The 113,167-nt window shown below is 71.8% G+C and carries 108 protein-coding genes and 1 pseudogene (2 of these 109 running past the window's edge); 68 read left to right on the top strand and 41 right to left on the bottom strand.

Annotated elements, in window-relative coordinates; all coding sequences use genetic code 11:
• A protein-coding gene (locus AB0A90_RS26890; protein ID WP_357253396.1) for an ABC transporter permease crosses the window boundary here: on the top strand, nt 1–189 show its final stretch. Its footprint begins 2,331 nt before the window's first position; only the last 189 of its 2,520 coding nucleotides appear in the window; its start codon lies beyond the left edge, outside the window; its stop codon occupies nt 187–189.
• Between the two features lie 50 nt (nt 190–239).
• Here AB0A90_RS26890 and AB0A90_RS26885 read toward each other — a convergent pair whose 3' ends face one another.
• Together AB0A90_RS26885 and AB0A90_RS26880 are read right to left on the bottom strand one after the other, a co-directional pair.
• Complete coding sequence (locus AB0A90_RS26885; protein ID WP_357253394.1) at nt 240–1,853, bottom strand: ricin-type beta-trefoil lectin domain protein; 1,614 nt, start codon at nt 1,851–1,853, stop codon at nt 240–242.
• Nucleotides 1,854–1,948: 95 nt separating this feature from the next.
• The gene (locus tag AB0A90_RS26880; RefSeq protein ID WP_357253392.1) at nt 1,949–2,371 is read right to left on the bottom strand and encodes a DUF2000 domain-containing protein; all 423 of its coding nucleotides are present in this window, start codon (nt 2,369–2,371) and stop codon (nt 1,949–1,951) included.
• Nucleotides 2,372–2,421: 50 nt separating this feature from the next.
• Between AB0A90_RS26880 and AB0A90_RS26875 the strand changes: the two genes are divergently transcribed.
• A complete protein-coding gene (locus AB0A90_RS26875; RefSeq protein WP_357253390.1) occupies nt 2,422–3,246 on the top strand; it encodes an AraC family transcriptional regulator in 825 nt (274 codons plus the stop codon).
• A 6-nt stretch (nt 3,247–3,252) separates the two neighbouring features.
• Here the strand turns inward: AB0A90_RS26875 and AB0A90_RS26870 are convergent, their stop codons facing one another.
• Nucleotides 3,253–4,086: a helix-turn-helix transcriptional regulator gene (locus AB0A90_RS26870; protein ID WP_357253388.1), complete on the bottom strand. Its 834-nt coding sequence runs from the start codon at nt 4,084–4,086 to the stop codon at nt 3,253–3,255.
• Nucleotides 4,087–4,400: 314 nt separating this feature from the next.
• Between AB0A90_RS26870 and AB0A90_RS26865 the strand changes: the two genes are divergently transcribed.
• Nucleotides 4,401–5,651 (top strand): DUF222 domain-containing protein, encoded by a 1,251-nt coding sequence (locus tag AB0A90_RS26865; protein ID WP_357253386.1) that lies wholly within the window; start codon nt 4,401–4,403, stop codon nt 5,649–5,651.
• A gap of 210 nt (nt 5,652–5,861) precedes the next feature.
• Here AB0A90_RS26865 and AB0A90_RS26860 read toward each other — a convergent pair whose 3' ends face one another.
• Entirely contained in the window at nt 5,862–6,593 is a 732-nt protein-coding gene (locus tag AB0A90_RS26860) for an SDR family oxidoreductase (protein WP_357253384.1), read from the bottom strand.
• 133 nt (nt 6,594–6,726) lie between these two features.
• Here AB0A90_RS26860 and AB0A90_RS26855 point away from each other — a divergent pair, with 133 nt between their 5' ends.
• On the top strand, nt 6,727–7,575 hold the full coding sequence (locus AB0A90_RS26855) for a LysR family transcriptional regulator (RefSeq protein ID WP_357253382.1): 849 nt from the start codon (nt 6,727–6,729) through the stop codon (nt 7,573–7,575).
• A gap of 249 nt (nt 7,576–7,824) precedes the next feature.
• Nucleotides 7,825–9,405 (top strand): DHA2 family efflux MFS transporter permease subunit, encoded by a 1,581-nt coding sequence (locus tag AB0A90_RS26850; RefSeq protein WP_357253380.1) that lies wholly within the window; start codon nt 7,825–7,827, stop codon nt 9,403–9,405.
• A 64-nt stretch (nt 9,406–9,469) separates the two neighbouring features.
• Here the strand turns inward: AB0A90_RS26850 and AB0A90_RS26845 are convergent, their stop codons facing one another.
• The 3 genes from AB0A90_RS26845 to AB0A90_RS26835 all read right to left on the bottom strand — a co-directional run bounded on the left by AB0A90_RS26845 (nt 9,470) and on the right by AB0A90_RS26835 (nt 11,963).
• Entirely contained in the window at nt 9,470–9,931 is a 462-nt protein-coding gene (locus AB0A90_RS26845; RefSeq protein WP_357253378.1) for a DUF5709 domain-containing protein, read from the bottom strand.
• Between the two features lie 110 nt (nt 9,932–10,041).
• The gene (locus tag AB0A90_RS26840) at nt 10,042–10,926 is read right to left on the bottom strand and encodes an alpha/beta hydrolase (protein WP_357253376.1); all 885 of its coding nucleotides are present in this window, start codon (nt 10,924–10,926) and stop codon (nt 10,042–10,044) included.
• Between the two features lie 113 nt (nt 10,927–11,039).
• A complete protein-coding gene (locus AB0A90_RS26835; protein ID WP_357253374.1) occupies nt 11,040–11,963 on the bottom strand; it encodes a sigma-70 family RNA polymerase sigma factor in 924 nt (307 codons plus the stop codon).
• Between the two features lie 239 nt (nt 11,964–12,202).
• On the opposite strand from AB0A90_RS26835, the gene AB0A90_RS26830 reads away from it, so the two are divergent.
• The gene (locus AB0A90_RS26830) at nt 12,203–13,369 is read left to right on the top strand and encodes a winged helix DNA-binding domain-containing protein (RefSeq protein ID WP_357253372.1); all 1,167 of its coding nucleotides are present in this window, start codon (nt 12,203–12,205) and stop codon (nt 13,367–13,369) included.
• 14 nt (nt 13,370–13,383) lie between these two features.
• Entirely contained in the window at nt 13,384–14,127 is a 744-nt protein-coding gene (locus AB0A90_RS26825; protein ID WP_357253370.1) for a DUF2071 domain-containing protein, read from the top strand.
• Between the two features lie 22 nt (nt 14,128–14,149).
• Here the strand turns inward: AB0A90_RS26825 and AB0A90_RS26820 are convergent, their stop codons facing one another.
• Entirely contained in the window at nt 14,150–15,127 is a 978-nt protein-coding gene (locus AB0A90_RS26820; protein ID WP_357253368.1) for an aldo/keto reductase, read from the bottom strand.
• A 104-nt stretch (nt 15,128–15,231) separates the two neighbouring features.
• On the opposite strand from AB0A90_RS26820, the gene AB0A90_RS26815 reads away from it, so the two are divergent.
• From AB0A90_RS26815 to AB0A90_RS26785, 7 genes are all read left to right on the top strand, one after another.
• Nucleotides 15,232–15,840, top strand: coding sequence for a dihydrofolate reductase family protein (locus tag AB0A90_RS26815; protein ID WP_357253366.1), 609 nt, complete (start codon nt 15,232–15,234; stop codon nt 15,838–15,840).
• A 136-nt stretch (nt 15,841–15,976) separates the two neighbouring features.
• Complete coding sequence (locus AB0A90_RS26810; protein WP_357253364.1) at nt 15,977–17,242, top strand: GDSL-type esterase/lipase family protein; 1,266 nt, start codon at nt 15,977–15,979, stop codon at nt 17,240–17,242.
• Nucleotides 17,243–17,404: 162 nt separating this feature from the next.
• Complete coding sequence (locus tag AB0A90_RS26805; RefSeq protein WP_357253362.1) at nt 17,405–18,007, top strand: dihydrofolate reductase family protein; 603 nt, start codon at nt 17,405–17,407, stop codon at nt 18,005–18,007.
• A gap of 178 nt (nt 18,008–18,185) precedes the next feature.
• Complete coding sequence (locus AB0A90_RS26800) at nt 18,186–19,565, top strand: hypothetical protein (RefSeq protein ID WP_357253360.1); 1,380 nt, start codon at nt 18,186–18,188, stop codon at nt 19,563–19,565.
• Nucleotides 19,566–19,622: 57 nt separating this feature from the next.
• Nucleotides 19,623–20,849 carry a MoxR family ATPase gene (locus tag AB0A90_RS26795; RefSeq protein WP_357253358.1) on the top strand — a complete coding sequence of 409 codons (1,227 nt, stop codon included), beginning with the start codon at nt 19,623–19,625 and terminating at the stop codon, nt 20,847–20,849.
• Complete coding sequence (locus AB0A90_RS26790) at nt 20,846–22,078, top strand: VWA-like domain-containing protein (RefSeq protein WP_357253356.1); 1,233 nt, start codon at nt 20,846–20,848, stop codon at nt 22,076–22,078. The genes AB0A90_RS26795 and AB0A90_RS26790 overlap by 4 nt, the downstream gene beginning before the upstream one ends.
• 139 nt (nt 22,079–22,217) lie before the next feature.
• Nucleotides 22,218–23,597 carry a cellulase family glycosylhydrolase gene (locus AB0A90_RS26785; RefSeq protein WP_357253354.1) on the top strand — a complete coding sequence of 460 codons (1,380 nt, stop codon included), beginning with the start codon at nt 22,218–22,220 and terminating at the stop codon, nt 23,595–23,597.
• 122 nt (nt 23,598–23,719) lie between these two features.
• Here AB0A90_RS26785 and AB0A90_RS26780 read toward each other — a convergent pair whose 3' ends face one another.
• Nucleotides 23,720–24,559, bottom strand: a complete 840-nt coding sequence (locus AB0A90_RS26780; RefSeq protein WP_357253352.1) for a DUF4253 domain-containing protein — start codon at nt 24,557–24,559, stop codon at nt 23,720–23,722.
• 154 nt (nt 24,560–24,713) lie between these two features.
• Between AB0A90_RS26780 and AB0A90_RS26775 the strand changes: the two genes are divergently transcribed.
• From AB0A90_RS26775 to AB0A90_RS26755, 5 genes are all read left to right on the top strand, one after another.
• Complete coding sequence (locus tag AB0A90_RS26775) at nt 24,714–27,383, top strand: carboxylate--amine ligase/circularly permuted type 2 ATP-grasp protein (protein WP_357253350.1); 2,670 nt, start codon at nt 24,714–24,716, stop codon at nt 27,381–27,383.
• Nucleotides 27,384–27,482: 99 nt separating this feature from the next.
• Complete coding sequence (locus AB0A90_RS26770) at nt 27,483–29,261, top strand: N-acetylglutaminylglutamine amidotransferase (protein WP_357253348.1); 1,779 nt, start codon at nt 27,483–27,485, stop codon at nt 29,259–29,261.
• Entirely contained in the window at nt 29,262–31,106 is a 1,845-nt protein-coding gene (locus AB0A90_RS26765) for a S9 family peptidase (RefSeq protein ID WP_357253347.1), read from the top strand. It abuts the gene before it with no gap.
• Nucleotides 31,107–31,123: 17 nt separating this feature from the next.
• Nucleotides 31,124–31,690, top strand: coding sequence for a hypothetical protein (locus AB0A90_RS26760; RefSeq protein WP_357253345.1), 567 nt, complete (start codon nt 31,124–31,126; stop codon nt 31,688–31,690).
• Between the two features lie 62 nt (nt 31,691–31,752).
• Nucleotides 31,753–32,307 (top strand): dihydrofolate reductase family protein, encoded by a 555-nt coding sequence (locus tag AB0A90_RS26755; protein WP_357253343.1) that lies wholly within the window; start codon nt 31,753–31,755, stop codon nt 32,305–32,307.
• A gap of 7 nt (nt 32,308–32,314) precedes the next feature.
• Here the strand turns inward: AB0A90_RS26755 and AB0A90_RS26750 are convergent, their stop codons facing one another.
• The gene (locus AB0A90_RS26750; protein WP_357253341.1) at nt 32,315–35,356 is read right to left on the bottom strand and encodes a BTAD domain-containing putative transcriptional regulator; all 3,042 of its coding nucleotides are present in this window, start codon (nt 35,354–35,356) and stop codon (nt 32,315–32,317) included.
• 59 nt (nt 35,357–35,415) lie between these two features.
• Between AB0A90_RS26750 and AB0A90_RS26745 the strand changes: the two genes are divergently transcribed.
• Nucleotides 35,416–36,171 (top strand): alpha/beta hydrolase, encoded by a 756-nt coding sequence (locus AB0A90_RS26745; protein WP_357253339.1) that lies wholly within the window; start codon nt 35,416–35,418, stop codon nt 36,169–36,171.
• A gap of 121 nt (nt 36,172–36,292) precedes the next feature.
• On the opposite strand, the gene AB0A90_RS26740 is transcribed toward AB0A90_RS26745, so the two are convergent.
• Nucleotides 36,293–36,751 (bottom strand): hypothetical protein, encoded by a 459-nt coding sequence (locus AB0A90_RS26740; RefSeq protein WP_357253337.1) that lies wholly within the window; start codon nt 36,749–36,751, stop codon nt 36,293–36,295.
• 172 nt (nt 36,752–36,923) lie between these two features.
• Between AB0A90_RS26740 and AB0A90_RS26735 the strand changes: the two genes are divergently transcribed.
• Nucleotides 36,924–38,777 carry an adenylyl cyclase gene (locus AB0A90_RS26735; RefSeq protein ID WP_357253335.1) on the top strand — a complete coding sequence of 618 codons (1,854 nt, stop codon included), beginning with the start codon at nt 36,924–36,926 and terminating at the stop codon, nt 38,775–38,777.
• A 95-nt stretch (nt 38,778–38,872) separates the two neighbouring features.
• Here the strand turns inward: AB0A90_RS26735 and AB0A90_RS26730 are convergent, their stop codons facing one another.
• On the bottom strand, nt 38,873–40,054 hold the full coding sequence (locus tag AB0A90_RS26730; protein ID WP_357253334.1) for an FAD-dependent monooxygenase: 1,182 nt from the start codon (nt 40,052–40,054) through the stop codon (nt 38,873–38,875).
• Nucleotides 40,055–40,251: 197 nt separating this feature from the next.
• Here AB0A90_RS26730 and AB0A90_RS26725 point away from each other — a divergent pair, with 197 nt between their 5' ends.
• The 7 genes from AB0A90_RS26725 (at nt 40,252) to AB0A90_RS26695 (ending at nt 46,341) form a co-directional block, all read left to right on the top strand.
• On the top strand, nt 40,252–40,770 hold the full coding sequence (locus AB0A90_RS26725; protein WP_357253332.1) for a helix-turn-helix domain-containing protein: 519 nt from the start codon (nt 40,252–40,254) through the stop codon (nt 40,768–40,770).
• 69 nt (nt 40,771–40,839) lie between these two features.
• Nucleotides 40,840–40,920 (top strand): putative leader peptide, encoded by an 81-nt coding sequence (locus tag AB0A90_RS26720; RefSeq protein WP_357253448.1) that lies wholly within the window; start codon nt 40,840–40,842, stop codon nt 40,918–40,920.
• A 181-nt stretch (nt 40,921–41,101) separates the two neighbouring features.
• A complete protein-coding gene (locus tag AB0A90_RS26715) occupies nt 41,102–41,248 on the top strand; it encodes a hypothetical protein (protein ID WP_357253330.1) in 147 nt (48 codons plus the stop codon).
• The gene (locus AB0A90_RS26710) at nt 41,248–42,480 is read left to right on the top strand and encodes a putative sulfate exporter family transporter (RefSeq protein WP_357253329.1); all 1,233 of its coding nucleotides are present in this window, start codon (nt 41,248–41,250) and stop codon (nt 42,478–42,480) included. The genes AB0A90_RS26715 and AB0A90_RS26710 overlap by 1 nt, the downstream gene beginning before the upstream one ends.
• Nucleotides 42,481–42,640: 160 nt before the next feature.
• Entirely contained in the window at nt 42,641–45,028 is a 2,388-nt protein-coding gene (locus AB0A90_RS26705) for a discoidin domain-containing protein (RefSeq protein WP_357253327.1), read from the top strand.
• A gap of 157 nt (nt 45,029–45,185) precedes the next feature.
• Nucleotides 45,186–45,665, top strand: a complete 480-nt coding sequence (locus AB0A90_RS26700) for a hypothetical protein (RefSeq protein WP_357253325.1) — start codon at nt 45,186–45,188, stop codon at nt 45,663–45,665.
• Between the two features lie 121 nt (nt 45,666–45,786).
• A complete protein-coding gene (locus AB0A90_RS26695) occupies nt 45,787–46,341 on the top strand; it encodes an HDIG domain-containing metalloprotein (RefSeq protein ID WP_357253323.1) in 555 nt (184 codons plus the stop codon).
• On the opposite strand, the gene AB0A90_RS26690 is transcribed toward AB0A90_RS26695, so the two are convergent.
• Together AB0A90_RS26690 and AB0A90_RS26685 are read right to left on the bottom strand one after the other, a co-directional pair.
• On the bottom strand, nt 46,329–46,799 hold the full coding sequence (locus AB0A90_RS26690) for an NUDIX domain-containing protein (protein ID WP_357253321.1): 471 nt from the start codon (nt 46,797–46,799) through the stop codon (nt 46,329–46,331). The genes AB0A90_RS26695 and AB0A90_RS26690 overlap by 13 nt on opposite strands.
• Before the next feature lie 24 nt (nt 46,800–46,823).
• Nucleotides 46,824–47,573, bottom strand: a complete 750-nt coding sequence (locus tag AB0A90_RS26685) for a helix-turn-helix transcriptional regulator (protein ID WP_357253319.1) — start codon at nt 47,571–47,573, stop codon at nt 46,824–46,826.
• A gap of 322 nt (nt 47,574–47,895) precedes the next feature.
• On the opposite strand from AB0A90_RS26685, the gene AB0A90_RS26680 reads away from it, so the two are divergent.
• The gene (locus tag AB0A90_RS26680) at nt 47,896–49,128 is read left to right on the top strand and encodes a helix-turn-helix transcriptional regulator (RefSeq protein WP_357253317.1); all 1,233 of its coding nucleotides are present in this window, start codon (nt 47,896–47,898) and stop codon (nt 49,126–49,128) included.
• 30 nt (nt 49,129–49,158) lie between these two features.
• Here the strand turns inward: AB0A90_RS26680 and AB0A90_RS26675 are convergent, their stop codons facing one another.
• Nucleotides 49,159–49,662: a hypothetical protein gene (locus tag AB0A90_RS26675; RefSeq protein ID WP_357253315.1), complete on the bottom strand. Its 504-nt coding sequence runs from the start codon at nt 49,660–49,662 to the stop codon at nt 49,159–49,161.
• 125 nt (nt 49,663–49,787) lie between these two features.
• Here AB0A90_RS26675 and AB0A90_RS26670 point away from each other — a divergent pair, with 125 nt between their 5' ends.
• Together AB0A90_RS26670 and AB0A90_RS26665 are read left to right on the top strand one after the other, a co-directional pair.
• The gene (locus AB0A90_RS26670) at nt 49,788–50,102 is read left to right on the top strand and encodes a hypothetical protein (RefSeq protein WP_357253313.1); all 315 of its coding nucleotides are present in this window, start codon (nt 49,788–49,790) and stop codon (nt 50,100–50,102) included.
• A 224-nt stretch (nt 50,103–50,326) separates the two neighbouring features.
• The gene (locus AB0A90_RS26665) at nt 50,327–50,731 is read left to right on the top strand and encodes an SgcJ/EcaC family oxidoreductase (RefSeq protein ID WP_357253312.1); all 405 of its coding nucleotides are present in this window, start codon (nt 50,327–50,329) and stop codon (nt 50,729–50,731) included.
• 129 nt (nt 50,732–50,860) lie between these two features.
• Here the strand turns inward: AB0A90_RS26665 and AB0A90_RS26660 are convergent, their stop codons facing one another.
• A complete protein-coding gene (locus tag AB0A90_RS26660) occupies nt 50,861–51,727 on the bottom strand; it encodes a metallophosphoesterase (protein WP_357253311.1) in 867 nt (288 codons plus the stop codon).
• 140 nt (nt 51,728–51,867) lie between these two features.
• Between AB0A90_RS26660 and AB0A90_RS26655 the strand changes: the two genes are divergently transcribed.
• Nucleotides 51,868–52,719 carry an alpha/beta hydrolase gene (locus AB0A90_RS26655; protein ID WP_357253309.1) on the top strand — a complete coding sequence of 284 codons (852 nt, stop codon included), beginning with the start codon at nt 51,868–51,870 and terminating at the stop codon, nt 52,717–52,719.
• 89 nt (nt 52,720–52,808) lie between these two features.
• On the opposite strand, the gene AB0A90_RS26650 is transcribed toward AB0A90_RS26655, so the two are convergent.
• From AB0A90_RS26650 to AB0A90_RS26625, 6 genes are read right to left on the bottom strand one after another with little or no spacing between them, the layout of a single operon-like run.
• The gene (locus AB0A90_RS26650) at nt 52,809–53,825 is read right to left on the bottom strand and encodes a methyltransferase (protein WP_357253307.1); all 1,017 of its coding nucleotides are present in this window, start codon (nt 53,823–53,825) and stop codon (nt 52,809–52,811) included.
• Nucleotides 53,826–53,869: 44 nt separating this feature from the next.
• A complete protein-coding gene (locus tag AB0A90_RS26645) occupies nt 53,870–54,499 on the bottom strand; it encodes a hypothetical protein (protein ID WP_357253305.1) in 630 nt (209 codons plus the stop codon).
• Nucleotides 54,496–55,902 carry a selenium-binding family protein gene (locus AB0A90_RS26640; protein ID WP_357253303.1) on the bottom strand — a complete coding sequence of 469 codons (1,407 nt, stop codon included), beginning with the start codon at nt 55,900–55,902 and terminating at the stop codon, nt 54,496–54,498. Before AB0A90_RS26640 ends, AB0A90_RS26645 begins: the two co-directional genes overlap by 4 nt.
• A gap of 14 nt (nt 55,903–55,916) precedes the next feature.
• Nucleotides 55,917–56,648, bottom strand: coding sequence for an ABC transporter ATP-binding protein (locus AB0A90_RS26635; protein ID WP_357253301.1), 732 nt, complete (start codon nt 56,646–56,648; stop codon nt 55,917–55,919).
• Nucleotides 56,621–57,454, bottom strand: coding sequence for an ABC transporter permease (locus AB0A90_RS26630; protein WP_357253299.1), 834 nt, complete (start codon nt 57,452–57,454; stop codon nt 56,621–56,623). The genes AB0A90_RS26635 and AB0A90_RS26630 overlap by 28 nt, the downstream gene beginning before the upstream one ends.
• The gene (locus AB0A90_RS26625; protein WP_357253297.1) at nt 57,451–58,431 is read right to left on the bottom strand and encodes an aliphatic sulfonate ABC transporter substrate-binding protein; all 981 of its coding nucleotides are present in this window, start codon (nt 58,429–58,431) and stop codon (nt 57,451–57,453) included. Before AB0A90_RS26625 ends, AB0A90_RS26630 begins: the two co-directional genes overlap by 4 nt.
• A gap of 178 nt (nt 58,432–58,609) precedes the next feature.
• Between AB0A90_RS26625 and AB0A90_RS26620 the strand changes: the two genes are divergently transcribed.
• Nucleotides 58,610–59,785 carry an LLM class flavin-dependent oxidoreductase gene (locus AB0A90_RS26620; protein ID WP_357253295.1) on the top strand — a complete coding sequence of 392 codons (1,176 nt, stop codon included), beginning with the start codon at nt 58,610–58,612 and terminating at the stop codon, nt 59,783–59,785.
• 234 nt (nt 59,786–60,019) lie between these two features.
• On the opposite strand, the gene AB0A90_RS26615 is transcribed toward AB0A90_RS26620, so the two are convergent.
• The 3 genes from AB0A90_RS26615 to AB0A90_RS26605 all read right to left on the bottom strand — a co-directional run bounded on the left by AB0A90_RS26615 (nt 60,020) and on the right by AB0A90_RS26605 (nt 61,640).
• Nucleotides 60,020–60,565: a GNAT family N-acetyltransferase gene (locus AB0A90_RS26615; RefSeq protein WP_357253293.1), complete on the bottom strand. Its 546-nt coding sequence runs from the start codon at nt 60,563–60,565 to the stop codon at nt 60,020–60,022.
• A gap of 58 nt (nt 60,566–60,623) precedes the next feature.
• Nucleotides 60,624–61,106, bottom strand: a complete 483-nt coding sequence (locus AB0A90_RS26610) for an NADAR family protein (protein WP_357253292.1) — start codon at nt 61,104–61,106, stop codon at nt 60,624–60,626.
• 129 nt (nt 61,107–61,235) lie between these two features.
• A complete protein-coding gene (locus AB0A90_RS26605; protein WP_357253290.1) occupies nt 61,236–61,640 on the bottom strand; it encodes a hypothetical protein in 405 nt (134 codons plus the stop codon).
• Nucleotides 61,641–61,998: 358 nt separating this feature from the next.
• On the opposite strand from AB0A90_RS26605, the gene AB0A90_RS26600 reads away from it, so the two are divergent.
• From AB0A90_RS26600 to AB0A90_RS26575, 6 genes are read left to right on the top strand one after another with little or no spacing between them, the layout of a single operon-like run.
• Nucleotides 61,999–62,301 (top strand): urease subunit gamma, encoded by a 303-nt coding sequence (locus AB0A90_RS26600; RefSeq protein WP_355389727.1) that lies wholly within the window; start codon nt 61,999–62,001, stop codon nt 62,299–62,301.
• Entirely contained in the window at nt 62,298–62,630 is a 333-nt protein-coding gene (locus AB0A90_RS26595) for an urease subunit beta (protein ID WP_357253288.1), read from the top strand. Before AB0A90_RS26600 ends, AB0A90_RS26595 begins: the two co-directional genes overlap by 4 nt.
• Nucleotides 62,627–64,330 carry an urease subunit alpha gene (locus AB0A90_RS26590; protein ID WP_357253286.1) on the top strand — a complete coding sequence of 568 codons (1,704 nt, stop codon included), beginning with the start codon at nt 62,627–62,629 and terminating at the stop codon, nt 64,328–64,330. Before AB0A90_RS26595 ends, AB0A90_RS26590 begins: the two co-directional genes overlap by 4 nt.
• Nucleotides 64,330–65,103, top strand: a complete 774-nt coding sequence (locus AB0A90_RS26585) for an urease accessory UreF family protein (RefSeq protein WP_357253284.1) — start codon at nt 64,330–64,332, stop codon at nt 65,101–65,103. The genes AB0A90_RS26590 and AB0A90_RS26585 overlap by 1 nt, the downstream gene beginning before the upstream one ends.
• A complete protein-coding gene (ureG, locus tag AB0A90_RS26580; protein ID WP_357253283.1) occupies nt 65,093–65,875 on the top strand; it encodes an urease accessory protein UreG in 783 nt (260 codons plus the stop codon). The genes AB0A90_RS26585 and ureG overlap by 11 nt, the downstream gene beginning before the upstream one ends.
• Entirely contained in the window at nt 65,875–66,597 is a 723-nt protein-coding gene (locus AB0A90_RS26575) for an urease accessory protein UreD (RefSeq protein WP_357253281.1), read from the top strand. The genes ureG and AB0A90_RS26575 overlap by 1 nt, the downstream gene beginning before the upstream one ends.
• 250 nt (nt 66,598–66,847) lie before the next feature.
• Here AB0A90_RS26575 and AB0A90_RS26570 read toward each other — a convergent pair whose 3' ends face one another.
• Nucleotides 66,848–67,312: a MarR family transcriptional regulator gene (locus AB0A90_RS26570; RefSeq protein WP_357253279.1), complete on the bottom strand. Its 465-nt coding sequence runs from the start codon at nt 67,310–67,312 to the stop codon at nt 66,848–66,850.
• A gap of 96 nt (nt 67,313–67,408) precedes the next feature.
• Here AB0A90_RS26570 and AB0A90_RS26565 point away from each other — a divergent pair, with 96 nt between their 5' ends.
• The 8 genes from AB0A90_RS26565 (at nt 67,409) to AB0A90_RS26530 (ending at nt 74,955) form a co-directional block, all read left to right on the top strand.
• Complete coding sequence (locus tag AB0A90_RS26565) at nt 67,409–68,491, top strand: substrate-binding domain-containing protein (RefSeq protein WP_357253277.1); 1,083 nt, start codon at nt 67,409–67,411, stop codon at nt 68,489–68,491.
• Nucleotides 68,492–68,913: 422 nt separating this feature from the next.
• On the top strand, nt 68,914–70,158 hold the full coding sequence (urtA, locus tag AB0A90_RS26560; RefSeq protein ID WP_357253275.1) for an urea ABC transporter substrate-binding protein: 1,245 nt from the start codon (nt 68,914–68,916) through the stop codon (nt 70,156–70,158).
• Nucleotides 70,159–70,233: 75 nt separating this feature from the next.
• The gene (urtB, locus tag AB0A90_RS26555; RefSeq protein WP_357253273.1) at nt 70,234–71,121 is read left to right on the top strand and encodes an urea ABC transporter permease subunit UrtB; all 888 of its coding nucleotides are present in this window, start codon (nt 70,234–70,236) and stop codon (nt 71,119–71,121) included.
• Nucleotides 71,118–72,311, top strand: a complete 1,194-nt coding sequence (gene urtC / locus AB0A90_RS26550) for an urea ABC transporter permease subunit UrtC (protein ID WP_357253271.1) — start codon at nt 71,118–71,120, stop codon at nt 72,309–72,311. Before urtB ends, urtC begins: the two co-directional genes overlap by 4 nt.
• Nucleotides 72,308–73,084 carry an urea ABC transporter ATP-binding protein UrtD gene (urtD, locus tag AB0A90_RS26545; RefSeq protein WP_357253269.1) on the top strand — a complete coding sequence of 259 codons (777 nt, stop codon included), beginning with the start codon at nt 72,308–72,310 and terminating at the stop codon, nt 73,082–73,084. Before urtC ends, urtD begins: the two co-directional genes overlap by 4 nt.
• Nucleotides 73,081–73,776, top strand: a complete 696-nt coding sequence (gene urtE, locus AB0A90_RS26540; RefSeq protein WP_357253267.1) for an urea ABC transporter ATP-binding subunit UrtE — start codon at nt 73,081–73,083, stop codon at nt 73,774–73,776. The genes urtD and urtE overlap by 4 nt, the downstream gene beginning before the upstream one ends.
• 62 nt (nt 73,777–73,838) lie before the next feature.
• Nucleotides 73,839–74,309, top strand: coding sequence for a molybdenum cofactor biosysynthesis protein (locus tag AB0A90_RS26535; RefSeq protein ID WP_357253266.1), 471 nt, complete (start codon nt 73,839–73,841; stop codon nt 74,307–74,309).
• 124 nt (nt 74,310–74,433) lie between these two features.
• Entirely contained in the window at nt 74,434–74,955 is a 522-nt protein-coding gene (locus AB0A90_RS26530; protein WP_357253264.1) for an SUKH-4 family immunity protein, read from the top strand.
• A gap of 4 nt (nt 74,956–74,959) precedes the next feature.
• Here the strand turns inward: AB0A90_RS26530 and AB0A90_RS26525 are convergent, their stop codons facing one another.
• The 4 genes from AB0A90_RS26525 to AB0A90_RS26510 all read right to left on the bottom strand — a co-directional run bounded on the left by AB0A90_RS26525 (nt 74,960) and on the right by AB0A90_RS26510 (nt 77,311).
• Complete coding sequence (locus tag AB0A90_RS26525; protein WP_357253262.1) at nt 74,960–75,337, bottom strand: nuclear transport factor 2 family protein; 378 nt, start codon at nt 75,335–75,337, stop codon at nt 74,960–74,962.
• 104 nt (nt 75,338–75,441) lie between these two features.
• Complete coding sequence (locus tag AB0A90_RS26520; protein WP_357253260.1) at nt 75,442–75,861, bottom strand: ATP-binding protein; 420 nt, start codon at nt 75,859–75,861, stop codon at nt 75,442–75,444.
• A gap of 247 nt (nt 75,862–76,108) precedes the next feature.
• Nucleotides 76,109–76,945, bottom strand: a complete 837-nt coding sequence (locus AB0A90_RS26515) for an oxidoreductase (RefSeq protein ID WP_357253258.1) — start codon at nt 76,943–76,945, stop codon at nt 76,109–76,111.
• Nucleotides 76,946–76,978: 33 nt separating this feature from the next.
• The gene (locus AB0A90_RS26510) at nt 76,979–77,311 is read right to left on the bottom strand and encodes a nuclear transport factor 2 family protein (protein WP_357253256.1); all 333 of its coding nucleotides are present in this window, start codon (nt 77,309–77,311) and stop codon (nt 76,979–76,981) included.
• Between the two features lie 214 nt (nt 77,312–77,525).
• On the opposite strand from AB0A90_RS26510, the gene AB0A90_RS26505 reads away from it, so the two are divergent.
• Entirely contained in the window at nt 77,526–77,912 is a 387-nt protein-coding gene (locus tag AB0A90_RS26505) for a DUF2267 domain-containing protein (RefSeq protein ID WP_357253254.1), read from the top strand.
• Nucleotides 77,913–77,956: 44 nt separating this feature from the next.
• Here AB0A90_RS26505 and AB0A90_RS26500 read toward each other — a convergent pair whose 3' ends face one another.
• On the bottom strand, nt 77,957–80,362 hold the full coding sequence (locus AB0A90_RS26500) for a ricin-type beta-trefoil lectin domain protein (protein ID WP_357253253.1): 2,406 nt from the start codon (nt 80,360–80,362) through the stop codon (nt 77,957–77,959).
• 248 nt (nt 80,363–80,610) lie between these two features.
• Entirely contained in the window at nt 80,611–81,429 is an 819-nt protein-coding gene (locus AB0A90_RS26495) for a copper resistance protein CopC (RefSeq protein ID WP_357253251.1), read from the bottom strand.
• Between the two features lie 145 nt (nt 81,430–81,574).
• On the opposite strand from AB0A90_RS26495, the gene AB0A90_RS26490 reads away from it, so the two are divergent.
• The 3 genes from AB0A90_RS26490 to AB0A90_RS26480 are packed head-to-tail and all read left to right on the top strand — an operon-like array spanning nt 81,575 to nt 84,192.
• Nucleotides 81,575–82,039 carry a hypothetical protein gene (locus AB0A90_RS26490; RefSeq protein WP_357253249.1) on the top strand — a complete coding sequence of 155 codons (465 nt, stop codon included), beginning with the start codon at nt 81,575–81,577 and terminating at the stop codon, nt 82,037–82,039.
• A gap of 5 nt (nt 82,040–82,044) precedes the next feature.
• Complete coding sequence (locus tag AB0A90_RS26485; RefSeq protein WP_357253247.1) at nt 82,045–83,385, top strand: hypothetical protein; 1,341 nt, start codon at nt 82,045–82,047, stop codon at nt 83,383–83,385.
• Nucleotides 83,386–83,421: 36 nt separating this feature from the next.
• Entirely contained in the window at nt 83,422–84,192 is a 771-nt protein-coding gene (locus AB0A90_RS26480; protein ID WP_357253245.1) for a nucleotidyltransferase domain-containing protein, read from the top strand.
• A 16-nt stretch (nt 84,193–84,208) separates the two neighbouring features.
• On the opposite strand, the gene AB0A90_RS26475 is transcribed toward AB0A90_RS26480, so the two are convergent.
• A complete protein-coding gene (locus tag AB0A90_RS26475; protein WP_357253244.1) occupies nt 84,209–85,603 on the bottom strand; it encodes an FAD-dependent oxidoreductase in 1,395 nt (464 codons plus the stop codon).
• A 216-nt stretch (nt 85,604–85,819) separates the two neighbouring features.
• Here AB0A90_RS26475 and AB0A90_RS26470 point away from each other — a divergent pair, with 216 nt between their 5' ends.
• On the top strand, nt 85,820–86,293 hold the full coding sequence (locus AB0A90_RS26470) for a hypothetical protein (protein WP_357253242.1): 474 nt from the start codon (nt 85,820–85,822) through the stop codon (nt 86,291–86,293).
• Between the two features lie 218 nt (nt 86,294–86,511).
• Here the strand turns inward: AB0A90_RS26470 and AB0A90_RS26465 are convergent, their stop codons facing one another.
• On the bottom strand, nt 86,512–88,131 hold the full coding sequence (locus tag AB0A90_RS26465) for a DivIVA domain-containing protein (RefSeq protein WP_357253240.1): 1,620 nt from the start codon (nt 88,129–88,131) through the stop codon (nt 86,512–86,514).
• A gap of 231 nt (nt 88,132–88,362) precedes the next feature.
• The gene (locus AB0A90_RS26460; protein ID WP_357253238.1) at nt 88,363–89,937 is read right to left on the bottom strand and encodes a bifunctional NAD(P)/FAD-dependent oxidoreductase/class I SAM-dependent methyltransferase; all 1,575 of its coding nucleotides are present in this window, start codon (nt 89,935–89,937) and stop codon (nt 88,363–88,365) included.
• 76 nt (nt 89,938–90,013) lie between these two features.
• Here AB0A90_RS26460 and AB0A90_RS26455 point away from each other — a divergent pair, with 76 nt between their 5' ends.
• Nucleotides 90,014–90,592 (top strand): helix-turn-helix domain-containing protein, encoded by a 579-nt coding sequence (locus AB0A90_RS26455; RefSeq protein WP_357253236.1) that lies wholly within the window; start codon nt 90,014–90,016, stop codon nt 90,590–90,592.
• Between the two features lie 41 nt (nt 90,593–90,633).
• Complete coding sequence (locus AB0A90_RS26450) at nt 90,634–91,227, top strand: hypothetical protein (RefSeq protein ID WP_357253235.1); 594 nt, start codon at nt 90,634–90,636, stop codon at nt 91,225–91,227.
• 80 nt (nt 91,228–91,307) lie between these two features.
• On the opposite strand, the gene AB0A90_RS26445 is transcribed toward AB0A90_RS26450, so the two are convergent.
• From AB0A90_RS26445 to AB0A90_RS26435, 3 genes and pseudogenes are all read right to left on the bottom strand, one after another.
• Nucleotides 91,308–95,003: a hypothetical protein gene (locus AB0A90_RS26445; RefSeq protein WP_357253445.1), complete on the bottom strand. Its 3,696-nt coding sequence runs from the start codon at nt 95,001–95,003 to the stop codon at nt 91,308–91,310.
• A gap of 36 nt (nt 95,004–95,039) precedes the next feature.
• Nucleotides 95,040–96,059 (bottom strand): annotated as a pseudogene (locus AB0A90_RS26440) (choice-of-anchor A family protein); the annotation flags it as partial.
• Nucleotides 96,060–96,329: 270 nt separating this feature from the next.
• Nucleotides 96,330–96,659, bottom strand: coding sequence for a TraR/DksA C4-type zinc finger protein (locus AB0A90_RS26435; protein ID WP_357253233.1), 330 nt, complete (start codon nt 96,657–96,659; stop codon nt 96,330–96,332).
• Between the two features lie 543 nt (nt 96,660–97,202).
• Here AB0A90_RS26435 and AB0A90_RS26430 point away from each other — a divergent pair.
• The 7 genes from AB0A90_RS26430 to AB0A90_RS26400 all read left to right on the top strand — a co-directional run bounded on the left by AB0A90_RS26430 (nt 97,203) and on the right by AB0A90_RS26400 (nt 102,916).
• Nucleotides 97,203–98,186: a dehydrogenase gene (locus tag AB0A90_RS26430; protein ID WP_357253231.1), complete on the top strand. Its 984-nt coding sequence runs from the start codon at nt 97,203–97,205 to the stop codon at nt 98,184–98,186.
• Nucleotides 98,187–98,188: 2 nt separating this feature from the next.
• Nucleotides 98,189–98,587 carry a 6-carboxytetrahydropterin synthase gene (locus AB0A90_RS26425; protein ID WP_355029810.1) on the top strand — a complete coding sequence of 133 codons (399 nt, stop codon included), beginning with the start codon at nt 98,189–98,191 and terminating at the stop codon, nt 98,585–98,587.
• Nucleotides 98,587–99,669, top strand: a complete 1,083-nt coding sequence (locus tag AB0A90_RS26420) for a glycosyltransferase family 4 protein (RefSeq protein ID WP_357253443.1) — start codon at nt 98,587–98,589, stop codon at nt 99,667–99,669. Before AB0A90_RS26425 ends, AB0A90_RS26420 begins: the two co-directional genes overlap by 1 nt.
• Nucleotides 99,666–100,484 carry a class I SAM-dependent methyltransferase gene (locus tag AB0A90_RS26415; protein ID WP_357253229.1) on the top strand — a complete coding sequence of 273 codons (819 nt, stop codon included), beginning with the start codon at nt 99,666–99,668 and terminating at the stop codon, nt 100,482–100,484. The genes AB0A90_RS26420 and AB0A90_RS26415 overlap by 4 nt, the downstream gene beginning before the upstream one ends.
• Before the next feature lie 66 nt (nt 100,485–100,550).
• Complete coding sequence (locus tag AB0A90_RS26410; protein WP_357253227.1) at nt 100,551–101,489, top strand: lysylphosphatidylglycerol synthase transmembrane domain-containing protein; 939 nt, start codon at nt 100,551–100,553, stop codon at nt 101,487–101,489.
• 57 nt (nt 101,490–101,546) lie between these two features.
• Entirely contained in the window at nt 101,547–102,212 is a 666-nt protein-coding gene (gene ribA, locus AB0A90_RS26405; RefSeq protein ID WP_357253225.1) for a GTP cyclohydrolase II, read from the top strand.
• The gene (locus tag AB0A90_RS26400) at nt 102,209–102,916 is read left to right on the top strand and encodes a dihydrofolate reductase family protein (protein WP_357253222.1); all 708 of its coding nucleotides are present in this window, start codon (nt 102,209–102,211) and stop codon (nt 102,914–102,916) included. The genes ribA and AB0A90_RS26400 overlap by 4 nt, the downstream gene beginning before the upstream one ends.
• Here the strand turns inward: AB0A90_RS26400 and soxR are convergent.
• Nucleotides 102,883–103,389: a redox-sensitive transcriptional activator SoxR gene (gene soxR, locus AB0A90_RS26395; protein WP_357253220.1), complete on the bottom strand. Its 507-nt coding sequence runs from the start codon at nt 103,387–103,389 to the stop codon at nt 102,883–102,885. The two genes, AB0A90_RS26400 and soxR, sit on opposite strands and share 34 nt — an antisense overlap.
• Before the next feature lie 85 nt (nt 103,390–103,474).
• Between soxR and AB0A90_RS26390 the strand changes: the two genes are divergently transcribed.
• The 4 genes from AB0A90_RS26390 (at nt 103,475) to AB0A90_RS26375 (ending at nt 108,293) form a co-directional block, all read left to right on the top strand.
• Nucleotides 103,475–104,362 (top strand): NmrA/HSCARG family protein, encoded by an 888-nt coding sequence (locus AB0A90_RS26390; protein ID WP_357253218.1) that lies wholly within the window; start codon nt 103,475–103,477, stop codon nt 104,360–104,362.
• Between the two features lie 34 nt (nt 104,363–104,396).
• On the top strand, nt 104,397–104,858 hold the full coding sequence (locus AB0A90_RS26385) for a GNAT family N-acetyltransferase (RefSeq protein WP_357253216.1): 462 nt from the start codon (nt 104,397–104,399) through the stop codon (nt 104,856–104,858).
• Nucleotides 104,859–104,929: 71 nt separating this feature from the next.
• Nucleotides 104,930–107,683 (top strand): Hsp70 family protein, encoded by a 2,754-nt coding sequence (locus tag AB0A90_RS26380; RefSeq protein WP_357253214.1) that lies wholly within the window; start codon nt 104,930–104,932, stop codon nt 107,681–107,683.
• A gap of 37 nt (nt 107,684–107,720) precedes the next feature.
• Nucleotides 107,721–108,293, top strand: a complete 573-nt coding sequence (locus AB0A90_RS26375; RefSeq protein ID WP_357253212.1) for a nucleosidase — start codon at nt 107,721–107,723, stop codon at nt 108,291–108,293.
• Nucleotides 108,294–108,303: 10 nt separating this feature from the next.
• Here the strand turns inward: AB0A90_RS26375 and AB0A90_RS26370 are convergent, their stop codons facing one another.
• Entirely contained in the window at nt 108,304–109,482 is a 1,179-nt protein-coding gene (locus tag AB0A90_RS26370; protein WP_357253210.1) for a low temperature requirement protein A, read from the bottom strand.
• Between the two features lie 123 nt (nt 109,483–109,605).
• A complete protein-coding gene (locus AB0A90_RS26365; RefSeq protein ID WP_357253208.1) occupies nt 109,606–110,787 on the bottom strand; it encodes a low temperature requirement protein A in 1,182 nt (393 codons plus the stop codon).
• A 169-nt stretch (nt 110,788–110,956) separates the two neighbouring features.
• Between AB0A90_RS26365 and AB0A90_RS26360 the strand changes: the two genes are divergently transcribed.
• From AB0A90_RS26360 to AB0A90_RS26350, 3 genes are all read left to right on the top strand, one after another.
• On the top strand, nt 110,957–111,805 hold the full coding sequence (locus AB0A90_RS26360; RefSeq protein WP_357253206.1) for a S1 family peptidase: 849 nt from the start codon (nt 110,957–110,959) through the stop codon (nt 111,803–111,805).
• 97 nt (nt 111,806–111,902) lie between these two features.
• Nucleotides 111,903–112,925, top strand: a complete 1,023-nt coding sequence (locus AB0A90_RS26355) for a sugar kinase (RefSeq protein WP_357253204.1) — start codon at nt 111,903–111,905, stop codon at nt 112,923–112,925.
• Between the two features lie 131 nt (nt 112,926–113,056).
• Nucleotides 113,057–113,167, top strand: the beginning of a protein-coding gene (locus AB0A90_RS26350) for a bifunctional 4-hydroxy-2-oxoglutarate aldolase/2-dehydro-3-deoxy-phosphogluconate aldolase (protein ID WP_357253202.1). The gene runs 501 nt beyond the window's last position; 111 of the gene's 612 nt are visible here — the first part of the coding sequence; the start codon lies at nt 113,057–113,059; its stop codon lies off the right edge, out of view.

Genomic DNA, 113,167 nt, shown 5'->3' with positions numbered 1-113,167 from the left:
CTGCTCGGCGTCCCGTACGCCTGGTTGACGGTCCAGACCCTCGGGATCGAGGCACCGCTCACCGCGCCGCTGCTACCGCTGGCCGGGCTGTTCGTGGTGCTCGTCGCGCTGACCGCGCTGGCCGGGGTGCTGCCGGCCCGCCGGGCGTCGCGGGTCAGCCCGGTGGTGGCGCTGGGGGCCGACAACTGAGCACCCCGTGGGCCGGCACCGGAACGTGGTGCCGGCCCACGGCGGCCCGCTCAGTTGGGGTTGTTGGCGTGGGTCAGCGTCTCCCAGGCGACGAAGAGGTTGTTGGTTCCGGCCGGACGTTGTTGCAGCGTGAGCGTCTGGGTGTTGGTCATGACGTTGCCCAGCCGGGTGCTCATCGCGTTGAAGCCGACCTCGGTGATCGGTCCCAGGCCTCGGGTGAGGCTGCCGCCGCAGAGCCAGGACGGAGGCGCCTCGCCGAGCTGGTAGCGGGAGTGGAAACCGAGCGCCTGGCGCAACCGCTCACCGACCTGTGGGTACAGGTCCCGTCCCTGGATCCGGGAGGTCTCCGCGACGTGCGAGATGGCGGAGATCCCGTAGCCGGTGTGGACGAAGTCGCGGCACGTCTCCTGCGCGAGGCCGGCGACGAAGGTGGACTGGCCCTGCCAGTAGCCGATGATCTCCGAGCTGGTGTCCAGGCCGCTGCCGGGTGTGGTGTACGGCAGTGCGCCGTCGCTGGGCAGGTAGACGAAGGCCCGGGTGCGGTTGAGGAAGCGGCTGACCGCCGCGTCGTAGGCGCTGCGATCGTCCAGGAAGACCGAGATGCCGACCGCCGCCTCCATCATGGTCAGTTCCCAGTTGCCGTTGCTGTTCGAGCCGTTGCGCACCACCGGCAGGTAGACGTTGCGCAGCATCGTGGCGAAGCGGTTGGCGTTGGGCCAGCTCGTGTACGTGTATTTGATGATCTCGGCGGCCCGGGGCCAGACCGAGGCCGCCCAGCCGGTTTGCAGCGGGGCATTGCTGCCGGTGTGCGCGGTGATCGTGGCCGACCACGCGTCCATGATCTGGATCGACTTCTGCGCGTACCGGGCGTCGCCGGTGACGTACCAGGCGAGCGCGTCGGTGTACGCGGCGATCGCGTCCTCCCGCTCCTCGGTGCAGCCGTTGTTGGGGTTGGAGTAGGAGCCGCACTCGACCACCGAGCGGGGTGCCGGGGTGCGCGACAGCGAGGCGTACCGGCTGCCCATCATCTGGCTGTAGGCCGACGCCCACGGCTGCGCGCCGGCCTGCACCCGACCACGGACGAAGTCGAGCTGACCCCGGCTGACCAGCACGCCGGGGTGCGTGAAACCACCGGACGGGGGTGGTGTGGTGCCACCGCCGGTGGGCAGCGTCCAGGTCTGGTTGGCGGTGCCGGTGCAACTCCAGATCTGGAGCGGCGTGCCGTCGGCGGCGCTCTGGCCGGTCGCGTCGAGGCACTTGCCGGAGATGGGATTGACCACCTGCCCGGCGGTGGACGACCACTGCTGCGCCCCGGTGCCGTTGCAGTCGTAGATCTGCACCCGGGCGCCGTTGGCGGTGCTGGCGGCGGCGATGTCGAGGCACTTGCCCAGCGCCCGGATCGTGCCGTCGTCGCCGACCGTCCACTGTTGCGCCGTCGAGCCGTTGCAGGTGTAGAGCTGGACCGCCGTGTTGTTCGCTGGGTTCGCGGCGGCCACGTCGACGCACTTGCCGCCGTACCCGGTGATGGCGCCCGTCGCGGCCGCCATCGCGGGTGCGGCGCCGACCGTCAGGCCGGTCGGTACGGCGAGCAGGGCCGCGGCGAGCGCGGAGGTCAGTCTGATGCGGGGGCGGCGGGGCAGGGGCCCGGCCAATCGTCGCGCCATGTGGGGGTCCTTCCGGGGCGGCGAAACAACTGTAAAGTGTGTTAATCATTACAGTCGCACACACGGATATCAATGTCTTCGTCGCCCCACACGCCCTAAGGGTGCATGGACGCACCCTTGAGCACCTTGTCCACCACGGTGCGTGGAGCGTGCAGCGCCACGCCGACCAGGTCGAGCTTGTCCCGGCCGACGGCCTGCACGGCGGCCCGGTTGTCCCGGTCGTTGCCGGTGGCGAACAACTCCGACGTGAAGACCGCCATCCGCAACCCACGGGCCAGGGCGCGCGAGTGCGCGCCGACAAGCGTGGCCCGGTCACCGGCGAAGACCAGCACCGGCTGGCCGAACATCGGCAGGTACGCGGTCCCGTCCGCGTCGCGGTACTCCTCGCCCAGCAGCTCCGGCACGGCGTTCGCGATGCCACTGACCAGAAAGGCCGTGACGTTGAGCCGCTGCCAGCTCGCCAGGTCGTTGCGCAGCAGTACGGCGATCTTGGTGGGGAATCGGATGGGTTCGCTCATGGCGTCGAGCCTGCCCGCCGCGACACCTACCGGTCTTGTACGTTCTTAGCGTGACCACCCGCCCGCCGGGCTCGCACGTCAGCGCGTGGCGACCTGCGGTAGCCGGGGTCGCCGAGGTCTTCCACGCCCATTTCGTGGACCACGCCTACCCCCGGCACATCCACGACGTGTGGACGCTGCTGATCGTCGACGACGGCGCGGTCCGCTTCGACCTCGACCGACACCGGCACGGCGCGCTGCGTACCTCGGTCACCCTGCTGCCGCCGTACGTGCCGCACGACGGCCGCTCCGCCACCGCGAACGGCTTCCGCAAGCGGGTCCTGTACCTCGACACCTCGGCGCTCGGGGCCGAGCTGGTCGGCCGGGCGGTCGACGAGCCGGACCTGGCCGACCCGCGGCTGCGCGACCGGATCGACCACCTGCACCGGGTGCTCGCCGCACCCGGTGACGAATTCGAGGCCGAGAGTCGGCTCGCGCTCATCCTGGACCGGCTGCGCGGGCAGCTCCACAAGCGCACCCCGGTCAGCCTCACACCGCCCGCGGGTGGCCTCGCGGCCCGACTGCGGGAGCTGCTGGACTCCCGGACCGTCGAGGGCGTCACGCTGGGGGAGGCCGCCGAGCTGCTGCACGCCCACCCGACCCACCTGGTCCGCACGTTCACCCACGTGCACGGGGTGCCACCCCACTCGTACCTGACCGGTCGCCGGGTCGAGCTGGCGCGCCGCCTGCTCCTCGCCGGGCAGCGGCCCGCCGCGGTCGCCGTCGCGGCCGGCTTCTTCGACCAGGCGCACCTGACCCGCCACTTCCGGCGGCACCTGGGCGTCAGCCCGGCGCGCTACACCCGGCGACGGACCCGGCGCTCCGGCGAGGGCTGACCGCGATCAGACGAGTTGTCCGCCGATGACGGTGAGCAGCCGCAGTCTCTCGTCGCTGGCCGACCCGGGCACGGCGGTGAAGACCAGCAACGTCTGGGACGCGTCGGGGTCCACCAGGGTCTGACAGTGCAGCTCCAAGGCCCCGACCTCCGGGTGCAGGAAGCGCTTCGGCGGGCAGTAGCCGGCCGGCACCGGGTGCTCCCGCCAGAGCTGGGCGAACTCCGGGCTCCGGGTCAGCAGATCCTCGACGAGGGTGGCGGCCCGCGACCCCCGGCCGTCCCGGGTGTACGAGGCGTGCAGGCTCGCCACGAGCAGGCGGCTCTGCGTGTGGTGGTCCTCCGCCGGGTGCAGCCGCCGTGCCGCCGGGTCGGTGAACCAGCGGTGGTGCGCGCTGCGGGCCAGCCCGGTGTGCCGGGTCTCGTCGCCGAGCAGGGCGATGGCCGGCGCGGTCTGCGCCAGGGTCTCGCCGAGATGGTTCACCACCTGGGCCGGTGTGTCGTGCATCCGGTCGAGGATCCGCATCATTCCCGGGTTGACGTGGTCGGCCCGTACCGTCCGGTGGGGGACGGCGTGGCCGGCGAGTTGGAACAGGTGATCCCGTTCGGCCCGGGAGAGCCGCAGGCCACGGGCCAGGGCGGCGAGCATCTGCTCCGACGGGTGTGGCCCCCGCTGCTGCTCCAACCGGCTGTAGTAGTCGGTGGACATACCGCTCAACGTGGCGACTTCCTCGCGCCGTAGCCCACTGGTGCGCCGACGTGGGCGCCGGGGCAACCCGACGTCCTCGGGCTGAAGGGCCTCGCGGCGGGTGCGCAGGAAGCTGGCGAGCGGGGCGCGGTCCACGGTGTCTCATCCTCCACCCGGTCGGAGTGCTCGGTGCCGGCGGTGGCCGGCACATCGGGTGCAACAGGCGCGCAGGGGTGCGATGTTCCGCGAGCGGACGGCCCGGACCACCAGCACGTTCCGGGCCGCCCGGCGGTCGACGGCCAACGCCACGACCCGCAGAGATGCGCTGCCCGGCGCGGGTGGAGGTCGCCTCGCCGACGGTCGCGCCGGAACCAGGCGTCCGTTCGCCGGCCGGGCCTGTCGCCTGACAGGCCGGTCGCAGATGGATCATGACGACCGAAAGTGTCGTACACCTGTTCTAGACTCTGTTCATGGTCGAGGAGTTGACGCAGGCAGAGGACGCCTTCGCGGCCTGCTCCGATGCGGCCACCTGGGCACTGCCCGAGGCCGAGCTGATCGCCGCGCTCGACACCGCGCACCGCGTCGAGCAGCGTCTCGCCGCGGTGAAGCTGGCCCTGATTCGCGAGCTCGACGGCCGAGGCGCCGCCGCCACGCAGGGTGCTTCCTCGACCGTGGTCTGGCTCCGCGACCGGTTGCGCCTCACCATCCCGGCCGCCCGTCGCCTCGTCGACCTCGCCGCCGCGCTGGACACCGGCGATCCTGGGGTACGCCACGCACTGGCCGATGGCCAGATCACTGTGGACCAGGCCCGGGTCATCGCCGACGCGGTCGACACCGTGCAGGCCACCGCCGGTCCCGAGGCAGCTGACAAAGCCCTCGGAGTGCTCGTCGAGTGGGCCGGGCAATTCGACCCCACCCTCTTACGCAGACTCAGCACCCGCATCCTCGACCACGTCGCACCCGACATCGCCGACGCCGCCGCCGAAGCGGCTCTGGACGCCGAGGCCCGCCACGCCACCCGCGACCGCCACCTCACGCTCTCCACCCTCACCGACGGTCGCCTGCGACTCACCGGCATCCTCGACACCGAGACCGCCGGGCTGCTCCGCGCCGCCATCGACCCACTCGGCGCACCCTCGGGCCCCGATGACAAGCGTTCTCCCGGGCAACGCCGGCACGACGCCATCGGCAACGTGTGCCGCCTCGCCCTGCGGACCGGCGAGTTGCCCGAGCACGGCGGGGATTCCGCCCAGATCGTCGTCACCACCAGCTACGACGGTTTGACCCGGCAACTGGGCAGCGGCACCCTCGACACCGGCCTGCACCTCACCCCCGAGGCCGTACGCCGACTCGCCTGCGACGCCGCCATCCTCCCCGCCGTCCTCAGCGGAGCCGGCCAACCACTCGACCTCGGGCGGCAACGCCGCCTCATCACCGGCCCCCTCCGGCGAGCACTGGTGCTGCGTGACCGCGGCTGCGCCTTCCCGGGCTGCGACCGCCCACCGCGCTGGTGCGACGCCCACCATATCCACCACTGGGCCGACGGCGGCACCACCAGCCTCACCAACGCCGTCCTGCTCTGCGGCCACCACCACCGGCACCTGCACCACAGCGACTGGACCGTGCGATTGGCAGGCGACGGCCACCCCGAATTCGTCCCACCCGCCTGGCTTGACCCCGCTCAACTCCCTCGGCGCAACCACTACCACCGACGAACGTGAGCACCAGCAGCAGACAACGAGCACGTCGTCCGGCAGGCCGACCGAGCGGCCAGCACAGCACGCTCGCAGTCCACGCGGCCACCGAGGTGAAGAGCGGCGCGCGACGAGGATCCGGCACGGCCCACCGGCCACCGGGGCGGTGCGGGGCGCGCGGCCAGGGTCCGGCACGCCCCGCGCCCGCTCAGCTACTGCGGTCGGTGGATTGATTGATCACCAGGGCACCACACCGGCGTCCTCGAAGAACCCGCCGGTAGGCCCGTTGTCGGGCAGGGTCGCGAGTCGGATCGCGATCGCCGCACCCTGTTGCGGGGTACGGACGCCGCGGAAGCCGTTGAGGTCGGTCGCGACGAAGCCAGGGCAGGCGGCGTTGATCAGGATCTTCGTGCCGCGCAGTTCCTTGGCGTACTGGACGGTGACGGCGTTGAGAAACGTCTTCGACGGCGCGTACGCGACGGCGAGCGGGCCTGTCGCCAACTCGTCGGTGGAGCCGCTCTGCCGGGTGAGGGAGCCGACGCCGCTGGACATGTTCACGATCCGCGGTGACGCCGAGCGACGCAGCAGGGGCAGCATGGCGTTGGTGACGCGGATGACGCCGATCACGTTGGTCTCCACCGCCGTCCGTACGGCCGCGAGGTTGACCGTGGTCGGCTCCTGCGGCACACCGCCGGTGACGCCGGCGTTGTTGACGAGTACGTCGAGACCGCCGGCACGTTTCTCGACCAGCCGGACGGCGGCGGCGACGCTCGCGTCGTCGGTCACGTCCAGTGGCACACCGAACGCGTCGACGCCGGCGAGGCGCAACTTCTCCACCGCGGCTTCTCGGCGCGTGTCGTCCCGCGCACCGACCCCGACGCTCCATCCGAGGGCGCCCAGGCCGGCCGCGATCTCGTACCCGATTCCCTTGTTCGCGCCGGTGACCAGCGCGATCGTCGTTTGGCTCATGCATCCGATCGTGTCCGCGCCCCAGCGGGCCGCCAACACCGCTTGGGTGGGCGTCGATACCTCCCGGGTATCCATCGAGGCCACGCCATAGGCGCCCGAGTGGGACGGGCCGTGCCGTCGGTACCGTTGGGGTATGGAGACGCGTGAGCTGCGGTATTTCGTCGCGGTCGCCGAGGAGTTGCACTTCGGGCGCGCTGCGCGGAGGCTCGGGATCGCGCAGCCGCCACTGTCGCGGGCGATCGCGCAGTTGGAACGGCGGCTCGGGGTGGCGCTGCTGGAACGCACCAGCCGCACCGTCGCGCTGACCGAGGCCGGCTCGGTGCTACTGGTCGAGGGCCGGGCGGCCCTCGACGCGGTCGAGGCCGCCGAGCGCCGTACCCGCCGCGCAGCCCTCGTCGGGGCCGGCCATCCCGGCCTGGTCCTCGTCACGAAGGCTGGAGCGTCCGGCGAGTTGCTGTCGAAGCTGCTTGACGCGTACGCCTCCGAGCCTGGCGCGGTCTCCGTCGACGTGCTGCTGTCCGGGATCGGCGAGCAGGAGCGACTGTTGCGCGACGGGCGGGCGGATGTGGCGCTGCTGCACCGGCCGTTCGACTCGACGGTCGGACTGGACACCGAGGAGTTGAGCACCGAGGGGCAGGTTGTGGTCCTGCCGGCCGGGCACCCCCTCACCGCCCAGGCCCAGGTGCGGATGGCCGACGTCACCGCGCTACCAGACCTGCCGCCGCCCCGCCGCCCCGGCCCCGACGGCACGTACCCGGACGGACCCGGTCCGCAGGTGCGGGACAGCGCGCAGCTGTACCAGCTGATCGCGCTCGGCCGAGCGTCGGCGGTCCTGCCCGAGTCGTGCCGGGCCGACCTGCGCCGCGATCTCGTTGCCGTGCCGGTGCTGGACGCGCCAACCGTGACGACGGTGATCGCGTGGCCGCCGCACAGCCGATCCCTGGCCCTCGCCGGGCTGATCCGGACCGCGATCCGCCTCTAGCTCGCGGTGCTACTCACTGCCCCAGCTCGCGGTGCTACTCGCTGATCGACACCCCGACGTCCGGCCCAAATGGGACGGCCGATCGGATTGCGCCCCCAGGTGGTCACGAAACCCGGCGGCGAACCGTCACAACTGACGGTTAGTCTGCCAGCGCGCGTCGTCGCCCCGGTACGTCGCGCCACGCGCCGACGCAGGCACGCACGTCGCCACCACCCACCATTCGGCGCTCAATCGACTACAGGAGAGTTAGTGACACAGCAATCCGTCGCGACATCGGACAAACTCGACGGCGCGGTGCTCAAGGTGGCAGGCGTCGTCGTCCTCGGCGCGATCATGTCGATCCTCGACGTGACAGTGGTCAGTGTGGCGCTGCCCAAATTCCAGGACGAGTTCGACGCGTCGTACGCCCGCGTCGCGTGGACGATGACCGCCTACACCCTCGCGCTCGCCACCGTGATCCCGCTCAGCGGCTGGGCGGCCGACCGGTTCGGCACCAAGCGCCTCTACATGGTGGCGCTGGCTCTGTTCACCATCGGGTCGGGGCTCTGCGCCACGGCCGACACGATCGGCGAGCTGATCGGCTACCGCGTGCTCCAGGGCCTCGGCGGCGGCATGCTCATGCCGCTGGGCATGACCATCATGACCCGCGCGGCGGGGCCGCACCGGATCGGCCGACTGATGGCCGTCCTGGGCATCCCGATGCTGCTCGGGCCGATCGGCGGCCCGATCCTCGGCGGCTGGCTGATCGACACCGCGAGCTGGCACTGGATCTTCCTGATCAACCTGCCGATCGGTGTCGTCGGCCTGATCTACGCGCAGATGGCGCTGCCGAAGGACGCCCCCGAGCCGTCCGAGTCGTTCGACTTCGTCGGCATGCTCATGCTCTCGCCGGGCCTGGCGCTCTTCCTCTACGGCGTGTCGTCGCTGCCGGAGGCGGGCACCTTCACCGCGACCAAGGTCTGGGCGCCGATGCTCGTCGGCGGCGCGCTGGTGGTGGCGTTCGTGCTCTACTCGTTCAAGCCCCGGCACCCGCTGCTCGACCTGCGGCTGTTCCGCAACCGCAGCCTGACCATCGCCTCGGTGACGCTGTTCGTGTTCATCATCGCGTTCATGGGCGCCGGCCTGCTGTTCCCGAGCTACTTCCTCCAGGTGCGTGGCGAGACGACGCTGACCGCCGGGCTTCTGATGGCCCCGCAGGGCATCGGCGCGTTGCTCACCATGCCGATCGCCGGCATCCTGGCCGACCGGGTGCCGATCGGGCGGACCGTCCCGTTCGCGCTGGCGCTGATCGTCATCGGGTTCTTCGGCTTCACCCAGGTCGACCCGCAGACCTCGTACCTGCTGCTCGAGGGCTCGCTGTTCGTGATGGGCCTGGGCATGGGCGGCACGATGATGCCGATCATGACGTCGGCGTTGCGGACGTTGTCGGCAAACGACGTGGCGCGCGGCTCGACGCTTGTCAACATCCTCCAGCAAATCGGCGGCTCGGTCGGTGCCGCCGTCATGTCGGTGATCCTCACCAACGAGCTGAACGGCTCCCGGCCGATCCCCGGCCTGGTGGACGAGAGTGGCACGCCGATCACCGAGGCCGGGCTGGCCATCGCCTCTCAGCAGCGGCCGGAGCTGCTCCAGCAGATGCCGGTGGACCCGTCGATCATCGAGCGCGGGCTCGACTTCGCCGCCAAGTCGTTCGCCACCACGTTCTGGGTCGGGTTCGCGCTTGTCGTGCTCACGCTCATCCCGGCGGCGTTCCTGCCGCGCCGACGCCAGCCGGCGCAGCTCGACGACCCGCAGGGCGAGCAGGTCCGGACGCCCGTCGTCATCCACTGATGCGACGCGCCCGCCGCGCTCAGCGCCTCCTGGCGGAGGTGTGCGCGGCGGGCGCGGCAGTGGCTCAGCGCAACGGGCCGTCGCCGGGTCCGTCCGGGTCCTCGACCACGTGGATCGCGGCCTCCTCGGCGCTTGCCCCGCCCGCGTCGATGCCGGCGTCCCACGCCACCGACTCGGCTTCGTCATCCTCCCGGACGCCCTCGTCGTAGGCGACGAGGCGGCCCGCGCGGGCCTCGCTCTCGTACCCCCGGCGGGTCAGCTCGTCCTCGTCGTCGCCGCCCTCGGCGTAGGGGTCGACATCCGGCACCTCTTGGGCGAGGTGCTGCGCCACGGACTCGCCCGCCCGCTCCTCGGCCGGCGTGGTGCCGAACCGGTTGGCGGCGGTCCAGTGGTCCTCGGCCACGATGCCGGTGTCGAGGGGGTCGCCGACCCGGTCGTCGTCGAGGGTGTCGGAGGCGTCCAGGACCCCGTCGTCCTCGGCCACGTTCCACTCGTCGACGGAATCCATCCGCTCGGTCTGGCTCACGGCGGTCTCCTCTTCGTCACGGTGCACCAAAGTGCCCAGCCTATGACCGTGCAACGCCGGCGAGCGCCGAGGCCTGCCCGCTGTGACGAACCGACCTCGGCCGCACCGGTTCAGCGCGAGAGCAGCTCGACCACGGCCTCGGTGAACTCCGCCGGCTGCTCGATGTGGGCGAAGTGCCCGCTCTGCTCCAGCAGCACCAGCCGCGAGTCCTTGAGGCCCGCGTGCAGTTCCTCGGCGCGGCGCGGGGGGCAGATGAAGTCGTACGCGCCGACGATCACCACGACGGGCACGGCGATCTCCGCCAGGTTCTCCCGCACGTCGAAGGGCGTCGGGTCCTGTGCGCTCGCCGGGGCCAACGAGATCCGGACAGCGGCCTGGAACGGGGCGAACTCGTCCTGTCGGCCCCAGAAGTCCGCGAAGTAGACCGGAAGGGCGGCGCGCAGGGCCGTCGCCAACGACTCGTCGTCGGTGGCGGCGCCGATCTGTCCGAAGGCCGCCGGGACCGCCGCCGCCTCCGGCCGGTCCGGGTGCCGCTGCGGGTACGCGGCCAGCCCGGCCATCGCCTCGGCCCAGAATTCCGCGCCGGTGACGGGTGAGGTGTCGTACAGGGCGAGGCCGGCGACCCGGTCCGGGTGGGCGAGCGCGTACCGCTGGACGACGAAACCGCCGTGCGAGTGCCCGAGGAGGTACACCCGGGGTGCGCCGAGGTGCTGGACGACGGCGTCGAGGAACCGGACATACGTGTCGAGACGGTAGTCGGCGGGGTCGTCGAGGCGCCCCGAGGCGCCGGTGCCGACCGGCTCGACGTACACCATCGTGAAGTGCTCTTCCAGGCGCGGCGTCCGCAGGTACGCCCACTCGATGCCGGGGCCGCCGGAGTGCGCCACGCACACCGGGCCGGTGCCGGCGACGTGGTAGACCTGCCGGACGCCGTCGACGAGGAAGGTGTGGGCGCCCGGTGCGAGGGCGCTGACGTCGTGGCTGGTGGAACCCATGAGCTATCTCCCGAATCCGAGACCCGCGCGGCCTGTGCCGGCACGGCGACTGGTGCATGACACGGACCAGATGCGTGGGTCGACGGGAAAGTTCGCTCGGTCGGAGGCGTTTTTCAGCGCAGCGCGGGCACGGGGTGGAAGAGGGTGAGGCGGCGTACCCGCCCCTCGCGCAGCACCTGCAACCACAGCGCCGCGGGCGGACAGTGCTCCGGGTCGTCCGGTGGGCTGATCAGGTCGGTCTCCCAGATCAGCACGTCGCCGCTGGCCACGACATTGCGCAGCCGCTGGCGTACCCCGGCGGTCAGGTCGCGGTTCATGCCGTTGACCGCCAGGTCACGGCCACCGCGCGGGCCACCCGGGACGAGCATCTCGGCGTGCGGCCACCAGCTCTCGCGCACGACCCGGTCGAAGTCGCCGCCCATCGCCGTGGCGATCATGTCGCGACCCTCCCGCCACCGGGACTCGTTCGCCGCGGCGACGTCGGTGTGCGCGGCGTCCGCCGCCGTGCGCAGGCCGCCGGTGAGCGCACGGCGGGCGTGGCTGAGCCGGCTGCGGACGGTGCCGACCGGGATCCCGCACACGGCCGCGATCTGCTCGTACGAGGACGCGTCGCTGAAGTAGCGCAGGAGCGTGACCAGCCGGTCCGGCTCGGACAGCCGCCCGATGGCGTGCCACACCCAGTCGCGCATCGCGCCCCGGTCCAGTGCCTCCTCCGGGGTGGGTGTGTCGGCCGGGCCGGCGAACCACTCCGGCTCGGCGACCGGGACGGCTCTGGGGCCGCGAAGCATCGTCCGACTGTTGTTGCGGACGATGGCGCGCAGCCACGGGCCGACGGCGGCCGGGTCGCGGACGTCGCCGATCCGCCGCAGCGCCACCAGCATCGCGTCCTGCACCGCGTCCTCGGCGTCCGGCCCGTAGCCGAGGACGCTGAGCGCCACGGCCCGCATCTCGGCCTCGTGACGGGCCAGCAGCGCACCGAGCGCCGCCGCGTCGCCCGCCTGCGCGAGCACCACCAGCTCCGTGTCACCCTGTGTCACGCCTACGTCCTCCAGTGCGTCCCATTCGTGGCGGTCTGGGCGGTCTGCTCGGTGCCTGTCGCCCCTCCCAGCCTACGACGCGTGAGGGCGTCAATCTCTGGGCCGGAACCCGGACGGTCGTCCGACGGCGACGGTGGCTGCCGAAAAGTGACGTACGTCGGTCGTAGCGTGGGAGGCATGACTGGACGCGCTCTCGAAGCCCCGCCCTCGTCTGCGGCCGACGTCCGCGTGGGCCTGCGGTGACCGAGCTGAGCTGGGCGCAGGTGTCCGCCCGGCGACTGGCGCGGCACGGGCTCTCGGCACCGGCGGCGTCCGCGCCGGACGCCGACCCGGACGTGGACCGCGTCGCCGACGTGGTGTCCACGATGTGCGGTGCGCACGCCCAGGTCGCCTCGGCCGCCGAACTGTCCGTCGGGCTCCGCGTCCCGGGCGCCACTCGTGCCCTGGTGCGCCAGGCGGTGTGGGGCGACCGGACCCTGGTCAAGACCCGTGGTCCGCGCGGGACGGTGCACCTGCTCGCCGCCGCGGACCTGCCGATGTGGACCGGCGCGCTGAGCGCGATGCCCGCCCCGCCGTGGGAGCAGAACCGTGGGCTGTTGACTGCCGAGCAGACCGAGCAGGTCCTCGCGGCCATCGCCGACGCGTTGGCCGAGGCCGAGCTGACAAGTGCCGAGCTGACCGAGGAGGTCGTTGCCCGCACCGGCTCGTGGGCGGGCGAGCGGGTCATGGAGGCCTTCCAGGACAAGTGGCCCCGGTGGATGGCCGCGATGTCGGCCGCCACCCGGGGCGGAGTGATGTGCCACGGCCCGACCCGGGGACGCGCCACGACCTACACCAGCCCGGCCCGCTGGCTGCCCGGGTTCACGCCGATGCCCGGCCCGGCGGCGCTGGCCGACCTCGTCCGGCGCTATCTGCACGCGTACGGGCCGGCCACTCCGGCCCAGTTCGCCAAGTGGCTGTCGGCGACCGAGCGGTGGGCGACCGGGGTGTTCCGGTCGCTGGATCTAGCCGAGGTCACCGTCGCCGGCACGCGGGCGTGGGTGGCCGCCGGCGACACCGACTTTCCGGACGAACCGCCGTCCGGGTTGCGGTTGCTGCCCTACTTCGACGCGTACGCGGTCGGCTGCCACCCCCGTGAGCGGCTCTTTCCCGGGGCCGCCGCCGAGCGGGCGCTGGCCGGAGGACAGGCCGGCAACTTTCCGGTGCTGCTCGTGGACGGGACGGTCGCCGGGGTGTGGCACCAGCGCCGCTCCGGGCGCACGATCCGCATCACCGTCGAGCCGTTGCGGGCGCTCGGCGCCGCTCGCCGCCGGGCATTGGAGGAGGAGGTCGAGCGGATCGGCCACATTCTGGAAGGCAATCCGTCGTTGACAATCGGAACTGTGGACGTCGGCCCGCATGCCTGAGTCAGGATGAGGGCGTGAACATCGAGCCGGTCGACCACGCGCCCCGGCAGGCGTTCCCCTGGGCGGTCCTGCGACAACGCTGGGAGGACCTCACCTTCCTGCACTGGGCCGTCGCCCCGGAGATCGTCGCGCCGTTGCTGCCGGCCGGCACCCGCCCGGACACGATGGACGGCGTGAGCTTCGTCGGCCTGATCGGCTTCCGGATGGTCGGGCTGGGCTTCGGCCGCGGTCCGGGTGTGCCGTATTTCGGCACCTTCGCCGAGACCAACGTCCGGCTCTACTCGGTCGACGACACCGGCCGGCGAGCCGTGGTGTTCCGCTCGCTGGACGCGTCCCGCCTGCTGCCGGTGCTGGTGGCGCGGGCGACTCTGCGGCTGCCGTACCTCTGGTCGTCGATGCGGTTGGACCACGACGGCGACCGCCGCAGCTACCGGTGCCGGCGACGTTGGCCCGGGCCGGCGGGTACGACGAGCGCGATGGCGGTGCGGGTGGGGGAGCGGATCGCCGACCCGACCCCGCTCGAGCACTTCGTCACCGCGCGCTGGGGCCTGCACACGCGGGCTCACGGGGGCACCCTGCACCTGCCGAACTGGCATCCGCGCTGGCCGCTGCACCGGGCCGAGCTGCTGCACCTGGACGACGAGTTGGTCGCCGCCGCCGGGCTGCCGGCACCGGTCGGGCCGCCGGTCAGCGTGCTCTACTCGCCCGGCGTCCGGGTCAGGTTCGGCCCGCCGGTGGCACTGCGGCGGCCCGGCTGAGCGGTGCCGGGCCGCCGCAGCCTCAGTAGCGGCCGCCCTCGGGTGCGGGCAACGCGTCCAGGTCGGCCAGGTCCTCGGCGCTGAGCCGCACGTCGCCGGCGGCGCAGTTGTCCACCAGGTACCTCGGGGTCTTGGTGCCCGGGATCGGGATGACCTGGGCGCCCTGGGCGACCACCCAGGCGAGGGCGACCTGCGCGGGGCTGACCCCGGCCCGGTCGGCGATCTCCCGGACCCGGGCGACGATGGCGAGGTTGGCGCGCAGCGCGTCCTGTTGGAAACGGGGCAGGCCGCGGCGGAAGTCGTCGGCGGGCAGATCGTCGAACGAGGTGAACCGGCCGGCCAGGAAACCGCGACCGAGCGGGGAGAACGGCAGGAAGGCGATGCCCTGCTCGACGCAGTACGGCAGTACCTCGGCCAGCGGGTCGCGCGTCCACAGCGACAACTCGGACTGCACCGACGCCACCGGGTGCACCGCCTGGGCCCGCACGATCTGGGCCACCGTCACCTCGGACAGTCCGATCTGCCGTGCCTTGCCCGCCGCGACGGTCTCCGCCATCGCACCCCAGGACTCCTCGATGGGCACCTCCGGGTCGACGCGGTGCAACTGGTAGAGGTCGACGTGGTCGGTGCCGAGCCGGCGCAGGCTGTCGTCGATCGCCGCGCGGATGTGCTCCGGGCGGCCGTTGTTGCCGATCTTCGCGAGGTTGCCGGGGCCACCGGTGGGAGAGGTGACCACCAGACCGGCCTTCGTCGCGAGGACGGCCCGCTCGCGGTGACCGCCGGCCAGCGCCCGCCCGACCAGCTCCTCGTTGGTGTACGGCCCGTACACGTCGGAGGTGTCGATGAGCGTGGCGCCCAGGTCGAGTGCCTGGTGGATGACCGCGACCGAGGTGTCGTCGTCGCGCGGGCCGGTGACGTCGTAGGCGTGGGTCATGCCCATGCAGCCGAGGCCGATGACGCCGACCTCGGGACCTGCGCTGCCCAGCGTGGTGGTTCGCATGCGCCCCACGCTACGACCCGGCGCGGGCAGCCCGCACACGGTGTGGCGGACCAGTAGGGTCGGTCCATTGACCGTTGCCTCTGACCTGCGATTGGAGCTGCCACGTGGGGAGCAAGCTGGTGGTGGGGACGTTCCTGTCCCTGGACGGCGTGATGCAGGGCCCCGGTGGACCCGGCGAGGACGACTCGTTCGGGTTCCCGCACGGCGGGTGGCTGCCGCCGCATGTGGACGAGGGTTTCGGCGAGATCATGGGCGGGGTGTTCGACCGCGCGGACGGGTTGCTGCTGGGCCGCAGGTCCTATGACACCCTCTCCGGACACTGGCCCAACGTTCCCGACGAGGACGGTGGAGCAAAGATCAACAGCATGCCGAAGTACGTGGCGACGCGCAGCCCGATGACCGCCGACTGGCGCAACACCGAGGTCCTGGTGGGTGAGGCCGCCGAGACCGTCGCCGCGCTCAAGCAGCGCACCGACGGTGAGTTGCTGGTGCAGGGCAGCAGCGACCTGCTGCGTACGCTCCAGGCCGTCGGGCTGGTCGACGAGTACCGCCTGCTGATCTTCCCGGTCGTCCTGGGCCAGGGAAAGCGGCTCTTCGCCGAGGGGACCGCCCCGGCGGGGCTGCGACTGACCGGGTCGCGCACCACCAAGGCCGGCGTCGTCTACGCCGCGTACGAGGTGGCGGGCGAGCCGTCGTACGGCAGCGTTCTGTAGCGAGGCGCGGGTAGGGCGGACGGTTTGCCAGAACACCGTAAGCAGACGGTAAGGCGGCCGGCGCAGGGTGAACCCCATCGGCCACCGCGGGCGGCCGTTCACCCACCGCAGCTTCCGAAGGGACACTCCCGTGTCGATGTCGACAGGTCGCCTCCTTCCCGTACTCACCGCCCTGCTCCTGCTGGCGTCGGCCGCCCCGGCGAACGCCGCGAGCACCGGCCGCGACAACCCGGTCACCTGGTCGGCGGCCTGGTCGGTCGCCCACCACCAGCCCGTACCGGGCAACGACTGGTTCGGCGCGAACTGGTCCGTGCCCGGCTTCGCCGACGAGTCGGTTCGGCAGGTGGTCCGGGTCAGCGCGGCCGGATCCCTGATCCGGATCCGCGTGTCCAACCGGTACGGCAGCCAACCGCTGCGGCTGACCGGCGCCACCGTGGGCCGGCCGGACGCCGGGGCGGCGGTCCGGCCCGGCACCCTGCTCCCGGTCACCTTCGACCGGCGGCGCTCGACCACCGTGGCCGTCGGTGCCGAGGCCACCTCCGACCCGGTGCTCCTGCCGGTACGGGCGTTGGAGGCGCTGACCGTGACGCTGTACTTCGCCGGCGCCACCGGCCCGGCGACCTACCACCAGGACGGGCTCACCAGCACGTACCGCGCGGCGGGCGATCACCGCTTCGACCACCGTGGCGCCGCGTTCTCCGGCGAGACCAGCCAGTCGTGGTACCACCTGGCGGGGGTCGACGTCGCCGGGTCGCCGCGTACCCGGGGGACGGTGGTGACGTTCGGTGACTCGCTGACCGACGGCTACGGTTCCACCCCGGGTGCCGACAACCGCTACCCGGACCAGTTGGCCGAGCACCTGGTCGCCGCCGCCCGCCCGCTGGCCGTGGTCAACGCCGGCATCGGCGGTAACAAGCTGCTCGCCGACTCGACGTGCTTCGGCGAGCGGGGCGTCGACCGGTTCCGCCGCGACGCCCTCGGACAGCCGGGTGTGCGCTCGGTGGTCGTCCTGATCGGCATCAACGACATCGGTGGCGGCGGCTATCCCGACTTCGGCTGTGGCGCCTCGCCCGTGGTGACCGCCGCGCAGCTCATCGACGGTCACCGGGCGCTGATCCGGACCGCACACGCCCAGCGGATCACCATCATCGGCGTCACGATGCCGCCCATCAGGAACGCGACCGGCTACGACACCCCGGCCAACGAGGCGGTCCGCGACGAGGTGAACCGGTGGATCCGCGCCGGCGGCGCGTACGACGCCGTCGTCGACCTCGACCGGGTCCTCGCCGATCCGGCCGACCGGGACGCCCTACGGCCCGCGTACGACCACGGCGATCACCTGCACCTCAACGACGCCGGGGCGACCGTCGCCGCTGCCGCCGTCGCCGCCCGGATTCGCTGAGCACCAGCTCTCGGCCATTCGGCGGGCCTCGGTCGGCGCGAGGTCGAAAATAGTCAGGTGGACGTGTCGAGAGCGTCGGCTTCGGCTTCGACCACGGGGTGAGGGCCGGACACACCCGGTCCCACCCGAAGGCCGACACGGCACGGACCTAGGAGTGGATCGATGACGAAGGTGACGACCGGGGCGACGATGTCGCTGGACGGCTACATCGCGACCGCGTCCCACGGTGGCTTCGAGTACCTCTTTCAGTGGTACGACAACGGCGACGTCGAGACGCCGACGGCCAACCCCGCGATGACGTTCCGGACGTCCGCGGCGAGCGCCCGGCACCTGCGGGAGCTCACCGAGCGGACCGGCGTGCTGGTCGTCGGCCGGCGGCTGTTCGACATGACCAAGGGGTGGGGTGGCCGGCACCCGATGGACGTGCCCGTCGTGGTCGTCACGCACAGCGTGCCGGCGGGGTGGGAGCCGGAGAGCGAGTCCTTCGTGTTCGTCACCGACGGCATCGCCAGCGCCATCGAGCGGGCGAAGGCGCTGGCCGGTGACAAGGAGGTGGGCGTCAACGGTGGCACCATCGCGGCCCAGGTCGTCGAGGCCGGCCTGCTCGACGAGGTGCACGTCGATCTCGTGCCGGTGGTGCTCGGCAGCGGCATCCCCCTGTTCGCCGACCTGAAGATCGCGCCCCTGCAACTCGACGGCCCCCTGCGCGTCGTCGAGGGCAACGGCGTCACCCACCTGGCCTACGGGGTACGCCCGACGGCCTGAGCGCCGCGGGGACCGGCCCGCTCGGGTCGGTCCCCGCTCGACCGGACGTCGGGTCCGCTGCTCCCTGCGCGCCACCGCCGGCTCTGGCGGACCCGGGACCCGGGGCGGTATGCTCCGCCGCGATGATCACTTCCTCTCGTTTCAGATGGGGGGTCCGATCCGCGAACGGTGAGTGCTGATGCACTCCCGGGCCGCGGATGCGGATTCTCGACTGTCCTTCTGGCGGCGCGTGCGTGAGTTCGCCGTGCCGCCGTCCATGATCGAGCGAGCGGGTGCTCGCCGCCTGGTCGGTGACTGGGGCGGGGCGTGTGCCGCCGCGCGTGTCGATGCCGACATCAGCCTGCGGGCGGTCGCCCACCGCCACGGTCGCGAGCTGGCGGCACGGCTTCGGGCCGACCTCCGTCACCTGGCCCCTGACCTGCTGCGCTGGCACCTCCCGAGGGTCGCCCCCGATGGTCTGCTGCGTCCGGGTCTGACCATCTCGCTGATCCGGTACGACCCGGAGCAGCCCACCGGTGGCACGGTGCACCTGGTGGCCCGTATTCCACCGGCCTGGGCGGATGCCGGGCAGCGGATCAGCCTCGGCTTGTGGGACGGGTCGGGCCGACATCCCCACCCCGACCAGCGGTTCCGTCTCGATCTGCACCGCCACCTGTTCGACGCGCGCCGGACCACGGAGTTGCGCAGCCGATCGGGCGCGGGCCGGGCCTCGCTCCCACCCGAGGGCGTCCCCGACGAACTGGTGACGACGCGCGACGCGCACCGGTACGCGACCGACCGGTGGCCAGCCGAGGCGGCGCTTCTGCTCGCGGCCGAGGGACGGACCAGCGGTGCCGTCGCGGTGCGGCTCGGCACCGGACGCCGGCTGGTCCTGCACGTCGACCCACGAGCTGGTGTCGTGGCGGGCGCGGATGGCGATCGGTCCGCCGTGGCAAAGGTCGGCCCGCGGGCGGGCGGGACCGGTCCGCCGGTGCTGCCCGACGCGGCGACCTGGGTGCTGCCCGACCTGGCGCTGCTGCGCGCCGGGCTGATCGAGCCGGCCGAACTGCATCCCCTGGTCGCGGCGACGCTGGTGCCCGAACGTCTGGTGTCCACCGGCCCGGTGGCGTCGGATCGGGCCTCAGCACCGCGCCTGGTGCCGTGCCGAGGCGCCCTGCATCGCATCGGCCTGGTGGACGGGGTGCTCGCCGCGCTGGACCACGACCCGGCCGAGATCCGCCGGGAGGAGCTGCTGGCCGCGCTCACCGGGACCCCGCTGCCCTGCCTGCGGGCCATCGACGAGGCGCACCGACAACCGGAGTGCCTTCCCGACGTGCGGGCGCGGCTCGACCACGGCGACACCGCCGGCGCGCTGGCCACCGTCGAGGCCCTGCTCGGCCCCGAGGCGCTGCTGCGCGACGGCGCCCTGCGCGACGAACTGGAGTCCGCCGCGCAGCGGCGGCTCAACCACGGCCTGTTCCGGGCCGGCCTGATCGAGGCCGGGCGCGGCCCCACCGCCGACAAACCCCGCCGCTCGGGCGCGCGCCAGCGGCGCACGCGCCAGGCGACATTCGGCTGACCCAGCACCCCCTCTTCCCGTACGACTCCCACCGCACCCGACACCAACCCCAAGGTGATGACCATGCTTGCGTCCAGTCCCCAACTCGATGTCGCCGACGACCTGATCGCTCTGCTCGGCGCGACCACCACCGAACCCCGTACCGACATCCAGCTGTCGGCCCTGACGCTGACCGTGGCGGCCGATCTGCCCGTCCTGCTCTGGGGAGCGCCCGGCATCGGCAAGACGGCGGCCCTGACCCACCTGGCCGCGACCCTGGACCTGCCCCTGACGACAGTCGTCGCCAGCGTCCACGAGCCGTCCGACTTCTCGGGTCTGCCGATCGTCGGCGACGACCCGGCGAACCAGGGCGTCCCGATGGCCCCGCCGGACTGGGCGGTGCGCCTGGTCCGGGCGGGTCGGGGCCTGCTGTTCCTCGACGAGTTGTCCACCGCGCCGCCCGCCGTCCAGGCCGCCCTGCTGCGCCTCGTCCTGGAACGCCGTGTCGGCGCCCTGCGGCTGCCACCCGGCGTACGGATCGTCGCCGCCGCCAACCCACGGTCGTCGGCCGCCGAGGGATGGGAGCTGAGTCCGCCGTTGGCCAACCGCTTCGTCCACCTTCAGTGGACCCACGACCACGAGATCGTCGTACGCGGACTCGGTGGCACCTGGCCGCGTGCGGCGCTGCCCCGGCTCGACCCGGACCTGCTGCCGGAGGCCGTCACCTTCGCCCGCCGGGCGGTGTGCGGTCTGCTGTCCGTCCGTCCGGATCTCGTGCACCGGCTGCCCACCACCGACGCCGCCCGTGGCGGGCCGTGGCCGTCCCCGCGGAGCTGGGAGATGGCGCTGCGCCTGACCGCCTTCGCGACGGCGGCGGGCGTCTCCCGGGAGGTGCTGTCGCTCCTGGTCCGGGGCACGGTCGGCGACGGTCCCGGGCTGGAACTGCTGGCCAGCATGGATCGGATGGACCTGCCCGACCCGGAGGACCTGCTGGCTGACCCGGCCGCCGCGGTGCTGCCCGAACGGGGCGATCTGCGGCAGGCCGTGTTGGACGCCGTGGTGGCCGCGGTCCGCAACCGCCCGGAGCGGTCCCGGTGGGACGCGGCGTGGGTGCTGTTGGCGCGGGCCGTGGACACGGGCGCGCCGGACCTGGTGGTGGTCCCCGCGACCACGCTGGCCAGCCTGCGCCGCGAGGACTGGGACGTGCCCCCCACGATCGAGCGCCTCGCCGGGGCGGTGTCGCTGTCCCGACGAGCCGATCAGGTGGCGACCCGGATCGCGGCCGCCGCCGGGGCGCGACGATGAACGCGGGCGTCCCGACGACGCTCGACGTCGACAAGCTGTATGCCGCCCGCCTGTACGCCGCCCGGGTGCGTCCCTACCTGGCGACCGCGCTGTTCGCCCTGTGCCCGGTGGCGTCGCGGCAGGTGCCGACGATGGCGGTGGACCGGCACTGGCGCTGCTACGTCTCGCCGACGTTCGTGGACCGCACCCCGTTGGAGCAGCTCGCCGGGGTGTGGGTGCACGAGGTGTCGCATCTGCTGCGCGACCACCACGGCCGCGGTGACCGGGTCGCCCGGGACCGGGGGCTGAACGGCCCGGGGGAGCGGCTGCGCATGAACATCGCCGCGGACTGCGAGATCAACGACGACGTCTTTGGTGACGGGCTGACGATGCCCGAGGGCGCCGTCGAGCCGGCGTCGCTGGGTCTCCGGCCGGGGGAGCTGATGGAGGACTACCTGCGCCAGTTCGGGCTGGGTCCCCGTACGCAGGGTCTGGTCTGGTTGGACTGTGGCAGTGGCGCGGACGGGCTGGAGCGGGAGTGGGACCTGGGACCGGACGGCGCGCAGGGCCTCAGCGAGCAGGAGCGCGACGCGGTCCGGTTCCGGGTGGCGGAGGGCATCACCGGCCACCCGGGATCCGTGCCCCAGGGGTGGCGACGGTGGGCGGAGCAGGCGTTCCACCCACCGCAGCCGTGGCGTGACCTGTTGGGGGCGGCGGTCCGCTCGGCGGCGGTGGCGGCCGGGACCGGTACGGATCACAGCTATGGCCGGCCGTCCCGGCGGTCCCAGGGCGTGCCGGGCGTGATTCTGCCCAGCCTGCGCCGTCGACCTCCGACGGTCTGCGTCATCGTCGACACGTCCGGGTCGGTCAGCGACGCGGAGCTGGGTAGCGCGCTGCTCGAGGTGGCGGCGATATCCCGGGCCGTGGGCGGTCGACGCGACCTGGTGAGCGTGTTGCCGTGCGACGCGGCGGCCCGGGCGGTGCACGCCCTGTGTCGGGCGGAGGAGATCCCGCTGATCGGCGGTGGGGGCACGGATCTGCGGGCCGGGTTCACCCGTGCGCAGCGGGTCCGGCCGGACGTCATCGTGGCGCTCACCGACGGGCAGACGCCCTGGCCGCGCGCCCGCCCGGTGGCGCGCACGGTGGTGGGCCTCTTCCCCCGGGGCCGGGAGTCGTGGACCGAGGACGCGGATTGCGTGCCGCTCAGGCCACCGGAGTGGGCACGGGTGGTGACCATCGGGCCGCACTGAGTCGACGAGCCGCCGCCACCCCGGCCGGCGAGAAAATCAGCGGCCGACCTTGAACTACATAGCGGATGATCGATATTGTCTGCCGCAGGCGCCGCCCCGCCCCAGGCCATCACCGTCGATCGACCGAAGCGGGTTCACCATGCGCGCACTGAGACTTGTCACGACTCTGGCCGTCGCCGGCCTGCTCGCCGGTGCGGTGGCGACAGTCGCCACACCGGCCAGCGCGGCGACCGCCGTGTTCTCCGTGACCAACAACTGGGGCAACGGCTACCAGGGGCAGGTCGCCGTCACCAACAACACCTCCGCCCAGATCACCAGTTGGCGCGTCGAGTTCGACCTGCCAGCCGGATCGAGCGTCACCCAGTCGTGGAACGCTCAGCAGACGACCTCCGGCAGCCACTACACCTTCACCAACGTGTCCTGGAACGGCACGCTCGCCGCCGGGGCCTCGACGTCGTTCGGCTTTCTCGTCAACGGCTCCGGCACTCCGCTCAACTGCACGGTGAACGGTGCGTCCTGCACCGGCGGCACCCCGCCGACGACCGCGCCACCGACCACGTTGCCCCCGACGACCACCCCGCCCACGACTGCGCCACCGACCACCCCGCCGCCGAGCACCGGCACCCCGGTCGAGCGGCACGGGCAGCTCCGGGTCTGCGGCACGACGATGTGCGACAGGTCCGGCGCGCGGGTGCAGTTGCGCGGCATCAGCAGCATGTGGCTCAACTGGGAGACCGCCCCGTACGCCGAGAACCTCTCCGCGCTGAGGTGGATGCGGGACAACTGGAACCTCCAGGTGATCCGCGCGGCCATGGGCGTGGAGCCGGCCGGCGCGTACCTGAGTGACCCGACCAGGGCGCGGGCGCAGGTGGAGACCATCATCAACAACGCGGTCACCGCCGGGGTGTACGTGATCGTCGACTGGCACGCGCACGAGGCGCAGAACAACCAGTCCCAGGCGGTGGCGTTCTTCGGCGACCTGGCCCGCCGCTACGGCCACCTGCCCAACGTCATCTGGGAGCCGTACAACGAGCCGTTGCAGGTGAGCTGGACCAGCGTCATCAAGCCGTACCACCAGGCGGTGGTCTCCGCGATCCGCGCCGCCGACCCGGACAACATCGTCGTGCTCGGCACGCCGACCTGGTCGCAGGACGTGGACGTGGCGGCGGCCAGCCCGGTGAGCGGCACCAACCTGATGTACACCCTGCACTTCTACTCGTGCACGCACGGCGCGTCCCTGCGGGCCAAGGGTGACGCGGCGATCCGGGCCGGCCTCGCGCTCTTCGTCACCGAGTGGGGCGCCAGCAACGCCGACGGCGGCCTCGACGGCCGCTCCTGCCTGCCCGAGGCGCAGTCCTGGATCGACTGGATGAGGGCGAACGGCATCTCCTGGACGGCGTGGAAGCTCGACGTCGGCACCGACACGACGAACCTGCTCAGCCCCGGCGCGCCGGTTACCGGCGGGTGGAGCAACTACCTGCACGGCCACGCGCCGTTCGTGGTGGCGAACATGAGGTAATCCAGCCGGCACGCTTGATCAACTCCGAATCGCCGATGTCGGGGTGTCCGCTGCGGCACGACACCCCGACATTGCCAATCCCGTGTCGAGCACGCATGGACGACGCGACCCCGGGCGGCCCGTCACGGGCGGTCGTGCAGGAACCACGCGTCGCTGCCGGCCACGGCCAGAGCCAACTGCCACTGCTGGTACTGCAGGCTGCCGCCGACGGCCAGGAGCTGTCCGGCCAGGTCCCACGCCTGTCGGCCCGGCCTCGGTGGACGGTCGACGACGAACTGCAGCATCGTCCCCCACGCTGCCACGAGCCCGGCACCCCACCGCTGCTCCCACTCGCGCATCGCCGCCGCCCAGGCCAGACGGTGCTCGTCGCTCCCCGCCCCGTGGTAGCCGACCCAGGCCGGCGCCAGCCGCTGCGACGCGGTGGGTAGCAGCACCAGCTGCACCCGATCCCAGGTGTGCCAGCTCCCCACTCCCGCGAGATTCTCGTGGTAACGAGCGGCACGCGCGGCGAGGGACGGGTCGGCCAGCAGGGCGTCGTAGGTCCACCGGTCCAGCGCCGCCGCGGTGATCGCGTCCCCGAGCTGATCGAGAGCCGTGGCCACGAACTCGTCACCCGGTGCTGCCCGCACGCTGTACTCGACGCGCCACCTGTCCAACGGCTCGTCGTCGACGTACCGCCGATAGACCGACCACGGATCAACCGTGCGCGACGCCCGGTCCAGCTCGTCGATCTCGGCGGCGTCGGGCTCGTGGTCCAGGCCGCCGGGCAGGGTGAAAACCGGCCAGCGCCCGGTGACCGGTAGCACCGAGTGGGCAGCCCGCCAGGCCTCCCGCAATCGCGTCGGGTCGACGTCGCCGACGAGGACGGTGCCTCCCAGGCCCTCCTCGACCGGATGGCCCGCCAGCGCCGTGCCCCGTAACGCCGTCGCGATCAGCCGAGGGGTGTTCATCAGCTCGGTCACGGCAGCGACAGTAGCGCCGCGGACCGACAACCTGGTGAGACGCGGCCCCGGTGAGAACGGTCCGCCACCTTAACGCACCGGAAACACGCCCGGTACCAAACCTGGGAACGCTCGTCGGACAGCCACGACCACCGATACGCGAACCGGGGTGACCATGGCCGACAACATCACGAACGCGCCGACGTTCGACGGGCCGACCAGCCGGTCCGGCAACGGCCGGGCACTGCCCACGCCGCGCGCCAACACGGCCGCGACCCTCGACGACGGCGACCCGGCGGATCTCGCCACGCTCGGTGTGGAGGAGGAGTTCCACGTCGTCGACCTGCACACCCGGGAGCTGGTGCCCCGGGCGGGAGAGTTGCTCGACCGGCTGCCGGCCGACTCGTTCACCGCGGAGTTGCACCGCAGCGTGGTGGAGACCAACACCGCGGTCTGCCGCACCCTGGACGAGATCCGCGCCGAGCTGACCCGACTGCGCCAACTGGCCGTGCAGGTCGCCGACCGGGCCGGGCTGGGCATCGTGGCGGCCGGCACGGTGCCGTTGCGTGCCGACGGCGACCCGAGCGTCACCCCGACCTCCCGGTACCGGCGGATGCTCGACGAGTACCAGTTGCTCGCGCGGGAGCAACTGATCTGCGGCGCGCAGGTGCACGTCGGGGTGACCGACCGGGACCTGGCCGTCGCGGTCACCCGGCGGGTCCAGCCGTGGCTGCCGGTGCTGCTCGCCCTGTCGACCAGCTCGCCGTACTGGATGGGTCAGGACAGCGGCTACGCCAGCATGCGGTCGCTGGTCTGGCAGCGCTGGCCCACGGCGGGTGACCCGGGCGAGGTGACCAGCGCGGCGGATCACGAGGCGCTGGTCGCCGAGCTGATCTCCTCCGAGACGATCACCGACCCCGCCATGATCTACTTCGATGTCCGGCCGTCGGCGCACGTCCCCACCGTGGAGCTGCGCATCACCGACGCCAACGCCGACGTGGAGACCATCGTCCTGCTCACCGGCCTGTTCCGGGCGTTGGTCCGGCGCGAGGTCGCCGCCCTGCGCGCCGGGGTCGAGCGCACCGCGGTGCGGCCCCCGGTGCTGCGCGCCGCGGTGTGGCGGGCGGCCCGCTCCGGCCTGGAGGGTGACCTGCTCGACCTGCCCCGCTCGGCCCGGCCGGTGCCGGCCGCCGAGGCGGTCCGCCGCCTGGTGACCGACCTGCGCCCGCAACTGGAGGCGACCGGTGACTGGGAGCAGATCCGGGAGCTGACCCGCTACGCCCTGGAGCGCGGCAGCTCCGCCGCGCGGCAGCGACGGGCGTACGAGCGTCGCGGCCGGCTGGCCGACGTGGTGGACCTGCTCCTGGACGAGACCCGGGGCCGGGTCCGCGAGACGCTGCCGGGTGCGCCCACACCACCGGCGCTGCCCACGTACGCCGACGCCGGTGACGAGGTCTTCGGAGCGGCCGGGCCGGAGCCGGCGTACGCCCCGATCCTGGCGGCCCTGCGCCACCTCGGTGCCGGCGCCCTCCGCCAGCGTGAGCACGACCGGGACGAGGAGCAGCGCGCGCGGGGCGTGACGTTCAGCGTGGCCGGTGAGGCGAGCACCCGGCTCTTCCCGGTCGACCTGGTGCCCCGCGTGGTGCCGGCCGCCGACTGGCGGACCCTGCGTACCGGCCTGGTGCAGCGTGCCCACGCCCTGGACGCGTTCCTCCGGGACGTCTACGGCGACCGGGCCGTGGTGGCCGACGGCGTGGTGCCGGCGTGGGTGGTGGAGTCCTCACCCGGGCTGCGCCCGACCGGCGCGCTGATGGGCCGGCGGCGCACCCGCGCCCAGGTGTCCGGGACCGACCTCGTCCGGGACCCGGACGGCGGCTGGTACGTCCTGGAGGACAACCTGCGGGTGCCCTCCGGGATCGGCTACGCGGTGCAGAACCGCCGGCTGACCCAGGCGGTGCTCCCGGAGCTGCCGGTGCCCGACGACCTGCTGCCCGCCGACGAGACGCCCGCGATGCTGTACCGGGCGCTGATCGCCGGCGCGCCCGCCGCGGCCGACGATCCCGCCGTGGTGGTGCTCAGCAGCGGCCCGGGTGACCCCGCGTGGTTCGAGCACCGGCTGCTCGCCGACGAGATGGCCGTGCCGCTGACCGAGACCAGCGACCTGCTGGTGGAGGAGGGCCGGGTCTGGCTGGTCCGCTCCGGCACCCGCAGCCGGGTCGACGTTATCTACCTGCGGATGGACGAGGAGGCGCTGCTGCACGCGCCCGGCGCCGACGGGGTGCCGCTGGGCTGGCCGTTGCTCGCCGCGGTGCACGCCGGGCGGCTCACGCTCGCCAACGCGCTGGGCAACGGCGTCGGCGACGACAAGGCGCTGTACGCGTACGTGCCCCGACTGATCGAGTACTACCTGGGCGAGAAGCCCCTGCTGGGGGATGTGCCGACGTACCTGTGTGGGCTGCCCGAGCAGCGGGCCGAGGTGCTGGACCGGCTCGACCAGTTGGTGCTCAAGCCGGTCGACGGGTACGGCGGCGACCGCGTGGTGATCGGCCCGCGGGCCGAGGCGGAGGAGCTGGACGCCGTCCGGGAACAGATCCTCGCGGCCCCGCACCGGTGGATCGCCCAGGAGATGGTCTCGCTCACCACCCACCCGGTCTTCGACGGCACGGCTCTCGCTCCCCGCCACGTCGACCTGCGGGCCTTCGTGTTCCTCGGCGAGCAGGCCGAGGTCGCGCCGGTGGCGCTGACCAGGGTCGCGCCCGCCGGCAGCATGATCGTCAACTCGTCGCGAGGCGGTGGGTCGAAGGACACCTGGCTGCTCGGTGGAGACGAGCAGAATTCGGTGTAACGCACGGTTGACCAACCCGTCATCGGTTCGCAACCCGGTCCGCCAAACCTGGACCGGTCAGCGGCCCGAGCGGATCCGAGCCGATGAGAGGTGAGTGCCATGTGCGGTATCGGAGGCGAGTTACGCCTCGACGGGACGCCACCGGACGTTGCCGCCGTCGAGCGGATGCTCCCCGTCCTGGCCCCCCGAGGCCCGGACGGTGCGGGTGTGTGGCAGCACGGGCCGGCGGCTCTGGTGCACCGCCGGTTGCGCATCATCGACCTCTCCGACGCCGGCGCCCAGCCGATGGTCGATCCCGAGCTGGGCCTGGCCCTGGTCTTCAACGGTTGCATCTACAACTACCGGGAGCTGCGCGACGAACTGATCGGCCTCGGCTACTCCTTCCGGTCGACCTCCGACACCGAGGTGATCCTCAAGGCGTACCACCGGTGGGGGACGGCCTGCGTCGAACGGTTCTACGGGATGTTCGCGTTCGCCCTGGTCGAGCTGGCCACGCACACCCTGGTGCTGGCTCGCGACCGGCTCGGCATCAAGCCGCTCTACCTGTCCGAGGGGCCGGGACGGGTCCGCTTCGCCTCGACCCTGCCGGCGTTGCTCGCCGCCGGTGACGTGGACACCGACCTGGATCCGGTGGCGCTGCACCACTACATGACCTTCCACTCGGTGGTGCCCCCACCGCGCACGATCCTCGCCGGGGTCCGCAAGCTCCCACCGGCCACCGTGCGGGTGATCACCGCGGACGGCCGGAGCACCGACACGCTCTACTGGCAGCCGCAGTTCAGCCGGTCCGCGGCCGACCCGATGTCCGCCGACGAGTGGCAGGAACGACTCATGGCGGCGTTGCGCACCGCCGTACGCCGACGGATGGTCGCCGACGTGCCGGTCGGGGTGCTGCTCTCCGGCGGGCTCGACTCCAGCCTGATCGTCGCGCTGCTGGCCGAGCAGGGCCAGACCGGGTTGGCCACCTTCAGCATCGGGTTCGAGGCGGCGGCGGGGGAGAGCGGCGACGAGTTCCACTACTCCGACCTGGTGGCCCGCCACTTCGACACCGACCACCAGCAGATCCGCATCGGTGCCAGCCGGTTCGTCCCCGCCGTGCACGACGCCATCGCGGCGATGAGCGAGCCGATGGTCAGTCACGACTGCGTCGCGTTCCACCTGCTCTCCGAGGAGGTCTCGCAGCGCATCACGGTGGTGCAGTCCGGGCAGGGCGCCGACGAGATCCTGGCCGGCTACGACTGGTACCCGCCGATGGCGAACGTGGCCCGCGCGGACGCCGTCGAGGCGTACGCCCGGGTGTTCTTCGACCGTCGGCACGACGCGCTCGGCGGGCACCTGGCACCCGAGTGGATGCTCGACCACGACGCGAGCCTGGAGTTCGTCGCCGCCCACTTCGGCGCGCCCGGCGCGGAAACCGCGCTGGACGCGGCGCTGCGCCAGGACAGCCTGGTGATGCTCGTCGACGATCCGGTCAAACGGGTCGACAACATGACGATGGCCTGGGGGTTGGAGGCGCGCGTGCCGTTCCTCGACCACGAGGTGGTCGAGCTGGCCGCGGCCTGCCCACCCGCGCTGAAGCTGGCCCAGGGTGGCAAGGGCGTGCTCAAGGCGGCGAGCCGGGGCATCGTCCCGGACGAGGTGATCGACCGGCCGAAGGGCTACTTCCCGGTCCCCGCCATCCGGCACCTCTCCGGGCCACTGCTCGACGACGTGCGGGACGCGCTGACCGCCCAGCCGGCGCGCGAGCGGGGGCTGTTCCGCAAGGACTACCTGGAGGAGTTGCTGGACGCGCCGAACGCCCGGCGGACCACGCTGGGTTCCAACGCGCTCTGGCAGCTCGGGCTGCTGGAGCTCTGGTTGCAGCGGATCGGGGTTTAGATGATCGTTCGGACCGAGGTGCCGCGTATCGTCCGGCGGACCCGACCGACCAGCCCTGCGCCGGCGGTGCCGGTGCCGGTGAGCGAGGACTACCGTCCGGCGCCGTCGCCCGACGGCCGCCGGGTGGCGTACCTCTCCGACCAGGGCGGCAGCCCACGCGTCTGGGTCCGCGACGTCGACACCGCCGAGGCCGTCGCACTGCCCACCGGTGACGAGCCGGTGCTGGCGCTGAGCTGGTCCCCGGACGGGCGGTGGCTGGCCTGTGTCGTCGCCCCCGGTGGCGCGCCCCGCACCGAGCTGTGGGTGCTGCGCCCGGACGGTTCGCGACGCCGGCAGGTCGCCGGGTTCGGCAGGTGCAGCGCCGCGCTGGCCGGCTGGCTGCCCGACGGCGCGGTCCTGATGGTCACCGAGACCGACGAGCGGGGCCGGGCCGTCCTGGTCGACGCGGGCACCGGGCACCGGCGGGTGCTCGCCGAGGGTGATCTGCTCACCCTCCTGGACGTGACCCCGGACGCCGGCGCCGCGCTGCTGCGCCGTGGCCCTCGCAACGCCCGGTGGTTGGAGCTGCTCGACGTGGCGACAGGCGAACAGCTGCGGTTGTTCCCGGACACCGGCCAGGGCAGCACCGACCAGGGCTGGTTCGGCCCGGACGGCACGAGCGTGCTGGCCCGTAGCGACGCGTTCTCGGAGCTGGCCGCGCTGGTGCGGGTCGACCTGACCCGACCGGAGCGGACGCCGACCCGGCTGGCCGGGCGACCGGACGCCGAGTTGGAGCATGCCGCTCCCAGCACGGACGGGCGCCGTGTCGCGCTGCTGTGGAACACCTACGGCGGGCGCAGCGAGCTGAGCCTGCTCGACCTCACCGACGGCGTGCAGCGGGCCGCGGGCGCCCCCGGGGAGGTGCTCGACGACGCCGTGTTCGCCGCCGGCGGCGACCTGCTCTGCCTGACCGCGCAGGGGCCGGTGCAGCCCCGGGAGGTCTGGCTCGTCGACCCGTCGTCCGGCGCGCTGCGTCCGTTGCGGCCGAGCACCCCGCCCACCGGCACGGGCGGCGGCGGGGTCGCGCCACAACTTGTCGACCTGCGCGCCCAGGACGGGTTGCCCCTCTCCGGCTGGCTCTACCGCCCCACCGGGCCGGGTCCCTGGCCGACCGCGATCAGCCTGCACGGCGGCCCGGAGGCGCAGGAGCGCCCCGGCTACAACCCGCTGTTCCAGGCCCTCGTGGCGCAGGGTGTCGCCGTGTTCGCGCCGAACGTCCGCGGGTCGTCCGGGTTCGGCCGCTCCTTCGTCGCCGCCGACAACCTCGCCGGCCGCTACGGTGCGATCGCCGATGTGGCGGCCTGTGCCGAGTTCCTCGTCGACGCCGGTGTCGCCCGGCCCGGTCAGCTCGGCTGTCTGGGCCGTTCCTACGGCGGTTACCTGGTCCTCGCGGTGCTGGTGAACTTCCCCGGGCTGTTCGCCGCCGGGGTCGCCGAGTGCGGCATCTCCGACTTCCACACCTTCTACGCCGGCACCGAACCGTGGATCGCCGCCGCCGCCGTCAGCAAGTACGGTGACCCGCGGCGGGACGCGGACCTGCTGCGGGACCTGTCGCCGCTGACCCACATCGACCGGCTGGACGTGCCGGTGCTGCTCATCCACGGCGCGAACGACACGAACGTGCCGGCCGGCGAGTCGGCGCAGGTGGCGCGGGCCCTCGCCGCCCGGGACGTGCCGCACCGGCACCTGGTGCTCACCGGCGAGGGGCACGACTTCCTGGCGCGGGCCAACCAGGAGGCGGCCCGGACGGCCACCACCGCGTGGCTGACCCGGCACCTCGCCGCGACCGCGGCCACCGTGGGCTGAGGCGTTATCCTGCGCCGGTGGAGGTCACGACGCAGGGCGAGCGGTTGGCCGCGGACCTGGGTCGCTGGTTGGCCGAGCTGACCTTCGTCGACCTGGACGTGGACGCGGTCACCGCCCGGGTGATCGACTCGGTGGTGCGGTGGGCCGAGGCGCAGGGCTGGCGGGTCTACCGGCGGGCGCCGAGCGTGCTGCCGTTGCCACCGCCGATGGAGCAGCGACACTCGGTCCTCGACGTGGCGTGTGCCCGCCCGGACGGTCCGCCGGTCGTCGTGGAGGTCGACCACACCGACCGCGCCCGTACGGTGCAGAAGCTGCACGCCGAGGCGGACGCCGGTCGCATCCCGATCTGGGTGCGGTGGGGGGTCGGACGGTTCACCGCGCCGCCACCGCCGGTGCGGATGGTGACCCTCGAGGTGACCCGTCGGGCCGGTCCCGCCGGGCGCGGACGGCTGCACAGCCGCGGCGGGGACCGCCCCGCGCCGGCGCACTCGACCGGCGGTGGCACGGTGGCCGCGCAGGCGCTGCCCATCCCACTGACCGACCCGGACGCGGACGCCGGTAAGGGCGTCGGAAGCGAATCGTAAGCGCGGATCGGCAGAGTTCTGGGTGTCACCGGAGAACACGACACAAACCCAGGAGAATCCCGATGCGCAAGCTCATCAACTCGACCTACATCACCCTCGACGGCGTCATCGACAACCCCATGTGGACCATGCCGTACTTCGACGAGGAGGCCGCCAGCCTCGCCGGGGCGCAGACCACCGAGGCCGACGCGATGCTGATGGGCCGGGCCACCTACGACGGCTTCTCCGCCGCGTGGCCGAACATGGACGAGAGCGACCCGACCACGGGCGCCGCGTTCTTCAACAACGTCAAGAAGTACGTCGCCTCGACCACCCTGACCGACCCCACCTGGAACAACACGGAGGTGCTCCAGGGCGACCTGGTCGAGGCGGTCACCGCGCTCAAGGCCCAGGAGGGCAAGAACATCATCCAGTACGGCTTCGGCTCGGTCACCGCCCAACTGATCAGGGCGGGTCTGGTGGACGAGGTCCGGTTCTGGATCCACCCGGTGCTGGAGGGCGGTCCCAGCCTCACCGCGCCGCTGACCGACGTGAAGGCGTCGTTCGACCTGGTCGACACCCGGGTGCACAAGAGCGGCGTGATCGTCGCCTCGTACGCGCCGAAGACTCCGGCCTGAGCCGAGATCAGAGCTGAGCCCGGGCCTCGCTCGGGCTCAGCTTCGCGCCCTCGGCGAGCAGCGCGTCGAACCGTTCCGGCCCGAGTTCGGCCCGCAGCCGAGCGGTCGTCCGGTCGGTGTCGTCGCGTTCGGCCGGCGCGGCGGGGGACTGCGCGGCGAGTCGGGCGGCGGCCGCGGCGCCCAGCAGCCGGGCGGCGACCTCGGGGGAGCGCGCCGCCGCCGCCATCCCCTCCAGGGGGCCGACCGCGTCGCGCATCGTCGCCATCGCCTCGGCGGCCTCGAACGCCTCGATGTGCAGGGCCAGCGCCGCGTCCGGGTCGCCGCCCTGCTCGACCGCGTAGCCCAGCTCGACCAGGACCATGGGCAGGTAGAGCGCCGGTTGCGTCTCGCTCCGGCCCAGGTCGACGAGTCGGGTGAGGTGGGTGACGGCCAGGTCGAGCTTGCCGTCGCGGCGGGCGGCCATTCCGAGGCTCATCTCCGCGAAGATCACCGCACCGGGCGAGCCCTGGTCCACCGCCAGCTCGTACGCGCGTTCGGCCAGCTCCCGACCCTGGGCGTAGTCGCGGGTCTGCACGGCGAGCCAGGCCAACCAGGACAGCTCCGCGCAGACCTGCGGCCAGAGCGCCAACTCCTCCGCCCAGCGCAGCCCCTCCCGGTGCAGCGCGACGGCGCGTTCGTGCTCGCCGCGCATGTCGGCGAGCCCACCCACCCACTCGGTCGCCCGGAGTCGACCCCACCGGTCGCCGAGGTCCGCGAACAGTGCCGCGCTGCGGGTCGCGGTGCGTTCCAGGGTGGCCTGGTCACCGTTGGCGTGCGCGAGGTGGGCCCGGGAGGTGAGCACCGCCGCCTCGGTCCACCTGTCGACGGGGGCGGTGGGCAGCAGCTCCGACGCCAGGGCCAGGTCGCCGTGCTCGATCACCGCGTTGGCCGCGAACCAGGCGGCGTGTCCACCCGGGTCGACGGCCACCGCGGCGCGTACGTCGTCGGGTGCGATCACCTCGCCCTGCGACAGGGCGAAGCCGACCCGCCAGAGGGCCGCGCGGGTCTCCTGTCCCGGGTCACCGGGCGCGGTCAGGGCCTGCCGTGCCTCGGTGAGCCGGCCGCGCAGATACCAGTACCAGCTCAGGGCGATGGCCAACCGCAGCCCGCCACCGTGGACAAGTGCCGCGCGCAGGTTCGCCGTCTCCGCGTCCAGCAGCGCCAGCCACCGTTTCTGGTCGGCGCCGCGCAGCTCGGGGTCGGCGCGTTCGGCCAGCTCGGTGAAGTAGGCGGCGTGCCGCGCGCGTACCTCCTCGGCGTCGGTCAGCCGGTCCAGACCGAACGCGGCCACCGATTCGAGCAGCCGGTAGCGCGGCTCCGCGCCGGAGTCGTCGAGCACCACCAGTGACCGGTCCACCAGCCGCGCGAGGGTGTCCAGGTCGGTGCGGCAGACGTGCTCGGCGGCCGGCGGGGTGCAGCCGTCGCGGAACACCGCCAATCGGGCCAGCACCTCCCGGTCGGGCGCGTCGAGGAGGTCCCAGCTCCAGCCGATCACCGCGGTCAGTGTCCGCTGCCGGGTCGGCACGTCCCGTTGGGCGGTGCTGAGCAACCGGAAACGGTCGTCGAGCCGGTCCACCACACCCCGCACACCGAGGGCGCGGACCCGGGTCGCGGCCAACTCCAGGGCCAGCGGTAGCCCGTCGAGGCGGCGACAGAGCTGCGCCACCGCCGGCGCGGTCTGCTCGTCGAGCCGGAAGCCGCGCTGCTGCGCGGCGGCGCGGGCGGCGAACAACCGGGCCGCCGCCGAGCGCCGGACCGCGTCGAGGTCACCGTCGACCGGCACGGGCAGCGGGGGTACGTCCCAGAGCAGCTCGCCGGTCAACCCGAGTGGCTCCCTGCTGGTGGCCAGCACGCTCACCCCGGGCGCGTCCCGCAGCAGGCGGGCCACCAGCTCGGCGGCCGGCTCGACCACGTGCTCGCAGTTGTCCAGGACGAGGAGCAGGTGCCGGTGTCGCAGAGCCGTGACCAGCCGGTCAGTGGCCGACAGGTTCGTGCCGGCGGCCTCGTGGGCGCCCAGCACCGCGAGCACCTGCTCGGCGACGCGCGGGTCGCCGGCCGACAGCGGGGCCAGCTCCACCAGCTGGACGCCGTCCGGGAAGGACTGGGTCCGGGCCGTCTCGGTGGCCAGGCGCGTCTTGCCGACCCCGCCCGGCCCGACGAGTGTGACAAGCCGTTGCCGGGGCAGCAGCGTCCGCAGCTCGGCCAGCGCCTCGGCCCTGCCGACCAGTTCGTCGAGCTGGGCCGGCAGGCTGTTGCGGATGAGCGCGGCCTTCGGAGGTGCGCTCAGGCCGGCGTCCTGTTCGAGGATCCTGCGGTGCAGGGCGACCAGCTCCGGCCCCGGGTCGAGGCCCAACTCCTCGGCGAGCCGCTCGCGCAGGTCGGCGTAGCTGTCCAACGCCTCGGACTGGCGGCCGGCCGCGTACAGCGCGCGTAGCTGCACGGCCCGCAGGCCCTCGCGCAGCGGATGCCGGGCGACCAGCTCGGCGAGGTCGGCCGCGACCAGGTCGTGCTCACCCCGGGCCAGGCGGGCCTCGGCCAGCCGTTCGTGCACGGCGAGGCGCTGCTCGGCGAGGCGGCCCGCCTCGGCGCGGACGAACTCGGCGTCGGCCACATCGGCGTACGCCTCGCCGCGCCACAGCCCGAGCGCCTCGGCCAACCGGTCGGCGTCGCTGCTGCGGGCCAACTCGGCGAACCGGTCGGCGTCGACGGTGGCGGTGCGCAGCAGGTAGCCGGGCGGTCGGGACTCGACCACCTCGCGGGCGCCCGGCTCGGCGTCGTTGAGGGCCTTGCGCAACTGGGACACCCGCACCTGGAGAGCGCCGAGCGGGTTGGCGGGGGCATCCGCGCCCCACAGGTCGTCGACGAGGCGGTCCGCCGACACGACCTGATTGCGGTTGGCCAGCAGGTCGGCCAACAACGCGCGCACCTTCGCGCCGGGCACCACCACCGGCTCGCCGTCGTCGGTGGCCACGGCGAGCGGCCCGAGCACCCCGAACTGCACGGCGGTCATCCTAGCGTCGGTAAGGCTGCCGGAAGTGAACCGTAAGCGCGTCGGCGCATCGTGTGGCCATGGACATCTATTCCGAAACACACGGCAACGGAACCGCTCGCCCCCTGGTGCTGATCCACGGCGCGCTCTCCGGCATCGGCACCTCGTTCGGCACGATCCTGCCGCTCCTGGCGAAGACCCGACAGGTGATCGCCGTCGAGTTGCAGGCCCACGGCCGCACTCCGGACGCGGACCGCCCGCTGACCGTCGAGCACTTCGCCGCCGACGTCGTGGAACTGCTCGACCGGCTGGGCGTCGCGCGGGCCGACGTGTTCGGCTGGAGCATGGGCGCCGCCGTCGCGCTGCGCCTCGGCACCGATCACCCCGACCGGGTCGGGCGGTTGGTGCTCGCCTCGGTGAGCTTCGACGACGACGGCCTGCACCCCGGGCTCCTGGACGGGATCCAGGACCTGCAACCCGAGCACCTGCACGGCTCGGAGTTCCACGAGGAGTACCTGCGGACCGCGCCGGACCCGGCGGGGTGGGCCAACCTGGTCACCAAGATGAAGGTGCTGGACGCGAACCTGCCGCAGTGGACGCCCGAGCAGATCCGCGCGCTGGCCGCACCGACCATGATCGTCCTGGCCGACTCGGACATCGTCCAGCCGGAGCACGCGGTGCGGATGTTCCGACTGCTCGGCGGCGCGGTGCCCGGCGACCTGACCGGTCTGCCGGCGTGCCGGCTGGCCGTCCTGCCCGGCACCACGCACACCTCGATCCCGCAACGCGCCGACTGGCTGGCCCCGATGATCGACGAGTTCCTGACCGAGGAGTAGAACGGCCCCCACGAAGCGTCGATCATGGACTTGTGGTGCCCACCTTGTCGGCCCGATGCCCTTTTGTGCACCACCACAACTCCATGATCGACCGAGTGGGGCGGGCGGGGTGGGGTGGGGGTTATGGGGATTGTTCGGATTTGCGGCGGATTGCGGCAAGCAGTCGGCGGACGGCGATCACGTGACCGCCCGAGGTCAACAGGATCTGCCGGTAGAGGCCGCCGGTCAGGCCGGGGAAGACGGCGCGCGTCTCGGCTCGTAGCCGGGATCGGCCCGGCCCGGCTGGGTCGAGGCGGAAGATCAGCGCGTAGGTCGAGAAGCGGTGACTGCCGCGCAGTGCCAGTTCCTGACCGGGGATCGCGGTGGCCACCCGGAACCCGGGGAACGTCGAGCCGGCGGCGAGTGGTCGTGGCCCGGACGTGACGGGGTCGGCGGCGCTCACCAGGCGGGCGTACCCGGTCATCCCCAGCCGCGCGAAGGACCTCTCCACGATGTCGGTCAGGTGGGGCCAGATCCGGTCGGTGTCCGCCGCGATGAGAGTGGAGTGTTCGTCCAGGTGGGGCAACGAGTCGATGGCCATCAACGCCTCCTCGCGTCGGCTCCATTCTCACCCGTCCCTCCCGAAGTTCGCCGCCCGCGGTCATGGCGTGTGATCGATCCAACGGGTAGAAACATGTCTACGCGTCAGAGAGCGCTCTCACGCCCCAGCTGTGCCGGTGGTACGCCTCCGGCCAGCGGAGAGGACGAACCACATGACAACCCCGTCCCGACGTACCCTCCTGCTTGCCCTTCTGGTGACCACCGCGGTCGTGACGACGAGCACGGCCGCCACCGCGGGACACCCCACGCACGGCGCACCCGACTTCGGCCCGAATGTGACGATCTTCGACCCGTCCATGCCGGTCGACGAGATCCAGCAGACCCTGGACGCGGCGCACGCCCGGCAGGTCGACAACGAGATGGGCACCGCGCGGCACGCCTACCTGTTCAAGCCGGGCACGTACGGCACGGCCGAGCAGCCCCTACAGGCGAAGGTCGGCTACTACACCGAGGTGTCCGGCCTGGGCGCCTCGCCCACCGACGTCACCGTCAACGGCAAACTCGAGGTCTACAACCGCTGCCTGGCCGACGGCGGCACCGGCAACTGCCTCGCCCTGGTCAACTTCTGGCGCACCCTGTCCAACCTGTCGCTCACCATCAACGCCGCCGGTCAGGACGACTGCCGCTCGACCGCGAACTTCTGGGCGGTGTCCCAGGCGGTGTCGATGCGCCGGCTGAACATCGGCGGCGGCGGTCTGTCGCTGATGGACTACTGCACCGCCGGCCCGCAGTACGCCAGTGGCGGGTTCATCGCCGACTCGCGGCTGCCGGCCACCACGAACGGCTCCCAACAGCAGTGGCTGACCCGCAACAGCGAGGTCGGCGGCTGGTCCAACGCGGTGTGGAACCAGGTCTTCGCGGGCGTCGAGGGCGCGCCGGACGACGCCACGTTCCCCGACCCGCCGTACACGACCCTGGAGACCACCCCGCTCAGTCGGGAGAAGCCGTACCTCTTCGTCGACGCCAAGGGTCGCTACCAGGTGCGGGTGCCCGCCGCGCAGCGGGACAGCCGGGGAGTCTCCTGGGCCGACGGCGTGACGCCGGGGCGGACCCTCGACATCGGCGACTTCTTCATCGCCAAGCCGACCGACCCGGTACGCGTCATCAACGCCCAGCTCGCGCGCGGCAAGCACCTGCTGCTCACGCCCGGCACGTACGACATCGCCCGCAGCATCGAGGTTCGGCGGCCCGGCACCGTGGTGCTCGGCATCGGGCACGCCACCCTCACGGCGGTGAACGGCGCCATCCCGCTGGACGTCGCCGGCGTGCCCGGAGTGATCGTCGCGGGCGTCACGATCGACGCGGGCCTCGTCGAGTCGCCGGTCCTGTTGCGGGTGGGCCGCCAGCACGGTCACGACGCCAGCAGCCCGACCAACCCGACCACGCTGTCCGACGTGTACTTCCGGGTCGGTGGTCCGCACATCGGGCGGACGAACACCGCGTTGGAGGTCAATAGCGACCACGTGCTCATCGACCACACCTGGGTCTGGCGTGGTGACCACGGCGTGGAGGGCTTCACCGAGGGCGTCAACGGGGACACCGACCGCTGGCGCACCAACACCGGTCGCTACGGCGCGGTCATCAACGGCGACCACGTGACCGCGACCGGCCTGTTCGTCGAGCACTTCCAGCGCTACAACACGGTGTGGAACGGCGAGCACGGCACCACGATCCTGTACCAGAACGAGCTGCCGTACGACCCGCCCACGCAGGCCGACTGGATGAACGGCGCGGTCGAGGGCTGGGCCGGGTACAAGGTCGGTGACCGGGTGCGGCACCACACCCTGTACGGCGGCGGGGTGTACGTCTTCAACCAGAACAACCCGTCGATCCACACCGAGAACGGGTTCGAGGTCCCGAACCGGCCGGGTGTGCGGCTGCACCACATCATGACCGTCAACCTCAGTGCCGGCACGATCGACCACGTGGTCAACGGCGTCGGTGCGGCGGCCGACATGACAAAGGTCGGCGCGCCGGTCTACCTCGCGCAGTACCCGACCCCGTAGGGATCTCGGGCGCACCGACGGGGCCGGAGCCGGCATGGGCTCCGGCCTCGATGGGCTGATCCGCTACGGCCTGGCTCGCCGGTCCGAGCGGTCGGCTAGCTCGACTCGTAGTCCGGCAGCGGCAGGGCTCTGGGCTGTAGGCGGCGCTCCACCGCGGCCATGGCTGCGAGCAGCGGCAGTTGGGCCATCGTGTTTCGAGCCCAGATGCCCGGGCGGCTCTTCGGCGCGATCATACCGATGAAGAGGCTCGACTGACTTCGCTCGACCATTTTTCGATGGCCCTGCTCGTAGCGCCGAAACGCGATCCGATGATCCCCGCCGGCGGACGACAACTCGCCCGCGAGTCGGTAGGCGCCGATGAGCGACAGCGTCGCCCCGGCGCCCGCCGCCGGTGACGCACAGTGCGCGGCGTCTCCAACAAGCGCCACCCGCCCGGACGACCACGACCCCATCCGCACCTGGCTCAGCGCGTCGAAGTAGAAGTCGGGATCGGCGAGTGCGCCCGCGAGGAGTTCCGGTACGACCCAGGGCAGACCCCCGAACGCCTCGCTCAGCAGCCGCTTCTGCTGCTCGACGTCCCGGTGGTCGTACGTCAGCGGCCTGCTGCGGAACAGGAAGTTCACCTTCGCCCCGGCGTGGGTGCCTGAGCGGTAGATCCCGGCCACCCTGCCCGGCTGGTTGTAGAGCGTCACCCACCGCTGCTCACCCAGGCCCGGGTCCGCGTTGGCGGACGCGAAGTAGTGGCCCAGGTGGGTAAGGAACTGCGACTCCGGGCCGAAGGCCAGATGTCGCACCGTCGAGTGCGTGCCGTCGGCGCCGACGACCAGGTCGAACCGCCTCATTCGACCGTGCTCGAAGGTGACGGTCACACCATTGTCGTCCTGCTCCATGGTGCGGATCGAATCACCGAAGATGTACTCGACGTCGTCCTTGGTCGTCTCGTACAGGATGGCCGCCAGGTCGCCGCGCATGATCTCGACCTCGGTGCCGGCGACTCCGCCCCGGATCGCTTGCATGTCGATGCGGGCCACGCTTCGGTTGGCCGCGTTCACAAAGGACATACCGAGGACGTCCGCCGCCACCGCACGGGTCTGCGACATGATCCCCATCCGCTCGGCGACGTCGACGGCCTGCCCACGTAGGTCGACGCCGTTGCCGCCCTCACGCAGGCGAGGTGCCCGCTCGACCACCGTGGGCGCAAAGCCGTGCCGGGCCAGCCAGAACGCCACGGTCGGCCCCGCGATGCTGGCACCGGAGATCAGGATCCGCCGGTTCATCGACTCCTCCTTCGTGGCACAGCGAGGAGCACGCCAGTGGCAGGTACGCCGCTTGCGTGGTCCGGTGGGGGTTTCGTAGGCTAACTGAAATGCATGTTCCACATGACGATATGGAATGGTCGTTTCAGATGTCAACCCCGGCCGCGAGCGGTGCCACCCGACGCAGAGCGGACGCCGTCCGCAATCGCCAACGCGTGTTGGACGCGACGAAGACGCTCCTCGCCGAGGGAGGTGCCACTCCCACGGTCGACGCGATCTCGCGGAGAGCGGGGGTGGGGGCGGCTACTGTCGTTCGCACCTTCGGCAGCAAGGAGGCGCTCATCGACGCCGCCGTGGCCGAGTTGCTCGTACCGCTCGTCCAGCGAGGCCGTGACGCGCTGCTCGAGCCGGATGCCGAACAAGCTCTTCGCGGCTTCCTCGTCGAGGTGATCGCGTTTCAGTCCACGTACTGGATCATGGGCGAACGACTCGGGGAGATGGACTTGCCGGCGACGACCGCGCAACGGGCCGCCCTGAACGCCGCCGGGCTCGACCTGATCACCAGGGCCCGCGACGACGGTGCGATCCGTACCGATATCGAGGCCTCCGTCGTCACCGTGCTGATCGGTGAGGTGACCTACGCGGTCGCGAGGTCGCAGTCGGCATCGCCAGCCCTCTCCGAGAGCTATGTGTCGGTCATCATGGACGGGCTTCGCCCGCAGCAGGTCAGGCCCTGAGTCATCCTCCGGGCGGACAATCACGCCAAGAGTCTTGAATTCCTACTGGGATGGTAGGAAAATAGGCGGATGCCGGCTGGTCCGTTCCTCACCTCGCGTCGGGCCGTCGACCTGATGCGGGTCGCCTCCGAGCTCTGTCCGGGCCGCTGACCGCCGACGAGCGCCGGTGCCACCCGCACCCCTCATCCGGCCTCGGCCGCAACTCACCCGCCACCCCGTGGCCCAACCGACCCCGGCGGTCTGCGCGTGGTCGCCCAGGGCACCCGCTTCCTGTCCCGCCCCCCACCGAACCCGCCACCACGGGATCGGTTCACCCCCATGGAGGTACGCCATGACATCCGACCAGTCACCGTCCACCCGACCGACCGCCGGCGAGTCCCGGCTCGCGTTCAACGAGGACTGGGTGGCGACCGTCCTCGGCCTGGCGCTGCTCGCCCTGGTCCTGATCGGCGCCATCCCCGCCGGGCTGGTGCCCTGATGACCACGGACGCGACCCGGGCGGGCGACGCGACCCGGGCGGGCGACGCGACCCGGGCGGGCGACGCGACGGGCACCGTCGACGCCGTCGGGCCGGCCCCGGCCAGCGGCCCACCCACCACCGTGGACCCGGCCGGCCCCACCCACACGGCGCGCGACGGTCGGTTCTGGGCGTGGACGGCACTCGGCCTGGTGATCGTGCTCGGCCTCGCCGCGCTCACCCGCTACCTGGAGCAGAACGTTCCCGGGTGGGCCGAGGGCACCGCCGTCGAGGACATCGGGGCGGCGATCGAGTACCCGGTCTACGCCATCCTGCTGGGCCTGCTGGGCAACGTCGCCGTCACGCTGCTCGGGTGGCGGGACCGGATAGCGGCCGCGTTCCGGACCGAGTTCTTCATCAAGACCGGCCTCGTGCTGCTCGGGGCCTCGATCAACCTGGCCGTCATCGCCAGTGCCGCCGGCCCGGCGATCGCCCAGGCGATCCTGTTGATCAGCGGGGTCTTCTTCTTCACCTGGTGGCTGGCCGGCAAGTTCGGCCTCGAGGACAAGCTGCGCGCCTTGCTCGCGTCGGCGGTGTCGATCTGCGGGGTCAGCGCGGCGATCGCCGCGGCCGGCGCGGTCCGGGCGCGCCGGGAACAGTTGGCCTACACGGCGAGCCTGGTCATCATCTTCGCGCTGCCGTCGATCTTCATCCTGCCCTGGCTGGCCGACGTGTTCGGGCTGTCCGACGCGGTGGCCGGCGCCTGGATCGGCGGCAACATCGACACCACCGCCGCGGTCACCGCCGCCGGAGCGATCGCCGGTGAGGAGGCCCTCCAGATCGCCAGCATCGTCAAGGTCACCCAGAACGCGCTGATGGGTGTGGTCGCGGTCGCGCTCACCGCGTACTTCACCCTGCGGGTGGAGCGGCGGCCCGGCGCGGAACGGCCCGGCCTGCGCGAGCTGTGGACCCGGTTTCCGAAGTTCGTCCTGGGCTTCATCGCCGCCTCGGTCATCGCCACCTGGTATCTCGACGGGGCCGGCGCGGACGGCAAGGCCACCATCGCCATCGTCAACGACCTGCGCGTCTGGTTCCTGATCCTGGCCTTCGTCAGCATCGGCCTGGAGGTCCGGGTCGCGTCGCTGCGGGAGGCCGGGTGGCGGCCGGTGGCGGTGTTCGCCAGTGCCACCGTGTTCAACCTCGCGTTGGCGCTCGGCCTGGCGTCCCTGCTGTTCCGCAACTTCTCGGCCTGAACGGGGTGAGCGCCCCGCCCCCGGCCCGTTCGGGGGCGGGGCGCTCACTACTTCCGCTCCGCACGCGAATAATTTCATCGATCAGTCGAACTCTTGCGATACGGCAACCACTCCTGCCACGATGGCCGTCAATGCCTTCCGTCCCGAAGGAGTGGTCCCCATGGCGGTCTCCCGCCGCAGGTTCGTCACGTCGGTGCTGGGCGGTTCCGCCCTCGCCGCCGCCTCCACCACCGAGCTGCTCACCACCCTGGCCAGCCCCGCCTCCGCCGCCAGTCCCCCCGGGGACGTGGTCGGCAAGGTGACGGTCGGCTACCAGGGCTGGTTCAGTGCCCCTGGCGACTCCGCGCCGATCGGCGGCTGGTGGCACTGGAGCCGCGACCGGTTCCAGCCGCCCTCGCCCGCGAACACCACGATCGTGTCCTGGCCTGACATGCGCGAGTACACGCGCAGCTACCCCACCGCGTACCCCAACCTCGGCAACGGATCGCCGGCGACCCTCTTCTCCTCCTACGACCAGCAGACGGTGGACACCCACTTCCGGTGGATGCAGGAGTACGGCTGCGACACCGCAGCCCTGCAACGCTTCAACCCGACGGGCGACGAGGGGCCGACCCGCGACGCGATGACGCTGAAGGTCCGCTCGGCGGCCGAGCGCCACAACCGCAAGTTCTACATCATGTACGACGTCACCGACTGGCTGACCATGCAGGCGGACATCAAGACCGACTGGACGACGAAGATGTCCACGCACACCGCGTCCAGCGCGTACGCCCGGCAGAACGGCAAGCCGGTCGTCTGCATCTGGGGCTTCGGCTTCAGCGAATCGAGTCGCCCCTTCACCCCCGGCCCCTGCCTGGAGGTCATCAACTGGTTCAAGGCGCAGGGCTGTTACGTCATCGGTGGTGTGCCCACCTGGTGGCGGCTGGGCCGAGAGGACTCCCGCCCCGGTTTTCTCGACGTCTACCACGCGTTCAACGCGATCTCGCCCTGGATGGTCTACCGGACCGACACCCTGGAAGGGCTCGACTCGTACTACAACAACGTCAACATCGGTGACATGGCCGACTGTGCGGCCCGTGGCATCGACTACCTGCCCTGCGTGATGCCCGGTGACCTCGCCGGTGGCCACCGGCGACACGGCGACTTCTACTGGCGGCACATCTACAACATGGTCCGGCTCGGCTCCCAGGGCCTCTACGTGTCCATGTTCGACGAGTACAACGAGGGCAACCAGATCGCCAAGACCTCCGAGACCCAGGCCACCACCCCGGCCGGCGCGAACATCCGCGCCCTGGACGAGGACGGCGTGGCCTGCTCCTCCGACTACTACCTGCGGATCACCGCCGACGGCGGCCGGATGCTCAAGGGCCAACTCGCGCTCACCGCGGTCCGCCCCACCCCACCGACGACCGGCACCCCACCCCCGACCGGCGGGAACCTGGCCGCCGGCCGGTCCACCTCGGCGAGCAGCCAGGGCGGCGGCTTCCCGTCCGGCAACGCGGTGGACACCAACGCCGGCAGCTACTGGGAGAGCGGCGGCGGCGCCTTCCCGCACTGGTGGCAGGTCGACCTCGGCGCCAGCCACCAGGTCAACAAACTCGTGGTACGACTGCCCGCCGGCTGGGGCTCGCGTACCCAGACCATCACCGTGCAGGGCAGCGTCGACGGCGGATCGTTCAGCACCATCGCCGGGGCCTCCGCGTTCGCCTTCGACCCGGCCACCGGCAACACCGTCACCCGCACGCTGACGACCACCACGACCCGCTACGTCCGCCTCAGCATCAGCGGCAACACCGGCTGGCCGGCCGCCCAACTCGCCCAGGTCGAGGTGTACGCCTCAGGCGGCACCACCGACAACCCGCCGAGCACGCCGAGCGGCCTCACCGTGACCGGCAAGACGTCGAGCAGCGTGTCCCTGGCGTGGACGGCCTCCACCGACGACACCGGGGTGACCGGTTACCAGGTGCGTCAGGGTGGCAACGTGGTCGCCACCGTCACGGGCACCACGGCTATCGTGAGCGGGCTGAGCGCGTCCACCGCGTACACCTTCACGGTCACCGCGCGCGACGCGGCCGGCAACACCTCGGCGGCCTCGAACTCGGTCACGGTCACCACGGACGCTGCGGCCAACGCGGACCTCGCTCGGGGGCGGTCCACCTCGGAGAGCAGTCACGTCCAGAGCTACGCGTCGGGGAACGTGGTCGACGGCGACGCGAACAGCTACTGGGAGAGCGCGAACAACGCGTTCCCGCAGTGGGTGCAGGTCGACCTGGGTTCCGCGCGCGCGGTCGGGCGGGTGGTGTTGAAGCTGCCGCCGTCGTCGGCCTGGGGCAGCCGGACGCAGACCATCGCGGTGCAGGGCAGCACGGACGGGGGCAGTTTCGGCACGCTGTCGGGTGCGGCGGGGCGCACGTTCGACCCGGCGTCCGGCAACCAGGTGACGATCACGTTCAGTGCCGCGCAGACGCGTTACGTCCGGGTCACCGTCACCGGGAACACCGGCTGGCCGGCCGGGCAGTTGTCGGGCCTGGAGGTGTACGCGAGCTGAGCCGAGGTGGGCGGCCGCCGGACGCCGACCGGCGGCCGACACCCACCAGGCGAGTGGGCGCAGCGCCATTGCCTTCGGCCGCGACTGCCGCGACCCTCCTCGCTGAGCTGCGTGTACCGAGCACGCTGTATTGCTCGGTCCTGCTTCAATGATGCTCATGACGCTTGATCCGACGATTGTTGTTGGCATAATCGCAGCGGCCACGGCGTTGGTGGGCTATCTCCTCAACAGCGCTGCAACAAGGCGCGGGGAAAGAGCTCAGCGATACGCGGAAGCGCTAGAAATGGTCGAGCACTACAGGCAGTTGCCCTACACTTTCTTGCGATTGCATGACGGTACGCCCGAGACTCGGACCAAGCTCGCAGAGATGCTCGGTGAGACGCAGAAATCACTGTCTTTCTATCGCCGCTGGCTCACGCTAGAGTCCGCAGAGATTGGCGCCGCTTATGACAATCTGGTCGACAAGGTGCGCGAAAGGAACAGTGAATTCAGGAAGGATGCATTGTCCAGGCCGGCCCCGGCCGCTGATATCGACATCGAGGCCGGGTACTTGTACACCTTTGATGACAGGGCGGAGCGGCTGGCATGTATCCGCCTGATGCGGAAGCACCTGGGCCTCCTCAGGAACCTGCTGTAGCAGTCCCCGATCATTACGAACCTGCGGATGTGGGCGCAGACCGTGGAACGGCTAGGGCTAGCGGACGGGCCGAGGTGGATAGGGGCGGCCCAACCCAAGTGGAGCCTCATAGAATTCCCGTGTGGGTACCTACTCAGAGCTAGCTGCGGCAGTCTCGCAGCGTCACCTGCGGAGCTACCTACCCCGTCGGTGGCTGCACGTACAGGCCGTGGCGGCCAAGGCGGAGCAGCTTGCGTACCTGGTCGGAGACGATGCAGACCTGCTGGTCGCGGCTGCCTGGCTCCACGACATCGGATACTCCCTAGCTGTCGCCGATACGGGCTTGCACTCGCTGGACGGCGCGCGCTGGCTTCGGCGTCGAGGCTTCGATGCTCGAGTCGCTGCTCTGGTTGCCCATCACTCCTGCGCCGCGTACGAAGCAGACGAGCGCGGTCTGGGTCAGGCTTTGGCCAGCGAGTTTCCCCGTGAGGAGACGGCCACCTCGGACGCACTCTGGTACGCGGACATGACGACCGGTCCAGACGGTCAGGACTTGACCGTCGATGAGAGGTTGGAGGAGATCCGAGAGCGCTACGGCCCGGACGACGTGGTGACTCGGTTCTGGCACAAAGCGGAGCCGACGCTTCAAGACGCGATACGCAGGACCAAACTACGCATGTCAGCTCAGCAGAGGTAGGGCTCGGGACTCCACTGAAATCCATGGTCGACCCGAAGCCGCATGGAGGGATGGATCGAAAGGTGGTCCAGATGGTCTTGCGCCACCCAACGCACTGACGATGACTCATTGCTGGTCGTCGGGTCGCCCGACAGGTAGCGGCCTCGGAAGCAGATCGAGAACTGCTGCCGGACCTCGCCGTCGCTGTACTGCACCACATGGTTCGGATTGCTGTAGACCCCTACCAGCCCGGCTACCTCGATCTCGACGCCTGTCTCCTCACGCGTCTCCCGTACGGCCGTCTCGGTGATGTACTCGCCGAAGTCCTGTGCGCCGCCGGGGAGTGCCCACAGATCGTTGTCGGTGCGTTGGATGAGGAGCACGCGCCCCTGGTCATCCTGGACGAAGACGGTCACAGCTACGACGATGCTGTTCGGCTTCGGGGCGCTTGGGTTGTTGAAGTGCTCGATCCGGGCCATGCCGTCAACCTTCCACTGGACGGATCAGTGCTCGGGCCAGACGGCCCGCTTCTTGCCGAGGACGCGGTTGAAGCTGGCGACGTAGCTGTCAAACAGATCCCCGCCGCCAAGGCGGCGCAGGTGCAGCACCGGCGCGTATGCAGCCGGGGTGCCGTACAGGTGAGTGTTGATCAGCATCTCGTCGTCGAAGCGGTAGATGGAGTTGTAGAGGATCGTGTCGTGGTAGTAGATCCCAACGTTGTCCAGGTCCCGAAGATCTTTGTAGAAGGCCAACGCGTTCAGGATCTTGTTGGACATGGCTGGGCCGAGGCCCTCGGCATCTCCACGCTCGGCGATGTGCTCGCCCTCCGGGTCGCCGAACAGCAACTCCACCTGCGCCCCGGCCAACGCCTTCTCCCGAAGCGTCGGGATCCAGCGGTGGTTGAACTCCGGCAGGAACAGGCCTCCGTAGACCAGGACGCCGACTTGTCGGGTGGCCTGCTCCAGGAGTCGCTGCCAGAGGTCGGTGGGGACGGCACCGCGACGCGGGTAGATGTGGACTAGTTCCGACTGGCTGATCTGCACGGCCCGCTGCGTCGGAAGTGCGTCCGGCCAGAGGTACGCCTCACTCTCGTTGAGCAGCTCCGCGATGGAGTGGCGATAGCGCGGGTACGGGTTGCGGGTCTGCGTCACCCACCGCTCGACAGTCTTCGGGTCGACACCGAGCTTGTCGGCCAGCGTCGACGCCGTCAGGCCTTTCTTGAGCATCCCGTGGCGAAGACGGTCGTTCGGCATCACACCTCCTGCTCACCGGGGTCCGAGGACGACATTGGGACGACTCAACCTAGCAAGGACGTCCCCACTCGTCCGTAACTCGCGGTGAAGTTGTCACTACCAATTCGCAGAGCCTGGTTCTGCAGGACCTGTCGTCCAGACAGGACAATCGTGCGCCGGTTGACGGAGGTGGGAATGTAGGGCGACGAGGCGGCGAGCAAGAGCGAGCAGGCTGAGGCGGCCGAGCGGGAGGCCGCCAAGCAGCGCCTCCTCGCGCAGGCGGAGGCAGACCGCGTACCGGTGGAGGACACGACTCGCGCGGTCCCGGATCGGCGGTGGCGGCGTGGTCAGCGATGACCTGCCGATCGGCCGTCGGGTCGCGCGGTGGCGGGTGCGGCGCGCGATGACGCAGCAGCAGCTCGCGGACCGGCTCTGTCGGTCGAAGAGCTGGGTCGACAAGGTCGAGCGGGGTGTGCGCGCCCTGGACCGGTACTCGGTGATCCAGGAGTTGGCCGAGGTGCTGCGGGTCAACCCCGAGGTGCTGCTCAGCCAGCGGCCGCCGCGCACACCGGTCGGCACTGTCGATGGGGTCGACGGCATCCGGGCCGCTCTTGCCCGCTACGACACCCCGCAGGCACCAGAGCACACGACGGATGAGGCAAGAAGGCAGGTCGGGTACGCCTGGTTGACCTACCAGCACGCGGACTACGCCCAGTTGGTGCGGGCGATGCCGGGGCTGCTGGACGTCGTCCAGGGCGCGCGGTCACCGGAGTTGCTGGTGCAGGCGTACCGGATCGCCTCGTCGTTGCTGGTCAAGCTGGATGAGGCCGACCTCGGGTGGCTGGCCGCCGATCGGGCGATGGCCGCTGCCGGTGACGATCCGCTGTTGTCGGCGGCAGCGGTCGTGTCGATCGCCCAGGCGCTCCGGGCGCAAAACCGCGACCACCTGGCTTTGGCCGCGCTGCTCCCGGCCGCCAACCTTGCCCTTCCACCCTCAACCCACTCCGGTGATCAAGAGGTTAGCGGGACTTTTGTAGATCAAATTTCCCGCAAACCTCTTGATCACCGGGGTCAGACCGATCGCCGGGACCAGGCTGTGGGTGGGACGTTGCTGGTGCAGGCCGCCCTGGCCGCTGCCGGGTGTGGTGAGCACCGCCGTGCTGGCGAGCTGATCGACCGGGCCGCTGGCATCGCCGCAAACCTTCGGGGGTACGACGATCCGCACCGCACCAGCTTCGGGCCGGTTGCCGTCGAGTTGGCCCGGGTGCTGCTGGCGGCGCAACGAGACGATGCCGCCGAGGCAGTGCGTCGGCACTCGACAGTGGTGCGGCGGGAGGGGTGGCGGCGTTTGCCGGCCGAGTATCGGGACGCGTACCTGCTCGACGTCGCGCGGACGTACCTCAGGCTGGGTGACCTGCGCGGGGCCGCCCGCGCCCTCGTCGACGCGGACCACGTCGCGCCGGCCGAGGTCCGGTGCCGGCCGTTGGTGCGTACCGTGATCGCCGAGATTGCCCGCGCGCAGCCGACACCGGCCGGCGTCGCGCGACTGGCGGCGGTGGTCGGCCTTACCCGCTGACCGGCCGCACCGGAAAGCAGGGCGGTATGGCTACCACGGCCAGTGCTTGGCGAGGTTGGTCGGGTCGTCGCCCGGCGACACCACGAACGCGCAGGTGCCGCTGTCGTCGAACAACAGCAACGGCCCGGCCCGCGATGCCAGCGCCACCGACGCGCTCAGAACGGCGAGGCCCGATGGCTTGCGGAATCCGATGTCGGTCACAGCCTGGTTCAACGCCACCGGCTCGTCGCGGGTGGCACCATCGACGCCCAGCGTGACCTCTCCCAGGTCCAGGCCACCCGTTGACGCGCACCTGGCGGGGTTCGGGCAGCCGGGGAGGTCGACGACCGGTTCATGCCCCGTGACCTGGAACCACGGAGTGCCGTGACAGCCAGCCTCCCGAAACGCCGACAGGACCTGTTCCACTGTCGGCAGCTGACGGACTGGTGGTGGCTCCTCGGGCAGACCAAAGGAAGACTCGGCGCCGGCCGCCCACTCGAGTCCACCATTCTCGGCTGCCTGATGCAGGGGCGTCACCACCAAGAACCAACCCACAGCACGCATCGTGCCACCCCGACGTCCGGACAGGACGTGAGGCGGACCAGTTTGAGGCGGCTGCCTCGCTGGCGGGCACCCACGTAACCAGATGGACGGGCCGGTTGGGCAACGGGCAGCATCGCGTGGTGCACATCGCGACGGACGGGGAAGCCGTCGACATCATCACCGCTGCCGACCACTGGCAGTCCTCCTGGTATCCGCCGTCGAACCCTCCCGCGGGCACTCCACACGGATCGACCGGGGTCTGCGTGGTCGCTGGTCAGGTGATCCTGGTCAGCGATGACGGCAAGCACTGGCAGTTCCGTCTCGTCCCTCCGGAGGGCGTGTGGGACGCGGTGACCGTTCCGACCGGCTGGGGGCCGATCTACCGCCGAATCCTGGTCGAGGCAGATATCCCAGTTGGCCAATCGCCGAGAGGCGGACCGATACACCCCTGACTGCGCCCGAGTTGGCTGGCGACAGCATCTCCGTTGGTCCTGGTAGGGTTGGCGTGGGAACCAATGTTTAGGAGCTTTCGGCTCCGAAGGGATCGAGTCTTCGATCCTCCAGCGAGTCTCAGACTCGCCTCGCAGGATTTCCGCCAGGCGCACATTCGTGCCACGGCCCCTGCGAAGCCTCTTCGTAGTGGGCCTGCCTGGCCCTACGAGCCGAGGGGCTCCCCATGACCGCCGCCGTCAGCTACGCCGACGAGGCCGCGATCCGCGCTCACTACCAGCACATGCTCGACAGTTGGGGCGATTCATCCGCCTACGCCGAATGCTTCACCCCCGACGCCGACTACATCATCGCGAACGGGATGATCGAGCACGGCTGGCAGGAGATCGTCGACGGCCACGACATCATCTTCTCGGCGTGGGCACGCAACAGCCGTTTGGTCGGTCGGATCGAGAGCATCCGCTTCATCACCAGCGAGGTGGCGTTGCTGATCGCGCACGGGCACATCGAATACCTGGACAACCGTTCCAGCGACGGCAACAAGCGCACCGTGTACTCGCTGGTGGCCCAGCGATTCGAGGGCCGCTGGCTGTTTGCCGCGTACCAGAACACACCGCTGGCCGGTCACTGACCGCCCCGCCCCACTGCCCCGGTGATCATGGAGTTGGCGGGCCTTGTGTAGATCAAATCGTCCGTCAACCTCATGATCGACGGGGCGGGGCGGGGCGGGGCGGGGCTCGGCTGGGCGACGGTGGCGGTCTTAACCGTTGACCGAGGCGCGCTGGCGGAAGTCCTCCGCGGGGTCGATGGTGCGCACCGGGTCGGGCACCGGGCCGCGTCGCCGCCACTCGCGCGGGTAGCCCAGCGAGACCTCCTCGAACCGCACCCCGTCATAAAACGTGGTGCGGGGGATGTGCAGGTGCCCGTAGACCATCGTGGCCGCACCGAAGCGCAGGTGCCAGTCGCGGGTGCGGACGGTGCCGCACCACTGGGCGAACTCCGGGTACCACAGGATGTCGGTCGGCTCGCGCACCAGCGGGTAGTGGTTGACGAGCACGGTCGGCAGGGTCGGGTCGAGTGCGGCCAACCGGCGTTCGGTCTCGGTGATCCGGGCGTCGCACCACGCCTCCCGGCTCGGGTACGGGTCGGGGTGCAGCAGCGCCTCGTCCCTGCACACCACCCCGGCCCGGTACGCCAGGCCCAGTGACTCCTGCTTGGTGCTCGCCCCGGGCACCCGGAACGTGTAGTCGTAGAGCACGAAGAGGGGGGCGATCGTGGCCGGGCCGCCCACGCCGTCCCAGACCGGGTACGGATCCTCCGGGGTGACAACGCCCAGCCCACGGCACATGCGGACCAGTGCCTCGTAGCGCGCCACGCCGCGCAGCTGCACCGGGTCTTTGGGTGGCGTCCACAACTCGTGGTTGCCCGGCGCCCAGACGACAGTCGCGAACCGGGTGCTCAGCAGCGCCAGTGCCCACTCGATGTCCTCGTACCGTTCGGCCACGTCGCCGGCGACGAGCAACCAGTCGCCGTCGTGGTCCGGGTGTAGCTCCTGGACGAACGAGCGGTTCTCCGGGTGGGCGATGTGCAGGTCGCTGACGGCCCGCAGCCGCGGAGATGGGCTCACCCCTTCGAGGCTAGGCGTCGCGGCCCGATCCGAACAGGCCCTGTCCGGCGTTCCTGGGCGAGTCCCGTCGCCGGCATATCCGCCGACTCGGCGGGAAAGCCGCGACGTCCGACAGCCCGAGACCGGAGCAGGAGACAAACATGCCTTTCATCACCGTGGGTACGGAAAACTCCGCGCCCATCGACCTGTACTACGAGGATCACGGTTCCGGTAAGCCGGTCGTGCTGATCGCGGGTTTCCCGTTCAACGGGGCAACCTTCGAGAAGGCGACAAACGCGCTACTGAACGCCGGATACCGGACGATCACCTACGATCGGCGCGGCTACGGCAACTCGGCCCAGCCGACCTTCGGCTACGACTACAACACGTTCGCGGCCGACCTGGACGTGTTGATGACCGAGTTGGACCTGAAGGACGCGACCCTGGTCGGTCACTCGATGGGCACCGGCGAGGTCGTCCGCTACCTGGCCAACTACGGCTCCCAGCGAGTGAGTCGCGGTGTGCTGCTCAGCCCGCTGCAACCGATGCTGGCCAAGGCGAAGGACAACCCGGAGGGTGTCGACACGAGCCTCTTCCAGGGATTCCAGCAGGCCATCATCAAGGACCGCTACGCCTACCTGACCCAGTTCTGCGACGCGTTCTTCAACTACAGCGAGAACAAGGGCAAGCTGGTCAGCGAGGACGCGTACCGGGGGCACTGGCAGATCGGCGCGATGGCCTCGGCCAGGGCCACCCACGACAGCGTGACCGCCTGGCAGGAGGACTTCCGTCAGGACCTGCCGAAGATCGACGTGCCGATCTTGATCATGCAGGGTGACAAGGACAACGTGCTGCCCTACCCGGTGACCGGTCAGCGGCTCGGGCCGATGATGCCGACCGCCAACCTGATCACGATGAAGGGCGCGCCGCACGGCATTCCGTGGACCCACGCCGACGAGGTCAACAAGGCGATCATGGACTTTATGAAGCAGCCGGCCAAGGCTCGCGCCTGACCCGTACCGGTAGCCGATCGGACGCCCGCGCCTTGCGGCGCCGCGGCACCCGGCCCACGGTTCGCACCGGGGCCGGGTGCCGCCGTCGGTCAGGGTCGGCGGGCCACCACCGCGCCGTTGGCACCGGGGGCGTCGAACGGCACGGTACGCACGTCGACGAAACCGGCGTCGGCGAGCCAGGCCATGTACTCCGCGCCCGAGTAGTTCCGGCCGCCCTCGGTCTCGACAAGCATGTTCATGCCCATCAGCGCCGCCTCCGGCGGACCGGTGCGCTCGTCGTTGAGCAGCAGCTCACACACGACGATCGCCCCACCGGGCGGCAGCGCCGCGTGGCAGCGGGCCAGCAGCGCCCGGTTGGTGGGCTCGTCCCAGTCGTGCAGGATCATGCTGAGCAGGATGACGTCGTGCCCGCCCGGCAGCGCCGGGTCGACGAGGAAGTCCCCGGCGACCGCGTCGATCCGCCCGGTCAGACCGGCCTCCGCGATCCGCTCCCGCGCCCGTACACAGACGTGCGGCAGGTCCAGCACCGTGGCCCGCAGGTCGGGCAGGCGGCGGCAGAACTCGATCGGGAACGCCCCCGCCCCGCCGCCCACGTCGAGCAACCGGCGATGCGCGGAGAAGTCGTACGCGTCGGCCAACGCGCTGGCGGTGAAGCTGGACGTGGAGAACATCGCGTCCCAGAACTGCGCCAGCATCGCCGGGTCCTCGGTGTCGAACATCGACTGCTGGGACTCCGGGTCCCAGGTCAACGGCCGATCCGTGCGCAGGGCCTCGCCGATGCGGTGCCAGGGCAGGTAGGTGCGCAGGTCCGAGTAGCGCACCTGCGCGCCGAAGTAGTACGGGCGGCCTTCGACCAGGAACTGCTCGGCCAACTCGGTGTTGCGGTAGCCGTCGCCGGCCTTCTCCAACAGGCCGAGCGAGGCGGTGGCGGCCAGGAACAGGTCCGCGGGCCGGTCGGGCAGCCCGAACTCGGCGGCGACCTCGTCGACAGTCATCGTCCGACCGCCGGCCAACCTGGTGAACAGGCCGAGTTCGACGCCGACCGCGAGGGTCTTGAACCCCCAGACACCGGCCACCAGGCGCATGAGGGGAGTGGGAGTGGTCACGGAAACATCAGATCATAGGTTGTCGAAGTCCACGACGGTCGATTTCACGCCCGGATGAGGGTCACCAGTCCGGCCGCGACCAGCACGCCGGCCCAGAGCCGATCCACGTTGAACCACGCCCGACGCAGCACCCCGACCCCGAGCACCTGGTAGACCAGCACCGCCACGACCAGGGCCGTGGCGAGCATGGCAACGGTGTGCACCCCCGCCGCCGCGAGCCCGGACAGCGCGCCCACCGGCGCGGCGGCCAGGTGCCCGGAATGACTCCCGGACACCGGCGCGGTCACCAGCAGCGGCAACAGCATCAGGCCCGCGCCGTGCGCCGACGACATGAGGAACGACCAGCCGGCGAGCTGGGCGGGGGACAACCGCATCCCCGCCCAGCGGAAGTGCCGTTCGGAGAGCAGCCGCCACAACCCGAACCCGACGAGCAGCAGACCACCGACCACCGCCACGGCGGTGCTCGCCGTCACCGACCGGGTCGCGCTGACCAGCGCCGCGACGATGGCCACCGAGGCGAGATGCCCCGCCGCGATCGGTGGCAGCGACCGCAGCAGGGCCGCCCGGCTGCGTTCCTGCAGGCCCCGGGCCACCGCGAAGAGCCAACCCATCGCCGGGTTCAGACCGTGGAACGCGCCGAGCGCGACGAGCGTCACCCAGGTGGCGACGGTCACGGGAAGCAGTACGAGTCGGAGGACGCGTCCCCGCCCTGCAACCGGGTCTGGTGCACCCGCAGCCCGCGGAACTCCTCCCCGTGCGGGAAGAACCGCTCGTCGGGGGTGAGCCCGCCGGCGTCGGTGTCGACGTCGAGCTTCGCCAACCAGGCACCCACCCCGTCGGGGTAGAACTGGTCGTCCCACGCGCCGTAGAGGGAGTTGCTGACGTAGACCCGGCGGCCGTCCCGGCTGACCTCGACCATCTGCGGCCCACCCGCGAGGGCCTCGTTGGGCGCGGACGGGTGTGCGGTGCGACGCACGATCCCACCGAGGTGCACCGAGCCGGTCTGCACGGGGTGCAGCGGGTCGCTGACGTCGTACTGGCGCAGCTCTCCGGTGCCCCAGCAGGAGACGTAGAGGAACCGGTCGTCGACCGACAGGTCGATGTCGGTCACCAGTGGCGGCACCGCGCCGAACGGCTTGAGCAGGTCGGGCAGATCTGCCGGGTCGGCTGGCTCGGCCGGGATGTCGATCACCTTGGTGACCGCCCAGGCGTCCCCGTCGGAGTGCCACAGCCAGACCGAGGCGGACAGGTCCTCGACACTGATCACCACGCCGACGAACCCGTACGACTTCGTCGGGTCGTGCGCCGGGCGCAGCTCCAACGGCATCTGGTACGCCTCGCCCAGGTCGACGCGCTGCACGTGTCGACGCTTCGCGAGATCCCAGAAGTGGATCGCGTGGCCGTAGCGTCGGCCCAGCAGCAACTCACCGATGATGCCGTCCTCGATCATCGACGGGGTGCCCCACTCGCTGGTGACCAGCACGTCCTGCGTGAGGTGCCACCACACGTCGTACGCCAGGAACTGTGGACCCCGGTCGGACTCCCACGCTCCGCGTACCTCGAACGTGGTGTGGTCGAGGATGGCGATGCCGCCCGGCCCCTCCGCGCCGTCCGCGCCGCCGAGGGCGGAGAGGTAGATGCCGTCCGGGCCACAGTGCACGGTGTGCGGGCGCGAGTAGCCGGCCTTCTTCGCCAACTCCTCCGCCTCGATCACCTTGACCACCTGCGGCTGCCGCGGGTCGGGCTGCGTGTCGAGCACGTGGATGCGCGACGACCGCAGGCCGGGCACGATCAGGTAGCGCCGCTCCACGTGCGGGTGCGGGGCGGTCGGGCAGAGCGCGCTGCTGCACGCGTTCCACCCGAAGTGGTGCAACTCGTCGCCGAGGTGCGGCAGGTCCGTCCAGCCGACCACGGTGCCGTAGGCGGGGGAGTCGGGATCGGTGTCCAGCACCACGATGGCGTCCGGACGGCTGGCCGTCCGGTCGAAGGCCGCCACGTAGGCGAGCTTCTCCGCCGGCGCGGTCGCCGCCTCCGAAGGGGAGGGGTAGAAGGTGGGATCGGGGGTCCAGCGGGTCATCGGATCTCCGCTCGTCAGGTGGTGGGAACGCCGAGTCGGTCGAGCAGGTGCCGGCGCAGCACGCCGAAGGCAGGATCGTCCGGCGTACGGGTGGGGGCCAGTTCGACGGGCAGGTCCGCGGCGATGCGGCCCTCGTCGAGGAGCAGGATCCGGTCGGCGAGCAACAGGGCTTCCTCCACGTCGTGGGTGACCAGCAGGGCGGCGAAGCCGTGCTCGGCGCGCAGCCGACGCAGCAGGACCTGCATCCGCAGTCGGGTCAGCGCGTCCAGGGCGCCGAACGGCTCGTCGAGTAGCAGCAGGTCCGGTTCGCGGACCAGGGCCCGCGCGACGGCCACCCGTTGCGCCTGCCCACCGGACAGCTCGGCCGGCCAGGCGCGATCCCGTTCGGCGAGCCCGACCTCGGCCAGCGCGCGCTGGATCCGACCGGTGGTGTCCGCGCCGGACAGCCCGAGCCCGACGTTGGGCGCCACCCGTTTCCAGGGCAGCAACCGGTGCTCCTGGAAGACCACGGCGGCGGTGCCGTGCACGACGATGTCGCCGGTGGCCTCCCCGTCGAGCCCGGCGAGAATCCGCAGGAGGGTGCTCTTGCCGGAGCCACTGCCCCCCAGTAGGGCCACCACCTCGCCCCGCGCGATGGTCAGGTCGACTCCGGCCAACACGACAGTCGGCCCGAACGCCCGGTGCACCGCGTGCGCGGTCAACACCGGCGTCGTACCGGTCAGGTGGCCCGCAGTCCGCGACGCCATGTCAACATCCTCCTCTCCAGGACCCGCAACGCAAGGTCGGATATCAGCCCGAGCAGGGCGTAGACGAGCAGGCCGAGCACCACCACGTCGGTCTGGCTGAACTCCCTCGCCTCCATCATCAGAAAGCCGATTCCCGTCTGGGCGTTGACCTGTTCACCGACGACCAGGCTGAGCCAGGCCGCCCCGATCGCCAGGCGCAGGCCGAGGAAGAGCGACGGCAGCGCCCCGGGCAGCACCACGTGCCGCAGCCGGGCGGTCTGCCCCAACCCACAGGTACGGGCGGCCTCCACCAGCCGTTCGTCGATGTCGCGGATGCCGGCGTAGGTGTTGAAGTAGATGGGGAAGAACGCGCCCAGGGCCACCAGGCTGATCTTGAGCGACTCACCGATGCCGACCCAGATGATCAGCAGCGGGACCAGGCCCAGGTGCGGCAGCATCCGGGCCATCTGCACAGGTGGGTCGACCAGGTCGTCGCCGAGGCGCAGCAGCCCCGCCACCGTGCCCAGGACCAGCGCCAGGACGCCGCCGATCAGCAGCCCCGCCCCGGCGCGGGTGAGCGAGTCCAGCAGGTGCACGAGAAGCGTCCCGTCCCGGGTCAGCCGCCAGCCGGTGGCCAGGACGTCACTGGGCGCGGGCAGCTTCTCCGGTGCCAGCAACCCGGTCCGGGCGGCCAACTCCCAGCCCAGGACCAGGACCACCGGGCTGATCAGCCGCCGGTAGCGCCGAGTCGATCTCGGGCGCCGAGGCGTGACGGGCGCGGCGGTCACGACCTCGGTGGGAGGCTCGGCGAGCGTGGTCCGGCTCACTGGAAGACCGCGCTGAACCGGTCGTCGACCCGGGATCGCAGGTCGACCGGCCCCGGAATGAGCTCCAGGGCGATGAAGCTGTCGGTGATCGCCTGGAGCTCGTCGCCGATGGCCGGGGTCACCGGGGCGAGGGGCCGGGCGCTGCGGGCCAGGGCGCGGGTGGTGACGTCCTGCGGGATCTTCAGCTCCGGCGCGAGGGTGCTGGCCCGCTCGTCGGGGTGGGCGATGCCCCAGTCGGTCACCTCGCGGTAGCGCTGGAGGAACGCCCGGACGTCGTCCGACCGCTTCGAGACCGCGTCCGGGGCGGCCAGGACGTACTCGCGGTTGCTGGCCAGACCTGTCGCGTCCGCGAGCACCTGGACCCCCGGTTGCTCGGCCAGCGCGAAGTACGGGTCCCAGATCACCCAGGCGTCGACCTGGCCGCCGTCGAACGCGGGCCGCCCCTCGGCGGGCTTGAGGTACTTGACCTGGATGTCCTTCAAGGTCATGTTGTTCGCCTTGAGGAGTTGGACCAGCAGCCAGTGCACGTTTGACCCCTTGTTCAGGGCCACCGTCCTGCCCTTCAGGTCAGCGAAGGTGCGGTAGCCGCGGTCGGCCTTGACGAGCACGGCCTCGCCCTGCGGGATCGGCGCCGAGGTCCCGATGACGGAGAACGGGATCTTCCCGGCGGCGGCGAAGACCGGTGGCGCCTCGCCGACCTGTCCGATGTCGATGGACCCAGCCTTGAGGGCCTCGGTGAGCGCCGGACCACTCTCGAACAGCGACCACTCCACGTCCGGCGCGGCGCCGCGCGCCTTGACCAGGCTGAGGCCGCCGAAGCGCTGGTACCCGATCCGGAGCTTGCCCCCGCCTTCCCCGGCGTCGGCGGAGCCGCCGCAGGCGCTCAGGGCGGCCGTGGCGAGCAGGGCCACGGTCGTCAGCGCGGCGGTGACCAGGCGACGGTGGTGCGGGGGACGGCGGACCGAGGGGGTACGCATGGCGGCTCCTTGGGGTGGGCAGGTATGCCGGGCCGCGTCGACCGGCGTGAGTGCGTGGGCGGTAGCCTACTAACCCGATAGGTTTTATGGGTAGGCTGTCGGCGCGATCGTCCCACCCCTCAGGAGGTGCCCGCCGCAGTGCGTGCGCCGTCCGTCCCCGTTGGAGGAAAGAGCCGCCATGACCCTCACCTTCCACTGGTTCCTGCCCACCAACGGCGACAGCCGGGACATCGTCGGTGGCGGACACGGCGTACCGACCGGCGCCGCCGGAGGATCCCGACCGGCCAGCGTGGCGTACCTGGGACAGATCGCCCGCACCGCCGAACAACTCGGTTTCGTCGGCGCGCTCACCCCGACGGGCGCCTGGTGTGAGGACGCCTGGCTGAGCACGGCGATGCTGACCGAGGTGACCGAGCGGCTCAAGTTCCTGGTCGCCTTCCGACCCGGCCTGACCTCACCCACCCTCGCCGCCCAGATGGCCTCGACCTTCCAACGGCTGTCCCGGGGCCGGCTGCTGCTCAACGTGGTCACCGGCGGCGAGTCGCAGGAACAGCGGGCCTACGGTGACTTCCTGGACAAGGACGCCCGGTACGCGCGGGCCGACGAGTTCCTGCACGTGGTGCGCGCGCTGTGGCGCGGCGAGACGGTCGACCACGCCGGCACCCACGTACGCGTCGAGCAGGCGCGGCTGCACCGCCTGCCCGACCCGGTCCCGCCTGTCTACTTCGGTGGCTCGTCCGCAGCCGCGCTGCCGGTGGCGGTGCGGCACAGCGACGTCTACCTGACCTGGGGTGAACCCCCGGCGCTGGTCGCCGACAAACTGGCGCGGGTCCGGGCGCTGGCCGCCGACGCCGGGCGCGAGGTGCGCTTCGGCATCCGGTTGCACGTGATCGCCCGGGACACCGCCGAGCAGGCCTGGGCGCAGGCCCACCGGCTGCTCGACGGCATCGCCGAGGCCGACATCCGGGCTGTGCAGGACGGGCTGCGCCGCAGCGAGTCCGAGGGGCAGCGCCGGATGCTCGACCTGCACGGCGGCTCCCGCGACGGCCTGGAGGTCGCGCCCAACCTGTGGGCCGGGGTCGGGCTGGTCCGTGGCGGGGCCGGCACCGCGCTCGTGGGCAGCCACACCGAGATCGCCGACCGGATCGCCGAATACCACGCCCTCGGCATCGACGAGTTCATCCTCTCCGGCTATCCGCACCTGGAGGAGGCGTACTGGTTCGGTGAGGGCGTCCTGCCGATCCTGCGCGACCGCGGCCTGTGGCGACACCCCGACGGCCAGCCGGGGCCGGCGGACCACGTCGACGTTCCCTTCGCCGGGTCGGCGACGCCGCAGCCCGCCGGGGTCCGCTGACCGCCCGACCCGCGCCACAGCCGCTCACAGTGGCTGTTCGCCAACCCCGCACTGTCCCGTCGATCATGGAGTTGTGGTGGGTGACAAAGTGCCCATATTACACAAAACCAGGCATCATAATTCCATGATCGACGGGGGCGGGCCGCCGCTCCTCCGCGATCTTGCGCTTTCTATCGCGACATATGAGGGCGTTCTCCTCATACCGGCGACCGAAACTGCAAGATCGGCGCTGGCTTACAGGTCCACCGCGTAGACCCGGACCTGGCGGCCGGTGTCCGGCTGCACGGTCTCGCGCTCCAGCGACATGCCCAGCTTGACCATCACCCGCGCGGACGCCTCGTTGCCGACGACGTGGATGCTGACCAGCCGCCGCAGGTCGAGCTCGGCACGAGTATGGGTGACAACGGCCTGGGCCGCCTCGGTGGCCAGGCCCCGACCCCAGTACGCGCGGCCGAGCCGCCAGCCGATCTCCACGGCCGGCATGATCTCGGGCAGGAAGGTCGGCACCGCCAGTCCGGTGAAACCGGCCAGCTCGCCGGTCTCTCTGATCTCCACCGCGTACAGGCCGAAGCCGTGCTCGTCCCAGTGCCGCTGATAGGTGGCTAGACGCTCCGCGGTCGCGGCCCGGTCCAGGGTGCGGCCGTCATGGATGTAGCGCATCACCTCGGGCTGCGCGTTGACGGCGGCGAACCCGTCCAGATCATCGCTTCGTAAGCGGCGCAACAGCAGCCGCGGAGTCTTGAGGGAGGTGGCATCAAGGGAGTTTGTCAGGTTAGGCACGTCCCCTTCGTAGCATTTCGGCACCCACGAGGCGATGGGTAATCTCTCGTTTTCCGGATCACCGCCTCGGGCGGCGGCTGCCGCCGTGGAGGGCTGCGGTGAGTTCGGCGTGCAGCTGGTTACGGGTGCGCACCAATATCCGCCCGAGCATGTTCTTGCCGTTCCCGGTTCTGCCCCGACCCCAGTAGTGATCGGTGGTGGTGTCTTCGACGATCTTTTCCTCGCCGGTGGACAGCAGAGTGTCACGGATATCGGCATGCGCGCGGAACTTGGTTACCACCGCACGGCGCATCACGTCGTCCTTGACCCGCTCCCAGTCCCTCCGCAGAGGTTTGGACGAGTCACGGCCCAGCTCCGCCGCCCGCAGCGGCGTGCGCGCACGCCGGATGAGATCCGCGTGGCGGTTACCCTTGAATTTCTGCGCCTGGAAGTAGTGCTCCGAGGTTGGCCACCACGCCCCGTCGAGGTCGAAGCCATGATCGGAAAAGTTCGAGAAACATCCATAAGGGACTTCATCGGCGGCGTAGAAGTGAATCGTCACGGAAAACCTCACGGGTGTTACGGAAAACCGCACCGTGTCAGGCATGCCCTAGCCCTCGCAAGCAGTTTTCCTCGCCCTGCCCGACCCTTCAGCGCATCAGCGGCCCGGTGAACCTTCCCGGTCAGATCTCTAGCCGGGTCGGCTGGTGAACCGCTGGCCGACCCGCCGTGCGGCGAGGCTCACCACCGTGCTGCCGACCGCCATCCCGACCAGCACCAAGATCCCCCCGACCGCCCACAACCCACTGTCGTCGGTCCCCGCTGCCCGCCACGACCAGACCGCCGTGAACGCCACAGTCATCACCGGCGCCACCAGCCACGGGCTGAGCCGCGTCCCGGCTAGCGCGGCCAGCAGCACGAGCGTCAACACACAGCCGATCACCTGCCACGGCTCGTACGGGCCGCTGGTCGCGCCGGTCTGCTCGTCGACCGTGTACCGGGTGTCCCAGCCCAGCCAGAGGACCCACGCCCCGACCGTGGCCGCCGCCAGGAACAGAACACCGAGCAGTGCCCGGGTACCCCTCGTCGCCGTCATCCGGCGATCATGCCCTGCCCATCACCGCACCGGTATCCGGCCACCGGCGGCGCTCGGGCGCCGGTGGCGTCCCAGACCAGGACATGGACGACGAACACCTGATCCTTGCCGGACTGTTGCCTTGGTCGGTGGCGATCCTCTACGGTCTGCTCAGCGGTGGGCGGTGCGGTCCGCATCCGACCGGACACCGCCGGTTGCCCGTCGTTCGGGCCGGGGTGGTGGAGTCCCGGGTCGACCCGTCGGCGGCGGCTCGGCGGTCGTGTGACTCCAGCTCGTAATCCCGGGTGCGTTGCTGCCCGGCGTGGCTCACTGCGGAGCCGACGACGAGCGGGGCACGCTTACCCACCGGGAGAGCCCCGTGTTCCTCAGCCCGCACGAGCAGGACCGCCTGCTCGTCCACGTCGCGGCCGATGTCGCCCGCCGCCGCCGCGAGCGCGGCCTGCGCCTCAACTATCCCGAAGCCGTCGCGCTGATCACCGCGTTCCTGCTCGAAGGTGCCCGCGACGGCCGGTCGGTGGTCGACCTGATGTCGGCCGGCCGGACGGTGCTCGGCCGCGACGACGTCCAGGACGGCATCCCCGAGCTGCTGAGGGAGGTGCAGGTGGAGGCGACGTTCCCGGATGGCACCAAGCTGGTGACGGTGCACCACCCGATCCCGTGATCCCGGGGGAGATCCTGCCGGCCGCCGGCCCGGTCGAGATCAACGCGGGTCGCCCAGTGACCACCCTGCTCGTGGTGAACACCGCCGACCGACCGGTGCAGGTCGGTTCGCACTACCACTTCGCCGAGTGCAACCCGGCGCTGGCGTTCGATCGGGCCGCCGCGTGGGGGCAACGGCTCGGGGTGCCGGCGGGGACCTCGGTCCGCTTCGAGCCGGGCATCAGCCGCAGCGTCGACCTCGTCCCGTTCGGGGGAGCGCGCATCGTGCCAGGACTGCGCGGGGAGTGCGCCGGCCCGCTGGACGCGCCGGCCGACGGGTCCCCGGAGTGAGCGCCGTGCGGCGGGACCGCTACATCGACCTGTACGGACCTACCACCGGTGACCGGATCCGGCTGGCCGACACCAACCTGCTGATCGAGGTGGAGACCGACCACTGCGTCGGCGGCGACGAGGCGGTCTTCGGCGGCGGGAAGGTGATCCGCGAGTCGATGGGACAGTCCCGGGCGACCCGCGCCGAAGGCGCGCTGGACACCGTCATCACCGGCGCCGTGGTGCTCGACCACTGGGGTGTCGTCAAGGCCGACGTGGGGCTGCGCGACGGACGGATCGTGGCACTCGGCCGGGCCGGCAACCCGGACACCATGCCCGGCGTCCACCCCGACCTGGTCATCGGCCCGGCCACCGAGGTGATCGCCGGCAACGGGCGGATCCTCACCGCCGGCGCGGTGGACACCCACGTGCACTTCATCTGTCCGCAGATCGTCACCGAGGCGTTGGCCAGTGGCATCACCACGATGGTCGGCGGCGGCACCGGGCCGGCCGAGGGCACCCGCGCGACCACCGTCACGCCGAACGCCTGGCACCTGGCCCGGATGCACGAGGCCCTGGACACCCTGCCGGTCAACGTGTTGCTGCTCGGCAAGGGCAACACCGTCTCCACCGAGGCGCTCTGGGAGCAGTTGCGGGCCGGCGCGGGCGGTTTCAAGCTGCACGAGGACTGGGGCACCACTCCGGCGGCGATCGACGCCTGCCTGCGGGTGGCGGACGCCTCCGGGGTCCAGGTGTCGATCCACACCGACACGCTCAACGAAGCTGGTTTCGTCGCCGACACCCTGCGCGCGATCGGCGGCCGGGCCATCCACTCGTACCACACCGAGGGGGCCGGCGGCGGGCACGCACCGGACATCATCACCGTGGCGAGTGAGCCGAACGTGTTGCCGTCGTCGACGAACCCGACCCGGCCGTACACCGCCAACACACTCGCCGAACACCTGGACATGTTGATGGTCTGCCACCACCTCAACCCGTCCGTGCCGGAGGACCTGGCCTTCGCCGAGAGCCGGATCCGCCCGTCCACGATGGCCGCCGAGGACCTGCTGCACGACCTCGGCGCGATCTCCATCATCGGCTCCGACGCGCAGGCGATGGGCCGGGTCGGCGAGGTGATCATGCGAACCTGGCAGAGCGCCCACGTGATGAAGGACCGGGTCGGCGCGCTGCCGGGCGACGGGGCCGCCGACAATCACCGAGCCCGACGGTACGTCGCGAAGTACACCATCTGCGCGGCGATGGCCAACGGGTTGGAGGACGAGGTCGGCTCGGTCGAGCCGGGCAAGCTCGCCGACCTGGTGCTCTGGGACCCGGCGTTCTTCGGCGTCCGACCGCACCTGGTCATCAAGGGCGGCATGATCGCGTACGCCCAGATGGGTGACGCCAACGCGTCCATCCCGACGCCGCAACCGATGTTGCCGCGGCCGATGTTCGGTGCGTACGGGGCGGCGGCGGCCGCGACCAGCGTGGCCTTCGTGGCGCCGGCGGCCCTGGACGCCGGGCTCCGCCTGGACGTACGACGCCGGGTGGTGCCGGTGCGTGACGTGCGGTCGCGGGGCAAGGCCGACCTGCCGGAGAACAACGCGATGCCCCGCATCGAGGTGGACCCGGACACCTTCACGGTCCGCATCGACGGGCAGGTGGTGGAGCCGGACCCGGTGACCCGGCTGCCGATGGCCCAGCGGTACTTCCTGTTCTGATGGCGACACCGAGCCTGCTGTTGCTGGTGGCCGACGGACGCTTTCCGGCCGGGGCGCACGCGCACTCCGGCGGCCTGGAGGCGGCCGTCGCCGCCGGGCGGGTCAAGGACCTGGCCACGTTGGAGGCGTTCCTGGCCGGACGGTTGGCCACCGCCGGCCTGGTCGGCGCGGCCTTCGCGGCGGCCGCACACCGGGCGGCGAAGCCCGGGGGCACCGACGTGGTCGAGGCCGCGGGTCCCGTCGACGTGGCCGACGCCGACGGGTCCGCGGCGGGCGGGTCGGCAGCCGCCGGGTCCGCCGCGCGGTCGCGCATGCTGGCCCAGCTCGACGTGGAGCTGGACGCCCGTACCGCGTCGCCGACGTTGCGGACGATCTCCCGTCGGCAGGGTCGAGCGCTGCTGCGCGCCGGCCGGGCCATCTGGCCGGACGCGCCGTTCGGTGACCTACCCGCGACGTCCTGCGGCATACACCAGCCGCTGGTCCTGGGGCTGCTCTGCGCGGCGGCCGGGCTGTCCCGCGTCGACACCGCCACGATCGCCGCGTACGGGACGCTGACCGGAGCGGCCAGCGCCGGCGTACGCCTGCTCGGCCTCGACCCGTACCAGGTGCAGGCCCTGCTGGTCGGCCTGGCCGACGCCTGCGACCGCACGGCCGCCGACGCGGCGCGGGCCGCCGACGACCCACCGGAGCGGCTGCCCGCCGCGGCCGCTCCACTCGCCGACATCCATGCCGAAATCCATGCCACCTGGGAGGTGCGTCTCTTTGCGTCCTGACACCGTTGTGCCGAACGCTGTCCCCGCCACCGACTCGACCACGCAGCCGGTCACTCCACCCCACGACGAGACCGTCCCGCATACCCACCCAGAGCCGGGGGTGGACCCGCATCCGTCGCTGGCACCCGCGGATCGTGCCCTGCGGGTCGGCATCGGCGGCCCGGTCGGGTCCGGCAAGACGGCACTGGTGGCCGCGCTCTGCCGTGCCTTCGCGGGCGAGTTGCGGCTCGGCGTGGTGACCAACGACATCTACACGACCGAGGACGCCGACTTCCTCCGGCGGGCCGGAGTGCTCGACCCGGCGCGGATCCGCGCGGTGGAGACCGGGTGCTGCCCGCACACCGCGATTCGCGACGACATCGGCGCCAACCTGGACGCCATCGACGAACTGGCCGAGGCGGTCGGCCCGTTGGACCTGGTCCTGGTGGAGAGCGGCGGGGACAACCTGACCGCGACCTTCAGCCGGGGGCTGGTCGATCGGCAGATCTTCGTGGTCGACGTGGCGGGAGGGGACAAGGTGCCGCGCAAGGGCGGGCCGGGCGTCACCGCCGCCGACCTCCTCGTGATCAACAAAACCGACCTGGCGCCGATGGTGGGGGCCGACCTCGCCGTCATGGATCGCGACGCGCGGGCCCGGCGTGGCGACCTCCCGACCGTCTTCCTGTCCATCGTCGGTGACACCACGGCGAGTACGGTCGCCGCCTGGATCCGGCACGAGTTGGCCCACCATGCCACCGCGCACCCACGTGCCGTACCGGCCGTCGCGGTCTGATGCGGGCGTCCGCCCGACTGGTCGCTCGGGCCGACGGCCGGGGTGGGACCGTCCTGGTCGAGGTGCACGGCGAGACGCCGCTGCTGCTGCGCCAGACCCCGGCCGACCGTGGTGTCGCCACCGTGCACCTCGTCGGTGGGGCAGCCGGGCCGCTCGCCGGCGACGATCTGCGCCTGGACATCGAGGTGGGGCCGGGCGCGGCGGTCCGGGTGCACACCGTCGCCGCGTCGATCGCCCTGCCGGGCCGGCCGGGTGCCGTGTCCCGGATGGCGGTGCGGGCGGTGGTGCACGCCGGAGCCACGCTGCACTGGCTGCCCGAACAGCTGGTCGCGGCGGCCGGCTGCGCGCATCTCGCCGAATCCCGGATCGACCTGGCCGCCGGCGCGAGCCTGCGCTGGCGTGACGAGCTGATCTGCGGCCGGTACGGCGAGGCGCCCGGCGGGGCCGTCGTGCACACCCAGGTCGACTACGGGGGCCGGCCGCTGTTGCGGCAGTCCCTCGCCGTGGGACCACAGGCACCCGGCTGGGCCGGGCCGGCGGTGCTCGACGGCGCGCCGGCCACCGGCTCACTGCTGGTGGTCGACCCGTCGCGACCCGCCGAGCCGGCGCACGTCCGGTCCGACGCGACCGTCGCCCGACTGCCACTGGCCGGCGGTCCGGCAACACTGTGGACCGCCACCGCCCCGGACGCACACACCCTGCGCGCCCACCTCACCGGCTAGCCGGAACGGGTGTCGGGTGCGAGGGTGGCGGGAAGGCCCCACCCGCGCCCGGCGGCAGCCAGACATCCCCAAGAGCCTGATGCCTGTGAGTCATCATGATGACGCACAGGCATCACGCTCTCCATGGTTCGGCCGTCGCGGTGCCGCCGATCGGCGGGTGTGCGGTCTCGTCCGTGCAAGCGGTCGGCCGTCGCCTGGTCCCGGATCATGGGCAGTACGGCAGGTGGGACTGGTGCGGCGAGAAGGCGGGTCAGCGGCGGGGGCGGCCCACGTCGGCGTGCTCGCGACGACGGGCCGGGTCGAGGCGGCCGACCAGGTCGTCGAGCTGGTGGATCAGTGGGGCCTCCGGCGAGACGCCCAGTTCCGCGAGGCTGGCCCGGATGCGCTGGTCGAGGCGGTCGTGCTCGCGGCGGCCCCGAGCGGTCAGGTACGCCCGGATCCGCCGACGGTCCAGCGGATCGATCCGGCGGAACACGAGGTTGCGGTCGACGAGCTGGTCGACGAGCTTGGTGAGGGTGCCCGGCGGCAGTGACGCCTCGGCCGACACCTCGCTCATCGGATGACCCTGGCCGTCGGCGAGCAGACAGAGCACCCGCCACGCCTCGATGGTCAGCGCGTCGTCGGCCAGGACAGCGCCCAGCCGGCGGGAGAGCAGCCGTTCGGCGCGGGTGAGCGAGCGCAGCAGGTCGGCTGGCGCCCCGGGCACGTCTGACATGAAACTCCCTGGTCCGGTGGCCCTGTCATCGTAGCGAGTCGTCCCGGTCCGTGGTGAGCGCTGGTCTTCCGCCCAGGGCCGGGCAATCATGTGCTCATGTCCGCGCCGGCACCGCCGTGGCTGACCGTCGACCGTGCCGTGGTCAGCATCGCGCTGGTCTACCCGATGCGCGGGCCGGCCGGCATGTTCGGCCCCACCTGCGAGCTCTGCGCGCAACTCGCGGTCGAGGAGATCAACAGCTGCGGCGGGGTGCTGGGTCGGGAGGTGCGGCTGGTGCCGGTCGACGGTGGCGCACCGCCGGTCGAGGTGGCCGCCGAGGTCGAGGCGTTGGTGTCGGTGGGGGCTGTGCAGGGGGTGACGGGGTGGCACATCTCCTCGGTGCGCCAGGCGTTGGCGCCCCGCGTCGCGCACCGGGTGCCCTACGTCTACACCGCACTCTACGAGGGCGGTGAACGTACCGAAGGGGTCTTCCTGACCAGCGAGACGCCGGATGCCCAACTGTGGCCCGCGATGCGGCTGCTCGCGGGTGAGCAGGGCGTGCGTCGCTGGTTCGTGGTCGGCAACGACTACGTGTGGCCGCGCCGCACGGCGCGGGCGGCCCAGCGGTACGCGCTGCGCGGCGGTGGGCAGGTGGTGGGTCGGCACTTCCTGCCGTTGGACGCCCACGACTTCACCGAGGTGTTGCGCCGCATCGAGCACAGTGACGCGGACGCGGTGTTGATGCTGCTGGTCGGTGCGGACGCGGTGCGTTTCAACCGGGCGTTCGCCCGGTCCGGCCTGGATCAGCGCTGTCTGCGGCTGAGTACGCTGATGGACGAGAACATGCTGCTGGCCAGTGGTGCCGGCGCGACGCGGCGGCTGTACAGCACGGCGGGTTTCTTCGCCGGGCTGGTGACCCAGGAGAACCTCGACTTCCACGGTGAGTTCGCCCGCCGGTTCGGGGTGGAGGCGCCGCCGCTGGGCAGCCTGGGGGAATCCTGCTACGAGGGCGTCATGCTGCTGGCCGCGCTGATCGGTCAGGCCCGCACCCTGGACGTGCGGGCCATCGAGACGGCCGCCGACACGGTGGCCTACCACGGGCCACGTGGGCGGTTGCGGCTGCGCCAACGGCACGTGCGTCAGCGCATCTACCTGGCCGAGGCCGACGGGCTCGACTTCACCGTGCTCGCCCAGCTCTGAGACCAGGCGTTGCCGGCCGGCCCGGCCGGACCCTTGACAGCGCCACCCGATCCCGCCCTAAAATACTTCCTGCGTGAAGTATCTGGCCGGTGGGCCGGATGTCACCGCCGTGTCCCCACCGTCGACAGAATTGCCCGTCGACCATTGTGGCGGCACCTATTCCGCATCTTTCCGAACGGCCGGCACCGTTTCCTCCCCAACGGTGCCGGCCGTTCTTTGCGTGTGCCGGTCGTCCGCTCGGAAACAGTCAATTAAGGACTGGGAAACACCCGCGCAATCATGCCGGTCGACGCTTTCGGTGCCCATATCCGAGCCGGTGCCCGAAGCGGCGTCCACCCGTCGACCCCGGCATCGCCCACCTCAGCTCCATCGGACCGCACCGACCGTCCTTACGCCACTTGAGCGCACCGCAGGGAGAATAGATGTCATTATTCCGGGGCCGCCGCATCCTGGCGGGTGCCATGACCCTGGTCGCCGCGGCCGCGTTGACCGCGTGCGGCAGCAAGACCTCCGACGAGGGCGGCGCGACCGGCGTCACCGCCGACGTCTCCGGCGACACCGTCAAGGTCGGCCTGCTCAACTCGCTCTCCGGGACCATGGCGATCAGCGAGGTCACCGTCCGCGACTCCATCATGCTCGCCGTCGATGAGATCAACGCGGCCGGAGGCGTCCTCGGCAAGAAGATCCAGCCGGTCGGCGAGGACGGCGCCTCGGACTGGCCCACCTTCGCCGAGAAGGCGGAGAAGCTCATCTCCGAGGACCGGGTCGCGGCCGTCTTCGGCTGCTGGACGTCGGCCAGCCGCAAGGCGGTCAAGCCGGTGTTCGAGAAGAACAAGGCGCTGCTGTTCTATCCCGTGCAGTACGAGGGTCTGGAACAGTCGCCCTACATCTTCTACACCGGTGCGACGACAAACCAGCAGATCGTTCCCGGGCTCGACTACCTCAAGGCGCAGGGCGCGAAATCGGTCTATCTGGTCGGCAGCGACTACGTCTTTCCCCGCACCGCCAACAAAATCATCAAGGCGTACGCGGCCGCCAATGGGATGACCGTGTCCGGCGAGGACTACGCGCCGCTCGGATCCACCGAGTTCGGCACGATCGTGAACAAGGTCAAGTCGGCCGGAGCCGACGCCGTGTTCAACACCCTCAACGGTGACAGCAACGTGGCCTTCTTCAAGGAGTACAAGTCGGCCGGTCTGACCGCCGCCGCGATGCCTGTGGTGTCGGTGTCGATCGCCGAGGAGGAGGTCAAGGGGATCGGCACCCAGTACCTGGAGGGCCAGCTGACCGCCTGGAACTACTACCAGACCACGCCCGGGGCGGCGAACTCGAAGTTCGTGGCCGCGTACAAGGCCAAGTACGGCGCGGACAAGCCGACGAGCGACCCGATGGAGGCCGCCTACGTGGCGGTGCACCTGTGGAAGGCGATGGTCGAGAAGGCCGGCGCCTTCGACGTGGAGAAGGTCCGCGCCGCCTCCGGGGGGATCACCCTCGACGCGCCGGAGGGCATGGTCACGGTCGACGGCCCGACCCAGCACATCGCCAAGACCGCCCGGATCGGCAAGATCGGCGCGGACGGCCTGATCAGCGAGGTGTGGAACTCCGGCAAGCCGGTGCAGCCGGACCCGTACCTCAAGACCTACCCCTGGGCGAGCGGCCTGAGCTGACGATGCCGGCCCGGGCAGACCGCGTTGCCGCGCGGTCCGCCCGGGCCTCCCGACCAGCAGTACGGAGTACCCACCGTGACAGTCCTCTTCGGACAACTCTTCACCGGCATCAGCATCGGCGCGGTGCTGCTGCTCATCGCTCTCGGCCTCGCGCTGACCTTCGGCCAGATGAACGTGATCAACATGGCGCACGGTGAGTTCATCATGGCCGGCGCGTACACCACCTACGTCCTGCAACAGAGCATCACCGGGGCCGGCCTGTCACTGGTGGTCGCACTGCCGGTGGCGTTCGTGGTCGCCGGCACGATGGGCGTCCTGCTGGAGATGCTGCTCATCCGCCGGCTCTACGCCCGACCGTTGGACACCCTGCTGGTCACCTGGGGTGTGTCGCTGATGCTGCAACAGTTGGCGCGCGACGTGTTCGGCAGCCCGAACGTGCAGACCCGCGCCCCCGAACTGCTCACCGGCAACGTGGCGCTGCCCGGAGGGCTGACCATCGCCAACAACCGGTTGTTCATCCTGGCCCTGGCGTTGGCCGCCGTCGCGGCGCTCACCCTGGCGTTACGGCTCACCCCGCTGGGACGCCGCATTCGCGCCGTGGTGCAGAACCGCGACCTCGCCGCGGTGTCCGGCATCCCGACCGCCCGGGTCGACCGGACGACCTTCTTCGTCGGCTCCGGCCTGGCCGGGCTGGCCGGGGTGGCGCTGACCCTGCTCGGCCCGATCGGCCCGACCATGGGCACCAACCTGATCATCGACGCCTTCCTGGTCGTCGTGGTCGGCGGGATCGGCCAGCTCAAGGGCAGCGTGATCGTCGCCTTCGCCCTCGGCGTGCTCCAGGCCACCGGGGAGTACCTCACCACCCTCAGCGTCGCCAAGGTGATCGTGTTCGTGGCGATCGTCGCGTTCCTTCAGTGGCGGCCACAGGGCCTGTTCACCCTGCGGACCAGGAGCCTCGCATGACCGCCGTCACCCCCGCGCCCCCCAGCGCCGCCACCGGTCCGGAGGCCACCCGCCCCGCACCTCCGGCCCGGACCGGTGGTCGCACGCGGCTACGGACCGCCGCCGGCTTCGCGTTCGGCGCGGCACTGCTGTTCGCCGTGGCGCCGCTGCTGCTGTCGGACTTCCGGCTGGCCCTGCTCGCCAAGTATCTCTGCGTCGCCATGGTGGCCGTCGGCATCGGGATCGCCTGGGGCCGGGGCGGGATGCTCACCCTCGGCCAGGGCGTCTTCTTCGGCCTCGGCGGCTACGCGATGGCCATGCACCTCAAGCTCGCCGACGCGGGTCCCGGTGGGATGCCCGACTTCATGCAACTGTACGGGCAGCTCGACGAACTGCCGCTGTGGTGGCGGCCGTTCGCCAGCCCGTGGTTCGCGCTGCCCGCGACGGTGCTGCTGCCGATGGCCGTCGCCTTCGGGCTCGGCTCGCTTGTCTTCCGCCGCCGAGTCCGGGGCGCGTACTTCGCCATCCTCAGCCAGGCGCTCGCGGCCGCCATGGTGATCCTGCTGATCGGACAGCAGGGCACCACAGGTGGCACCAACGGGTTGACCGACATCAAGGGTTTCTTCGGCTACAACCTCGACGACCCGGTCAACCAGCGAATGGTCTATTTCATCATCGCCGGCACGCTGCTGGCGTTGCTCGCGCTGGCCCGTCAACTCATCCAGAGTCGCTACGGTGAGCTGCTGGTGGCGGTCCGCGACGGTGAGGAGCGGGTCCGGTTCCTCGGCTACGACCCGGCGTCGGTCAAGCTCGTCGCGTACGTCGTGGCGGCCGGGATGGCGGGGCTGGCCGGGGCGCTGTTCGTGCCGGCGGTGGGCATCATCTCGCCCGCGCTGATCGGCATCGTCCCGTCGATCGAGTTCGTCATCGGCGTCGCGGTGGGCGGCCGGGCCACTCTGCTCGGCCCGGTGCTCGGCGCGGTGGCGGTGGCCTGGGCGCGTACCGCCCTGTCGGAGCGGTTCCCCGGCACCTGGACGTACCTGCAGGGGTTGCTCTTCGTGGTGGTGGTGGCGTTCCTTCCCGGTGGCCTGGCGTCGCTGTGGGCGCTGGCCCGCCGCCGGGAGGAGGGCGGCGGCGTGGCAGCGCGTCGGCGTGGGTGGTTACCGACGGGTCGACGACGCGCCGAGCGGGCGGAGGTGCCGGCGGCATGAGCGACGAGCGGCTGGACGGGTTGTCCGTCCGTGACGTGCGGGTCAGCTTCGACGGGTTCACCGCCGTCGACGGTGTCTCGTTGGAGGTGCCCGCCGGTGACATCCGGTTCCTGATCGGGCCGAACGGCGCCGGCAAGACCACCCTGGTCGACGCGATCACCGGCCTGGTCCGGGCCACCGGTTCGGTCCGCTTCGGCGAGCACGAGCTGTTGGGCCGTCCGGTGCACCGGATCAGCCGGTTGGGCATCGGGCGCACGTTCCAGACGTCGACGGTCTTCGAGGAGCTGTCGGTGTTGCAGAACCTCGACATCGCGGCGGGCGCCCGTCGTAGTTGGGCGACCCTGGCCCGTCGTCGGCGCGCCATTCCCGACGAGGTGGCCGCGGCGCTGGAGACCATCGGTCTGACCGGGCGGGCCGGGCACCTCGCCGGGACGCTCGCGCACGGCCAGAAGCAGTGGCTGGAGATCGGCATGCTGCTGGTGCAGGACGTCCGGTTGCTGCTGCTCGACGAGCCGGTCGCCGGGATGAGCCACGAGGAACGCGACGCCACCGGCGCCCTGCTGGAGGCGGTGAGCCGGGACCGCACGGTGGTGGTGATCGAGCACGACATGGACTTCCTGCGTCGGTTCGCGCGCACCGTCACGGTGTTGCACGCCGGTCGGGTGCTCAGCGAGGGCACGGTGGCGCAGGTCCAGGCGGACCCGCGCGTGCAGGAGGTCTACCTTGGCCACCCGGTCGACGCCGGGTCGGCCCCCACGATCCGGGAGGCATGATGCTGACGCTGCGCGGGGTGCACGCCGGGTACGGGCGCTCTCAGGTGCTGCACGGGGTCGACCTCGCCGTCCCGCCCGACGGGGTGGCCGCCGTGCTCGGGCACAACGGCGCCGGCAAGAGCACCCTGTTGCGGGTCGCGGCCGGACTGCTGCGCCCGAGTGCCGGCACCGTCGAGCTGGACGGCGAGGACGTCACCCGTCTCGGGCCGCACGAGCGGGTGGCGCGGGGCATGGCGTACGTCCCGCAGGGCCAGCAGAGCTTCCCGCACCTGACCGCCGCCGAGAATCTGCGGCTCGTCGCCGACGGGCGGCGCGACGGTGCGGTGGCCACCGCGGAGGTGCTGGACCTGTTTCCGGCGTTGCGGCCGTTGCTGCGGCGGCGGGCCGGGTTGCTCTCCGGCGGTCAGCGGCAGCAACTGGCCATCGCCCGGGCACTGATCACCCGGCCGAGGTTGCTGATGCTCGACGAGCCGACCGAGGGCATCCAGCCGTCGGTGGTCGCCGAGATCCAGGAACGGATCGTCGAGCTGACCCGGCAGTCCGGGTTCAGCGTGCTGCTCGTCGAGCAGCACCTGGGCTTCGCGTTGCGGGTGGCGAACCGCTACCACGTGCTGGAGTCCGGCCGGGTCACCTCACACGGCGACGGGGGTGTCACGGCGGAACGGGAGGTCCGGGCAGCCCTGGCCGTGTGAGCCGGCGGCGGGGTCTGCCGACCTGACCCGGGAAGTCCTCCCCGGTTCGTAGAATCCCTGCCATGCCGGAGATCGTCGAGTTGCTGGCCTCGCCCGTGCACCGCTTCCTGGGCCGGCCCGCCGACGGCCCCGCGCCGGCCCCACCCGGTGAGCTGGTCGACGCCGTCCGGATCCGGGCACACCTCGGCATCGTCGGCGACCGGTACTTCGGCCAGCAGGCGCACCGCGACGCCAGCGTCACGGTCATCGCTCAGGAGTCACTGCCGGTCGGCATCGGCCTGGCGGAGGTGCGGCGCAACATCCTCACCACCGGCATCGCGGTAGACGAGCTGATCGGCAGGGTGCTGGTGCTGGACTCCGGCGACGGCCCGGTGAGCCTGCGGGTCAACCGGGCGGCCCGGCCCTGCGCCTGGATGGACGTCACCGTCGGCCCCGGGACGTGGAAGGCGCTCCGCACCACCGGCGGCATCCGCTGCACGCCACTCAACGACGGGACCCTGCGCATCGGGCCGATCGACGCCACGGTGAGCTGAGCAAACGCGATTCGGTGAGGTGGCTCCGGCATCCGCCGGCGCGTGGTAGAACCAACACGCGCACCGGGGTTCGCGGAGCTGAGGGCAGCTCGGAGGAGGACCTGATCCGAACAGAGGTGGTGGATTGATCCACGAGCTGCGGCAGCTCATCGAGGAGCTGCGGGTGGATCTGGCCGACCAGCCGGCGAGCGTGGCGTTCGCCGAGTTCGGCGAGGGCGCTGCCATCGATGCCGTTCCGGCGGGTCTGCCGGACGACCTGCGGGACCTGCTGCTGGTCGCCGACGGGCTGCGCGCCGGTCGGGTCGAGCTGGCGTCCGCGTCGACCCTCGCGGGGATCCAGTACCACCTCGACTACGCGCCGGACTTCTCGTCCATCCCGGAGGACCGGGCGGGCTGGCTGGTGGTCGGCACCCGCAGCGACGAGCCGATCTTCCTGGACCGCGGCACGGGCGCCGTCTGGTATTTCCCGCCGAACGGCACCGAGTGGTTCATGTCCGACACGTTCGAGGAGCTCGCCCCCGACCTCGGCTCCTTCGTGGACTACTACCTGCTCGGCCCGGGTTATGCCGAGTTGACCCCCGGCGACGACAGGTGGTTCGCGTTCCTCGACGAGCAGGGCCTGCTCGACACCGACGACGAGACCTGACGGGTCAGACCGGGCTGACGTGCGCGGCGAGGACCCGCCAGCCGTGCGGGTCGTCGTGGACCCAGGTCCGGGTGTAGCGCAGGCGCGCCGCGAACGCCGCCCCCTCGTACACCCCGGCCACCCGGCCCAGGAAGAACGTCACCCCGGTCTTTCCGACGACGAGCAGGTCCAACTCCTCCTCGACCAACTCCTCCACCACCGAGCGACGGTCCCGGTGGGCGGCCAGGTCATCCTGCTTGGTGTACGTCCCGCCGCCCGGGCCGACGGCGATCAGCTGGTCGACGAGCAGTTGGTCGAGGGCGGCCACGTCGCCGGCCCGCTGGGCGGCCTGCAGGGTCCGCTCGGCATCGAGCAGCTCTGCCTCACGTGCGCTGTCCGGCATTGTGGCGTCCTCCCGATCGGTGTCGGCCCGGTGTCACCATCAGCCCGGGCTGTCCGCATTGTGGCAGCCGGCGCAGCCCGCGGCGGGTGGATCGCCGGCGGCGGTCACAGGCTCAGGCGGATCCGTACGACCGTCTCGTCCGGGCTGGTGAGCACGGCGACCTCGTCGCAGATCTGCTCCACGATCGCCAGCCCTCGACCCCGTATCGCGTCGGCGGCCGGCATGCGCCGGCCCAGCGCCCGGGTCGGCCCCCGGTCGACGACGTCGCAGAACAGCTGACCCGAATCGACCCAGAGCCGGACCCGGCCGCCGCCGGTGGTGTGCTGCAACGTGTTGGTGGCCAGCTCGCTGACCGCCAGCGTCAGCAGCTCCACCCGCTCGGGCGGCAGGCCGCGGGCCAGCGCCCCGACGCTGACGAACGCGCGGAGCGCTCGCACGTCCGTGGCGACCTGGTACGACATGGTGTCCGCGAGAGGGGCGGGGACGCTCTGCTCGGCCACGACCTCTGGTCGCTCGGCCGGCATCAGCCCGCCATCGGCGGGTTGTCGGTGAGCGTCACCACGACAGGCCCGGGTGCGGGGATCATGCGAGCCGCGAAGTGCGCCATCGGGCAGCAGCAACCCTTCTCCTAGCGACAGCTGTTTGTCGGCACATCATGTCACCTGTTGGTGCGCGGGCTGTCCCACCCGTTCGGCGGTCGATCCGGCGACGCCCGGTCATGCCTGTCGCACCCCCGTCCGATGGTGGTGTCGGTCGGGGGAGCCGCGCCGGTCAGGGGGCCGGGTCGAAGGCGATGGACTCGCTCAGCTCGCGCCACCGCGCGTCGGACGCGGCCAGCGCCTCGGCGGCAGCCGAGGCGCCCGCCACGGCATCGGCGCCGAGCAGCAGCCGCAGGGGCGGGTCGTCGAACCGGGTGATCTGGATGATCGCCTGGGCGGCGCGGGCCGGGTCGCCCGGCTGGTTGCCGCTGGCCTGGCGGAGCCGTTGCACGGCCGGATCGATGACCGACCGGTACGGGTCGCTGATCGGCAGCATGCTCATCGACGAGCCAGCCCAGTCGGTCCGCAACGCGCCCGGCTCCACGCTGGTGACCCGGATCCCGAACCCCTCGACCTCCTTGGCGAGTACCCCGGACAAGCCGCTGACCGCCCACTTGGCGGCCTGGTACGCGCCCAGTCCGGTGCTGGCGACCCGGCTGCCGACGCTGGAGATCTGGAGGATGTGCCCGCGCCCCTGGGAGCGCATCGCCGGCAGGGCCGCGCGGGAGAGATTGACCACTCCGTAGAAGTTGGCCTCGATCTGGGCCCGGAAGTTGTCCTCCGGCATGTCCTCGATCGCGGCGACGTCGGCGTATCCGGCGTTGTTGACCAGGATGTCGAGGCTGCCGAACGTGTCCACGGTGGTGCGGACGACGGCGTGGGCGGCGGCGGGGTCGGTGACGTCGAGGGCCACCGTCCTGACCCGTTCGCCGTACCTGTCGCTCAGGGCGTCGAGCTGGGCCGGGTTGCGCGCGGTGGCGACCAGGTGGTCGCCGTCGGCCAGCACGGCCTCGGCGAGCGCCCGACCGAGGCCTCGGGAACAACCGGTGATGAGCCAGACTCGCGGCACGTGGTCTCCTCCTGGCTGGCGGATGGGCGGCTGCTACGGGCGGATGTCCAGCGCTCCGACCAGGTCGTCGCGCAGGGTGAACCGGTAGCGCAGTTCGATCGGGCTGCCGGGGAAGTCGCCGGACACCCGGGTGCGGACCAGGTACGAGTCGCCCGCCTGCGGCGTGACACCGACCGGCTCGGCAGAGTACGAGTAGGCATCCATCGTCTTCTGCCGCCAGGAGCGGATCGAGGCCCGTCCGTCGTAGAGCCGGTCCTCGTCGGCGACGCTCGCGGTGTCCGCGAAGCAGGCGACGAAGGCATCCAGGTCCCGGTCGTTGACGGCCCGGAAGTACCTGTTGATCACGTCGGGCAGGTCCACCGCCATCTGCTCCTCCTGCGGCACGGGCCGCCGTCGGGCAGCCGTCGGGTTCCCGGTCCGACCTCACCGTACGAGAAGCGGACGCCACCGCGCGGGGCAACGATTCAGAACGACCGGGCGGGCGGTCAGGACGTGCCGTGCACGCCGTCCGGGCCGCCGGGCGGGGTTTGCCGCCGGTGGTCCCGGGTAGCCACGCCTTTCCGAAGCGAAGGGCGGGGGCATGGCCGAGCTGGGGTTCGTCGACAAGGTCGCGGCGCGGGCGGGCATCCCGCCGGAGCAGGCGCGCACACTGACCGAGGCTGTTCTACGGACCCTCACCGAGCGCCTCAGCGGCGGTGAGGCGGGCGCGTTGGCCCCCCACCTCGCCAACGAGTTGAGCCCGCTGCTGGTCAAGGCCGCGGAGCCGCCGGAGGCGTTCGGCTGCGACGAGTTCCTGCGTCGGGTGGCCGACCGCGCCGGGATCGACCGACCCGCCGCCGAGCGGGGCGCCCGCGCCGTCCTACAGACGATGCACCGGGTGGTCGGGCACCGGGAGTTCGAGGATGCCCTGGCCCAACTCCCGGCGGAGCTGCGGGCGCTGGCGCAGCCACTGCCACACGGCCCCTGAGGGGCGCGGCCCGACCCGCCGGTCGGGCCACGCCCCCGCCGAGGTCAGCCGGTGACCCCGCTGCCGATCACCCACTTCTGATGCGCGCCGCCCGAGTACGTGCCGAGCTGGATCTGGGTGCGGTCGGCGCTGCTGCCGCCGGCTGCCTCCAGGACCTTGCCGGACTGCGGATTGCGGATCGACCCGTCGGACTGCGGCTGCCAGACCTGCGCCGCGGTGCCGTTGCACGTCCAGAGCTGAACCTTCGTGCCGTTCGCGGTGCCGGCGTTGTCCACGTCCAGGCACTTGCCCAGCACCCGGTACGTGTCGCCGACCTTCGTCCACGACTGCGCCGTGGTGCCGTTGCAGGTCCAGAGCTGGATCTTCGTGCCGTCGGCGGTGCCCGCGTTGTCGACGTCCAGGCACTTGCCACCGACGCCGGTGATGCTCCCGCCGGCCGGCGGCGGAGGGCTGCCCGGGATCGAGTTGAGCGTGTACCACGCCTCGGTGCTCCACAGTGACTGGCCGGTGGTGGAGGCGAACGGGCGCGGCGAGCGCAGGTGCACCACCCGGCCGGCCTTGCGGCCGGGCACCGTGAGGCTCACCTTCTTCCCGTCCGACGAGAGGGTGGCCGAGGTGACGGTCAGCGTCTCCTCGTCGATCTTCGGCCCGCCGTAGTTGGACGTCGCCACGTACCGCCACTGCTTGATCTTGTAACGCGCGGCCAGTCCGGCGGCGGTCTCCGTCGAGACGGGCTGGGTGTACTCGACCTCGAAGCCGGTCGTGGTGGCCCGCATGGCGAGCATCTCGAACGTGGTGGCGGTGTTCGGGGTGAGCTTCTGCAGGCCGTACGACAGCTTGCCGGTCTGACCCCAGTTGCCGCCCGCGCCGAGCCCGCCGACGTAGATCGCGCCGTCCGGGCCGACGTTGACCTCCGAGACGCCCGCCTCCAGGCCCTGGGTGAGCCGGAACAGCGCGCCCTGGTACTCGCCGTTGACCTTCTCCACGTTGGCCCGCTGGAGGCCGCCGTACGTCACGTCGCCGATGACGAACTGGCCGGCGTATCGGCCGCTGGTCAGGTACAGCGGCGTGCTGGGCGAGTTGGCGATCTCGTTCTGCGGCATCCAGAGCACCGGGGACGTGACAGGTGCGGTGTCGAACGGGCCGGCCGGGTTGGTGTAGTGGTTGAAGAAGCGCCCCTGCTTGATGTGCACCAGCTTCGACGAGGGCAGCCAGCCGCCCTGGTTGTCGGTGACGAAGATGCCGCCCTCCGGACCCCAACCGATGCCGTGCGGGGTACGCAGGCCGCCGGCGACGTAGCTGACCGCGCCGGTGTCCTTGTTGACCTTGAGGGTGTTGCCCCGGTTGACGGCGGGCTGCGGGTTGGTGGTGGCACCGCCGGAGTTGATCGACACCGACAGGTTCAGGTAGAAGAACCCGTCCTGGTAGAGCAGCCCGAACGCGAACTCGTGGAAGTTGCCGCCGTACGGCCAGGTGGCGACGGTCTCCAGGCGCTCGGCCACCTCGTCGCCGCCGGTGTTGACCAGCCGGGTCAGCCGCTGTTTCTCCGAGACGTAGACCACCCCGTCGACGACCTTGAGCCCCTGCGGCTCCTTCAGCCCACTGGCGATCCGTTTGGTGGTCACGGCGCCCGGGGTGGTCGCGCCGCCGGTGTTGCCGAGGATCCAGACCTCACCGTCCTGGGAGGTGCCGGACTGGTCGCTGCCGCCCCAGGTCGAGATGACCAGCCGGCCGTCGGTCAGCCAGTCCATCCCGGTGACTTTCGGCTGGAAGCCGCTGGGCCGCAGATTGGTGAGCGTGTAGCCGGGGTGCACCCCGGTCAGCGGCAGGCCGTCGCCGGGGGTGTCGGCGATGCCCTCGCACTCCTTGCGGCCCGGCGCGGTCACCCGGACCACTCCGGCGTCGGTGCTCAACGCCGAGTTCGGTACGACCACGAAGGACGACGAGCCCGGCGTCTTCCACTCCAGGGTGATCTGCTGCCCGCCGCCTCGCTCGAAATGGTCGATGCGCAGCGGGTGCAGGCCGGCGGTGAGGGTGACCGTGCCCTCCTTCGGCGGCGTCGCGCCGTGCAGGCCGTCGTGGTTGATCACGACGGTGTTGTCGATCGCCAGTTTGGATCCGTCGTCGCTGCTGAGCCGGAACGTGTAGCTGCCGGCCTGGGTGGTGGTGATGTTGCCGAGCACCTGCGAGACGAAGTTGTCCTCGAAGCCGAAGTCGGACGCCGAGGTCCAGTTGATGGTGGACATGAGCGTGTCCACGTTGGGGGTCTGCGCGGGCTTGAGGGTGCACAGTTCGGAGAGGGGCACCTGCACGTCGAAGACGCGCAGCGTGACGCCGGGCTCCTGCGCGGGCGCGGCGGTGGCCGGAGCGGCCCAGAGGCCGGTGGTGAGGACGAGTGCGAGCGCACCCAGGACGGGATGGGGGAGTCGGCGTTGCAGGCGTGGGCCCATCGTTCCTCCAGGAGGCAGTGGAGTGTCCGACGGCCGGTGCGAGGCAGCGGTGAGGATGGCCGTCGGCCCCGGCTCCGTAACGTCCTCGACGCCGACGAGTGACATTGTGGAAACACCGGGTTGATGAGTCGAGACATTAAGGTGTTTCGATTGGACTGTCCATGGCTTCGCATCGATACATCAAAAGTTCCCGATGTCCGTGCGAAAGTTCGCGGTGATACGCGAAGAGTGCCGGCTCTGGGGGCGGCTCACCGCCGCCCGCGCCGGGCCGAACCACCCGTCTTACGCGGGGGAGCGGCCTTGCCGCTGGCGGCGCGGGACTTGCCAGCAGCGCCGGACTTGCCGGCGGTGGCGCCGGACGGCCGACGGCCCGGTGTCGGGGCCCCGCGCGTGACGGGTCGGCGGCGCGCCGCCACCAGCACGAGCACTGCGACCGTGACGACGATCAGGGCCGGGACCAACCAGGCCGGAAACCCGCCACCGGCGCGCTCCTCGCTGGCAGCGGGCGGAGCGCCGGTAGGACCCGCCGGACTGCCGGTCACCGCGGGCCTGGCCGATCCCTCGCCCTCGGCCTGGGCGAGTAGCGCCGGATCCGGCCCCGCCGTGGGTGCCGTCCAGCCGGCCGGGGCCGGTGTGCTCCGTCCCTGGTAGTCGAAGGTCACCTCGCCCCGCACCGCCTCACCGTCCGAGGCGACGGAGAGGTAGCTGGCGGTGTAGCGACCCTTCGCCGGCCAGTGCGCGACGGTCACCATGGCCGGGAAGCCGGTGTGGTAGAGCCGGGGCTCGAACACGCCGTTGACCATGAAGTATTCCGTGACCGGCTTGTCGAGTCGCTTGGGCTCACCGTTGGACCAGCCGTTGTCCACTCGCGACCCGTCCGGGCCGCTGATGGCGAAGTGCGCGTTGGCGGCCGGCTTCTCGGTGAAGTACAGGGCCAACTGGGTCAGGGGCTCGCGCACGACGGTGCCCTTGAGCGGAGTGGAGGTCGCCAACTGGCCGTGCGCGGACGCCGGCGCGGCGGGCAGCAGCAGCGACACCACAAGCGTCGCGGCCACCGCCGCCAGCATACGGCTCAGGGTGTTACGCGCAGTGACCAACCTCGATCGCATTCGTTCATCATGGTCATTTCCCCTCTGCCGAACAAGACGTAGAGTTCTCCTCCCCGACTCTCACCTCGACACCCGTCCCCCTCGCGTCGTTCGGAGTCCGCCCGTGTTCGTCCGTACCCCCGCCACCCGCGCCTGTGCCGCCCTCGCCGCCGGCGTCCTCACCGCCCTGCTGGTCACCGGTTGTGGGCACGACGACGACCCGTCCGTGGCCACCCCCTCCGCGCCAGCCACGTCCGCCGCACCGCCGAGCGCCGCCACCACCGCGCCGAGTCCGACGGCAAGCCCCACCCCCAGCGCACCGGCCGCGGACCGCGAGATCGTCGTGACGATCGCGAAGCGGCGGATCACTCCGCCGACCGGACGGATCACCGTGGGTAAGGGAGAGTTGTTGCGCATCACGGTCACCTCGGACGCGGCGGACGAGCTGCACGTGCACGGCTACGACCTGGGCGCCCGACTGCCGGCCGGCAAGCCCGGCTCGGTGGAGTTCCGGGCCGACAAGACCGGTCTGTTCGAGGTGGAGACGCACGAGACCGAGCTGGTGCTGTTCCAACTCGTCGTCCGTTGACCGACATGACCACCCCCGCAACGGTGCTGGCGCACGGCGTCGGCGGCCGACAGGACCTGCCGATCACGCTGCCGCAGCTTGTCGTCGCCGCCGCGCTGACCCTCGTCGTCACGTTCGTGGCGCTGGGCCTGCTCTGGCGCGAACCCCGGCTCGACCGGGACGCCGTCGGCGGTCGCCCGGTGCCGCGCTGGCTCGCCCGGCTCATCGACGCGCCCGCGTTCCGGTGGGCGCTGCGCGGACTCGGCCTGCTCGCCGCCGCCTGGTTCTGCCTCGGTCTGCTGGGCGGGCCGGACACCGCCGACAACCCGACGGCAGGTGCGCTCTACGTGCTGCTCTGGGTCGGCCTGGCGCCCCTGTCGCTGCTGCTCGGCCCCGTCTGGCGGGCGCTCAACCCGCTGCGTACCGTGCACCTGCTCGCCGCGCAGGCGCTGCGCCGCGACCCGGACCGCGGGCTTCGTGAGCTGCCGCCCGGTGTGGGCCTGTGGCCGGCCGCCGCCACGCTGTTCGGGTTCGTCTGGCTGGAGCTCGTCGCACCCGACCGGGCCACCCTGCCGGTCATCACCGCCTGGCTCGCCGCGTACGCGGTGGTCCTGCTGGTCGGGGCGGCGCTGTTCGGCGCCGCCTGGTTCGACCACGCCGACCCGTTCGAGACGTACAGCTCCCTGATCGGTCAGCTCGCCCCGATCGGCCGTGCCGCGGACGGCGTGCTGGTCTGGCGCAACCCGCTCGACGGGATCGCCGGGCTGCGCCCCCGCCCCGGGCTGGTCGCCGTGGTGATCGTGCTGCTCGGCTCGACCATGTACGACAGCCTCTCCAACGCGCCGGCCTGGCTGCGCTTCGGCCAGGAGAACGGCCTGCACCCGGCGGTCACCGGCAGCGGCGGGCTGGTCCTGGTCATCGCCGCCGTCGCGGTGGCGTACCTGCTCGCCACCGCGGCCGCGGCGCGCATCGGCCGGGCCGACCCGGCCGACGCCCGGGCGGTGCCGGGCGAGATCGCCCACTCGATCGTGCCGATCGCGGTGGGCTACGTGGTGGCGCACTACTACTCGCTGCTGATCCTGGAAGGCCAACGCACCGTCGCGCTGCTCTCCGACCCGCTGGGCACCGGCGCCAACTGGCTCGGCACCGCCGGCTGGGAGCCGCACACCGGGCTGGTCACGCCCTCCGGGGTGGCCACCCTCCAGATCACCGTCATCATCCTGGGACACCTGGTCGGTACGCTGCTCGCCCACGACCGCGCCCTGTACCTGTTCCCCCGGGCTCGGGCGGTGGCCGGTCAACTCCCGCTGCTGGCGCTGATGGTCGCGTACACCGTCGGCGGTCTGCTGCTGCTCTACGCGGGGTAGTCCCGCCCGGCTCCGACCAGTGCGTCATGATGACCCGTGGACACTGATCTTCAGCACTACCTCGACGACCTGGTCGCCGCCGCCCGCGACGTACTCGGAGCCGACCTGGTCGGCGCGTACGCGGCCGGTTCGGTGGGGCTCGGCGCGTACCAGGCCGGCCGCAGCGACGTGGACGTGGCGCTGGTCAGCGCCGGGCCGCTCAGCGACGGCACCAAACGGACGCTGGTGGCCCGGCTGCGGCACGAGGCCCTGCCCTGCCCGGCGCGCGGGCTGGAGCTGGTCGCGTACCGGCGTGCGGTGGCCGCCTCCGGGACCCCCGAGCCGGGCTTCGAGGTCGAACTGAACACCGGCCCCGGCATGCCGTTCCGGTGCACCCTCGACCCCGCCGACCGGCCGGCCGGTGACGGCCGCTTCTGGTACGGCCTCGACCGCAGCATCCTGCACCAGAGTGGACTGCCGCTGCTCGGCCCGCCGGCGCGGCAGGTCTTCGCCGACCTCGCCCCCGCCGACCTGCGCCGCCTGCTCGTCGACGCGCTCACCTGGTGGCTGGCCCTGCCGACACCGCCGGACGACCAACCCGCACCCGGCGCGGAGGACGCCGTGCTCGGCGCCTGCCGGTCGCTGGTGCGCCACCGCGACGGCGTCTGGCTGGCCAAGATCGCGGCCGGTCAGCGGCTGATCGCCGCCGACGACCCGGCCGAGGTGATCCGTCAGGCGATCGCCGCACGGCACGGCGGCCCGCCACCCACCGGGGCGCAGGCCCGCGCCTTCCAACAACGGGTACGCGACGAGATCGCCGCTGCGTAGGCGGGTCTTGCGGCACTCAGCGGACCGGGCGGGACTGAAGCGAGGCGAAGAGCAGGTTGAGCCCCTCGGTCATGGTCGGGTGGGTGATGATCGCGTCACGCAGTGCGGTCCACGGCATCCCGGCGAGCATGGCCAGCTGCACCGAGGTGATCACCTCACCGGCCTCGGCGCCGAGCAGCGCCGCGCCGAGGATCCGGTCGGTGCTGGTGTCGATGACCGCCTTCCACATGCCCTGGGTCTGGCGCAGGGTGCGCGCCCGGGGGATCGCGGCGACCGGCAGGTGGGCGACCTGGATGTCGTACCCGGCGCGGCTCGCCTCGGTCTCGGTGAGCCCGACCCGGGCCAGCTCCGGGGTGGTGAAGACGGTGTACGGGATCACCCGGTCGGCGGTGCTGCGTTCCCCACCCGCGAGGTTGGCGCGGATGATCCGGTAGTCGTCCAGCGAGACGTGGGTGAACTGCGGGCTGCCGGCGACGTCGCCGGCCGCCCAGGTCCGCTCGGCGCTGGTGCGCAGGTACTCGTCGACGAGCACGAAGCCCCGCTCGTTGAGGCGTACGCCGGCCACGTCCAGGCCGAGCCCGTCGGTGACCGGTTCCCGCCCGGCCGCCACCAGCACGTCATCTCCGGTCACCAGGCTGCCGTCGTCGAGCGTCACCCGGAGCGTGCCGTCGACGTCACGGTCGACGCGGGCGACGGCGATGCCGACGCGGACGTCGATGCCGTCGTCGAGGAACACGCGCAGCACCGCGTCGCTCATGTCGGGATCCTCCCGGGGGAGCAGCCGCGGGCCGCCCTCGACGAGCGTCACCGCGCTGCCGAACGACGCGAACATCTGCGCGAACTCCATCCCGACGGTGCCGCCGCCGAGCACCACCAGTCGGGCCGGCAGCCGATCCAGATGCAGCAGCTCGTCGCTTGTCAGCACCCCGGCCTCGGCCATCCCGGGCACCGAGGGCAGATGCGGACGCGTACCCGTGTTGATGACCACGTCGTCGCCGCGCAGCAGCCGCTCACCGCCGTCGGCGAGGGACACCCGCACGGTCCGGGGGCCGACGAACCGGGCCTCGCCGATCACCAGGTGCAGGCCGGAGTCGAGGAACTGCTGCCGGTTGGCGGCCACCATCCCCTCGACCACGTCCTGCTTGTGCGCGCGCAGCAGGTCCACGTCGACCCGGCCGCCGTCGACCGTCAGGCCGAGCGCGGACGCGTCACGTAGCAGGCGCGCCGCCCGTGCGCTGGTCACCAGGGCCTTCGTCGGGATGCACGCGACGTTGATGCAGCTGCCGCCGATCATGCCGCGTTCGACCATGGCGACCCGTTGCCCGGAGCGGGCGACGTCCATGCTCAACGTCTTCCCGGCCTTGCCGCCGCCGACGACGAGCAGGTCGAACTCCTCCGGTTGGTCGGTCACCGGGTGCTCCTCTCGGTCACCGGGCAGACCGGCGGCCACCGCTGGTGCGCGGCGGCCAGCCCAGCCTGCCAGTTGAGAGCAGGTCGGCGGCCCCGTTCCGCGCAGAATCGTCCCAGGTCGCCGCCGTCGAAGGCGGTCGTCAAGGTTTCCGGGTCGGCACCGCTCTCGACGTGGTCAGGGCGGGCGGTGCCAGTGTTGGTAGGGGATCATGCGTGGATGGGTGACGTCCCGCTTCGGTTCCGGGCCCGGGTCCGCCACGAGCCGGACCGCTCCTACGCGGTGCTTGTCGAAGGACCCGAGGGAGAGGTGCAGGTCGGCGTCACCCGCAGCACGAGGGAGGTGCGCACGCTCGCCCGCGAGGGCGCGGCGCGACTGTTCGACGTGCCGACGGATCGGATCGCCGAGCGGCACCTGGACGTGGAGATCCCGCAGCCGCCCTACGGGCGCGACGGCCAGTGGGTGCGGATCGTCTCGGCCGGTGCATCCACCGCCGCGGACGACCTCGCCGACCTCGGGGTGGCGGGGCAGGCGCACTGGTTCGGGCACGAGGGCGCCTGGTTCGTCACGGTGGCCGGCTCCGGCACCGCCATCCACCCCAGCGAGCACCTCGACTTCGCCCCCGTCCTCACCGCTGCGGAGGTCGCCGAGCTGCGGAGCTATCTGGCTCGGTCAGCCCCACCTCCCTCGTGAGGCGGGGCGTCGGCCGACGAGGCACCGGTCCGGGGTGCGGCCGCGCTGTTCTGGGCAATCAGAGCCATCCACCTCTCCTGCGTCGACCGGGAGGGCGAGCGCTGATTCACACGGCCACCACGGCGCGGTTGATCGTGTCCAGTTCGGTGGCTGGCGATCGGGTTGTCGTCCCGGGACCGTGCGAGTTCGCTGCGGACCCGGGACGACCGTGGTCGAGGTCAGTGCCGGGCCGCGCCGTTCTCGCTGACCGGCTGTCCGAAGGCGAGGAACGGCACGGGCGTCGGGGCGTCCGGTCGGGTGAAGATCCGCTCGGGCTCCTGGACGTGCCCGTCGGGGCCGGTCGCCCGGTCGGCGGACGCGGTCACCGGCTCGTCCACCGTGGTCGGTCGGTCGGAGCGCTCACCGTCGGACGGGTCGGCACCGGACCGGTCGCCCCTCGACTGATCAGTAACGGACTGGTCGTTGCCGGGTTGGTCGCTCTCGGCCCGCCCGCCCCCGTCCCGGTCGACGAAGGGCCGGTCGGTGCTCGGCCGGTCAGCGGTCGGCCGGTCGAGGTGGGACCGGGTGCCGACCATCGGGTACTCGGCGGTCTCCGGACCACCGGCTGCCGCCGCCATGACCGCGGCGGCGGCGAGGTCGGCGACCCGCTTCGCCTCGCGCTGCACTCGGGCGCGTACCTCCTTGGCGTGCCGCTCGGCGGAGTCGCCGGCGCGACGGGCCTCCTCCAGCCGGGCGCTCTCGGCGGTGAGGTCCCGGCGGACCTCGCTGAGCCGCTGCTGCATCCGCGACAGCTCGTTCTCCAGCGTCTCACCCTCCTGCTGGATCTCCGCGAGCTGCTGGCGGGCGGTGTCCAGTTCGGCGTGCAGCTCCTCGGCCTCCTGCCGGCGCTCCTCGATGTCCTGCTGGAGGGCGGTGAGTTGCTCCTGGTGACTGGCAGCCTGCTCGTCGGCCCGGTTACGCAGTTCGGTGACGTGCTGCTCGGCCTCGGCCAGCAGAGCGGCGATCTGCTGCTCGGTGGCGCTGCGCTGCTCGGCGAGCTCCTGCTCGGTGGCTGCCTGCTGCTCGGCGATGTCCTGCTCGGCGGCGGTCCGCCGCTCGTTGACCTCCCGCTCCACGCTGGCCTGCCACTGGGCCATCTCCTGCTGGTTCTTGGCGCGGGCCGACTGGAGTTCCTGCTGGATCTGGGTACGGGCCGACTTCATCAGCGCGTCGGCGGCGACCCGGGTCTGGTTGAGCTGCTGGGCGCTCTGCTCGGTGATCCGTTTCGCCTCGTGCTGGGCGCGCTCGTGGGCGGCCTCACCGTCGGCGCGCAACTGCTCGGCGTGCTCGCGGATCGCGGTCAACTCGGCCTCGGCCAGCGTGCGCCGCTCCTCGTGCGCCTGCTCCTGTTCGGAACGTCGCGTCGCCAACTCCTCGGACAGGTCCTGCCGTGCCTGCGCGGCCCGCTCCCGGGTGTCGGTGAGGATCCGCTCCGACTCGCTGCGCAACTCGTTCGCCCGGTCGGTGGCCGACTCGATGATCATCGCGGCCTGCTTGTCGGCGAGCGTCATGATCTCGGCGACCATCGGACCCAGATCGTGGATCGAGGCGCGGTCCACCTGCACTGGTTGCTCCCGCATCTCGGCCAGTTCGGTGCGCAACCGCTGCACCTCGGCGGTCAGCTCCCGGACCCGGACCGCGGAGCGGCCGTGCTCGCCGCTCAGCATCGTGATCTGGCCGTCGAGCTGCTCCAGGTGCCGGTCCACCTGGCGTTTGTCATAGCCGCGCAGGGCGAGCTCGAAGCTCGGCCGCGAGGCCGCATCGTCGCGTGCTGCGTGCGGCTCAGCGCCGATGGACATGCACCATCCTCCGTACGATCGGGGGCGTGCGGGTGGGCGGTCGCCTGCCCCGCGGGCCGTCAGTGTGGCGCAACGCTACCGCCGAGCCCACCACATGCGAAGTCCCGCCCCACCACGTCTCGTATCGTCCCCCGCTCCCGCATCGATCATGGAGTTGTGGTGGCTGACATAGGTGGTGGACCACCATCATTCCGGCACCACCACTCCATGATCGACGGGTTTCGGGTGGGGCTAGCGGCGGCGGGCCAGCAGGACCGCGTCGTGCAGGGTGAGGGGCTGGCCGTCCGGGTCGTTGGCTGGGCGGGGGCGGGCCTCAGCGGTCAGCACCTCCCAAACCGTCGGGTCCAGGGTGGCGGCCACGTCCTCCGCGGTGAACATCATGTCCGGCATGTGCATCCGGCGCGCCGACGTCCACAGATCCGACGGGTGGTGCCCGACGATCAGCAAAAGGCCTCCCGGCACCACCGCCTCGGCCAGCCGGGCGAACAACTCCCGCCGCTGCACCGGGGGCAGGTGCATGAACTGCGACGACACCAGGTCGTACGCCTGCTCGGCGGGCGGCTTGTCGCGCAGGTCGGCATGGGTGAACTCGATCCGGTCGCCGACGCCGACGGTGTCGGCGTGCGTGGCGGCCCGGCTCAACGCGGTGCTGGAGATGTCCACCGCCGTCACCCGCCAGCCCCGCTCGGCCAGCCACACCGCGTCACCGCCCTCACCGCTGCCCACGTCCAGCGCGCGCCCCGGCGTCAGGTCCGCGACCTCGGCGACCAACTGCGGGTTGGGCCGGCCGCTCCACACCGAGGGCCGGGACTGGTAGCGCTCCTCCCACGCCGGCTCCTCGAACGCCGTGGCCACCACCTGGCGGTACGCGGTCACCGCCGCACGGGTGTCCTCGGCGATGAGATCGGCGTTGATCGCCGCGGCGGCGGTGAGGCCGGCCGCGGCGGACGTGATCACCTGGCCACGGATGTCGGCCACGTTGCCGGCCACCCAGACGCCCGGGACGCTCGTCGCGCCGGTGGGATCGGCAGGGATCTGGGCGCCGATGACGTGCTCGCCCATCATCAGCTCTTCCGGCGCGAGGCCCAGCCCCACCAGCAGGCTGGCGCGAGGAGTCAGCCGGGTCGCGACCACCACCGCGTCCAGCGCCACCACCCGGCCGTCGGCCAGCCGTACGCCGGTCAGCTTGTCCTCGGTCACCTCCAGCGCGGCGACCGGACCCGGCACCACCGCGATGCTCCGGGCGGCGAGCCGTTCGGCGGTCTCCGCATCCGGCGCCGGGGCGTCGTGCAGGAGGAGCAGCACGCTGGAACTCCACTGTCGCCACATCTCGGCCTGGTGCACGGCCAGCGGCCCGGTCGCCAGCACGCCGATGCGCCGGTCCCGGACCTCCCAGCCATGGCAGTACGGGCAGTGCAGCACGTCGCGGCCCCACCGCTCGGCCACGCCGGGCACGCCGGGCAGCTCGTCGGTCAGCCCGGTGGTCACCAGCAGCCGACGGGCCCGCACCGCACTCCCGTCGTCGAGGTCGAGCCGGAATCCGTCGTCGTCGCGGGTCGCGGTCTCCACCCGTCCGGCGCGGAACTGCCCGCCGTACCCGGCGACCTCGGCCCGCCCGACCGCGAGCAGCTCGCCCGGCGGCGTTCCCTCCCGTCCCAGGTAGTTGTGCACGTGGCCGGCGGGCGCGTTGCGCGGCTCGCCGGCGTCGATCAGCAGCACCGACCGTCGCGCCCGGCTCAGCGCCAGGGCTCCGCTGAGTCCCGCGGCGCCGCCGCCCACCACCACCACGTCGTATGTCTCGTCCACCGGTATCTCCCTCTGGCCTCGTCGGCTGAGCCCACCATCCGTCGTCTCCGGCAAGGTGGCAACTAATCTTGCTGTTATGGCAAACGAGGACACTGCCGCGCTGGCGGCCGTCGGCCCACGACTGCGCGCCCTGCGCCACCAACGCGGGACCACCCTGACGCAGCTCGCCGACCTGACCGGCATCTCCGTGAGCACCCTGTCCCGGCTGGAGTCCGGCAGTCGCCGGCCCACCCTGGAGCTGCTGCTCCCGCTGGCCCGTGCCTACCAGGTGGCGTTGGACGAGCTGGTGGACGCGCCGGCCACCGGCGACCCCCGGGTCCGCCCCAAGCCGATCGTCATCCACGGCATCACGTTCCTGCCGCTGACCCGCCGACCGGGTGGCCTGCGGGCGTTCAAACAGATCTTCCCGCCGGATCCGACGGCGGGGGAGCGGACCCCGCAGACCCACGAGGGGTACGAGTGGCTCTACGTGCTCTCCGGCCGGCTGCGCCTGCTGCTCGGCGACCGCGACCTGACCCTGGCCCCGGGCGAGGTGGCCGAGTTCGACACCCGCATCCCGCACCTCGTGCTCAACCCCGGGCCCGGTGTCGCCGAGGCCCTCAGCCTCTTCGGGCCGCAGGGCGAGCGGCTGCACGTCCGGGCCCGACCGGCCTGATCCACAGATCTACCTTGGCGGCCTGTTCGTACCCTCCGGGCATGACCACGGGACGGGCGAGCGGGCTGAGTTCGGCGCAGGGCTACTACTGGCACGCCGTCCTGCTCGGAAATCGCTCGCTGGCGCGTCGCCTGCAACCGAGGGCGTTCCTGGACCGACGAGCCTTGGGGGGTGTGGTGAGGGGGATGTTCCGGGTCGCGCTCGAATGGCTCGACCCCGACCCACGCAACCATGCCGAGATTCGCCAGTTCGCCGAGCGGGTGACCAGGTACACCTACGCGACGTACGGCGTGCCCGCGGACGAGGTGTCGCAACTCATCCTGTGGGAGATGGGAGAGGTGCCGGACGACGACGTCCCATCCGCGCATCCGGGCATCGCGGAGTTGGTGGTGGTCATGACCGCCGTGCGTGATCTGGAGCTCAAGCCCGGCCACCTCGATCGGCTGATCAGCGGCGCGGAGGAATACGTGAGGCAGTTGGGCATCAGCCTCCCCGCCTATCGACCCGGGCTCATCACGCGGTTGCGCTTCGAGTTGGCAGAAGGTCGACGGTACGGCTACCCGGCCCGGAGACGCTGGAGCGCCGAGCGAATGGGCGCCTTCGTCGACTGGTTGCGGGACGACAGCGCCGGCTGAATGAGAGAGTCCGCCGGTGGTGACGTGGCGCGAGGGCCGGACCGGTTCCCCTCCGGTCCGACCCTCGCGATCGTTCCGCGCTAGGCGCGGGCCCTACGCTGCCGGACGATCAGCAGCAACGTGGCGCCGAGGAGTACCGCCAGCAGGCCGGCGGTCATCCAGCCCCCGATCGGGAACGACTCGCCGGTCACCGGGAGCTTGCCCTTCACCGGGATGGTGATGGTCGATTCCGGGGAGACCGGTGCCGGACCGTCCGGCGGGGTGCCGGTCACGGTCGCCGTGTTGCGCACCGACCCGTGGTGATAGTCGGCCTTGCTGACGGTGTAGGTCGCCGAACAGGTGACGGCGGCGCCCGCCGCGAGGGTCACGGCCCCGTTGGGTGTCCGGTCTGGACCGCAGGTGATCGCGCCGAGGTTCGTCGGCGCGGCCGGCGCGGTGAGGGTGTCGGTGACCGTCACGTCGGTCAGGGCCACCTGCCCGGTGTTGGTGACCACGAACTGGAACGGCACCTGCTGGCCCGGCCGACCGATCTTGTCGGTGCTGCTGGACTTCACCACGGCGATCGCCGCACCGCGGGTGGCCGTGACCTCGGCGGTCGCCGGCTGGGAGCGTACCGGCCCCGGTGGTTGTTGCCCGGGGATGGTCGGCGGCGTGCCGGCGGCGACGGCGGTGTTGGTGATCCTGCCGGCCTCGATGTCGGCCGCGGTGACGGTGTAGGTCGACGTGCAGGTGGTGCTTCCTCCGGCCGGCAGGGTGACGTCGCCGCTGGCCACCGGCGGCGTGCCGCAGGTGATCGCCCCGGGTGTGCCGGTGCCGGAGAACTCGGTCTCGTCGACCGTCACCGCGCTGAGCGAGGTGTTGCCGGTGTTGGTCACCACGAATTGGTACGTGACCGTGTCACCGGCCGCGGACACCACGCTTGGCGTCACCGCCTTGGTGATGGCGATCTCCGGGTGCGGGATCGGAATGTCCAGCGACGACGGCGGGGAGACCGGAGGCGTTCCGCTCGGTGGTGTGCCCGTGGCGGTGGCGACGTTGATCAGCGCCGTGCCGGCGAAGTCCTCCGCGGTCACCGTGTAGGTCGCCCGACACTGGATGTCAGCGCCCGGAGCCAGCGTCACCTCGCCGTTCGGGGTGTTCTGCGGACCGCAGGTGATCGGCCCGAGCCCGTTGCCCACGGACGGCGGCAGCACGGTGTCGTTGACGGTCACGCCGGTGAGGGTGAGGCCACCGGTGTTGACCACCAGGAAGGTGAACGGCACCTGCTGCCCCGGCGCGGTGATCGCCACCGTCGTCGACGACTTGATCACCTCGATGTCGGCGGTGAGCCCCGCCTCGGGGATGGTCAGCGTCGAGGGCGGCGAGTTCACCGGCGCGGCGCCGGGCGGCGTCCCGTGTGCGGTGGCGGTGTCGGTGACCCCGCCGTTGTCGAGGTCGGCCTGTGTGACGGTGTACGTCGCGGTGCAGCCGGTGGCCTCGCCCGGCGCGAGCGTGGTGGTCGCGCAGGTGATCGGCCCGAGGTTGGCGTTCGACGACGGCGGTGCCTGAACGTCGGTGACGTTGACGGTGGTCAGCGTGAGCCCGCCGGTGTTGACCACGTGGAACCGGTAGGGCACCTGCTGCCCGACCGCGCCGATCATGACGGTCTCGGAGACCTTGACCACCGAGATCGCGGCGACCAGGCCGGTCTCCGGGATCGTCAGCGTGGACGGTGGCGAGTCGATGGGCGTGTCACTGCCCGGCGGGTTGCCGTGCGCGGTGGCGACGTCGACGACCGTGTTGTTGTCCAGGTCGGCCTGGGTGACGGTGTAGGTGGCGGTGCAGGCGGTCACCGCACCGGGCGCGAGCGTGGTCTGCGGGCAGGTGATCGGCCCGAGGTTCGCGTTCGACGAGGGTGGGGTCTGCGCGTCGGTGACATTTACGTTGGTCAGCGTGAGGTTCCCGTTGTTGATCACGAGGAACTGGTAGGGCACCTGCTGCCCGACCGTCGTGATCGACGTGGTGGTGGACGACTTGACCACCGCGATCGACGGGGTGACGTCGGCCGCCGGAATGGTCAGCACCGACTGGTCCGAGTCGACCGGCTCCTCCGTGCCCGGCGGGGTGCCGTGCGCGGTGGCGATGTCGGTCACCTCGTCGTGGTCCAGGTCGGCCTGGGTGACGGTGTAGGTGGCGGTGCACGTGGTGGTCTGGCCGGGGCCGAGCGTGGTCTGCGGGCAGGTGATCGGCCCGAGGTTCGCGTTCGACGACGGGGGATCCTGCACGTCCGTGACGTTGACGTTGTTCAGGGTCAGGCCGCCGGTGTTCGCGACGAGGAACTGGTAGGGCACCTGTTGACCCACCGACCTGATCGCCTCGGTGGTGGAGAACTTCACGATCGCGATGGCCGGGGACACCTCGCCGTTCGGGATGACAAGCGTCGACGGCGGCGACTGCACGGGCGGACGGCCGCCGGGCGGGGTGCCGTGCGCGGTGGCGGTGTCGCGTACCGAGCCGGCGTCCAGGTCGGCCTGGGTGACCAGGTACGTGGCGGTGCACGCGGTCCGCGCTCCGGGGGCGAGGGTGGTGGCGGCGCAGGTGATCGGGCCGAGGTTCGTGTTCGACGACGGCGGCGTCTGAACGTCGGTGACGCCGACGTTGGTCAGGGTGTACCCGCCGGTGTTGACCACGTGGAACGAGTACGGCACCCGCTGCCCGATGGTGGTGATCGTGGTGGTCGTGGACGTCTTCACCACCGCGATCGAGGCGACCAGGCCGGTCTCCGGCAGGGTCAGCGTCGAGGGCGGCGAGTCCACCGGTGTGCCACCCCCGGGCGGGGTGCCGTGGGCGACGGCGGTGTTGGTGACGCCGTCGTTGTCGAGGTCGGCCTGGGTGACGGTGTAGGTGGCGGTGCACCCGGTCCGCGCGCCGGGGGCGAGGGTGGTGACGGGGCAGGTGATCGGGCCGAGGTTGGCGTTCGACGACGGCGGCGCCTGTACGTCCGTGACGTTGATGTTCGTCAACGTGAGTCCACCGGTGTTGACCACGTGGAACGAGTACGGCACCTGCTGTCCGACCGTGGTGATCGACGCGGTGGTGGAGGTCTTCGTCACCGTGATCGACGGCGTCAGACCCGCCTCGGGAATGGTCAGCGTCGAGGGTGGTGAGGTGACCGGGGTGCCACTGGGCGGCGTGCCCTGCGCGGTGGCGGTGTCGGTGACCCTGTTGTTGTCGAGGTCGGCCTGGGTGACCGTGTAGGTGGCGGTGCAGGTGGTGGTCTGGCCGGGAGTCAGCGTGGTGAGCGGGCAGGTGATCGGGCCGAGGTTCGCGTTCGACGACGGCGGTGCCTGCACGTCGGTGATACCGATGTTGGTCAGGGTCACGCCGCCGGTGTTGGCGACCAGGTAGCGGTAGGGCACCTGCTGGCCCACCGAGCCGATCGACGCGGTGGTGGACGACTTCACCACGGTGACGGCGGCGGTGAGCCCCTGCGCCGGGATGGTCAGGGTCTCCGGTTCGGAGACCACCGGGGAACCACCTGGCGGAGTGCCCTGGGCGGTGGCCACGTTGGTGACCCCGTTGTTGTCGAGGTCGGCCTGGGTGACGGTGTAGGTGGCGGTGCACGCGGTCCGCGCCCCGGGGACGAGGGTGGTGGCGGCGCAGGTGATCGGTCCCAGGTTGCCGTTCGACGACGGCGGGGTCTGCGTGTCGCTGACCGAGATGTTGGTGAGCGGGACGCCGCCGGTGTTGACCACGTGGAACGAGTACGGGACCTGCTGGCCGACGCTGGTGATCACCGTGGTGGTCGACGACTTGACCAGCTCGATGTCCGCCGGGGTGCCACCCGCGCAGGCGAGCGTGGTGCTGAACGGGAAGTAGTGGATCTCGCCGCCGCGGTGGTCCAGCGTACGGGTGATGACGCTGCCCTCGGTGTTGCTGGCCGAGAGGTCGGTGAGGCTGGCGTTGGGGGCGTAGATGGTGCCCTCGACCGTGGCCGCCCCCTGGGTGAGGGTGAGCGCGGTGGCGGTCGGGAAGTTGAAGAGGATGTAGCGCGCCTGCGGGCCGCCGATGCCGGAGAAGTTCGGGGCGGTCCAGGCGAAGTCGTTGCCGACACCGCTGGTGTCCACGTTGACCAGCAACGGAGTGTCCGCGGTGGGCTGGCTGGCGAAGGTCAGCGTCTGGATGTTGCTCAGATCGCTCGCGCTGAGGTTGAGCACGTTCGTCACACCGGGTGTCAGGGTGACCACGGCGTTGCTGCCCGCCGAGATCGGCCGGGGCAGCACGTCACCGTTCGGTGTGCGTAGCACCACCGTGTTGTTGCAGGTGGCCAGCCCGGCGGTGGTGTCGCGGAAACTCGCGAAGGCGCCGACGAAGTTGATCGGGGAGGCGGGTCCGACGCTGGCGACCGGCTGCCGGGTGACCAACTCGACGCGAGGTGCGGCGTCGTAGTTGTCCGACGGCAGGATCCGGGTGTTGACCTGGGCGCCGTTGTTGTCGGTGTCCCGGACGAACGTGCCGGTCAGGTCGCCGACCTTGGCGTACCCGCCGTTGAGCACCTGGAGCCGGCTGCCGCCGACGCTGCCGGCGAAGTTCACCCGTCCACCCACGACCAGCGCGGTCGGGTTGGCGTCGCCCGGCACGACGAACGACCCGGCGGTGGCCCCGGCCAGTTGGTAGCCGCCGAAGGTGAGGTCGCCACCGACGGCGAGGGTGCCCTCGTTCTCGTCGCTGAACACACCGGCGTTGCCTTCGGTCATCACCCCGAAGCTCAGCGCCTCGGCGACCGGGTTGACCGGTCCGATGTCCTCGGCCGCGACCAGCACCTGGCCCAGCGGGGGTTCGGCCGGCGTCAACGCCAGCAGAGTGTTGACTGCCAGCAGGCCGCCGACGGCGACCAGCGCCGCGCCCCGTGACCTGCGCCTACCCCACGAAGAAATCCTCATCACGCCCCCGTTGGTTCGAATGTGCCAGGGGAGCGTATAGGGGTAAAAGAGTATTTGATGGGCTTTTGTCCGTTTAGCCGGGCGGCTGGCCGTAGCCGAGATCGTCCCGGGTCGCGGGCCGCGCGGGCCGGATCGGATCCCCTCCGGTCCGGCCCGCGCGAGTTCGCACCAGCCCAGGTGTCACCCCTTGTGCTTCTCCTGGCACGGCACGCAGAAGCGGGCATGCGGGAGGACTTCGAGGCGCTCGGCCGGGATGCTCGCGCGGCACCTCTCGCAGGCGCCGTAGGTGCCATCGGCGATCCGGCTCAGCGCAGCGGTGATCTGCTCGATGTGGCGGCGGGTGGCCACCAGCAGGGCGGCCTGGTTGTGGGCCTCGCCCGGGTCGCCGGTGTCGGCGTTGAGTTCGGTCAGTTCCCGTAGCCGAGCCGTCTGCGTCGCGAATTCGTCCGTCAGGGACGCTCGTAGATCAGCCAGCCAACCGTGCTCGACAGCGCGTTGATCGATGCTCATGGTCTGCCCTTCAGAAAGACGAGGAAAAAGAAAAAGGGCCGAAGCCTGAGTAGCTTCGCCCTGCGGTCGTTCTGGGATGCAACGATTCCGCGGGAGGGCCTCGGCCGGTGCGCGCCGGGCTGGACGTCCCGAGCGTGGGCACGATGTAGAGGGCACCGACGACCGGAACCCCCATGCACGCCTTGCCGCGCGCAGCCGTCACGACGCGGGCAGCACTGCCAGCCGTCACGTCGGTGACGGCTGGCGAGCGGAAGTTCACCCACGGCATGCCCCCACCATAGGGCGGCCAACGCCCGGAAGCCAACGCCCCTTGATCCACGCTCAACGCATCGGGACAGGCGATGGCACCCCGGGCGGCATCGGACTTCTGAGCACAGTCGAGGCACGGGACCGGTGACGCGTCGCCAGCACGGCTGGCAGCGCCCTGGGCCGATCACCGGAGACCGTCGAACTGTGGACTCGGTACCTCCGTGCTTATGATCGACGACCCGACCGGGGACGGCCGCGCTGTGCGGCCGGGAGTACGAGGTGAGGTGTGCGACGGTGATCCGCGAGGCGTACGCCTGCTGGGTGCGCGAGCCCGGCACGGCGGAGATCCGGCCGGTGTCGCTGCCGACGCCCGGCCCCGACGAGGTGCTGGTCCGCGCCCGCTACTCCGGGGTAAGCCGGGGCACCGAGACGCTCGTCTTCGCCGGCCGGGTGCCCACCGACCAGTACGCCGCGATGCGCGCGCCCTTTCAGGAGGGTGACTTCCCCGGCCCGGTCAAGTACGGCTACCTCAGCGTCGGGGAGGTCGAACAGGGTCCGCCGGAGCTGCTCGGGCGCACGGTGTTCTGCCTGCACCCGCACCAGAGCGCGTACGTCGTGCCGGCCACCGCCGTGGTGCCCGTGCCGGACGGGGTGCCGCCCGCCCGGGCGGTGCTCGCCGGCACGGTGGAGACCGCGATCAATGCGCTGTGGGACGCCGCGCCGCTGGTCGGCGACCGGGTCACCGTGATCGGCGCGGGCATGGTGGGCTGCTGCGTCGCCGCCCTGCTCGCCCGGTTCCCCGGCGTGCAGGTCGAACTCGTCGACGTCGACACTCGCCGGGCCGGGGTGGCTGGCGCGCTCGGCGTCGGGTTCGCCCAACCGGCCGACGCGAGCGGCGACCGCGACCTGGTCGTGCACGCCAGCGCCACCGGCGCCGGCCTGCAACACGCCCTGGACCTGCTCGCGCCGGAGGGCACGGTCATCGAGCTGAGCTGGTACGGCGACCGCCCGGTGCAGGTGTCGCTGGGCGGGTCGTTCCACTCCGGTCGGCTCACCGTACGCAGCAGCCAGGTCGGCATGGTCGCTCCCGCCCGGCGGGGACGGCGCAGCTACACCGACCGGCTGGCGCTCGCCCTGGACCTGCTCGACGATCCGGCCTTCGACGCGCTGATCACCGGCGCGTCCCGGTTCGCGGAGTTGCCCGACGTCCTCGCCAGACTGAGCGCGGGCGACCTGACCGCCCTCTGCCACCTCATCACCTACGACGACGGGGAGTGACCGTGTTCAGCGTGACCGTTCGGGATCACATGATGATCGCCCACAGTTTCCAGGGCGAGGTGTTCGGTCCCGCCCAACGCCTGCACGGGGCGACGTTCGTGGTGGACGCGACGTTCCGCCGTGCCGACCTGGACGCCGACGGCATCGTGGTCGACATCGGCCTGGCCACCGAGCAGCTGCGGGCCGTCCTGGGCGAGCTGACCTACCGCAACCTCGACGACGAGCCGGCCTTCGCCGGGGTGAACACCACCACCGAGGTGCTGGCCCGTACGGTCGCGGACCGGCTGGCCGAGCGCGTGCACGCCGGCCAGTTGGGGGCCGGTGCCCGCGAGCTGGCCGGCATCACCGTCACCCTGCACGAGTCGCACGTCGCCTGGGCCAGCTACGAGCGGTCACTGTGATCGATGCGGGCCGGGCGACGCTCTCCGCCGGCTCGGGTAGCACCAGCCGTACGGTGCACGTCGTCCTGCCCGGCGACATCGACGACCCGGCCGCACCCAGTGGCGGCAACACCTACGACCGGCGCGTCTGTGCGGGGCTCACCGACCGAGGCTGGGCGGTGCACGAACACGCGGTGCCCGGGGCCTGGCCGAGCCCCGGGCCGGCCGATCGGGCGGCCCTGGCCGCGGTGCTCACCGCCGCCCCGGACGACGCCGTGGTGCTGCTCGACGGTCTGGTCGCCTCGACCGTGCCGGACCTGCTCGCCCCGCACGCCGACCGGTTGCGCCTGGTCGTCCTCGTGCACATGCCGTTCGACGACGAGGCGGAGGGCCGGGCGCTGGCCGCCGCGCGGGCCGTCGTCACCACCAGCGAGTGGACCCGCCGCCGCCTGCTGCTGCGCCACCCGCTGCGCCGCGACCGGATCCGGGTCGCGCCGCCGGGCGTGACGCCCGCTCCGCTGGCGCCCCCCGGCTCGGCCGCCGGAGACCGGCTGCTCTGCGTGGCCGCGGTCACCCACCACAAGGGCCACGACGTGCTCGTCGACGCGTTGACCATCCGGGCCGAGTCGACCTGGACGCTTGTCTGCGCCGGCACGCTGACCCGGGAGCCCGAACTGGTGCACCGGCTGCGCGACCGGCTCGTCGACGCGGGCCTCGCCGACCGGGTGCGGTTCGCCGGGCCGCTGACGGGCGCCGCGCTCGACGCCGCGTACGACGCCGCCGACCTGCTGGTGCTGCCGTCGCGGGGCGAGACGTACGGCATGGTCGTCACCGAGGCGCTCGCCCGGGGCCTGCCGGTGCTGACCACCCAGGTGGGTGGCCTGCCCGAGGCGCTCGGCCGGACCGCCGACGGTGACGTGCCGGGGCTGCTGGTGCCACCGGACGATCCGGCCGCCCTGGCCGGCGCGCTGAGCTGGTGGTTGGGCGACGAGCTGCTGCGGGCCCGGCTGCGCTGGTCGGCCCTCGCCCGGCGGCACACCCTGACCGACTGGACGGTGACGACCGCGTCGCTGGCCGCCGTACTGGAGGAGGTGGCGGCATGACCGTCGAGGAGACCCTGCCGTTCGCCGACTGGTTGCGGCTGCGGGAGCCGGCCGACGCGGCGGCGCGGGCCGAGGACCTGCTGGACGCCGTCCGCCCCCGGCTGACCGGTGCCACGCCGACCGTGATCCACGACCTGGGCAGCGGCACCGGCTCGATGAGCCGCTGGCTGGCCACCCGGCTGCCCGGCCCGCAGCACTGGGTGCTGCACGACCGTGACGCCGATCTGCTTGCGCGTGCCGCCGCGGGCATGACCGGCGTGGTCGCCGCCGACGGCGCCCCGGTCACCGTGGACACCCGGTGCGGCGACCTCACCCGGCTCAGCGCCGCCGACCTGGCCGACGGGTCCCTGGTCACCGCGTCCGCCCTGCTGGACATGCTGACCGCCGAGGAGGTCGAACGGGTGGTGGCCGCCTGCGTCGGCCGGCCCACCCTGTTCGCCGTCTCGGTGACCGGGCGGGTTCGACTCACCCCGGCCGACCCGTTGGACGCCGCGGTCGAGGCCGCGTTCAACGACCACCAACGGCGTACCGTCGACGGCCGACGACTGCTCGGTCCGGACGCCGTCGCCGCCACCGCCGCCGCGTTCGCGCGACGCGGCGTGGACGTGCGGGAACGGCCCAGCCCGTGGCGGCTCGGCCCGGAGCAGGCCGACCTGGCCGCCGAGTGGTTCCGGGGCTGGCTGAGTGCGGCCTGCGCGCAGCGTCCCGACCTGGCCGGCCCGGCCGAGGCGTACGCCCGGCGGCGGCTGGCCGACGCGGCGGCCGGTCGGCTCGGCGTGCTTGTCGAACACAGTGACCTCCTCGCGGGTGGATGAACCGTTCCCACCCTGGGTACGTGCACTAGAACAAGTGGACGATCTTCAAGGGGAGGGCCGGCGTCGATGTTCTGGGCCTGGGCACGAGTGGTCGGCGGGGTGGGTCTGCTCGCCGTCCTGCTGTGGCAGGTGGGCAGCGGCCCGTTCGTCGCCGGCGTCCAGCTGATCGACGCGCCGGCTCTGGCCGCCGCGCTTGTCATCGGGGTGCTCACCACGGTCTGCGCGGCGTGGCGGTGGAGTCTGGTCGCCGGTGGCCTGGGCGTGCGGCTGCCGCTGGCGACCGCGGTGGCGCACTGCTACCGGGCCGTGTTCCTCAACGCCACCCTGCCCGGCGGGGTGCTCGGTGACGTGCACCGGGCGGTCCGCCACGGCCGCGACGCCGGGGACGTCAGCCGGGGCATCCGCGCGGTGGTCTGGGAACGTACCGCCGGGCAGGTGGTGCTCGTCGGCGTCGCGCTCGTGGTGCTCGCCGCCTTCCCGTCCCCGGTGCGGACGTATCTGCCGCTCGCCGCCGCGCTGCTGGTCGCGGCCGGACTGGTCGCGGTGCTGCTGGCCCGGGCCGTGCCGAACGCCGGCCCGTCGCGCTGGGCGCGGGCGCTGCGCACCGCCGGGGCGGACGTGCGGTCCGGGCTGCTGTCCCGGCGCACCTGGTTCGGCGTGCTGATCGCCTCCACGGTGATGGTCGCCGGTCACCTGGCCACCTTCCTGGTGGCAGCCCGCACCGCCGGATCCGACGCCCCGCTGACGCGGCTGCTGCCGTTGACGCTGCTCGCACTCCTCGCCATGGGCCTGCCGCTGAACGTCGCCGGTTTCGGACCGCGCGAGGGAGTTGCCGCGTGGGTTTTCGGCGCGGCCGGCCTCAGCGCGGCCGAGGGCGTCGCCACCGCCACCGTCTACGGTGCACTGATCCTGGTCGCGAGCCTGCCCGGAGCCGCGGTGCTGCTGGTGCGACGGAACCGACATCCGGTCGCCGCCCGGGAAGCCGCCCCCGTTGGCGGTTGTTGAGTCGGTGGTGAGGAACACGCGTCGCCGCGCGCCGGTGACGCCGGACAGAGGAGTCCCATGCCCGAAGCATTGCCGGTAGCCACGATCCGTACGCAGGTCACGGTGCCGTTGACGTTTCCCGACGGCTACACCACGACGGTCCGGGTGTTCTCGTTCAAGGGCCTGGTGGACGGTCGGGAGCACCTCGCGCTCGGCCTCGGCGACTGGGCGGGCGCCCTGGACCGGCTCGCCGCCGGGGGAGAGCCGCCGCTGGTCCGCCCGCACAGCGAGTGCCTGACCGGCGACGTGTTCGGCAGCCAACGTTGCGACTGCGGGCCGCAGTTGCGCGAGGCGGTGCAGCGGATCACCGAGACCGGCGGTTTCCTGCTCTACCTGCGGCAGGAGGGCCGCGGCATCGGCCTGTACGCCAAGCTCGACGCGTACGCGTTGCAGGACGCCGGGCTGGACACCTACCAGGCGAACGTCGCGCTGGGCCGGGGTGAGGACGAGCGGGACTACACCGCCGCCGCGCAGATGCTGAGCACGCTGGGGGTGCCGCGGATCCGACTGCTGAGCAGCAACCCGGACAAGGCCGTGCAGCTGACCCGCCTCGGGGTGGACGTCACCGAACAGGTGCCCACAAGCGTCTTCCTCTCGCCGGCCAACGCCGACTACCTGGCCGCCAAGGCCGCCAAGGCGGCGGAGGTCGTCTCGGTCGCGCCCGACCTGCCCGTCGACAAGTGAGCCGCACCCCGGCGCCGACGCGGCCGTACGTGCTGCTCAGTTGCGCCGCCTCGATCGACGGGTACATCGACGACACGTCCGACAAGCGGTTGCTGCTGTCCAACGACGACGACCTGGACCGGGTCGACGCGGTTCGGGCCAGCTGCGACGCGATCCTGGTCGGCGCCGGCACCGTCCGCCGTGACGATCCTCGACTGCTGGTGCGTTCCGCGAGCCGCCGGGCCGAACGGGTGGCGGGTGGTCGGCCCGCCTCGCCCGCCAAGGTCACCCTGACCGCCCGCGGTGACCTCGACCCGACCGCCCGGTTCTTCACCGCCGGCGACTCGACCCGGCTCGTCTACTGCGCCACCGGCGCGCTGGAGAAGACCCGGGAACGTATCGGTCGACTGGCCACGGTGGTCGACGCGGGGGAGCCGGTCGACCCCGCGTGGCTGGTGAGCGACCTGGCCGCGCGGGGCGTGCGGCGGCTGATGGTGGAGGGCGGCGGGACGGTGCACGCCCAGTTCCTCGCGGCCGGTCTCGCCGACGAACTGCACCTGGTGGTCGCCCCGTTCTTCGTCGGCGACGGCCGGGCGCCCCGGTTCGTCGGCGAGGGGAGTTTCCCCTGGCACCCGGGCCGCCGCGCCCGGCTGGTCGAGGCCCGCCAGATCGGCGATGTGGTGCTCCTGCGCTACGCCCTCTCCGACCGCTGCACGGAAAGCTGACCCGGGGGGAGCGGGGGTTGCGGCGTGGGTAGGCGGCGGGCGCCGGGACCCTCGCGGCCCAGCACGTCGCGGGGGTTGGTCAGGTGGCAGTCCCGCAGGGAGAGGCAGCCGCACCCGATGCACGCGGTGAGGTCGTCCCGCAGCGCCCGCAGGTGCTCGATGCGCTCGTCGAGGACGTTGCGCCAGTCGGCGGACAGACGAGCCCAGTCGTCGCGGGTCGGGGTGCGTTCGCTCGGCAGCTGATCGAGGGCCTCCCGGATCACCGTCAGCGAGATGCCGACGTGTTGGGAGGCCCGGATGAATGCCACCCGGCGCAGCGTGTCGCGGGCGTACCGGCGCTGGTTGCTCGCCGTCCGGCTGCTGCTGATCAGGCCCTTGCGTTCGTAGAAGTGCAGCGCGGAGATCGCGACGCCGCTGCGGTCGGCGACCTGGCCGACGGTGAGTTCGTGAAACGTGGTGCGCGCCCTGGGCATGGGACCAAGCCTAGGACTTGACCTCAATCGAGGTTGAGGCCAGAGACTCGGCGGCGTCCACAACCGCGAGTCAGGGAGCACCCTCATGGCACACGTTCTCGTCATCGGCGCCACCGGCAAGCAGGGCGGCGCCGTCGCCGACCTGCTGCTCGACCACGGCCACGACGTCGTCGCCTACGTGCGGTCGCCCGATTCGCCCGCCGCGGTGGCGCTGTCCACCGCCGGAGTCCGGCTCGTCGCCGGGGACCTGGCCCACCCCGAGGGCCTCGCCGACGCCGCCAAGGACGTCGATGCGATCTTCGGCCTGTCCGTCCCGTTCGGATCCGGCGGGAAGGACGAGGAGGTCGCCCAGGGACGCCACCTCGTCGACGTCGCGGCGCGTGTCGACGCGCACCTGGTCTACTCGTCCGTACGCGGTGCCGGCCGGTTCGTGCCCACCGAGCTCGACCATGCCGACAGCAAGCAACTCGTGGAGGCGTACCTGCGGGATCAGCAGGTCCGGGCCACAGTCCTCGGGCCGGTGTACTTCATGGAGAACGCGCTCAACGTCGGGTTCAGCCGCCTGACCGACGGTGTCCTGGCCAATCCGCTGACCGCCGGCAAGCCGCTGGACCAGGTGACCGTCCGCGACATCGCCGGTCTCGCCGTGCACGCCGTCGAGCACCCGGACCGGTTCGTCGGCGAACGGATCGACGTCGCCTCCGACCGGATCACCGGCGACGAGGCGGCCGGCATCCTCAGCGACGTGCTCGGCCGTGAGATCCCGTACCAGCAGATGCCGTTGGACCAGGTCCGGCAGTGGGCCGGCGACGAGATCGCCGACATGTTCCAGCGGTTCGAGGACAACACCGACTTCGTCGACATCGACGGGCTGCGCGCCAGGTACCCGGAGGTGACCTGGCACCGTTACGCGGAGTGGGTCCGCACGGTCGACTGGGACCGCGTCCTCGCCGAGCGGCCGAGCTGGCAGTAGGCCCGCACCGGCCCGCCCCGATAGGGTGGCCGGCGTGCCGCGACTCGTGCAGATCACCCCGGACAACGTCGAAGCCGCCTGCCGGGTGAGCGTGCGACCGGAGCAGGAGACGTTCTCGTCTCCGGTCGCCTGGTCTCTCGCCGAGGCGTACGCGCAGCCCGACGTCGCGTGGCCACGGCTGATCGTCGAGGGGGACGACATCGTCGGCTTCCTGATGGGCTTCTTCGACATCGTGTGGGACCCGGCCAGCCCGGACGACAGGCGCTCGGGCCTGTGGCGGCTGAACATCGCCGCCGAGCACCAGGGTCGCGGGTACGGCCGTTTCGCGGTGCGGGCCGTCTGCGCCGAGGCGCGCGACCGCGGGCACGACCGCGTGTTCACGACGTGGGAACCGGGGACGGACGGCCCGGAGCGGTTCTACCTGAAGCTCGGCTTTCGCCCCACCGGGGAGACCAGCGGCGGCGAGATCGTCGGGGTACGGCACCTGACCGACTGATCAGCGGGGCGGCGGGGCCTGCGTACGATGCGGGGTCGAGTTCCCCTCGTCGCGGCGGAGGTATCGGGCAGATGGCAGGCCAGCACGAGGGTTTCGCCCTCGGCGTCGACCTCGGTACGTCCAACACGGTCGCGGTGCTGCGCTGGCCGGACGGGCGGACCCGTCCGCTGCTGATGGACGGTCAGCCACTCAGTCCGTCCGCCGTGTACGCCGACCCGGACGGCACCCTGCACACCGGGTGGGACGCCCGCCGGTTGGCCCAGACGGACCCGGCCCGGTTCGAGGCGAACCCGAAGCGCCGGGTGGACGAGCCGACGATCGTGCTCGGGGACCGCTCGTACCCACCGGCCGACCTGCTCGCCGCGGTGCTGGCGGCGGTCGCGCGGGCCGCCGTGGGCGCCGTGGGGTTCCTGCCCCCGGCCGTGCTCACCTGCCCGGCCGCCTGGGACGCGACGCGGCGGCAGGTGCTCGCCGACGCCCTGCTGCTGGCGGGCTGGCCGCAGGTGGCCGAGCACACCCTCGCCGGGCCGACGCCGCCGGGCACCCGGCTGCTGCGGGAACCGGTGGCCGCCGCCCGCTACTACACGCAGGTGCTGCATCGTCCGGTGCCGGTCGGCGAAGCGATAGCGGTGTTCGACTTCGGCGGCGGGACCCTCGACGTCGCGGTGCTGCGCAACGAGGGAGCGGACCCCTGGGGTGACTCCGGGTTCAGCGTGGTCGCCGACGGTGGCCTGCCGGACCTGGGCGGCCTGGATCTCGACGCCGCGTTGGTGCGGCGGGTCGGCGAGCTGGTCGGGGAGCGGCACGCCGCGCAGTGGACCCGGCTGATCCGACCGGAGGACCCGACGCAACGCCGCGACCAGGTAAGGCTCTGGGACGAGGTACGAGGTGCGAAGGAGACCCTGTCCCGCTCGACGGTGGCGCCGGTCGCGGTGCCGGGGGTGGCCGAAGCTGTCCAGCTCACCCGGGCCGACGTCGAGCGGGCGGCCACGCCGCTGCTGCGCCGCGCGGTGGACCGGGCCCGGGAGGTGATCGCCGCCGCCGGGCTCAGCCCCGACCAGCTCGCCGGGCTGTTCCTCGTCGGTGGCTCGTCGCGGATCCCCCTGGTGGCCCGCATGGTGCACACCGAACTGGGAGTGGCGCCGACGGTGCTCGACCAGCCCGAACTGCCGGTGGCCGAGGGTGCGCTGACCGACCTCCCGCTGCGCCGACAGGTGCCGACACCGGCGTACGCCGGGCCGCAGCTCGCTCCACCGGCCGCGGTGAGTCCGCCCGCGCCGGCGGGGCCGGCGGGGGCCGTGCCGGCGCAGCAGCCCTGGCCGGGCTCGCCCACGCCGCCGGGACCGGGCTGGGCGGGCGCCCCACCGGCCGGTCCGCCCCCGCCGGGCTGGGCGGGCGCCCCACCGGCCGGTCCGCCCCCGCCGGGCTGGAAGGGCGGCCCGCCCGCCGGTCCGGCGGGCGCTCCGCGCTGGCGGCGGGCGCGCTGGGTGGTGCTGGGCGCGGTGCTGGCCCTGCTCGGGGTGGGCGCCGCCGCGACGCTGTACCTGACCCGGGACCGCTACCCGGACCTGGAGTTCGCGTCGTCGCTGCGCGAACTGTCCCGGCCGACGGCTGGCGGCGAGCGACCGCCCGAGATGTGGACGGCGGTCCTCGGCAACCGGGCCTACCTCGGCTTCCCCCTGCCGGACGATCGGCTGGAGGTGGTGGCGGTCGACACCGGCACCGGCGACGAGCTGTGGCGCAGGGCGACCGACGTGCGGGCCGACGACTGGAAGGCGATCATCGCCGCCCCCGGGGCGGTCGCGGTCCTCGGCGACGCACCGGGCGACAGCACCCCGCGCCCGCTGGCTGTCCTGGACGGTCGTTCGGGCACCCAGCGCTGGCAGCGCACGGTGCGCGGTGACGACGACATCTACGTCGCGGACGACACGGCGGTGCTGGTGGACCGGGGGGCGGCCCGGCTGGTCGGGCTGCGCCTGAGCGACGGCACCGAGAAGTGGAACCAGCCGAACCCCCGCGACCAGTACGACGGCAGTCGCACCGTGGTCCGGCCGGTGGGCAGCGACGAGGCGGCGGGTGGACCCGCCTTCCTCGACGGGACGCCCCGCCACCCGTGGGCGGGCAAGGGGCGGCGACTGGTCCAGGTGGGTGCGGACCGGTCGGTGCGGGTGCTCGACCTGGCATCCGGCAAGGTGCTCCGCCAGTGGGGCAACGTCGCCGACCTCGACGATCTGGTGGTCGCCCACGAGGACCGCCTGTTCGTGGCCGCCAACGAGGGCGGTTACCAGCTGCTGGCGTACGACCTGGGTTCCACCGCGGAACCGGTGGTGCTCTACCGCTCCGGCAACGACGAGCAGCGCCCGAAGGCACTTGTGGCCTGCGGTGAGCGGCGGGCCTGCCTGTTGCAGGTGCCGAACAGCGACGTCCAGCGCACCGAGGTGGTGGCGGCCACCGAGGGCGAACAGGCGGACCACTGGCCGGCGCCGGGTGTGACCGACCTGGTGCCGGTGGGGGAGCAGTTGCTCGCCCAGCGGGAGTACCCGGAGCCGGCGTTCACCCTCTTCGACGCCTCCGGCAAGGCGGTGTTGCGCGACCGGAGCGGTGTGGGGGTCCGGCTGGACGCGGGCAACCTGCTGGTCTTCGCCAAGGCGCCCAGCGTCGTCGCGGACAACCGGGTGCTGGCCGGTGTGTGGGCCGAGTCCGGGGAGGTGGACGAGTTGGGCGAGCTGAAGGACGTCCGTAGCTCGTCCTGTTCGTGGAACACCCACGTGATCGCCTGCGGCGCGGAGAAGGACTTCGTCCTGTACCGCTTCACCACGGACTGACGTCACCGGCCCCGAAGCCGGCTCGTACGATGCTCCGGTGAATCTTCGGGGTACGGTCCGCGCCGATCGTCCGTTGGTGGTGCTCGCCGTCGGGGAGGAGGCCCGCTACCTCCCGCCCGAGCTACCGGTGCTGCTGACCGGCATGGGCAAGGTGAACGCCGCCAGCGCGGTGGCCGCCGTGCTGGCTGCCGGGCCGCGCCCCAGCCTGCTACTCAACCTGGGTACGGCGGGTGCGTTGCGCCCCGGATGGGCCGGCATCCACGAGGTCGCCACCGTGCTCCAGCACGACCTGGACACCGACCTGCTGCGGACGCTCACCGGCGAGACCTACGGGGCGCCGCTGGCCCTGGCCGCCGAGGGTGCGGTGCTGGCCACCGGTGACACGTTCGTGGCCGACGACGCGGCGCGGGACCGGTTGGCGCAGCGCGCCGACCTGGTCGACATGGAGGGGTACGCGGTGGCGTGGGCGGCCGCCCAGGCGGGTGTGCCGTGCCGACTGGTCAAGCAGGTCAGCGACGAGGCGGGGGACGGCGCGGCGCGCACCTGGCGGGAGTCGGTGGACGCGTGCGCCCGGGACCTCGCCGAGTGGGCCGGCCAACACCTCGGCTGACCGGGCCGCGTCAGTCGTCGGGTTGCCGCACCCGCAGACCCGGCGTGGTCTCCCGGGCCGCTCCCGGTATCAGGATGTGCGCGGCCAGCCCGAGCGCCACGGTCGTGGTGACCAGCAGCGGCGGCCACCGGCCGGCCCAGGGCAGGGTCAGCAGCGGCAGGGGGAGGCAGAGCATTCGCCGCCACGGCACGACCATGGACACCAGCAGGGTGAACAGGACGCGGCCGAGCACGAACAGCGCCGGACCACCCAGGATCAGCAGGAGCCACCCCACCGGTGTCGTGCCCGTCGGCCGGCTGACGACCCGGTCGAACGAGGCCGCCGTGGCGACCACGCCGGCCAGCATCACCAGATGGGTGTACGGGGCCACCCGCGCCGGCCGCCCCGCCCTCGCGCCGGCCTCCAGCAGTTCGCCGGCCCGGAACACGTAGACCTGCCAGAGCAGCAACATGATGGCGAACGCGCAGAACAGCGCGGCGACCCGGAGCCCGGCGAACTCGCCCCGGCTGACCTGCAGGGTGGGCACCAGGATGATGTCGCCGAGGGCCAGGATGACGAACTGCTGGTACCGCTCTCCCAGGTGCGCCGTGGTCCGCTCGTACTGGTCGAAGGGCACCCGACCCAACCCGGGCGTGGGGTAGCGGGCCGCCGCGGAGACCAGGTCGATCGTGATGGCGATGGTCCAGAGGGTCCAGAGGGCCGTGTCGGACAGCGCGCCGCTGATCCAGAAGACGCCGGACACCAGGAACCAGAACAGGAACCGGGTGGCGCGGATCATGGCGGACCGGTGCCGCTGCTGGTGCAACTTCGTGATCAGGATGATGCCGCGAATCACGTGCGTGCCGACGTACGCCGTGGCGAAGACCAGCGCGTGCCCGCTGGTGACCTTCGGCAGCGAGGCGCCCATCCCCACCGACCCGACCATGGCGACCATCAGGATGGTCTGGATGGGGCGCTGCTGCGGGTCGTAGAACTCGGTGGTGGTGGAGGTGACCGACCAGGTCCACCAGATCGCCGTCAACATCAGCAGCACCGTCGCCGCGCCGGCCCAGGTGTGGCGTTCCGCGAGCAGCGTCGAGGTCAGCGCGAGTGAGGCCACGAAGACCACGTCGAAGAGCAGTTCCAGCAGCGTGGCCCGAGTTGACCCGTCCGGCCGGCGTACCAGTGCCGCGGTGCCTCCGGTGGTCATGCCCGGCCTCCCGCCGTGTCTCCCGAGAATTATCGGCGGTGCCGGTGGAGACCGTCCCCGGATCGGCGATTCCCGCCGGTCAGGGAGGTGGGCGGTGCCGGCCGGCCCGCACCTCGTCCGAGGTCAGTCGTCGGTTCGCCGGACGTCCAGCCCCGGCGCGGTCTCCCGGTCTCCGACGGGGACGAGGATGTGACCGGCCAGCGCGAGCGCCACGACGGCGGCGACCAGCAGCGGCGGCCAGATGCCAGCCCACGGCAGCACCAGCAGGGGCGTGAGCTGCCAGGCCACCCGCCGCCACGGCACGGTCCAGCCCACCAGCAGGGCGAACAGGACGCGACCGAGCACGAACAGCGCCGGGCCGCCGATGATCAACACGAGCCACCGCACCGGTGTCGTTCCGGTCGGATGGCGAACGACCATCTCGAACGAGGCCGCCGTGGCGACCACACTGGCGAGCAGCGCCAGGTGGGTGTACGGAGCCAGCCGTACCGGCCGGGGCGCCCTGGCCTCGGCCGCCACCAACAACTCGCTGGCGCGGAACACGTAGATCTGCCAGAGCAGCAGCATGGTGGCGAATGCGCAGAGCAGGGCGACGACCCGGAGAAATTCGAGTTCGCCGCGGCTGACCTGCAGGGTCGGCAACAGGATGATGTCGCCGAGGGCCAGGATGACGAACTGCTGGTACCGCTCGCCCAGGTGCCCGGTGATCCGCTTGTACTGCTCGATGGGCACCTTGCCCAGCCGGGGGGTGGGGTAGCGCGCTGCCCCGGCCACCAGGTCGATCGTGATGGCGATGGTCCAGAGCACCCAGTTCGGACGGTGGGACAGCGCCCCGGCGAACCAGAAGACGCCGGACACCGTGAACCAGAACAAAAAACGGGTGGCCCGCTCCCTGGCCGTCCGGTGCCCCTGCCGGTGCAGGGCGACGACCAGGATGATGCAGCGCGTCACGTGCGTGCCGACGTACGAGATCACGAAGAGCAGCAGGTGGGCGACGCTGACCATCGGCAGCGCCACCGCCATCCCCACCGAGCCGACCATGGCGATCATCAGGACGGCCTGGATCGGGCGCTGCCGCGGATCGTAGAACTCGGTGGTGGTCGCGGTGAGCGACCAGGTCCACCAGATGGCGGTCAGCATCAGCAGCACCTTGGCGCTGCCGGCCCAGGTGCGCTCCTCGGTCAACAGTGTCGACAGCAACGCGAGGGCGGCCACGAAGACGACGTCGAAGAGCAACTCCAGCAGCGTGGCCCGGGTCGACCCCTCCATCCGGCGTACCAGCGCCGCGTCTTCTCCGGTGGTCATGCCCGGCCTCCCGCCGTGTTCCCGAGGATTATCGGCGGCGTCGGTGGGCTCCGTCTCCGGATCGGCGATTCCCGCCGGTCGGCGAGGGGACGGCCGGAGGTTGCCACGGCGGCGGACCCGGGGCGATGCTTGGGGGCATCCATCATGCTCGATCCTCGCGGAGGTTCGGATGCGCCGCTCCCCGCTCGTCGCCCTCGTCCTGACCACCCTCCTGCTCGGCACGCCCAGCACGGCGCGGGCCGCCGGCCCCCACCGGGCCGCCGACGCGGCCGCCGTGCTTTCCGGGGTACGCACCGCCGGCACCGCCTGGGGCCTCGACCCCGCCACCGGCCGGATGACCCTCACCGTCGACGACACCGTGGCCCCGAGCGAGCTGGCCGCACTGCGGGCGGTGACCGACCGGGCCGGCGTGGCGCTGCGCCGCGAACCCGGAACGCTGCGCCCCCTGATCGCCGGTGGGCAGGGCATCTACGGCGGTGGCGCGCGCTGCTCGCTCGGCGCGAACGCGCGCAGCGGCAGCACCTACTACGTGATCACCGCCGGGCACTGCACCACCGCCGCCGCCACCTGGTACACCGACAGTGCGCAGACCACCGTGCTCGGCACCCGCACCGCCACCAGCTACCCCACCAACGACTACGGGCTGATCCGCTACACCGGGCGGATCGCCCACCCGAGCGCGGTCTACACGTACCCGGGTCTGCTGACCATCCACGGACCCGGCACCGCGTACGTCGGTCAGGCGGTCTGTCGCAGCGGCGTCACCACCGGCGTGCGGTGCGGCACCGTCACCGGCCTCAACCAGACCGTCAACTACGCCACCGGCGTGATCTACGGCCTGATCCGCACCAACATCTGCGCCGAGCCGGGCGACAGCGGCGGGCCGCTCTACGTGGCCTCCACCGGCACCATCCTCGGCATCCTCTCCGGCGGCAGCGGCAACTGCACCTCCGGCGGCACCACCTACTACCAGCCGATCGGGGAGGTGCTCGCCGCTTACTCGTTGACATTGCCCTGAGCGCCGATGGGTGTGACGTATGACGGGTTGCTCGCCTCGCGTTCCAACACCTAGGCTCGGCGACGCCCAGCACCCCCGCCGCGAGGACGTGTGCCCGATGCCGACCGACTCCCCACCTGACGACGCGACCGTCCCGGGCTCCGCGCCGATCGAGGTGGCCACGGTCGGGGAGACGATGGTGGTGCTCTGCCCCGCGCCGGGCGAGCCGTTGGAGCACGCCGACCGGGTCGCTGTGTCGGTCGGCGGCGCGGAATCCAACGTGGCCGGTTACCTGGCGCGGCTGGGGCACCGGGCGGCCTGGGTGAGCAGGGTCGGCGACGACCCCTTCGGCCGGGCCGTCGTCCGGCACGTCGCCGCCACCGGCGTCCACGTCGACCAGGTCAGCGTGGACCCGGCCGCCCCCACCGGCCTGTACGTCAAGGACCCGAGCCCGGAGGGCACCGCCGTGCACTACTACCGGGCGGGCTCGGCGGCCTCCCGGATGGATCCCGGCACGCTTGCCGCACCAGAGCTGACCGGTGCCCGGGTGCTGCACCTGTCCGGCATCACGCCGGTGCTCTCCGCCTCCTGCCGGGCGCTTGTCGAGCACGCCGTGGCGGACCGGCCGCTGGCGGGGGCACTTGTCAGCTTCGACGTCAACCACCGGGGCCGGTTGTGGCCCGCCGCGCAGGCCGCGCCGGTGCTGCGCGACCTGGCCGACCGCAGCGACCTGGTCTTCGTCGGGCAGGACGAGGCGGAGACGCTGTGGGGCACCGCCGACCCGATGGCCGTACGCCGGCTGTTGCCCGGGCCGGAGACGGTGGTGGTCAAGGATGGCGCGGTGGGTGCCACCGCACTGTGCCGGGACGCCGAGCCGGTCTTCGTATCCGCGCCCCTGGTGGCGGTGGTGGAGCCGGTCGGCGCGGGAGACGCGTTCGCGGCCGGCTATCTGGCCGGGCTGCTCCGTGGCCTCGATCCCGTGCGGCGCCTGCGCCTCGGGCACCTCGTCGCGGCACAGGCGTTGACCAGCAGCGGCGACAACGCCCCGGTCCCGGCATGGGCCTGGTTCGAGAGGCTGATCGACGCCCCCGTCGAGGCCTGGTCGCCGCTCGACCTGACCGGCGCCCTGGCGACGACCTGAGTCATACCGTCGCAGTCCGACCCGGCCAGGTCGGCGTTCGACCCGGCCAGGTCGGCGTTCGACCCGGCCAGGTCGGCGTTCGACCCGGCCAGCAGGCAACAGATTCACCGCGATCTCGGATGGAGTGCACCATGACCACAGCGGACTTCGAGCACATCTTCGGCAGCGCCCGGGTGATGGCGATCCTGCGCGGCCTGCCGGTCGCCGAGACCGTTCGGCTCGCCGAGCGAGCCTGGGACCTC

It is taken from the genome of Micromonospora sp. NPDC049204, from assembly GCF_040647935.1.
In the GTDB taxonomy this organism is placed as follows: domain Bacteria; phylum Actinomycetota; class Actinomycetes; order Mycobacteriales; family Micromonosporaceae; genus Micromonospora.
Note: the sequence above shows the minus strand (reverse complement) of the source record. Positions and strands in the feature narration are given on the sequence as shown.

What these genes read in the sequence shown, in the direction of transcription:
- AB0A90_RS26805 (WP_357253362.1), top strand. Translation starts at nt 17,405, where the DNA reads ATGACGAAGGTGACGACCGGGGCGACGATGTCGCTGGACGGCTACATC.
- AB0A90_RS26655 (WP_357253309.1), top strand. Translation starts at nt 51,868, where the DNA reads ATGCCTTTCATCACCGTGGGTACGGAAAACTCCGCGCCCATCGACCTG.
- AB0A90_RS26470 (WP_357253242.1), top strand. Translation starts at nt 85,820, where the DNA reads ATGGGTGACGTCCCGCTTCGGTTCCGGGCCCGGGTCCGCCACGAGCCG.
- ribA (WP_357253225.1), top strand. Translation starts at nt 101,547, where the DNA reads ATGCCCGAAGCATTGCCGGTAGCCACGATCCGTACGCAGGTCACGGTG.
- AB0A90_RS26500 (WP_357253253.1), bottom strand. Translation starts at nt 80,362, where the DNA reads ATGGGCCCACGCCTGCAACGCCGACTCCCCCATCCCGTCCTGGGTGCG.
- AB0A90_RS26820 (WP_357253368.1), bottom strand. Translation starts at nt 15,127, where the DNA reads ATGCGAACCACCACGCTGGGCAGCGCAGGTCCCGAGGTCGGCGTCATC.
- AB0A90_RS26365 (WP_357253208.1), bottom strand. Translation starts at nt 110,787, where the DNA reads ATGACCACCGGAGAAGACGCGGCGCTGGTACGCCGGATGGAGGGGTCG.
- AB0A90_RS26535 (WP_357253266.1), top strand. Translation starts at nt 73,839, where the DNA reads ATGCCGGAGATCGTCGAGTTGCTGGCCTCGCCCGTGCACCGCTTCCTG.
- AB0A90_RS26485 (WP_357253247.1), top strand. Translation starts at nt 82,045, where the DNA reads ATGACCACCCCCGCAACGGTGCTGGCGCACGGCGTCGGCGGCCGACAG.
- AB0A90_RS26740 (WP_357253337.1), bottom strand. Translation starts at nt 36,751, where the DNA reads ATGGCCATCGACTCGTTGCCCCACCTGGACGAACACTCCACTCTCATC.
- AB0A90_RS26785 (WP_357253354.1), top strand. Translation starts at nt 22,218, where the DNA reads ATGCGCGCACTGAGACTTGTCACGACTCTGGCCGTCGCCGGCCTGCTC.
- AB0A90_RS26390 (WP_357253218.1), top strand. Translation starts at nt 103,475, where the DNA reads ATGGCACACGTTCTCGTCATCGGCGCCACCGGCAAGCAGGGCGGCGCC.
- AB0A90_RS26415 (WP_357253229.1), top strand. Translation starts at nt 99,666, where the DNA reads ATGACCGTCGAGGAGACCCTGCCGTTCGCCGACTGGTTGCGGCTGCGG.
- AB0A90_RS26450 (WP_357253235.1), top strand. Translation starts at nt 90,634, where the DNA reads ATGACCACGGGACGGGCGAGCGGGCTGAGTTCGGCGCAGGGCTACTAC.
- AB0A90_RS26635 (WP_357253301.1), bottom strand. Translation starts at nt 56,648, where the DNA reads ATGGCGTCGCGGACTGCGGGCCACCTGACCGGTACGACGCCGGTGTTG.
- AB0A90_RS26860 (WP_357253384.1), bottom strand. Translation starts at nt 6,593, where the DNA reads ATGAGCCAAACGACGATCGCGCTGGTCACCGGCGCGAACAAGGGAATC.
- AB0A90_RS26525 (WP_357253262.1), bottom strand. Translation starts at nt 75,337, where the DNA reads ATGCCGGACAGCGCACGTGAGGCAGAGCTGCTCGATGCCGAGCGGACC.
- AB0A90_RS26505 (WP_357253254.1), top strand. Translation starts at nt 77,526, where the DNA reads ATGGCCGAGCTGGGGTTCGTCGACAAGGTCGCGGCGCGGGCGGGCATC.
- AB0A90_RS26755 (WP_357253343.1), top strand. Translation starts at nt 31,753, where the DNA reads ATGCGCAAGCTCATCAACTCGACCTACATCACCCTCGACGGCGTCATC.
- AB0A90_RS26510 (WP_357253256.1), bottom strand. Translation starts at nt 77,311, where the DNA reads ATGGCGGTGGACCTGCCCGACGTGATCAACAGGTACTTCCGGGCCGTC.
- AB0A90_RS26745 (WP_357253339.1), top strand. Translation starts at nt 35,416, where the DNA reads ATGGACATCTATTCCGAAACACACGGCAACGGAACCGCTCGCCCCCTG.
- AB0A90_RS26685 (WP_357253319.1), bottom strand. Translation starts at nt 47,573, where the DNA reads ATGCCGAACGACCGTCTTCGCCACGGGATGCTCAAGAAAGGCCTGACG.
- urtC (WP_357253271.1), top strand. Translation starts at nt 71,118, where the DNA reads ATGACCGCCGTCACCCCCGCGCCCCCCAGCGCCGCCACCGGTCCGGAG.
- AB0A90_RS26575 (WP_357253281.1), top strand. Translation starts at nt 65,875, where the DNA reads ATGCGGGCGTCCGCCCGACTGGTCGCTCGGGCCGACGGCCGGGGTGGG.
- AB0A90_RS26735 (WP_357253335.1), top strand. Translation starts at nt 36,924, where the DNA reads ATGACAACCCCGTCCCGACGTACCCTCCTGCTTGCCCTTCTGGTGACC.
- AB0A90_RS26625 (WP_357253297.1), bottom strand. Translation starts at nt 58,431, where the DNA reads ATGCGTACCCCCTCGGTCCGCCGTCCCCCGCACCACCGTCGCCTGGTC.
- AB0A90_RS26880 (WP_357253392.1), bottom strand. Translation starts at nt 2,371, where the DNA reads ATGAGCGAACCCATCCGATTCCCCACCAAGATCGCCGTACTGCTGCGC.
- AB0A90_RS26700 (WP_357253325.1), top strand. Translation starts at nt 45,186, where the DNA reads ATGACGCTTGATCCGACGATTGTTGTTGGCATAATCGCAGCGGCCACG.
- AB0A90_RS26665 (WP_357253312.1), top strand. Translation starts at nt 50,327, where the DNA reads ATGACCGCCGCCGTCAGCTACGCCGACGAGGCCGCGATCCGCGCTCAC.
- AB0A90_RS26410 (WP_357253227.1), top strand. Translation starts at nt 100,551, where the DNA reads ATGTTCTGGGCCTGGGCACGAGTGGTCGGCGGGGTGGGTCTGCTCGCC.
- AB0A90_RS26585 (WP_357253284.1), top strand. Translation starts at nt 64,330, where the DNA reads ATGGCGACACCGAGCCTGCTGTTGCTGGTGGCCGACGGACGCTTTCCG.
- AB0A90_RS26750 (WP_357253341.1), bottom strand. Translation starts at nt 35,356, where the DNA reads ATGACCGCCGTGCAGTTCGGGGTGCTCGGGCCGCTCGCCGTGGCCACC.
- AB0A90_RS26705 (WP_357253327.1), top strand. Translation starts at nt 42,641, where the DNA reads ATGGCGGTCTCCCGCCGCAGGTTCGTCACGTCGGTGCTGGGCGGTTCC.
- AB0A90_RS26520 (WP_357253260.1), bottom strand. Translation starts at nt 75,861, where the DNA reads ATGCCGGCCGAGCGACCAGAGGTCGTGGCCGAGCAGAGCGTCCCCGCC.
- AB0A90_RS26435 (WP_357253233.1), bottom strand. Translation starts at nt 96,659, where the DNA reads ATGAGCATCGATCAACGCGCTGTCGAGCACGGTTGGCTGGCTGATCTA.
- AB0A90_RS26730 (WP_357253334.1), bottom strand. Translation starts at nt 40,054, where the DNA reads ATGAACCGGCGGATCCTGATCTCCGGTGCCAGCATCGCGGGGCCGACC.
- AB0A90_RS26775 (WP_357253350.1), top strand. Translation starts at nt 24,714, where the DNA reads ATGGCCGACAACATCACGAACGCGCCGACGTTCGACGGGCCGACCAGC.
- AB0A90_RS26370 (WP_357253210.1), bottom strand. Translation starts at nt 109,482, where the DNA reads ATGACCACCGGAGGCACCGCGGCACTGGTACGCCGGCCGGACGGGTCA.
- urtD (WP_357253269.1), top strand. Translation starts at nt 72,308, where the DNA reads ATGAGCGACGAGCGGCTGGACGGGTTGTCCGTCCGTGACGTGCGGGTC.
- AB0A90_RS26495 (WP_357253251.1), bottom strand. Translation starts at nt 81,429, where the DNA reads ATGCTGGCGGCGGTGGCCGCGACGCTTGTGGTGTCGCTGCTGCTGCCC.
- AB0A90_RS26765 (WP_357253347.1), top strand. Translation starts at nt 29,262, where the DNA reads ATGATCGTTCGGACCGAGGTGCCGCGTATCGTCCGGCGGACCCGACCG.
- AB0A90_RS26455 (WP_357253236.1), top strand. Translation starts at nt 90,014, where the DNA reads ATGGCAAACGAGGACACTGCCGCGCTGGCGGCCGTCGGCCCACGACTG.
- AB0A90_RS26790 (WP_357253356.1), top strand. Translation starts at nt 20,846, where the DNA reads ATGAACGCGGGCGTCCCGACGACGCTCGACGTCGACAAGCTGTATGCC.
- AB0A90_RS26565 (WP_357253277.1), top strand. Translation starts at nt 67,409, where the DNA reads ATGTCCGCGCCGGCACCGCCGTGGCTGACCGTCGACCGTGCCGTGGTC.
- AB0A90_RS26640 (WP_357253303.1), bottom strand. Translation starts at nt 55,902, where the DNA reads ATGACCCGCTGGACCCCCGATCCCACCTTCTACCCCTCCCCTTCGGAG.
- AB0A90_RS26380 (WP_357253214.1), top strand. Translation starts at nt 104,930, where the DNA reads ATGGCAGGCCAGCACGAGGGTTTCGCCCTCGGCGTCGACCTCGGTACG.
- AB0A90_RS26810 (WP_357253364.1), top strand. Translation starts at nt 15,977, where the DNA reads ATGTCGACAGGTCGCCTCCTTCCCGTACTCACCGCCCTGCTCCTGCTG.
- AB0A90_RS26355 (WP_357253204.1), top strand. Translation starts at nt 111,903, where the DNA reads ATGCCGACCGACTCCCCACCTGACGACGCGACCGTCCCGGGCTCCGCG.
- AB0A90_RS26795 (WP_357253358.1), top strand. Translation starts at nt 19,623, where the DNA reads ATGACCATGCTTGCGTCCAGTCCCCAACTCGATGTCGCCGACGACCTG.
- AB0A90_RS26800 (WP_357253360.1), top strand. Translation starts at nt 18,186, where the DNA reads ATGCACTCCCGGGCCGCGGATGCGGATTCTCGACTGTCCTTCTGGCGG.
- urtA (WP_357253275.1), top strand. Translation starts at nt 68,914, where the DNA reads ATGTCATTATTCCGGGGCCGCCGCATCCTGGCGGGTGCCATGACCCTG.
- AB0A90_RS26855 (WP_357253382.1), top strand. Translation starts at nt 6,727, where the DNA reads ATGGAGACGCGTGAGCTGCGGTATTTCGTCGCGGTCGCCGAGGAGTTG.
- AB0A90_RS26465 (WP_357253240.1), bottom strand. Translation starts at nt 88,131, where the DNA reads ATGTCCATCGGCGCTGAGCCGCACGCAGCACGCGACGATGCGGCCTCG.
- soxR (WP_357253220.1), bottom strand. Translation starts at nt 103,389, where the DNA reads ATGCCCAGGGCGCGCACCACGTTTCACGAACTCACCGTCGGCCAGGTC.
- urtE (WP_357253267.1), top strand. Translation starts at nt 73,081, where the DNA reads ATGATGCTGACGCTGCGCGGGGTGCACGCCGGGTACGGGCGCTCTCAG.
- AB0A90_RS26770 (WP_357253348.1), top strand. Translation starts at nt 27,483, where the DNA reads ATGTGCGGTATCGGAGGCGAGTTACGCCTCGACGGGACGCCACCGGAC.
- AB0A90_RS26360 (WP_357253206.1), top strand. Translation starts at nt 110,957, where the DNA reads ATGCGCCGCTCCCCGCTCGTCGCCCTCGTCCTGACCACCCTCCTGCTC.
- AB0A90_RS26865 (WP_357253386.1), top strand. Translation starts at nt 4,401, where the DNA reads ATGGTCGAGGAGTTGACGCAGGCAGAGGACGCCTTCGCGGCCTGCTCC.
- AB0A90_RS26570 (WP_357253279.1), bottom strand. Translation starts at nt 67,312, where the DNA reads ATGTCAGACGTGCCCGGGGCGCCAGCCGACCTGCTGCGCTCGCTCACC.
- AB0A90_RS26885 (WP_357253394.1), bottom strand. Translation starts at nt 1,853, where the DNA reads ATGGCGCGACGATTGGCCGGGCCCCTGCCCCGCCGCCCCCGCATCAGA.
- AB0A90_RS26690 (WP_357253321.1), bottom strand. Translation starts at nt 46,799, where the DNA reads ATGGCCCGGATCGAGCACTTCAACAACCCAAGCGCCCCGAAGCCGAAC.
- AB0A90_RS26710 (WP_357253329.1), top strand. Translation starts at nt 41,248, where the DNA reads ATGACCACGGACGCGACCCGGGCGGGCGACGCGACCCGGGCGGGCGAC.
- AB0A90_RS26620 (WP_357253295.1), top strand. Translation starts at nt 58,610, where the DNA reads ATGACCCTCACCTTCCACTGGTTCCTGCCCACCAACGGCGACAGCCGG.
- AB0A90_RS26605 (WP_357253290.1), bottom strand. Translation starts at nt 61,640, where the DNA reads ATGACGGCGACGAGGGGTACCCGGGCACTGCTCGGTGTTCTGTTCCTG.
- AB0A90_RS26715 (WP_357253330.1), top strand. Translation starts at nt 41,102, where the DNA reads ATGACATCCGACCAGTCACCGTCCACCCGACCGACCGCCGGCGAGTCC.
- AB0A90_RS26840 (WP_357253376.1), bottom strand. Translation starts at nt 10,926, where the DNA reads ATGGGTTCCACCAGCCACGACGTCAGCGCCCTCGCACCGGGCGCCCAC.
- AB0A90_RS26720 (WP_357253448.1), top strand. Translation starts at nt 40,840, where the DNA reads ATGCCGGCTGGTCCGTTCCTCACCTCGCGTCGGGCCGTCGACCTGATG.